This is a genomic window from Frankia sp. ACN1ag (assembly GCF_001414035.1).
Lineage (GTDB): Bacteria > Actinomycetota > Actinomycetes > Frankiales > Frankiaceae > Frankia > Frankia torreyi.
In genome coordinates this window covers 57,672-173,014 of the sequence record NZ_LJPA01000002.1, presented here as the reverse complement: position 1 = coordinate 173,014, position 115,343 = coordinate 57,672, and the positions used below count along the sequence as shown (strand labels likewise).

Here is a 115,343-nt window from a genome sequence, read left to right as displayed (position 1 = left end):
GCCGGCCCCGGGCGCCGGCTCCGTCATCGCGAAGAACGACCGGACCTCGCCGCTCGCGAGGGGGCGCAGGTACCGCTCCTTCTGCTCATCGGTCGCGATGATTTCGAGCATGTGCATGTTGCCCTCGTCGGGCGCGGAGCAGTTCAGCGCCAGCGGCCCGAACAGGGAGTAACCGGCGGCCTCGAACACGGGTGCCCGCGCCGTCATGCCGAGCCCGAGGCCGCCGTACTCCCGGGAGACATGCGGGGCGAACAGCCCGGCGTCGCGGGCCGCCGCCTGCAGTCGCGCGCGCAGCGCCTCCCCGCCGGCCGAGACCACGCCGGCGTACCGTTCCTCCTCCGGGATCACGACGTCGCGGACGAAGGCAGCCGTGCGTTCGACGAGGTCGACGACCTCTGGCGGCTGCGAAAAATCAATGGCCATGACGATCTCCCGCCTCGGTGCGAGCGCCGGCCCCCGGCTGGATGGGTCGGCTGAAAAGGCTAATGCTCAGTAGCCTTGATAGCAGGGGTGGCGACGATCCGCCAGCATTGAGGGAAAATCAAGCCTGCTAGCATGGGTGTTGTGCGGGGAGCAGTCCGCATGCCCGTGGCTACCGGTTCTTAGTCACGGCGGTTCACGTGGGCGGGGATGCATGAGTGGATCGGACCGGGCCGTGGTTACGCGGCCACAGCTCACCCCACGCGGGCGGGCGATCCGCGACGCGGCGCTGAAGCTGTTCGCCGAACGCGGCTACGAGGCCACCACCACGACCGAGATCGGCGCGGCGGTCGGCATCCGAGGTCCGAGCCTGTACAAGCACGTGAGCTCCAAGCAGGACCTGCTCGCCGCGATCATGCTCGACGCGATGGACGTCCTGCACGACGTCCACGCCCTCGCCGTCGCCGGCGTCGACGACGTCGCGGACCGGCTGCGCCGCGCCGTGGAGGCCCACGTGCGCTTCCACACCCGCCACCGGCTGGAGGCGTTCGTCGGCAACCGGGAGATCCGCAGTCTCGACGAGGTCAACCGGGCGGCCGTCGTCGCCCGGCGCAGCAGCTACGAGCGGCTCATCCGGGGGCTCATCGAAGAGGGGGTCGCCGCCTCCCGGTTCCACGTTGCCTCGGTCAAGCTCGCCTCCTACGCCCTGCTCGACCTCGGGATGGNGGTGGCCGCCTGGTACCGCGAGGACGGCGACCTGAGCGAGGACGAGATCGTCTACACCTACGGCCGGTTCGCCCTCACCCTGGTCGGCGTGGCCGGCTGACCGCCACGGCGCGGGCATGCCCATGCCCATGCGCCTGCTCGGCCTGTCACGCATCAGCCGCCCGCCGGTTCGCCCGGTCCGGCGCGGTGGTGGGCTCCGCCCGCGTGCAGGTCCGCGCGCAGCTCGTGCTTGCGGACCTTGCCCGCCGCGGTCCGCGGCAGGTCGGTGACGATCACAAGTCGTTCCGGGGTCTTCTGCTTCGCGGCGCCGGCGGCGGCGAAGTGCGCCCGCACCTCGTCGAGGTCGAGGGCCGACCCCGGGCGCGGCAGGACGAAGACGCAGACCCGCTCACCGGTGCGGTCGTCCGGTTCGGCCACGGCGGCGGCCTCCGCGACGGCCGGATGGGTCATGAGCAGGTCCTCGACCTCCTTCGAGGAGACGTTCTCCCCGTTGCGGACGATGATGTCCTTGATGCGATCGGTGATCGTTAGGTAGCCCTTGGTATCAACCCGGCCGATGTCCCCGGTGCGCAGCCAGCCGTCGGCGGTGAACGCGGTCGCGTTGAGCGCCGGATCGCGGTAGCCGGCGAACTGCTCCGGGCCGCGAGTGACGATCTCGCCCTCCTCGCCGGGGCCGAGGTCGTGGCCGGCGGGGTCGAGGATGCGTACCTCGCTGCCCGGCAGCACCCGCCCGTCCGTGGCGGCCCGCCGGTCGAGCGGGTCGGCCGCGCTGCCCGAGCTGATCGTCGGATGCTCGCTGGAACCGTAGGCGCGGTAGGCGCTGAGGCCGGCACGCTCGGCCCGCTCGACGAGCGCGGGAGACACGCTGGCCCCGCCGACGAGGAAGTCGCGCAGCGGGCCGAGGCCGCGGCCGTCGCGCTGGGCCGCATCCAGCAGAGCGGTCAGGTGAAACGGCACCCCCGCGGACGCGGTCACGCCGTGGGCGTGGACGAGTTCGATCGCCTCCGCCGCGTCGAACCGTTCGAGGAAGACGGTCGGCAGTCCGTCGACGAGGGTCCGCAGCAGCACGCTCAGCCCGGCGATGTGGCCGGGCGGGAACAGGTCGAGGTAGCCGAAGTCGGGCTGGCCGGCGCGCAGGCTGCGCAGCGAGGCGACCTCCGCGGCGACCGAGCGGTGGGTGTGGGTGACGCCCTTGGGCGCGGCGGTCGTCCCCGACGTGTAGACGAGTACGGCGACCTCGTCGAGCGGCCGGGTGCACGGCGCCAGCGGCGGGGCCAGTGCGAGCTCCTGCCATGGCACGGTGCCGGCCGGTGCGGTGCCGGCCGGTGCGGTGCCGGTGCCGGCCGGTGCGGCGGTGCTGTCGGCGACGGTGACGATGTGGCGTAGGGCCGGCAGCCCGTCGGGTGCCCCGCGCAGCTCGGCGATCTCCGCCGCCCGCTGTCCCGGCAGGATGATCGCGCTCGCCCCCGACTGCCGCAGGATGAAGGCGACCTCGCGGATCCCGTAGATGGGCACGATCGGCAGCAGCACCGCCCCGCGTAACAGCACGGCGGCGTGCGCGATCGCGCTCTCCACCCGGCTGGTCAACTGCAGCGCGACGACGTCTGCCGGGCCGATCCCGCGCGCGGCGAGGCCGCCGGCGACCCGCACGGCCCGCTCGTACAGCGAGCCCAGATCCGTGGTGAGAGTGCCGACCGGACTGCGGAAGACCAGCCGGGTGTCCGGATGGTCCGTCGCGCCCAGGTGCAGCAGCTCGGCGAGCGGGAGCGGCGCGATCGTGGGCAGCGGCCGGACCGGTGCGAGCGACCGCGGCGGGTTGGTGGTCGGGAGTGCCTCGATGGTCGTGACCGGCTCGGCCGGGTGGGCAGGTCCCGCGTTCTCCAGGTTCACCGGCGCTCCTCGGGTCGACGAGAGCGTGGCGGCCGCCACATCCAGGAAAATATACCTAGTTCACTAGGAACGAGTGGCCGTCGCGGGAGCCACTCCCACGTCGTGGCGCGGCGAGTGGTCGCCGTCGCCGCGTGCCGTCCCGGCGCACGTGCGCTGGTGGAAGATGCCGTGGAGTCGGGGCTCCGCGCGGCCGCCACTTGCCTGCAGTTCTTTCAGGTATCTAAAGTAACCATGTCAACTTGGTCGCCATCGATGTCGTCGAGTTCCATGCCACCGAGTTCCGGCGACAGCACGTGATCCGAGCGGCAGGCAACCGTCTGCACGGCGCAACCCATGCGGAGGCAGGACGACATGGCAAAGATCTGGGCGAACTCCGGCGATTCGCACTTCCTGGAGCCCGACGACCTGTGGCAGTCGAACCTGCCGCCCCGCTTGGCCGAACTCGTCCCGAGGGCGGTGAAGGACCCGGACGGCAAGTACGAGACCGTGTACGTCGACGGCCAGTCCTTCCGCCGCAAGCTCCCGAACGTGCAGGCCCAGGAGTTCCTCGACGAGAGCAACCGGGCGCCCGGCGCGCGGGACGCGACTCTGCGGCTGGCCGACCTCGACACCGAGGGCGTCTGGGGCGAGCTGGTGTTCCCGTCGCTGGGCCTGTGGAGCTCGTCGTTCCGCACCCCCGAGGTGCTGCGCGAGGCGCTGCGGGTCAGCAACGACTGGGCGATCGACGCGATCATGAAGGTCTCGTCGCGCCTGGTCCCGACCGCGCAGGTCTCCACGCTTCAGGTCGACGACGCGGTGGCCGAGCTGGAGCGCACCGCCGAGCTCGGCTACCGCGCGGTGTTCCTGCCGACGACCCCGCACCCGCTGGCCGACGACTGGAACCGTGACTCCTGGGAGCCGTTCTGGGCGGCGGCGGAGGCGGCGAACATGGTGCTCGCCTTCCATGTCGGTACCGACCCGATCGACATCGGCAGCGAGCAGGTCGGCGTCGTCTACCGCGGACCCGGCGGCGCGGTGCTGAACTACACCGAGACGACGTTCTCCGGCCAGCGGGCCGCGATGAAGCTCGTCGCCTCGGGCGCGCTCGACCGGCATCCGGACCTGAAGATCCTCGTCGCCGAGGGCGGCGCGACCTGGGTGCCCTTCCTCGCCGACCGGATGACCGAGGGCTACCGCCAGCACCACATGGCGGTGCGGCCCAAGCTGAAGCGCAGCCCCAAGGAGATCCTCTACTCGCAGGTGTACGCCTCCTTCCAGCACGACGCCTCCGCGGTCGCCGCGCTGACCGGCATGGGCTACCGCAACGTCATGTGGGGCAGCGACTACCCGCACATGGAGGGCACGTTCGGCCATACCCAGGAGACGCTGCACGGGCTGTTCGACGGCGTGTCGGACGACGTCCGCAAGCGGATCACCATCGACACGTTCCTCGAACTCTTCCCGGGCGTCGGTGAGCCGGCCGTGGCAGCGGCCGCGTGAGCGCGTCGGGTCCGTTCGACACGGCGATCGTCGGGGTCGGCGCCACGCCGTACTACCGGCGCGGGGGCTCCGCGCCGCAGACCATCACCGAGCTCGCCGGCAAGGCGATCCTCGCCGCGTGCGAGGACGCCGGCCTGTCGGTCAGGGACATCGACGGCTTCGCCTACTACTCGGGGGCGGGCGCCGGCTACGGCCAGTCGATGGACACCGCGACGTTCATGGAGACCCTCGGCATCCCCGAGGTGACCTTCTCCGCCGCGCTCACCTCGGGTGGCGGCGGGTCGGCGGGGTCGATCGGCCTGGCCCGCGCGGCGATCCTCGCCGGGGACGCCACCGTCGTCGTCACCGTGATGGCGCTCCAGCAGGTCAAGCAGCGCCTCGGCACGGTCTTCGGTGCGGTGGCGCCGAGCCCGGAGAACTCGTTCCTGCAGCCGTCGGGCCTGGTCGGCCCGGGGCATCTGATGTCGGTGCTGGCCCGGCGGCACATGCACGACTACGGCACCCGCCGGGAGGCGTTCGCCGAGATCGCCCTGTCCAGCCGGGCGAACGCGCTCACCCGACCCAAGGCGATCATGCGCACCCCGCTGACGCTGGACGACTACTTCAACGCCCGGATGATCGCCGATCCGCTCTGCCTGTTCGACTTCTGCCTGGAGACCGAGGGCGCCGTCGCGGTCCTCACGACCAGCGCGGAGCGGGCGCGCGACCTGCGGCGCACGCCGGTCGGCGTGGTCGCCGCGGCGCACGGCGGGGTGCGCGAGTGGGGCCGGGCGTTCGCCTGGTACGGGATGCCCGACGAGTACTTCGCCTCCTCCGGGCACGCCCCGATCGCCCGGCGGCTGTATGACAAGGCCGGGATCACCCCCGACGACATCGACGTGGCGCTGATCTACGACCACTTCACCCCGATGGTCCTCATGCAGCTCGAGGACTACGGCTTCTGCAAGAAGGGGGAGGGCGGCCCGTTCGTCGAGTCCGGCGCGATCCGGTACAAGGGCGGCTCGATCCCGGTCAACACCCACGGCGGCCAGCTCTCGGAGGCCTACATCATCGGCATGACGCACATCGTGGAGGGCGTCGAGCAGATCCGCGGCACCGCCGTCAACCAGGTGCCGGACGCGAAGCTCGCGCTCGTCACCGGCGGGCCGGCCACCCTGCCGGTCAGCGGCCTGATCCTGGGACAGATGGCATGAGCACTCTGACGACGACCCTGCCGCCCGCCGGCATTCAGATCACCACCGACTCGGCGACCGAGCCGTTCTGGCAGGCGGCGAAGGAGAACCGGCTGGTCGCGCCCAGGTGCGCCGACTGCGGGACCTTCCGGCTGCCGNCGTCGCCGTTCTGTCCGAACTGCCAGTCGCAGAACGTCGACTGGGTGACGCTGTCCGGGCGGGCGACGGTGTTCAGCTTCAGCATCGTCAACGGTGTGCCGGGCCAGCCGGAGCTGACCCTGGCCGCGGTCGTCGTGGACCTGCCCGACGCGCCGGGGGCTCGGCTGGTGAGCAACGTCGTCGACACCGACCCGGACACGGTCCGGATCGGGACGCCGCTCACCGTCGACTTCGTCGAGATCGCCGACGGCTGGAAACTGCCGGTGTTCCGGGTCGACCCCGCCGCCGAGAGCGCGCCTCTCTCAGGTACCTGAAAGTATTATGTCGCGTACGTCACGCGTGGGGAGGGGGGCGCATGGAGCGGGTGGCCGCGGTGAGCACCGCGTCGGCGGTCGCCCATGTGCTGCGCGAGGAGATTCTCAGCCGCCAGGACGGTGATCTCTACCTGGGGCAGGAGGACGAGCTGCTGGCCCGGTTCGGGGTCAGCCGGCCGTCGCTGCGCCAGGCCGTGCGGCTGCTGCAGGCCGAGGGGATCCTGACCGTCCGCCGCGGCCATCACGGCGGGCTGTACGGGCAGCGGCCCGACGCGGCCGGCGTCGCCCACGTGGCCTCGGTGTTCCTGCGGACCCGGCGGGCCTCCCTCGCCGACATCAGCGCCACCTACACCCTCATCACCACGGAGTGTGCTCGGCTGGCCGCCCTCAACCCGGACGGGGTCGAGCGCCGCCGGCTGTTGACCTTCGTCGAGCAGTCCGCCGGCGGCAACCAGCGCGACCACGCCCGGGCCCGGGTGCAGTGGGGGATCCTGCTCGCCGAGCTCGCGCGCAGTCCCACCCTGCAGTTGTTCGAGGACGTGCTCGGCTCGTTGTCGCGCTACCCGACCTCTCGGCCCCTCCTGCTGGACCCGGACAGCATCGCGCTGGCCTGCGAGCAGTGGCGGCAGGTCGCCGAGGCGGTCCGTGACGGTGACGCCGACGTCGCGGTGGCGCTGTCCCGCGAGCACGGCGACGCGCGGGTCCGCTACATCCGCGACCTCCCCGAGGACCTCCTCGGCTGGTGAGCCCCGCACCCGGGTCCGGCGTGCCCGCCGGGTCCGGGACGGTTCCCGGCGCGGTCGGGGGTGCCCCGCGCCGGGTCGGCCTGTCGGTCAGGCGGTGGCGACGGCGCTCATGAGACGCACCGCCGACTCGGCGTAGCGGGCACGGCGCCGGTCGCTGACCATGAAGGCCGGGCTGGACAGGAACGCGAGGTCGGGCAGGGCCTTACGGGCCGCCAGCCGCTGGGCGGCCTCTGCCGGGTCGCCGCACAGAGCGATCGCGTCGAGCATCTCGTCGCTGACCGCCGCGGCCATCCCCGGGATGTCCCCGGAGCGGAACGCGGTGCGGATCGCGGCCACCTCGTCGCCCCAGCCGTGCAGCTCGACGAGGGTGTCGTAGGTCTTCACCGTGAGGTAGAAGGCGATCTGGAGCCGGGCGTCGCGCCGTCCCCGCTCCGGGTCCTGCTCGTCGACGGCGGTGATGAGCCAGCCCCAGCGGCGCAGCGACTCCGGGTCCCGGCCGGCCGCGGTGGCGCCCGCGTGCAGGTTCGGGCGGATCGTCTCCGTCCACCACCGGTCGGTGAAGATGCCGTGACCGAGGATGCCGTCGGCGGTCCGCCCGGCGGCGGTCACCATCCGCCGGTTGAACGAGCCGAGCAGGATCGGCACGTCGAGCCGGCCGAGGACGGGGGCGCGGATGTCGGCGTGGATCGGGTAGAACTCGCCCTCGTGCACCACGGGTCGACCGTTCTCCGCGGTCAGGTAGGCGCGGATCGCCCCGACGAGGTCCTCCATCCGGCGCACCGGCTCGCTGGCCGCGGACGCGAACCACTCGGTGTTCATCCGGTAGGTGCCGGACCCGAGGCCGAGGAAGATCCGCCCGGGGGCGCGCGTGGACAGGTGCCGCAGCGCCGAGGCATGCACGAAGGGTGAGCGGGCGAACGCGTAGGCGATGCCCGGCCCGATCAGGGCCCGGCGGGTGGCGGCGACCATCTCGCCCGTTGTCAGGTAGGAGTTCGTGTCGGCGAACTCGCCGGCGCAGAAGGCGGCGGCCCCGGCCTGTTCGGCCAGTTCCGCGACCTGCGGGCCCGGCCAGGGAAGTCCCCACTGCACGTGTCGCCACCTCCGCGTCGGGAGCCCGGCGCCCCGGCGGCGCCGTGGGCGCCGATCGGCCGGTGAGAACCGTCGCTCCAGTTCTTGTCTTCCTCGCGAACTTAGTAAACCATGTAACCTTGCAGCGATGTTGACGCGGCGGCGGTGGCCGTCGCCGCGGACGGGGTCCGTGCGACCGCGGGGCCCCGACGACCTGAGCCCGGGCGATGAGCAGGGCTCGACCGACGAACAGGGCCCGCCGACGGACGCGGTCCGCAGACGAGGAGGAGGCGTGGTGGCAGCCGTCGAGACCGTCGACCGGCCCCGGCAGGGCGAGTTCCTCGGCCCGCTGCGGGAGTTCCTGGCCGCGCACGCGAGCCCGCCGCCCCGTGGCGGCAGTGCGCGGCTCACCTGGGCCCGCGCCTTCCATGCCGACCTGACCGACGCGGGGCTCGCGGCGCCGGGGTGGCCGAAGGAGGTCGGCGGCATGGATCTGTCGCTGCCCGACCAGCTCGCCTACCACCGGGAGATGACGAGGGCCCGGGCTCCCCGGCACCCGTGCGGTCTGTCGTTCATCGTGGCCCCCACCCTGATCCGCCACGGCACGCCCACGCAGAAGGACCGCTTCCTGCGTCCCCTGCTGCGCGCGGACGAGTTCTGGTGCCAGGGCTTCTCGGAGCCCGGCGCCGGCAGCGAGCTGACGGCGCTGTCGACGAGGGCCGTGCGCGACGGTGACCACTACGTCGTCACCGGCCAGAAGGTGTGGACCAGCCAGGCGCATCTCGCCGACTGGATGTTCGCGCTGGTGCGCACCGGTGAGCCGGGGCCGAAGGGGATCAGCTACCTGTTGCTGTCGATGACCTCGCCGGGGCTGACGGTGCGGCCGCTGCGCGACATCAGCGGCGGAACGCACTTCGCCGAGGTGTTCCTCGACGAGGTGCGCGTGCCGGTCGAGAACCTCGTCGGCCGGGAGAACGACGGCTGGTCGATCGCGCGCACGAGCCTGGGCCACGAGCGGGCCACCGCGTTCCTGTCGGACGAGTTCCGCTACCGCCGGGTGGTCAGCGAGCTGATCGCGCTCGCCGCCGGGTCGCCGGCCGGGGACGACCCGGTGGTGCGCCAGGACCTCGCGCGGATGGAGGCGGGGGTGCGGATCCTCGCCTCGAACAGCCGCCGGGCCCTGGAGACCGTGCTCGCCGGGCGCGATCCCGGGCCCGCCTCCTCGGTCAACCGGCTGATGCGCGCGGAGTTCGACCAGCGCCTGCACGAGGTGGCACTGCGGGTGATCGGCCCGGACGCGGTGCTCGGCAACCGCGAGCCGACCGCGCCCGAGGGCGGCCGGTGGACCTACGGCTACCTGATGAGCCGGTCGTCGACGATCGGCGCCGGCACCGCCGAGATCCAGCGCAACACGATCGCCGAGCGGGTGCTGGGGCTGCCCGCCCCGCCGCCGGCGCCGGGAGCCGGGCGCGGGTGAGGGGCCATGGCGGCGGCGCAGGGCGCCGCGCCGGGGGCGTGGGGCGACGACGAGGCGCGGAACGACGACGAGGCGCGGGACGATGAGGAGTGAGGTGAACGTGGACACGGCCGAGGCGGAGGGCGAGCTGCGCGACGCACTGGCGCGGCTGCTGCGCGAGCGTTGCGACATCGAGCAGGTCCGGAGGGTCGCGGCCGCGCCGGGCGGCTGGGATCGACAGCTCTGGTCGGAGCTTTCGGCCATGGGCGTGGTGGGGCTCGCGGCCCCGCCGGAGCACGGCGGTGAGGGGGCGGGGCTGGCGCTGCTGGCCGTCGCCCAGGAGGAGCTGGGCCGCCGGCTGGCACCGGTGCCGCTGCTGTCCAGCGCGACCGCTCAGGCCGCGCTGCTCGCCGTCGTGGCGGAGAGCGCGCCGGGGGCGGCCGCCGCAGCCGCGCTGCTGCCGGCGATCGCGTCGGGCCGGACGCCGGCGACCGTCGCGGTCGGGCGCACCGTCGACGGTTGGACGCCGCTGGCGACCGTGCGCGCCGAGGAGGAGGCCGGCGGCGGCTGGCGGCTGACGGGGACGGCTCCCGTCGTCGCGGACGCCACCGCCGCGCGGGCACTGCTCGTCGCCGCCACGACCGGGACCGGCCCCGCGTTGTTCGCCGTCGACGTCCCCGCGTCGACCGGCGGTGAGGCTGCCGCCGGCGGCGAGGGCGGCGCCGCGGGGGCCGAGGTCCAGGTCGAGCCGCTCGACGTCCTCGATGCGACCCGCCCGCTGGCCCGGGTCACGCTGGACACGCCCGCGACCCTGCTCGCCGGGCCGGCCGAGTTCGCCGAGGTGCTGGCCGCCACCCGGGGGGTGGCGCTGACGCTGCTCGCGGCCGAGGCCGTCGGTGTCTCGGCGCAGTGCACCGACCTGGCCGTCGACTATGCGGGCATCCGGCACCAGTTCGGTCGCCCGATCGGCACCTACCAGGCGATCTCGCATCGCTGCGCCGACATGTTCGTCGGCACCGAGGCTGCCCGTGCCCTCGTCGCGGCCGCCGCGCAGGCTCTCGACGAGACCGGCGGGACGGCGGACACCGGTGAGCTCGACGTGGCGGTGGCCCTGGCCGCCGCCGAGGCACTCGATGCCGCGGTCGGCGCCGCCCAGGGCAGCCTGCAGGTGCACGGCGGGATCGGCTTCACCTGGGAGCACCCCGTGCACCACTACCTGCGCCGGGCGAAGTCCAGCGAGGCGTTGATCGCGGCCCCGGACCGGCTGCGCGAACAGGCGGCGTCCCGGCTGGTCGCGGCCGCTCGGCGCTGAGTCGGTGTCGGCGCCGGGGTCGGACGACCGGCCGACAGTAATTCCTTAAACCTAATAAACTCATCTAGCGGTAGCTTGGGTGAACCGGCCCTCTCGGCGGCTCTCCGGATCCGTCCGGAGCCCGCACCGGTCCGTCCGGCGGCAAGGAGCGATGATGCGAGACCCTGTGATCGAGATCGTCGGACAACCCGGCCTCCCGCGTGCCCCTCTCGGGTCGGACGTCGTCGCCCGAGGTCACGACCGATGACCGAGTCAGCCGACCTGCCGGGCCGCCTGCGGGCGCTGTGGTCGGCGCCCGACTCCGCCCCCGCCCTTGAGGTCGACGGTGCCTGGGTGTCCTGGGGGACCGTGCGCGCGCTTGCCGACGAGATCACCCGCAGCCTCGACGGGCTCGGCCTCGGTCGCGGCGCGCGCATCGGCGTCCTGCTCGGAAACTGGACCGAGTCCATCGCGGCGATCCTCGCGATCCTCGGCACCGAGCGCTGCCTGACGGTCTTCAACCCGCTGCAGCCGGCCGAGCGCCTGGCCGGCGACCTGGAGCGGGCCACCCCGCCGGCGATCATCGTGCCGGTGCGGGCCTGGGCGTCCTCGGGGCTCGCGGAGCCGGTCGAGCGGCTCGGCATCAGCCTTCTCCACACCTCGCCCGAGGGGATCGCGTCGGTGCGGGCCGGCCGCGCCGACGCCGCGGTCACCGCGGTCGACGCGCCGGGCGTCGCCGTCGAACTCACCACCTCGGGCACCACCGGCCCGCCCAAGCGCATCCCGTTGACCTACCGTCAGCTCGAGGCGTCGGTCGGGTCCGCCCGGGGCCACATGAAGCCCGGTGGCGGCGAAAGGTCCTACTTCGAGGGCGGCGTGGCCATCGTCTCCGTGCCGCTGGTGCACATCGGCGGGTTGTGGGGGGCGCTGCAGGCCCTCGGCGACGCGCGGCGCATCGTGCTGCTGGAGCGCTGGACCCTGGAGCGGTGGCTCGAGGTCATCCGGGAGCACCGGCCCCGCCTCGGCGCGCTGCCGCCGGCGGCGCTGCGCACCCTGATGAGTGCGGACGTGCCCGTCGAGGACCTCGCCAGCCTGCGCGCGCTGACCTGCGGGACCGCCCCGGTGTCGCCCGACCTGGTCGATGCGGTGCTGGAGCGCTACGGCATCCACGTGCTCGGCGTGTACGGCGCGACCGAGTTCTCCGGCGCGGTGGCGGGCTGGTCGCTGCCGGACCACCGGCAGTGGTGGGCGAAGAAGCGGGGCAGCGTCGGGCGCGCCTTCCCGGGGGTGGGGCTGCGCGTCGTGGCGGAGGACGGCGAGGTGCTGCCGACGGGTGCCAGCGGACTGCTGGAGATCAGGACCGACCAGGCCGGTGCCCGGGCGGACGCGGACGGCTGGACCCGGACCAGCGACCTTGCCCACCTCGACGACGACGGTTTCCTCTACATCGAGGGCCGCGCCGACGATGTGATCATCCGTGGCGGATTCAAGATCCGGCCGCTCACCGTCCGGGAGGTGCTGGAGGAGCACCCCGCGGTGGCCGAGGCGGCGGTGTTCGGCCTGCCCGACGAGCGCCTCGGCCAGGTGCCCGTCGCCGTCGTGGAGCTGGCGCCCGGCGCGGAGCCGATCNGCGAGCAGGAGCTGCGTGACTGGTGTCGGCCCCGGATGCTGCCCTACGAGGTGCCGGCGCGGGCGCTGACCGTGCCGGAGCTGCCCCGCGGGGTGTCCCAGAAGGTCAGCATGCCTGACCTGCTGGCGTTGTTCGCCGAGCAAGGAGACGACCGTGGAACGCGAGATCTTCGAGTATGAGCACCGGCAGTTCCGGGAGGTCGTCCGGGAGTTCGTCGCCCGCGAGATCACCCCGTATCACGCCGGGTGGGAGGCCGACGGGATCGTCGACCGGGCAGTGTTCGCCAAGGCGGCCAAGCACGGCGTCATCGGGTTCAACGTCGCCGAGGAGTTCGGCGGCGGCGGGGTTCGGGACTTCCGGTTCAACGCCGTCGTCGCCGAGGAGCTCGCGGCCGCGTTCGTCACCGGTCCGGGTTTCCTGCTTCACAACGACGTCGTCGGCTCCTACCTGAGCCGGCTGCCCGACGACGAGCAGAAGGCACGCTGGCTGCCCGGATTCGCCTCCGGCGAGGCGATCTGGGCGATCGCGATGACCGAGCCGGGTGCCGGCAGCGACCTGCAGGGCATCCGGACCTCGGCGGTGCGCGACGGTGACGACTGGCTCGTCTCCGGGGCCAAGACGTTCATCACGAACGGGATCCACTCCGACTACGTCATCGTCGTGGCGCGGACCGACCCGGCGGCGGGCAGCCGGGGCATCTCCCTGCTCGTCGTGGAGCGGGACATGCCCGGCTTCTCCCGCGGCCGCAACCTCGACAAGATCGGCCTGCACGCGCAGGACACCGCCGAGCTCTTCTTCGACGCCGTCCGGGTGCCCGCCCGCAACGTGCTGGGCAACCTGGGCGGCGGATTCATCCACCTGATGGAGAACCTGCCCGAGGAGCGGCTGTCGATCGCGATCTCCGCGGTCGCCGGGGCGCGGGCGGTGTTCGACTCCACGCTGGAGTACACGAAGACCCGCACCGCCTTCGGCCAGCCGATCGGCGGTTTCCAGCACAACCGCTTCCTGCTGGCCGAGCTCGCCACCGAGATCGACATCGCCCAGGTGTACATCGACCGCTGCCTGAAGGCGTCGTTCGAGGAGAAGCTGACCACCGTCGACGCCTCCAAGGCGAAATGGTGGGCCACGGAGCTGCAGCAGAAGGTCGTCGACCGCTGCCTGCAGCTGCACGGCGGGTACGGCTACATGACGGAATACCCCGTCGGCAAGGCGTTCACGGACGCGCGCATCCAGACCATCTACGGCGGCACGACGGAGATCATGAAGGAGATCATCGGTCGTTCGCTGGGCGTGTGACGGGCCGGCCGGCGGAACACGGGCGGACCGCCGCGGGCAGCTTCTCGTCGTTGGGTCGGTGCAGTCGAGTCGGAGCAGTCGAGTCGGAGCAGTCGAGTTGGAGCAGGAGTCATGAGCGTGGACTGGGGTTCGGGGACCGAGCTGGGGGAGTTCCGGGCGCAGGTGCGGGCGTTCATCGCCGGCCACGCGCCCGGGCGGCAGGCCAAGGCGGGGGTGCGCAGCCCGGAGAACGCCGAGGAGCTCGCCGAGCTGCGGCGCTGGACTGCCGCGCTGTTCGAGGCGGGCTACCTCGGCGGCGACTGGCCGGTGGAGTTCGGTGGCGAGGCCGAGCACGACCCGCGCCGCGACGTCGTCGTCTCCGAGGAGATTGCCCGGGCGCGCGCGCCCATGCACTCCGGCGCCAACGGGCTCGCCGCCAGCGCGCTGATCCGCTTCGGCACCGACGAGCAGAGGGCGAAGCTGCTGCCCGCCATCCGCAGCAACGAAGACCTGTGGTGCCAGCTGTTCAGCGAGCCGGACGCGGGCAGCGACCTGGCGGGCATGCGCACCCGCGCGGTACTCGACGGCGACGGCTACGTCGTGACCGGGCAGAAGGTGTGGACCACCAACGGCCACTGGGCCAACCGCGGGTACCTGCTGGCCCGCACCGACCCGGACGTGCCCAAGCACAAGGGCATCACCGCGTTCGCGATCGACATGGACACCCCGGGCATCGACGTCCGGCCGCTGCGCGAGCTCACCGGCACCTCCGACTTCAACGAGGTGTTCTTCGACTCCGTGCGCATCCCGGCCTCCGCCGTGATCGGCACGCCCGGCCAGGGCTGGATCGTCGCGAACGCGTCGCTGGCCGAGGAGCGCAACGGCGTCAGCGCCGCGGTCGTCGACCTCCAGCTCGCCTGGGAGGACCTGTACGCGCTCGCCCAGAAGATCGAGATCGAGGGCCGGCCGGCACTGGAGCAGGCCGACATCCGCCAGCGCTTCGGCGCGTTCCGGGCCGAGATCCGCGCCTGCGCGCTGCTCGGGCAGTCCTCGTTCGCCCGTTGGCGGGCCGGCCGGGAGCGGGTGATCGACGCCCCGGCGGGGAAGCTGTGGTTCAGCGAGCTCAACCTGCGGCTGCACGAGTTCGCCGTGGACCTGCTCGGCGCGCGCGGCATCCTCACCGAGGGCGACGTCGACGCCGTCGACGGCGGCCGCTGGCAGGACGCCTACCTCTACGCCCGCGCGTACACGATCGCCGGCGGCAGCTCGGAGATCATGCGCAACCTCATCGCCGAACGCGCCCTCGGCCTGCCGCGCTAGGACCGCCGCCCCCGCCACCCCGCCAGCCCGCCAGCCCGACGACCCGCCAGCCCGCCAGCCCGCCAGCCCGCCACCCCGCCAGCCCGACGACCCGCGAGCCCGACCGCACCGGTCGGGGAAGGATCCGGCGACATGCTTCTCAGCGACGAACAGGAAAGCCTGGCCGACGCCGCCCGCGACTGGCTCGCGGAACGCACCGATCTGGCCGCGGCCCGGGCCGACGGCGCGGCGCTCGCGGCGCTCTACTCGGCGCACGACTTACGCGCCGCCGCCGAACTCGGACTCACCTCGCTGCTGCGGCCCGCGGAGGGGGGGACCTTCGCCGACCTCGCGGTCGTCGTGGAGGAACTCGGCCGTGCCGGCTCGCCGCTGCCGCTCGGCCAGGCCGCCCTGGTCGCCCGGCTGCTCGACCAGATCGGTATCGGGGCGGCCGTGTCCGACGCGGTGGCCGAGGGCGCGGCGCTCGCGGTCCCGGCCGCGGCCGAGCCGGACGACGCCGCGATCAGCGGCGCGCCCGGACCCGACGGCACGCTCACCCTCGCCGGCCGGGCGGCTGTCGTCGTCGGCGGACTCGGCGCGGCGTGGCTCCTGGCCAGCGCCGCCATCGACGACGACCGCGCCCTTGCGCTCGTTCCCGCCGCGAGCGCCACCCGTACCGCCCGTACCACCCTCGACCTGAGTCGGGACATCGCCGCCGTCGACCTGCATGGCGTCACCGTCCCGGCGGGTGACTGGGCCCGGGTCGGCGCGGGCGTCGCCGAGACCCTGGACCAGGCCCTGGCGATCATCCACACCCTGGACGCGGTCGGCGCCGCCGGCCGCCTGCTGGACATGACCGTCGGGTACGTCAAGGAACGCGAGCAGTTCGGCCGGCCGGTCGGATCGTTCCAGGCGGTCAAGCACCACGCGGCGACCATGGCCGTCGACATCGAGGCGGCGCGGCTCTGCGGCCACGACGCCGCCCGCGCGCTCGACAGCGGGGATCTGGTCGCCGCCGGCACCGCCGTCGCGGTCGCCGGCTCCGTGGCCGGCGAGGGGACCAGCCGCGCGGCCAGCACGGCGCTGCAGCTCCACGGCGGCATGGGCTTCACCTGGGAGCACGACCTGCACCTGTTCCTGCGCCGGATCAAGGTCGACGAGCTGGTCCGCGGCACGCCCCGCCAGCACCGCGAGCGCCTGATCGCCACCGCCGGCTGACGGCCCGGGAGCGTCCCGCTAGCTGCCCTGGGCCTCGATCGAGACCTGCTCCCACTGCGCCCAGGTGTCCAGCCGCTGCTGGTAGACCGCCTTGACGATCTGGGTGGGCGGGGTACCGAACAGCACCCGCAGCGGCGGGTTCTCGGCGTTGACGATCTTCAGTAGGGCCGCGCCGGTCGCTGCCGGGTCACCGATCGCGGACCCGGCGTTGGCGCGCCGCTCGGCCATCGCCTTGCGCAGGTTGTCGTAGACCGGCGACGGGGCCGAGTGCACCGCCGAGGACCCCGCCCAGTCGGTGCTGTAGCCGCCCGGCTCGACGAGGGTGACCTTGATCCCGAAGGCGGCGACCTCCTGGGCGAGGGACTCGCTGAGCCCCTCCAGCGCCCACTTCGACGCGTGGTAGGCGCCGAGGGACGGGAAGGCGGCGATCCCGCCGATCGTGGAGATCTGGATGATGTGCCCGCTGCCCTGCGACCGCAACTGCGGCAGCACCGCCTGGGTGACCCACAGGGCGCCGAAGAAGTTCGTCTCGAGCTGGTCGCGGATGTCGCTCTCGGTGAGTTCCTCGACCGCGCCGAAGTGGCCGTAGCCTGCGTTGTTCACGACGACGTCGAGCCGCCCGAAGTGGGCGATCGCCGCCTTGACCGCGGCGTCCACGGCGGCCCGGTCGGTGACGTCCAGCGCGAGCGGCAGTACGGCGTCACCGTGGGTCTGAGCCAGGTCGGCCACCGCGTCGATCTTACGGGCGGTGGCGACCACCTGGTCGCCGGCCCGCACCGCGGACTCCACGAACACGCGGCCGAAGCCTCTGGACGCTCCGGTGACAAACCAGATCCTGCTCATGGTGTTCCCTTCCCGGGTGCTGAGTTTGTCGCGGCCAGCCCGGTCTGATGTCCCGGCGGTGGCCGCTGTTCGCAACACCGTACGCCGGAAACGTCACTCGATGACAGGTTGGTCACGGCGTACCATCGGCGGATGATGATGGAGTCGCCTCCCGGCCTGCGGGAACGCACCCGCCGTGCCGTGCGCTCCGAGCTCATGACCGTGGCGATGAGCCTGTTCGCCGAGCAGGGTTACGACGCGACCACGATCGACCAGATCGCCTCCGCCGCCGGACTGTCCAAGCGCAGCTTCTTCCGCTACTTCGCGTCGAAGGAAGAGGTGATCCTGGTCAACTTCGAGACGTTCGGCCGGGCGCTCGCCGACGCCGTCGGGCGACGCCCCCCGCAGGAGGGCGCATGGCTGGCGCTGCGCCGTGCCTTCGACCTCATCGAGGAGCGCAACCGCCTCGATCCGGGGCGCACGTTCGTCCTGCTGCGGATGCTGCACGAGACCCCGGCGCTCAAGGCCGCGCACCTGGAGAAGCAGTCCCGATGGCGGGAGCTGCTGGTCCCCGAGGTCATCGATCGCCTCGCCCGCGTGGCCGCCCCGGCCCGGTCCGAACCCTCGCTCGGGTCTGACCCGTCGGTCGGGTCTGATCCGTCGGTCGGGTCCGATCCGTCGGTCGGGTCCGATCTGCCGGTCGAGTCGGATTCGTCGGCGGGGTTCGATTCGTCGGCGAGGGCGGAGCCTCTGACTGGTTCACCCGGTGCCGATGAGCGGGCCGGTGGAGTCGGTGGGATCGAGCGGCGTGCCGCCGCGGTCGTCGCGGCCGCCCTGGCCTGCCTCGACGCCGCCCAGAGCGCGTGGTGTGACGCCGGCGGCCGGGCGTCGCTCGCGGCGCTGCTCGACGAGGCGATGGGCGCGGTCGCGCCCTTGCGCGCATGACCTTGCGCGCATGAGCCGGGCGGGTGATCGCCACGTTCCGGCGGTCAGTCCGGCAGGACCTTCCCGCAGAGCTGCTTCTGTGTCACCTCGAAGGCGGTTGCCGCGGCGTTCGCCCGGACGAAGGCGTAGCAGGTCTGCTGCCGGCCGAAGTCGTCCCTGATGCTGATCGGCGCGATCAGCCCGCGGGCGTTGTAGTTCGAGACGTTGTGCAGGTTGCGGATGAAGGAGGCGCGGGTCGGGCAGGCGCCGGCGTCGGCCAGGCCATGCAGGAACAGGTCGGTCTCGATGTAGGAGCGCAGCGCGAACTCCTGGTCGGGCGAGCTGAGCTGGGGCGCGTACCGGTGCACGGCGTTGCGGTACTCCTCCAGCGGTGGGCCGCCGGCCTCGAACGGCAGGAAGTACAGCGGGATCGACACCCCGGCCATCACCGGGCCGAGCTGCCGCAACAGGCCGGTGTCATACCCGGTGAACGACAGGGTGGACTTCGGGGCCGCGCCGGCTGACCGCATGGCCCCCAGGATCTCGGCGAGGGAGCGGGCGTCGAGCAGGCTGAGCACGACGTCGGTCCCCTCGGCGGCGAGCCGGCGGCCGGTGGTGGCGGGGTCGTCGACACCCTCGGTGTAGGCGAGCCCGGTCGCCTCGACGCCGGCGGCCCGCATGCTCCGGATGACCTTGTCGCCGAAGCTCGCCACGGCGCCGGACAGCGGCTGGATGAGCATGACGGCCTTCGTGCCGCCGCTCTGCCTGACGTAGGTGCCGAACGTGTCGATCGCGGACTCCGCCGAAGAGACGAAGGAGAACATGTTCCGGTACTGCGCCCAGACCGATTCCGCGTCGAGGCCGGTGACGGGAACGCCCTGCTCGTTGAGGTACCTCGCGCTACCGGAGGCGGNCACCGACGATATGATCAACCCGAAGACCCCGGTGTTCTCGACGAGGTCGCGCGCCACCCGCCCGTTCGTGTCCGGGTTCGCCTCGTCGTCGCGCCATTCGTAGGTGATGCGGCGGCCGTTCACCCCGCCCTCGGCGTTCGCGAGTCCCAGCCGGGCGTCGACGCCCGCGCGGGCCGCGGCGAAAACTGCCGATCCGACCCCGGTGTCCGGATAGATGAAACCCAGCTTGATCTGGTCTTTCGAAACTCCGGGGGAGTTACAGGGACCGTCGGCGTCCGGTGGGCCCGCCGTCGAGCATCCGACGCCCGCCACCAGCAGGCCCATGATGGCGGCGGCCACGCCTAAGCGGCCCTTGCGGGATGAAGACACAGAGTCCCCTCAAGTCGATGGCCGCCGACTCTGGTGCTCGGCGATCGGGTGCGCGAGGTCGTTCCCCTGTCATGCCTCGCCGCATCGGGGCCGCCCGGCGAGTGGAGCGATCCGCGAGGCCGGAAGATCCGTCATGACATGGATAACTTAGTAAACCTCGATCGACCGTGCGGCAACAGTCGTCCTATGCCGGGCAGTCATGCCCCGACTGTCGGGATGCGAGCTCCAGCCGAGCCTCGCCGGGCAGGGAGTGGCCTCGATGCGCCTTCCTTGGGAGGTGCGCCGCCCCGGGAGCGCGTTGACCGGGCCGGAGGGGTCGTCCCCGGTGTCGCTGGGACTCCGCGGGAGAGGGGGACGTGGACATAGTTATCTGTTATAACTAGGTGGTGGATGAGAGTGCTGAGCGCTTCGGTGTCCTGACGGACGCGGCCTTCGAGCGGTCGCGCAGGCGGATCGGGGTTCCGCAGCCCCTGCCGAACCCGCCGCACAACTACGAGGTGACCTGGGACGCCTCCCGGCACTTCGCCTACGGCTACGGGGACGACAACCCGCTGTACTGCGATCCGGACTACGGCAAGGGCACCCGGTGGGGGACGCTCATCGCGCCGCCGACCTTCCTGTACACGGTGGGTGAGGACGCGGCGCCCAGGCCCGACCCGGAGACGAAGGCGTTGCTCAAGGGCGATCCGTTCGCGGGCCTGGGTTCCTACCAGGCGGTGATGGAGTTCGAGTGGTGGCGGCCGTTCGCCCTCGGTGACCGGGCGCGTTGCCTGCGTACCCAGGTCGGGGTGGTGGCGAAGCCCAGCTCCTTCGGGGGGCGCACCGCGCACGTCACCCACGACTTCATCTTCGCCAACCAGCACGGCGAGCCCACCTGCCTGCAGCGCGGCACCTGGATCAACGCGGAGCGGCACACGTCGCGGGAGCGCAAGAAGGAGCACGATCTGCCGGAGCCGTACTCGGCGGAGCAGTTGGCGGAGATCGACGCCCTGTACGCGGCGGAGTCGCGGCGGGGTGGGCAGCCGCGGTATTTCGAGGACGTGGTGGTGGGGGAGGAGCTGCCGACGAAGGTGAAGGGTCCGTTGACGACGACGGATGTGGTGGTGTGGCACCTGGGCTGGGGAATGCAGCTCACTCCGCCGGGTGCGTTCCGGTTGGCCCACCGGGTGCGGGCGAAGGCCCCGGGGCTGTATCCGGCGAACGCCCTGAACATTCCGGACACGGTCCAGCGGTTGCACTGGGAACCGGCGCGGGCGCAGGAACTGGGGTTGCCGACGTCGTACGACTACGGCGCCATGCGGGAGACGTGGCTGTGTCATCTGCTGACGGACTGGATCGGCGACGAGGGCTGGCTGTGGAAGCTTTCGGTGCAGCACCGCCGGTTCAACTTCGTGGGGGACACGACCTGGTTGAAGGGGCGGGTGACGGACAAGCGGCAGGTGTCCGGGCCAGACGGGTCCGAGGCCCGCGGCGAGGGGGGGATCCGCAACGAGGGGGGGATCCGCAACGAGGTCGAGATCGAGGTGTGGGCGGAGAACCAGCGGGGGGTGACGACGTCGCCGGCGAAGGCGGTGGTGCTGCTGCCGAGCCGGACGGGTGGCCAGGTCGTCCTGCCCACCCCGCCGGCCGACTCGGCCGAGGGCATCGTCCGCCACGAGATGGACCGCATCGCGGCGGAGGCGGCCGCCGAATCCTGACGTTCCCCGCACCGTGAGACGTCCCCGGCGGGCGAAGGCTGGTCCTTCGCCCGCCGGGGACGTTCGCCGTTTCGGGGCCGGTTGCCCCTGCCTCGCTCCGGTCCTGGGCCCCCGGGCGGGCGTGGCACAACGGATCACCGCTTGACCAGGTCGACCACCTAGTTTACAAAGATAGCGGTGTGCCGCACGTCTCACCGGTCGTCGACCGGATGCGTCGAGCCCCGACGTGCCGAAGGGCTGACCCGTCCCGCTCGGATCGTCGCGCCCCCCTGACCGAACCGGTAGGCCACCCGCACCCGGCGGTCCGTCCCGCGGCGTCGGGGTCGGCGCGTCAGGCCGCCCGGACCCACCTGCACTCGATCACTTCGCGGCTGTGCCGACGGAGGGTGAGGGGAGACATCGCCCGCGATGACTCAACACATAGTCTTCCTGCTACTCGGGCTGGGGAGCGGAGCCGTCTTCGGGGCGCTCGCGCTCGGCCTGGTGGTCACGTATCGCAGTTCGGGTGTGGTCAACTTCGCCACCGGCGCCATCGCCCTGTACACCGCGTACACGTATGCGTTCCTGCGCAGGGGTGAACTGCTGCTGCCGATCCCCGGCTTACCGAAGACCGTCTCCGTCGGCTCCGACTGGGGCCTGTGGCCCGCCCTGGGCGTCTCGCTGGTCATCGCCGCGTTGCTCGGGGTCCTGCTCTACGTGCTGGTGTTCCGGTGGCTGCGCACCGCGCCGCCGGTCGCCAAGGCGGTCGCCTCGATCGGTCTGCTCATCGTCTTCCAGGCGCTGCTCGCCCAGCGGGTCGGCACGACGCCCGTGTCGGTGAAGCGGATCCTGCCCAGCGACAGCTACACGATCGGCGACCTGCGCATCCAGGGCGACAAGCTGTGGTTCGCCCTGACGATCGTCGTCCTCGCGCTCGCCCTCGCCGGCGTGTTCCGCTTCACCCGCTTCGGCCTGGCCACCCGGGCCGCCGCCGAGACGGAGAAGGGCGCGCTGGTCACCGGCCTGTCGCCGGACCGCATCGCGCTGGCGAACTGGGCCATCGGTGCGGTGGTCGCCGGCCTGTCCGGCATCCTGATCTCACCGATCGTGCCGCTCATCCCGGTCTCCTACACCCTGTTCATCGTGCCGGCGCTCGCCGCCGCCCTGGTCGCCGGCTTCAACTCCCTGGGCCTCGCCGTCGGCGCCGGCCTGCTCATCGGGATGGTGCAGTCCGAGCTGCAGTACCTGCAGTCCCAGCACTCCTGGCTGCCGCAGCAGGGCCTGGGCCAGCTCGTCCCGCTCGTCGTCATCCTGGCGTACCTGGTCCTGCGCGGCCGGCCGCTGCCGACGCGCGGCATGCTCATTCGCGCCAACCTCGGCCAGGCGCCCCGGCCGCGCCACCGGCTGCTGAACGTCGTCATCCCGGCCGTCGTCGCGGTCGTGCTGCTGGTCGTCACCTCGGGCTCGATGCGGGCCGCGGTCGTCACCTCGATGCTGCTCGGCATCGTCACGCTGTCGTTGGTGGTCGTCACCGGGTACGCCGGCCAGGTCTCGCTCGCGCAGCTCACCCTCGCCGGGGTCGGCGGCTTCCTCGTCAGCCGGATGACGACCGACTGGAACATTCCGTTCCCCGTCGCCCCGTTGCTCGCCGCGCTCGGTGCGATGATCATCGGGGTCGTCGTCGGCCTGCCCGCGCTGCGCATCCGCGGCCTTCCGGTCGCCGTGGTGACACTCGCCCTCGGGATGGCGGTCGAGTCGATCTGGTTCCGCAACCCGGACGTCAACGGCGGGACCGGCGGCGCGAAGGTCGCCGACCCGAAGCTGTGGGGGCTCAACCTGCGCATCGGCGCGGGCGAGAACTACCCCCGCATCCAGTTCGGCCTGCTCTGCCTGGTGGTCCTCATCCTCGTCGCGCTGGCCGTCGCGGAGCTGCGGCGCAGCCGCCTCGGCGCGGCCATGCTCGCCGTGCGCGCCAACGAGCGCTCGGCGGCGGCCGCCGGCATCGACGTCGCCCGGATCAAGATCGCCGCCTTCGCGATCGGGTCGTTCATCGCCGGCCTCGGCGGCGCGCTGATGGCCTACCAGCAGACCCTCGTGGACGCGGAGTCCTTCTCCGTCGTCGGTGGTCTGGCCCTGTTCGCCACCGCCTACCTCGCCGGGATCACCTCGGTCTCCGGCGGTCTGCTCGCCGGCGTCCTCGGCGCGGGCGGGCTGTTGTTCGTCGCGCTGGACAAGGCGGTCGATCTCGGTAGCTGGTACCAGGTCATCACGGGTCTGGCCCTGGTCCTGTCCGTGCTGCTCAACCCGGAGGGCGCCGTCGGCCCCGTCCACGCCTGGTGGTCAGGTCAGCGGGCGAAGCGGCTGCGCGCCGAGCCGCCGGTCCTGCCCACCGCCGACGCCATCCCGCCGACCATCCCCGCCGAGCCGGCCGCGGTCTCCGAGCCGGCCGCGGTCTCCGAGCCGGCCCCGGTCTCCGGGTCGGTGCCGGCTTCCGGGTCGGTGCCGGTCGCGGCCGATGCCGTCGCGGCGGCGGCGACCGCCGACGCCGAGCGGATCCTGCTCACCCTGCGCGGAGTCGGGGTGCAGTACGGCGGCGTGCGGGCCGTGCAGGACGTCAGCCTCGACTTCGGCCACGGCCAGGTCATCGGTCTGATCGGCCCCAACGGCGCGGGTAAGACCACCCTGATCGACGCGATCAGCGGCTTCATCACCGCCACCGGCGAGGTCGAGTTCGAGGGCTACCGGCTCGACGGGCTCAAGCCGCACCACCGGATCCGCCGGGGCCTGGGCCGCACCTTCCAGGGCATCGAGCTGTACGAGGACCTCTCGGTCGCCGAGAACGTCTCCGTCGGCGAGGCCGCGGCCCGCGGCGGCGGTGGCCGGCTACCCGCCGATCACGCCGACCATCTCGACCGGCTCTACCGCGCGTTGCAGCTCCACGAGGTCCGCGACCGCCCCGTCCGCGAGCTGTCGCAGGGTCACCGCCAGCTCGTCTCGATCGCCCGGGCGCTCGCCGGCCGGCCGCGGGTGCTCCTGCTCGACGAACCGGCCGGTGGCCTGGACAGCACCGAGAGTCTCTGGCTCGGCGAGCGGCTGCGGGAGGTGGCCCGCACCGGGGTGACGATCGTGCTCGTCGACCACGACATGAACCTCGTGCTCGGCGTCTGCGACCGGATCGTCGTGCTCGCCCTCGGCGCGGTGATCGCCAGCGGCTCGCCTGAGGAGATCAAGAACCATCCGGCGGTCACCGAGGCCTACCTCGGCAGCACCCCCGTCGCGTCGCAGCCCTCGGTGCCGGCCGGAGCGGTCGCCGGTTCCGCGGTCGCCGACCCCGCGGCGGCAACCCCCGCGGCAGCCGGAGCCCCCGTGACCGCCGATTCCGCCGACGCCGACGCCGACGCCGGAGTGAACGCCGACGCCGAGGCCCAGGCCGGCACCGGCACCGGCACCACTGCTTCCACCACTGCTTCCACCACGGCGACTCCGCCCGGACCGTCCGCATCGCTGGAGAAGGAGAGCGTCGGTTGAGCGTCCTGCTGCAGACCCGCGGGCTGAACGCGGGATACGACCGGGTACCGGTGGTGCGCGGCTTCGATCTGACGCTGCGTGAGGGCGAGGTCGTCGCCCTGCTCGGGCCGAACGGCGCCGGCAAGACCACGGTCCTGCTGACGCTCGCCGGGCTGCTGCCCACGCTCGGCGGCGAGGTCGCCGTGCACGGGCAGGGCGTGAACCGGGCCAGCCCGCGGGCGCTGTCCAGGCTCGGCGTGGTGCTCGTGCCCGACGACCGGTCCCTGTTCACCACGTTGACTTCCCGGGAGAACCTCCAGCTCGGGCGGGTCAAGGGCGGGCTGAGCGTCGACGAGGTGCTGGACTACTTCCCGGCGCTGCGCAAGCGGCTCGATGTCCGGGCTGGGATGCTCTCCGGCGGGGAGCAGCAGATGCTCGCCATCGGGCGGGCGCTCGTGCAGCGCCCGCGCATCCTGCTGATCGACGAGCTCAGCATGGGTCTCGCCCCGGTGATCGTGCAGGAGCTCCTGCCGGTCGTGCGGGCGGTGGCCACGGACACGTCGGCGGCGGTGGTGCTCGTCGAGCAGCACGTGCACCTCGTCATGGGCATCGCCGACCACGCGATCGTGCTCGCCCACGGCGAGGAGGTGCTGTCCGGGCCGGCGGCCGAGCTGCGGGCGAAGCCCGAGCTGCTGGAACGGGCCTACCTCAGCGAGCGGCACGCCCCGCGGGAGACAGCCGCCTGAGCGTGGCGAATCGCCTTCGTCGCGTCCCCGGCCCCGGCCCGGCTTTCACCGTCCTGGCCGTTCGGCAACACATCTCGGCGTCTGCTGGCCCGTTCCGGCGCCTGCGGCCGTACCCACCGGAGAGCCGTCTCCGGGTGAAGGCCGCGTCCACGAACTCGGTTTGCTTGACGAACCGCGTGATCACTAACATAGTGCACTAAGTCATCTTAGGAATTCTTGTGGGGTCTGCGGTCGTCGCGCCGGCGAGGGGCACCCGGCGATCGGCCGGGCCGCCCGACCGGCGGGGATACCCCGCCATCTGCGGGACGGCCGGACGGTGAGAGGGAGGAACAGTGGGCGCGAGGAACGGGTACTGGCACGGCGGACGCCGCGGCGTGCGGGCGGGATCGGCGTTCTTGGTCCTCGGCCTGGCCTTACTTCCGGCGGCCTGCGGCAGTGGGAGCGGCGGCGGCGACGCGGGCAGCTCGTCCGGTCCCACCGCGTCGACCGCGACGCTCCCGCCGGGCACGAAGGCGGCGGGTGCGCCGGTGAAGATCGGTTTCATCACCGCGGAGGGCGGCAGCGCGGTGTCCCTGCCCGAGGTCCGCGAGGGCGCCCAGGCGGCCACCGCCTACGCCAACGACTACCTCGGCGGCATCGGCGGGCGGCCCATCCAGCTCGTCGTCTGCAAGTCGCAGGAGGACGCGGCCTCCGCCCGGACCTGCGCCAACGAGATGGTCGAACAGAAGGTCACCGCGGTCGGCACCGGAACCACCGGCTTCGGCGACACCCTCGTGCCGATCATCGCCGGGGCGAAGATCCCGTATGTCACGGGCACCGCGACCGCCGGCTCCGAGTTCGCCACCGATGGCGTGTTCTCCTGGACCGGAGCCTTCCCCGCCACGCTGGGCACGATGGCGAGCTACGCGAAGGAGAAGGGCTACAAGCGGGTGGCGCTGTTCGTCACGGACGTGCCGGCCGCGATCACCGGGGCGAACGCCCTGGGCAAGCCGGTGTTCCAGAAGTCCGGCGTGGACCTGGACGTCATCTCCATCCCGCGGGGCACGGCCGACGCCACCTCCCAGGTGACCTCGGCGATCGGCAAGAAGCCGGACGCGCTCGCCCTCGTCGGCGACGCCACCCACTGCACCTCGGTGTTCAAGGCCTTCCAGGCCGTGGGTGCGACCCAGCCGAAGTTCGTGATCCAGCCGTGTGTGTCGAAGACCGTCGACGACGCGGCGCCGGGCCAGCTCGACGGCTCGATCCTGTTCACCCCGTCGGACACCGACTCCGACGACACGGAGGCGAAGCTGTACCGCACGGTGATGGCCAGGTACACGCCGAAGACGCAGACCGACGGCTATGCGGTCACCGGCTACCAGACGGTCCTCGGCCTCGCACGGGCGCTCAAGGGCATCAGCGGCGACGTCNCCCCGGCCTCGGTGACCTCCACCCTGAAGACGGCCAGGAACATCGCGATGCCCGCCGGTCACGGGCTGACGTTCTCCTGCGACGGCAGTGCCATCCCGAGCCTGAAGGCACTGTGCTCGGCCAGCTCCGTCGAGGCGACCCTCAAGGGCACCAGGGCGACTGACGTCCGGACGGTCGACGCGGCGAGCCTGTTCGCCGCCGGCTAGGCAGATCCGTCATACCCGACGGTGCCATCCGGGCACCGACGACCGGGGCTCGGATCGGACGATGACGTCCGATCCGAGCCCTTTTTCAGGTTCCGGAGTGGTCGCGATCCGGCATGGAGGGAGTGCCGGAGCGGGCCGACGGATCGCGGCAGGGCCCGGAGGGAGCAGTGCCGGGCGGTGGCTGCGGTGGCCCGTCGGTGGTGGCGCCTGACAGCGCCGGTGCTGCTTGCGGCACTGTGGTGCCAGTGTTGCGGGTGTCGGTGTTGCGGGTATCGGTGTTACGGGTGTCGGTGGTGCGGTGCTGGGGCGGCGTCGGCGGTGGGAGTGAGCCGCCATGCCGACCCGATCGGCGTCCGTTCAGTCCAGTAGGCCGATCTGCCGGGCGGTGTGCACCGCCGCGGTCCGGTTCCGGACGCCCATCTTGCGCATGATGCTGCGCATGTAGGTCTTGACCGTCTCGGCCCGGATGGTGAGCTGCTCGGCCGCCTCGACGTTGGAGCACCCCGTGGCCACCAGAGTGAGCACCTCCATCTCACGCAGGGTGAGGCGGAAGGGCGGTGGCTTCGCCGGGCTCTGCACCACCGGCTCGCTGCGTAGCAGTGAGTAGATGCGCAGGATCTGGCGTCGCAGGTGGGGCGTCGTGAGCTGCGCGCTGAGCTCCAGCAGCTCGATCTGGGCCAGGCGAACCCGTTCCCGCTGGGTCCGCACGTCGGTCGGTTGGTTGTCGGCGGAGAACGGACCCGACGCTCGGTCGAAGCCGGNGGCGGTCATCGTCCGGTGCAGGCGCACCTGCACAGCGGACGAGTCCGAAACCACTGGGCCCATCGTGCTCCTCTCCCTGTCCACTCCGGTTTACCCGACCACTCCGGATGAGGATCACCGGCTCATCGCCGGCAGTCCGGCAGATTCATCCGAGGGTCGGGCAGGGGATCAGCCGTACACCACCTTTGTGGGTGGCCATGCATGGCCCGACCCCGGGTGAAGTGGCGCGCCGCCACACCAACTCCCTCCGGGCTCGGCATGCCTTCGCCGGCCCCACTGTCGGCTACATCGAAAAGGTTATCCCGCCGCCCGCCCATGCCGTCAATGCCGCCCGCTCCGATGTGCGAGAACTGACTCTCGTGGCGTCGGTGAGCCCCAATGAGGATCCTGATCCCCTCCCCCGAACGGGGGTCCGCCCGCTGCGGCTGATCGAGCCGCCGGTCGCACGTCCCATCGGTTTGCGGGGGGTACGGAAGGAGATTCATGGGGCCACCTGGACGGGCGGGTTGCCGGCGCGATGGCCGGCGACGAAAACTGCTCTGCCAGGTTATCCGATGAGCCCCCGTGTTTATTAGGCGGCCCGGGGGCGGTCGAGGTGGGCGGATGCACGGGAATCCGCCTGCTGCCACCCCTGGAATGGGTGGCACTGGCCGCAGTCCTGATCTTCGGGGAGATCCCCGAACTCCGCCATCCGGACCGCGGCGGTTACGGCGACATCTACTACGCGGCCGCGGTCCGCTCGGGTGCGTAGTTCGTAGCACATCCAGGTGTTCGATGCTCCCCACCCGGCCAACTTCAGCGTCCCCGACCGCCGATCAAGGCGGCCGGCAGGCGGATGCCCGGCCGGAGCCCGGCCGGCCGACAGCGCGACGAGCACGGCTGTCCGCCCGCCCGCCTCCTGCCCGGGCGGTCCGTGCTCGCCGCCGGTGGAGCGGGGCCCGGTGGCCCCCCGGCCTCGCGTTCGACCCGGCGGGCGGCTTGCCGAGCCCGCGGTCGACGTCGCCGGCCCGCCCTTCGCGGACGATTGCAGGATCGTTGCAGATGCCCTTTCGCCGGGCCTTCACCCCCGCCTTGCCCCGCGTGCGCAGATCATTGTTGCGGCCCGGCATCGCCGGATCCTCTCGGTTGTCGGCCAGCAGCGGGATCGACACCCGTCCACCGAGGTGGAGAATTTCCGTGTCGGCCGAAGTCGACGCCCATGCGGGCCGTCGAGATTCGCCCGCACGGTTCAGGAAAAGGAGATGGTTCCTGAATTCGACCTGGGCCGTCAGCTCGGATATATTGCCGTCCTGAAACCGCGCAGAACGACGTACCGAAATCGGCGGAAAAAGGAGCACGGATTAGCTTTGCGTGACCGTCGACCGGTCGCCGACGACATCATCCGGGGCCGATTTCATGGCCCGCCTCGGGTGGCGGGTTGGCACGGCCCGTGCATGTTTTCGTACTTGCCTCGTGGTTGGCTCACGTGTTTTTCTCGGATGATTCGCGAGGCCGATCGTCTCGAGTTTGTCCACCGCTGGAACCGCCGCTGTTCAGGAACCGGCAGATCGGCTGTTGAATGCGGGTCGCGGTGATGCGGTCAGGTTGCCCCCGGCCCCGGCCGGAAAAACGTCTCTCGCCGCCACGGCAGGCGGCTGCGCAGGTTCTCCGGGACGTCGGGACACGGGTTCAGAGCTGCGCGGGACGACCTGGCCCGTGCGTTGCCGCCGCAGGTCGACGACTTTCGCGGGTTCAGCGGCCCCCGGTCCGACGCCGGCTGGCGGGGCCGTGCCCGCAGGTGGATCGGCGAGGCGCACCAGGACCGGGCGGCTGGCCGGGAGCAGAGTTCAACGACGCCGACCCAACGCCGGCGGACCGGGAACACGACGGGCTCCGTTGCGCATCTTCGCTGGTCAGGGACATGGCAGGGGGCCGCCGGGCCGGCGGCGGCGCGGCTGTCAACCGTGGTGGAGGGCTCGGCGCGGTCCCGCGGTGGTCCTGGGAACGCTCGCCGTGTCGGCACGCGTCGTCCGACGCCGTGTCTCGGACGTCAGTGCCGTCCAGAGAGGTCAGGTCGACCTTTCCGGCTGTCCTGGCGCCGCGCGCTTGTGGGAATCAACGGGGCCAGCCGGCGGCTCGTGTTCCGTCCTCCCCGTCCGGCAGTGGGATGTCCGTCGGTTCGCCGCCGGGTCGCGATGGTGTGCGCGGCGGCCTGATCAACCCGGCGGTGGCGCCCGCATTCTCCCCCCCGTCGTGGCGGGTCCCGCCGCTGCCCCCGGAGTTTGTCGCCGTGCTGGTCAGCGACCTTTCGACCATCATCTTCCGGGGGGTGGTCCGGCGGGTGTGGAGGTTCGATCCGGGGTCTGTCTGAGTGTCTGTCGCGTTCCGGGTGGGGCGACGTCGAGAATTCGGCGTCGAGTGGGGCGGAGGTCGGTTCGACGGGTGGAATCGGCGCATGCGGCGATAGTGGGGCCCGCAATCCGGGGTGTTCCCGGGTCGGCGGTGCGACGCGTGGTGTCACTGGGTTGTCCCCTCCTTGTGATTGTGTGGTCACGTCGGTCGGGACACGGACGATGGTGGGCCCAGGGACGCGGACCGCATGATCGTCGGTCTTGTGTGCATCGCGGGAAGTGGGTGCCCGGCGTGACGCCGCGGCGCCGACGCGCGCTTTGTCCGGGGCATCGAATGGCCGGGTGATGGCCTCGATGACGCTGCCGATCCCGGTGGGCACGCACCATGAGCTCCGGCCTGAGGGGAGTTCGGCGCGCGGCCGGTTGTGGTGCGCGGGGGCGGTCCCGGGCTCGGGTCGGGGTGGCTCGGGAATGGTCCGGGTGGGCGGGGTGGACGGCGGAGTCGGCACGATCGACCGCGTTGCTCGGGTCGGCCGCTCGGGTCGGCCGCTCGGGTCCCTGTGCGTCCGTGGCGCGGAGACGGCCTGGTGGGCTATCCTCGTGCACTAAGTTAGAGATGTCGGAGGGTGTGCTGCCCAACCCGGCTACGTCCTCGCCGTGCCGGCCGGGCCGGGTCGGGGGTCCTACGGCCACCCCGATGACGAGGAGGCAACGAGATGCCAGCCGAGGTACCCGCGCTGACGAGCGTCCTCGCCACGCTGGGTGATGATCACGTTCTCACCCTCACGCTCAACCGGCCCGACCGGCTCAACTCGTTCAACCAGGAGGTGCTGGACGACTTCCGGGCGATCTGGAACTTCGCCGCCGTCACCGACGACGTACATGTCGTCGTCCTGCGGGCGCAGGGCGAGCGCGCCTTCAGCACCGGCGTCGACGTGGTCGAGGGCTACGACCTCGCGAAGGAGCCCCTCAAGCAGGTGGACCCGGCCGCCTACCTCTCCCCGAAGTTCAACCAGTGCTGGAAGCCGCTCGTGTGCGCGGTGCACGGCATGGCCGCGGGTGGGGCGCTGTACTGGCTGAACGAGGCCGACATCATCATCGCCGGTGAGGACGCGACCTTCTTCGACCCGCACGTCACCTTCGGCATGACCGCGGCGTTGGAGCCGATCGGGCTGGCCCGCCGCATCCCGATCGGCGAGGTGCTGCGCATGGCGCTGCTCGGTAACGACGAACGGATGTCGGCCAGGCGTGCCCACGAGATCGGTTTCGTCAGCGAGGTCGTCCCCCGTGACCGGCTGTGGTCGCGGGCGCAGGACATCGCGGAGCGCATCGCCCGCCACCCGACCGTGGCGGTCCAGCAGACCGTGCGGGCGATCTGGGAGTCCCTGGACTCCACGCGGACGCAGGCCCTGCGCACCGGCCTGCTCTACGTGCAGGTCGCGACCCCACCGGGCACGTCACGCACCCAGCCGGCGACCCGCGGCGGGNATGAGGTGCGGTAATGGTCACGTCGCCAGGCGCGCCCGCCGCCCGGTCCGATCCGGCAGGTATCGTTTTGCGACCGGGCGCGCATCACGGGTTACCGGGGCCGCAATCACCTCAAAGCTAACTAGGTTTACTCTGTAGTAGCATGGACGCGGAGCCGTGATCCCGCGGCCCTGACCGGGATCGCGGCGGTGGTTCGCAGCGTCCGACATTCCATGCAACGCGAGGAGTCGATCCCATGGCCGCGCCGGTCTTCTCTCTGCCGGAGGGTCGGTCCGGGGCGGACGTGCGGTCCCCGAAGACAGCCGAGCTGCTCACCCGCAGGCTCCGGCGGATGATCGTCACCGGGGAACTGCGCGACGGCGACTATCTGCCCCGCGAGGCCGAACTCATGGCCCACTTCGGGGTCTCCCGCCCGACGCTGCGCGAGGCCGTGCGGGTGCTGGAGGCCGAGTCCCTCGTCGAGGTCCGCCGCGGCTCCCGCACCGGCGCCCGCATCCGGGTACCTGGCCCCGAGATGGTCGCCCGCCCGGCCGGGCTACTGCTCGCCGTCGCGGGCACCACCCTCGGTGAGGTGCTCATCGCGCGCCTCGGGATCGAACCGCTGGCCGCGTGGCTGGTCGCCGACCGGGGTTCCGACGACGCGATCGAGGCGCTCGTCGCGGCGCTCGACGACCTGACCGCCAAGCTGGCCCAGGACGTGAGCGGTGCCGCTGTCGGGGCGGGCTTCGCCCGGTTCCACGAGGTCGTCGTCGAGCAGTCCGGCAACCGCGCGCTCGTGGTCACGGCCGGCATGATCCAGGAGATTCTCGCGCGGCACATGGCGACCGCGACGAGGACGCACTACGAGTCCGAGCCGGACGAGGTGCAGTTGCAGTACCGCCGGGCGGTCCGGGCCTACGAGAAGCTGATCAGCCTGGTCCGGGCCGGCGAGGCGGACGAGGCGGAGCGGTTCTGGCGGCGCCACCTGATCTCCGCCAACGAGTCGCTGCTGCGCGGGTTCGACGCGGCCGGCGTCATCGACATCCTCGAGTAGCCCCGCGCGCAGCGGGGCCCATCCCCGGTCCCGCCGGCGCGAGCGCCCTGGCCGGGCGGGCCGATCGGATGCGGAGCCCAAAGTGTGCCCAGCGGTGCGCCGGGGGAGGATTACCCGGGCGGGCCGGAGCATCGGTTTCCCGGCCCGCCCAACGCGCGGCCGCGGGCCGGGCGTCGATGCGCGGGGAGGGCGGCGCAAAGGTGGGACTGCGGGCAGGTCGCGCGGTCCGTGCGCTGCGGGGCCGCGGGCCGGGACGGAGCCGGTCGACGGGCCCGTCTTACCAGGCCGCGGGGCCGTCACCGGCAGGCGTGGGCGGCGCCGGAGCCGGACGCACCGCCCCGGCCGGCCGGGCGGCGGTACGTCCCACGGCCGAAGTCGCCGATCTGTCGCTGACCCTGGCCGGCGCCGAGATCGGGGTGTGGAGCTGGGAGCCGGCCAGCGGTCAGCTCGTCTGCGACGAACAGGCGGCCGCGCTGTGCGGTCTGGCCCCAGACGAGTTCGACGGGACCATCGACGCCGCCCTCGCCATGGTCCACCCGGAGGACCTGGCGGGCGTGCGCACGACCCTGTCGGACGCCGCCCGCACCGCCGGCGCCGTCCTGGAGGAGTATCGGATCCTGCGTCCGGACGGCTCGATCCGCTGGGTCCAGGCCCGTGGGGCCATGGTGCGGGACGAGACGGACGGCGCGGCGCGGATGGTCGGGCTGGTCGGCGACGTCAGCTCGGTGCAGGCGGATCGCGACGGCGCGGGCCCCGGGTCCACCACACTCTGGCGCGCCGCCCGCCTGCTCGACCTCACCCACGCGATCGGGCAGGCCCTGACCGTCGACGAGCTCGGCGACGTGGTCGTGCAGACCGCCGCCGCCGACCTCGGGATCGTGTTCGCGGCGGTCATGCTGCACGGCGACGACGGCGAGCCGTACCGCAGCATCGTGCACCCGGCGACCTCGCCGGTCCTCGCGATGTGGCAGGCCCTTCCGATCCGCGGGCCGGCCGCCGCCGCCGACGTCGTGCGCGACCGGCGGCCCCGCTACCACCCCAGCCGGGCCGAGTACCTCGCCGACTACCCGGACCGGGACCAGACGGTGCGGGTCCTCGGGCTGAACGCCTGTGCCCACCTGCCGCTGGTCGTCTCCGGTCGGCTCATCGGCGTCCTCGTGCTCGTCTGGGACGTGCCCCGCGACTTCGACCCGGGCGATCAGGCGTTCCTGCAGACCCTCGCCGGGATCTGCGCCCACGCCTTCGAGCGGGCCCGGCTGTACGAGCGCCAGACGACGCTGGTCACCGTCCTGCAACGGGCGATCCTGCCGCAGCGGCTGCCCGATCCGGCCGGAGTGCNACTCAGCGCCCGGTACCTGCCGGCGAGCCGGGACGTCGGCATCGGCGGCGACTGGTACGACGCCATCGTGTTGCCGGACGGCGCGCTCATGGTCGTCGTCGGGGACGTCGGCGGCCACGGCCTCGGCGCGATCGCGATCATGGCGGAGCTTCACCAGGCCACCCGGGCGTACGCGCTGCAGGGCCGGAGCCCGGCGGAGATCACCACCCAGCTCGCCGCGAACCTCGCCGGCGAGGGCGACGAGACGCTGGCCACCGCCGTCGTCGCCCATCTCACCCCGGGCGAGCGGCGGTTGACCTGGTCCAGCGCGGGACACCCGCCGCCGCTGCTGATCGCCGGGTCGTCCACGCGCTACCTCGAACAGGTACACGGCCCGATTCTCGGCGCGGCGCCAGGCCACCGGTACGGACAGAGCGAGCTGCCGCTGCCGCCCGGCTGCCGGCTGCTGCTCTACAGCGACGGGCTGGTGGAACGGCGGGGGGCGTCCCTGTCGCTGGGCCTCGACGCGTTCGCCGCCGCCGCGAGCGCCGGGACCGCACCCGGCCCCGACCCGGCCGGTGGGCCCGGGCCCGGCGGTGGGCTGGAGAACCTGTGCGACGGGATCCTCGCCGAGATCACCGCTCCCTCCGGGCGCGACGACGACGTCTGCCTGCTCGCCATCGGCCTGGACTGACACCCGCTCGCCCAGCCTGTCGGCGCTGGCCCGTCACAGGGAGTGGCCCGCCTGGGTCGGGCGCGTCAGGGCCAGGCGCGTCAGGGAGCGGGCGCGTCAGGGAGCGGGCGCGTCAGGAGTGGGCGACGACCCGGCCGGTCATCGACTCGGGCAGGATGCGCACCCAGTGCGGGTGCTCGATGCGGTCCGCCCACGGGGCGAGCCCGGTCTTCTCCAGCCTGGCCAGGGTCTGCTGATCGGTGACCGCCACCGCCCTGCCGTTGATCAGAACGCTCCAGCCCGCGCGGGCCACCGGGTCATGGCCGTCGACCTCGAATCCGACGGCGTCCTCCTCGAGCGCCGCGGCCAGCTTGGAACCGGTGGCCGTGCGGAACGCGATGGCGTCCCCGTCCAGCACGTAGTTCACCGGCAGGACGAGGATCTCCCCGTCCGCGCGGAAGGCGACCCGGCCCACCTGCTCGCCGGCGAGCAGCCACAGGCAGGTGGCCGCGGGCAGGACACCACCCCCGGCATGGTCGAGGGTGACGGTGGTCTTGTCACTGGCGCTGGCGGTGAAACCTGGCGCGCCCACACTCGTCGATGTCATCGTGTGTTCCCCTCGTCCGCTGGTGGGCGTCCGGACCGACGGGGCGCCCGGACCGCTTCGGCGATGCCCGGTTCGACGGTAGATCGGTGCGCATCGGGAGATCAGGGCCGATCGTCGTCCGCCCGCCGGGCCCTCCGGCACGGCCGTGCCCGTCCGGTTGGTGCGGTGCCGGTGCCGGTGCCGTGCGCGGTGCCGGTCCTGTGCACGGTGTCCGTCCTGTGCGCGGTGTCCGTCCAGCGCCCGGTGTCGGTCCAGCGCCCGGTGGTCAGCGCCGTGCCCGGCGCCGACATCCCAGTCCTACCCGGGCAGGCGGGGGATGCGCACGGTCGACCGGGGCGGATCCGTGGTCGCGCGGTGCGGTCAGCAGGTCCGCAGCAGCCGATCCAGCACGCGGGTGCCGAACTCCAGGGCCGCGACGGGGACCCGTTCGTCGACCCCGTGGAACAGGGCGCTGAAGTCCAGCTCCGGCGGCAGGCGCAGCGGCGTGAATCCGAGGTGGCGGATCCCCAGCCGCTGAAACGACTTCGCGTCCGTCCCCGCGGCCAGCAGGTAGGGCAGGACGCGCGCGCCCGGGTCCTCCGCTTCGATCGCCGCTTCGATCGCCGCCACCAGGGCGCCGTCGAAGCTCGTCCCGACCGGCGGCAGGGTGTCCCATTCGGCCAGCACCCGCGGGCCGAGCACCTCGACCAGCTCGCGGCCGAACGCCTCCTCCCGCCCGGGCAGAAACCGGCCGTCCACGGTGGCGCGGGCCGTGGCGGGCACGACGTTCGACCGGTACCCGGCGTCGAACAGGGTCACGTTCGCCGTGTCCCGCAGCGCCGCTCCGACCAGGCGCGCCAGCGGGCCGAGGCGGTCGACGGCGGCCTGCGGATCGGCCTCGTCGAACGGGGCCCCGGTGATGTCCGCGATGCCGGTGAGCAGCGCCCGGATCGGATCGGTGAGCACCAGCGGGAAGCGGTGGGCGTCGAGGCGGGCGACGGCCGCTGCCAGAGCCGCGATCGCGTTGTCGTCGTGCAGCATCGAGCCGTGCCCGCCGCGGCCGCGGGCCGCCAGCCGCAGCCACATGCTGCCCTTCTCCGCCGTCTGGACCAGGTAGGCGCGCACGTCCTCGCCGGTGGTGGTGGAGCCGGTGGTGGTGGAGCCGAGGGTGACGGAGAAGCCGCCGACCTCGCCGATCGCCTCGGTGGCGCCCTCGAACAGATCGGGACGGTTGTCCACCAGCCAGCGAGCCCCGTACCAGCCGCCGGCCTCCTCGTCGGCGACGAACGCGAAGATCAGATCCCGCGGCGGAATGACCCCCTCCCGGCGCAGGCGGCGTGCCACCGCCAGCATGATCGCCACCGCGCCCTTCATGTCGACGGCGCCGCGCCCCCACACGTAGCCGTCGCGCACCTCGCCGGAGAACGGGTGGACCGTCCAGTCGGCCGCGTCCGCCGGGACGACGTCGAGGTGACCGTGCAGGAGCAGGGCGCCCCGCGACGGGTCGGCGCCGGTCAGCCGCGCGACGACGTTGCCGCGCCCGGGTGCGCCGGACTCCACGTAGGTGACGTCGTAGCCGACGTCGGCCAGCCGGCCGGCCACGTACTCGGCCGCGGGCCGCTCGGTGCCCCGGGCATGCGGGTCGCCGTGGTTGCTGGTGTCGAAGGCGATGAGGTCGCTGGCCATCGCCACCGCCTCGCCGGCGGCGACCCGCTGACCGGCCGATGTGTCGGCACCGCTCATACCGCCGGCTCGTCCGCGCCGGCGCCCGGGCGCGCGGCGAGCGGCCCGTCGGCCTGGGCGGGCACAGGCACGGGCACGCCGCCCGGGACCCGGGCGGCGCGGAAGGTCACGGTGCGCCGCTGCCGGAAGCCGAGGGTCTCGTAGAGACGGATCGCGTTCGTGTTCGTCGCGGCGGCGTGCAGGAAGGGGATCTCACCGCGGGCGCGGATCCCGGCGGCGACCGCCCGCACGAGCCGGGACGCCAGCCCCGTCCCCTGATGATCCGGATCGGTGCAGACGGCACTGATCTCGGTCCAGCCCGGTGGGTGCAGCCGCTCCCCGGCCATGGCGACCAGCGCCCCGCCGCGGCGGATGCCGAGGTAGGTGCCCAGCGCGATGGTGCGGGGCAGGAACGGGCCCGGGCGCGTGCGGGCCACCAGGTCGAGCATCTCCGCGACGTCCGCCGGACCGAGGCGTACCGCGTCGTCGTCGTCGACCGCATCGATCCCGGCGTCGATCATCTGGACCCCCGGGCCGAAGCCGACCTCCTCCCACCCAGGCGGCACGGCCGCGTCGACGCCGGTGAACGGCACCAGGGCGCCCGGACCGAGCAACGCCGCCAGGTCCCGCCAGGTGTTCTCGTCCGGCTCGTCCGGCAGGGCGATGAACGGGCAGACGTCCGCCGGATAGCGCAGCACCTCCCCACGCCGCTCGGCGAGGTGCGCGTGCGGGCCGAGCAGGGCCGAGCGGGCGGGGTTGTCCAGGACATGCCGGGTCGTCACCCGGCGACCTCGATCACGATCTTGCCGCGGGCGTGACCGGTCTCCACCGCCCGCAGGGCCGCGTCCGCCCGGTCCAGCGGGTAGACGTCGCTGACCTGGGGGTCCAGCACCCCGGCCGCGACGAGGCCGGCGACGGCGTCGAGCACGTCCGCGTTGCGGGCCCGCTGCACGGCCACCCCGCCGAGGCGGGTGACCGTCGCCGTGTCCGCGGCCGTGACCAGGCGCGGCGGGGCGTCGGCGGCGGAGGCCGGCGGGGTGAGCACCCCGGCGATCTCCTCGAGCGCCGCACCGCCGACGAGGTCGTAGACCGCGTCGACGCCCTGCGGCGCGACCGCGCGGACCCGGTCGACGACGCCCGGGCCCGGCTCGACCCAGGCGACCCCGAGGGACTCGACGAGGTCCTTCTTCCCGGCGCTCGCCGTGCCGACGACGGTGAGCCCGGCGTGCCGGGCGATCTGCGCGGCGGCCACGCCCACCCCACCGCCGACGCCGGTGATCAGCAGGGTCGCGCCCGGCGGCAGCGCGAACTGGTGCACGCCGTCATAGGCGGTCGCCGCCGCGACCGGCAGGGCGGCCGCGTCGCGGAAGCTCACCGCGGCCGGCTTGTGCGTGGCCAGCGCGGCCGCGAGCAGGGTGTACTCGGCGTAGGCGCCGCCGACCGTGATCCCGAGGACCTCGTCGCCCACCGCGAATCCCGCCACCTGCGGGCCGACGCCGGTGACCACGCCGGCCGCCTCCAGCCCCAGCACGACGGGGAACACCGGGTCGGGCAGGCCGGGTATCGAGTAGCCGTCGCGCAGCTTCCAGTCCGCGGGGTTGACGCCCACCGCGCGCACCGCGATCGCGAGCTGACCCGGGCCGGGCTCGGGCGCCGGCAGATCGGTGAACGTCTCCACCTCGGGGCCGCCGTTCGCGGTATAGACGTATGCCTTCGGCACCGCAGTCCATCCCTTCGTCACTGGTCGACGTCAACGGACCGCCGCACAGTCCTGGCCAACGGTCCTGGCCAACGGTCCTGTCCAACGATCCCGCTTCAACGGTTCGCTTCAACAACGGCCGGCGCCGTGGCCTTCCGCATCGTCAGCCGGGGCGCCGGACCCGTCACCGCGCCGCCCGGTTCGGCCCCGATCGCCCCGGGACGCCTCAGCCGTGGCGGCGGGCCCACTCCGCGGCCAGCAGCTCGTAGGAACGCACCCGGTCGGCGTGCCGGTGGGTGATCGTGGTGACGGCCAGCTCGTCCGCGCCGGTCGCCGCCGCGAGCTGTTCGAGCCGGTCGGCGACGGTCGACGGGGAGCCGACGAGCTGGGTGGCGACCCGGTCGGCGACCAGCTCCCGATCGTCGTCGCTCCACGTGTGCGCGGCGGCCTGCTCGGGAGTGGGGAACGGGATCGCGCCCGCGCCGCTGCGGATGCTGCGGACCCACAGCCCGTAGCCGGCGGCCAGCCGGGCCGCGCTGGCGTCGTCCTCACCGACGACGACGTCGGCGGACACCGAGACGTACGGGGCGGCGAGATCCGTCGACGGCTCGAACGCCGCCCGGTACGCCTCGACCGCGTCGAGCACCGTGCTGGGGCTGTGATGGTAGGACGCCGCGAAGCGCAGCCCCCGCGAACCCGCCACGGACGCGCTCGACCCTCCGGACGCCCCGAGGATCCACACCTCCAGCGCCGCGCCGGCCCCGGGCCAGGCGCTGGCCGTCTGGCCGTCCGCGGTGTGGTAGGTGTCGCGCAGCAGGGCGAGGACGTCGTCGACCTGGTCGGCGTACTCCGGGGTGTAGGCGCCCGGCTGCTGCAGCAGCGACAGGGTCACCCCCAGCCGGGGGGAGCCGAGCAGCCGGCTGAAGTCGAACCGGCGGGGGATCAGCAGGCCGTTGGCGGCCCGCTGCTCGGTGCTGTGGTCGACCCCGCCGAGGCTGGCCTGGTAGGCGGCCGCCGCGGCCGTGACGAGGGCCGGGGCCGGGGTGGGTGTTGCTGCGCCGTCCCCGGGTCCGCCGTCTCCGGTTCCGCCGTCCGCGCCGGCCGGGGACGAGCCGTTGCGGGGCGCGCCGTTCGTCGGTGCCGGCCGGCCCGGTGAGCGGCCGATGCCGAGGTCCAGGCGGCCGGGGTGCAGCGCGTCGATCAGCCCGAACTCCTCGACGACGGACAGCGGGGTGCGATGCCCGCTCTGCACGCCGGCCGAGCCGAGCCGGATCGTCGACGTCGCCCCGGCCACCAGCGCGATCGCCACCGCGGGGGACACGCCGAGCAGGCCGGGGTTGAGGTGATGCTCGGCGAACCAGTACCGCCGATAACCGAACTCCTCCGCCTGCCGGGCCAGGTCGACGGTGTTGCGTAGCGCGTCGTTCGGGGTGTCACCGGCGCTGACCGGAACGAGATCGAGGACGGCCAACGGGATGTCTGCCATGTCTGGCCTTTCGGTCGAGGCGGGTGGGGCTGGTGCCGGCGCCGGGCCGCTCCCGCGGTGGGCCCCCGCCCGAGCCGTGGGCATCGTCCCGACAGCCGTCCGGGTGGGTTCCGCGCGGTGGTGTGGGATGCCGGCCGGAGACCGGTGCGGCCCTGGCGATCCGGGCGGTCCAGTCGGCGGCCGCCGATCCGGCGGGTCCCGCGCTGTCGGGCCCTGGCCGATCGTGTCGCGGGGCTCCCCGGCCGGCGGCCTGGACCCGCGGGACGGTCCGGAGCGGTCGGATGAGGCGGTGCGGCGCGGCGGAGCGGACCGTGACCGAGGCTGCGGCCGCGATGCGGCGCAGGCGGACCGCGGGATCGGACCGGTCAGGGAGCGGGACAGCGACTGCTGGACGAACGGCGCAGATCGATCACGAGCCGCCGGGTGAGCCGCCACCGGGCGGACCGGCTGCGCGGCAGGCCCCACCGTGCGCTCGCGGGACGCCGATCGGGTGCCGGCGGCATCGCACCACTCCCTCGACTCGGGCCTGCGTTCGACCCGGGCCACGAAGCCGGTTCGTGCGCGGGCCGCTGGGGAACGTGGCCAAGCCGCCACGGGCACGCCGACGACCGGCCGGCCGTGACCGCGAACCATGCAGTCCGGCGAGGCGTCCCCCGGGCCCGGCGCAGCGGCCTGACCAGGGTCAAGCTAATCGCGAAAGTCGACTATGTCCATAGGCCCGCTGGAGTCCGGCGGACCACGGGGTGCGTGGGCCCACTGGGTTCAGTCACCGAGCCGAGCCGAGCCGGGTGGCGACGGCGGTGCCCGTGGTCGCCTCGAGACGAGTGGTTCCGAACCCCGGCCGGACGTCGCGGATGTGATGTTCCTGCCCGGTGGACCGTGCCGCCCGCGGGGATGGAAAGATCCGGTTGTGCGGGCGACGCGCGCCGGGGCGTGGACGCCGCAGCCACGTGTCGGGGAGCAGAGAGGCGGGGCGGACGTGCAGGCAGACGCGGGGACGAGCGGACGCGCGCGATCGGTCGACCTGCGGGAGGACATCCCGCACTCGGCCCGGATGTACGACTACTACCTCGGCGGCAAGGACAACTACGCGGCGGACCGGGAGGCGGCCGAGCAGGCGCTGGCGGTCTTTCCCCACCTGCGCACCTACGCCAGCCAGAACCGGGCCTTCCTGCACCGGGCCGTGCGGTACCTGGCGGCCGACGCCGGGGTGCGGCAGTTCGTCGACGTGGGCACGGGCATTCCGACCTCGCCGAACCTGCACGAGATCGCCCAGCGGGTCGCCCCGGACGCGCGGATCGTCTACGTCGACAACGACCCGATCGTGCTCGTCCACGCGCGGGCCCTGCTGACCGGAACGCCGCAGGGCCGGACCGCCTACGTCGACGCGGACCTGCGCCGCCCCGACGAGATGATCGCCGTGCCGGAGTTCGCCGCCACCCTCGACCCGGCGCGGCCGATCGCGCTGTCGCTCATCGCGATCCTGCACTTCTTCCCCGACGCCGACCGGCCCGCGGACATCGTCGCCCGGCTGTGCGAGCGGCTGCCCGCCGGCAGTTTCCTCGTCGTCAGCCACGGCACGGCCGAGCTCGTGCCGCAGGCCGCGGCGCGGGTCGTCGAGGTCTACAACAGCCGCGGCATCCCGTTCCAGACCCGCGACCGCGCCGAGCTCACCGCCCTGCTGCCCGCCGGGTGGGAGCTGGTCGAGCCCGGCGTCGAGGTGCTGCACCGCTGGCGCCCCGAGCCCGGCAGCGACCCCGATCTCATCTCCGACGCCGACATCAGCGCCTACGCCCTGATCGCCCGCAAGCGGTAGCGCGCTCCCAGAGTCGTCCCCGCCCGCGCGGGGGTCTTCCCGAGCTGCGCCGGGCGCGGCCACCCCGGGCCTGAGTCGTCCCTGCTGCCGCAGGGGTCCTTCTTGGTGGCTTGAAGAGTCAGGGCTCGGTGTCCTGTGCGGCGATCACCGCGCCCGCCTGCGCCGCCTCGCTCGGCTGGTCGGGCAGGCGCCGGCCGTCGCCGGCGAGCAGGTCGCGGATCTCGGTGAGCAGGCGCGTCTCGTCGCTGATCGCCGGCTCCGCCTCGGGCACGGGATGGCCGCGCCTGCGCAGTTCGTTCGCCTTCGCCAGTGGCAGGACGACCACGAAGTAGACGACCGAGGCAACGAGCAGGAAGGCCACCACGGCGTTGAGGAACAGGCCGTAGCGGAACACGCTGTGGTTGATCGTGAACGACAGCCGGGCGAAGTCCGGCTTGCCGCCCACCGCGGCGATCAGCGGCGTGAGCAGGTCGTCGACCATCGCCTTGACCACCGCGGTGAACGCGGTACCGATGATCACGGCGACGGCCAGGTCGACGATGTTCCCGCGCATGAGGAACTGCTTGAAGCCCCCGAGACCCGGCCGGATCAGCCGCACNGACGGCTCGACCATTTCCCGACTCCGACCGATGATCTTCTTGAAGCCGAACACGCCATCTCCTCGCCAGCTCCGCACGGACCCGTCGGGCGGGCCGCCCGCGGTGGGCGGGCGGCGGCCCGGGAGGGCGCCCGACCCGCGTCCGTTATCACCCGGCGAAGGCGGATCCAATCCCGCTGGTCGGCCGGCGGTGCCACCGCCGGGGAACCCCGAGGAGCCGGCGGGTCAGCGTTCCTTGGCGGCGCGGAAGCCCCGGTCCAGGTCGGCGAGGATGTCCTCGACGCCCTCGATGCCCACCGACAGCCGGACGAGTTCCTCACTCACCCCGCTGTCGACCTGCTCGTCGGGGGTGAGCTGGGCGTGCGTCGTGGACGCCGGGTGGATCGCCAGCGAGCGGACGTCGCCGACGTTGGCGAGATGGCTGTGCAGTTCCAGGCCCTCGATAAAGGCCCGCCCGGCCGCCGCGCCGCCGCGGATCCCGAACGCCAGCACCGCCCCGGCCCCGCGGGGCAGGTAGCGCTGGGCCGCCGGGTACCAGCGGCTGTCCGCCAGGCCCGGGTACGCCACCCAGGTGACCTCGGGACGCTCGGCGAGCCAGGCGGCCACCCGGGCCGCGTTGGCGCTGTGGCGCTCCATCCGCAGCGACAGCGTCTCCAGCCCCTGCAGCAGCAGGAACGCGTTCACGGGGGACAGCGCCGGGCCCAGGTCGCGCAGCAGCCGGGCGCGGGCCCGCACGATGAAGGCGGTCTCGGCGAACGCCTCGTGGAAGACCAGGCCGTGGTAGGCGGGGTCGGGGGTGGTGAAGCGGGGGTGGCGCCCGGCCGTCCAGTCGAACCGCCCGCCGTCGACGATGATCCCGCCGATCGTCGTCCCGTGCCCGCCGATGAACTTGGTCGCCGAGTGCAGCACGATGTCGGCGCCGTGTTCGAGGGGACGGTTCAGGTACGGCGAGGCGAGCGTGTTGTCGACGATCAGCGGCACCCCGGCGGCGTGCCCGACCTCGGCGACGCCGGCGATGTCCAGGACGTTCCCCCGNGGGTTGCCGATCGTCTCGCCGTACAGCGCGACGGTGTTCGGGCGGATCGCGGCCCNCCAGGCATCGAGGTCGTCCGGGTCGTCGACGAACGTCGTGGTGATGCCGAGCTCGGCCAGCGTGTGCTTGAACAGCGCGTACGTCCCCCCGTACAGCGACGTCGACGACACCAGGTGGCTGCCAGCGCCGGCCAGGTTGAGCACCGCCAGGGTCTGCGCCGCCTGGCCGCTCGCGGTCGCCAGCGCCGCGACCCCGCCCTCCAGGTCCGCGATCCGCTGCTCCAGGGCGTCCTGGGTGGGATTGACGACCCGGGTGTAGGTGAAGCCGACCTCGGCGAGGGAGAACAGGTCGGCCGCGTGCCGGGTGTCGTCGAACACGAACGACGTGGTCTGGTAGATCGGCACCGCGCGGGCGCCGGTCGCCGCGTCGGGTGCCGCCCCGGCGTGGATCTGCCGGGTCTCGAAGCTCCAGCCGGTCGGGGAGGTAGTCACGCGGAGATTCCTCTCGTGTGGATCAGTGGGTGCCGGGACCGGTGGGCTGCGTGGCGGTGGGCTGCTCGACGGGGGACTGAGCGGCGGGGGACTGAGCGGCGGTCGGGTGCTCGACGTCCGCGTAGTGGCGGCGGGCCACCTCCGGATGGCTGCGCAGCCAGCTCTTCAGCGTGTTCACGCCGTGCTGCGCGAAGATCGGGTTGTGCGGGTCGGGTGGGGGAGCGTCGCCGATCTCGCGCAGGAGCTCCTCGGGCAGGGGGACGGGTTCGAGGGTGGCGGACAGCCGCGGGCCGAAGAAGAACGCCACGGACAGCCGTTCGTGGCCCGGCGGTGGGCTGACGACCCGGTGCACGGTGGCACGGTAGTAGCCACGGGTCGCCAGCTCGAACATCTCGCCGATGTTGACGACGAAGGTCCCGGGCCGCGGGACCGCGTCGATCCAGCCGCCGGAGCCGTCGGCGACCTGCAGCCCCGCGGCCGNCTCGACCGCGTCCCCCGGTCGGTCGGCGTCCCCTGGCCGGTCGGCAACGCCGTCCCGGTGCTCGTCACCCGTACTGCCGTCTGCGCTCCCACCGCCGCCGCTGCTGTCGCTGCCGCCGTTGCTCCCGCCGTCGCCTCCTTCGCGCAGCGCCCGGACGTCGTCCTGGAGGACGAAGGTGAGGAAGCCGCCGTCCTTGTGGGAGCCGACGCCCTGGTCGTAGCCGGCGGGGTGGGCCGGGGGAGCGGTCAGGTAGCGGATCAGCTTCAGGTGCGAGCGGGGTTCGTCGGCGAAGGTCCGGTCGAGATGGTCGGCCGGCAGCCCCAGCGACTCGGCGAAGGCCCGGACCAGCAGCCGGGACAGCCCGCCGAGCTCGTTCATGTAGGCCAGCACGCTCGCGCGCAGCTCGGGGATCTGGGCCGGCCACTGGTTGGGGCCGTCGAGCCGCAGGTACGCCGGGTCGTCGGGGCCGAGGACCTGGGCCGGGCGTTCGTCGGAGATGTCTATCTGCTCGCGAATGTCGGGATTGCCGCGGGTGATCTCGTGGCCGAGTCGGGTGTAGCCGCGAAAATGCGGCGAATGAACGTTCTCGATCTCCAGCTTCGCCGCCTCGTCGAGGTGGAAGAAACGGCGGCTGACGTCGAGCACGGCGGCGGTCCGCGCGGCGGGGATCCCGTGCCCGGTCAGGTAGAAGAAGCCGGGTCCGTGGCAGGCCACGCGCAGGTCGGCGAGAAACCGCGCGCGATCGGCGGTGCCGGCCAGGAACGGGCCGATGTCGAGAGTGGGCAAGGTACGGGCGCTGGTCACGGTGGGTTCGCCTCCGGCGCGTCGGTGTCGGGGTGAAAAGCGGCGCGGGCGTCTGGGACGGCGCTGGCATCTGGGGACGGCGCTGGCATCTGGGGACGGCGCGGGCGTCGGGGGACGGCGCGGGCAGTCGAAGGATGGCGCGGGCGGTCTCGGGACGGCGCGGGCAGTCAGGGACAGAGCCGGCTGGCCACCAGCATGAGATCGACCGGGCGACGCCGGGTGAGCCGAATGCGCGAAGCCACCCTGCCACTGTGCCAGGCGGCGGCGCGGTCCGTGCGGCGTCCGCGCCGACCACGTCCCAGGCGTTCCGGGGCGTTCTGCGCGCCTCTGGACCGATTGCCGCGCCTCTGGTTACAGTCAGGCCGTGGGAACTGGGCAGCCGCCACGGCTGGCGATTCTGGACGCGTTCTGGAGTTCCCGTCGCGCGCACCACTTCGACCAGATCTGTTGTTGATCAACGCCTGACGGCGAGCCTGCCCGGGTCGGCCGGCTGCCGTCCACCGGCTCGGTGCCCCGACGCCGTCCACCTCGCTGTGCGCGTGCCCGCCGCGTCGACGGACTTACCGCTGACGGACGAGGTGCCGCAGGCGAGTTCCCCGCGCATTCTCGGCGCGGCCGTTTCCGGCCCGCCGCCTGCATCCTTCCGGTCGCCGGGCGCTGACTTCCGCGCGTCCGTCGGCATCATTGCTGCCTCGCAAAGGGCGCTTCATGAGAATCAGAACTTTCGCCGCTGCCGTCGCCGTGACCGGCCTGGCGCTGGCGGCCTGCGGGTCGGACGGTGGGGGCGACGCGGACGGCGCATCGGCGTCGAGCGGCGCGTCGGCGTCGACCGGCGGGCGCGCCAATCCCGACGCCACCGTCACCATCGGCGCCGTCCTCGAACCGACGAGCCTCGACATCACCCGGACCAGCGGGGTCGCGCCCGGCCAGATCCTGCTCGGCAACGTGTACGAGGGGCTGGTGAAACGGGACCAGAAGGGGGTGGTGAGCCCGGCGCTCGCGACGTCCTACAAGATTTCCCCGGACGGTCGCACGTACACGTTCACCCTCGCGGACAACGCCGCCTTCCAGGACGGCGCCGCGGTGCGCGCCGCGGACGTGGTGTCGTCGCTGACCAAGGTGATCGCCCCGAACTCGACGAACCCGCACGCCAGCGACCTGGCCTCCATCTCCGCGGTCGCCAGCCCCGACCCGCACACGGTGGTGCTGACGCTGAAGGAGCGCGACAGCGGACTGCTGTTCAACCTGACCGGACCGGCCGGCGTCGTCGTGCGCGAGGGCGCCACCGGCCTCGACGGTCATCCGGACGGCACCGGGCCGTTCCGCTTCGACTCCTGGCGGCGCGGCGACAGCATCACCCTCGTGCGCAACGACGCCTACCGCGGGCCGAAGGCGAAGGTCGCCCGGGTGGTCTTCCGCTACCTCACCGCCCCGAACGCGCAGAACAACGCGGTGCGCACCGGCCAGGTCGACGTCGGCGTGATCTCCGACAACGATCTGGTCGAGGCCTACCGCGGCAACCCGAAGTTCCTCATCGCCGAGGGCACGACCACCGACAAGTTCACCCTGGCGTTCAACCAGGACCGCGGGCCGCTGGCCGACGCCCGGGTCCGGCACGCGATCCGCCAGGGCATCGACAAGGACGGGTTGATCAAGGTGCTCGGCGCCGGGACCCGGATCGGCTCACCCGTGCCGCCGTTGGACCCCTGGTACGAGGACCTCACGAGCATCGACCGGTACGACCCGGCGAGCGCGCGCCGGTTGCTCGCGCAGGCGGGGCACGGCGGCGGGCTGCGCCTCGGCCTCACCATCCCGAACATCTACCCGCAGAGCATCGGCGACTACGTCGCCTCGCAGCTACGCGAGATCGGCGTCACCGTCGACCTGCGCCGCGTCGAGTTCCCCGCGTGGCTCACCGGGGTCTACACCAAGCACGACTACGACCTGAGCATCGTCGACCACGCCGAGGCGCGCGACCTCGCCTTCTACGTCAAGCCCGGCTACTACTTCGGCGACCGCTCCCCGCAGGCCAGCGATCTCGCGAAGGCCGGTGCCACCGCCGCCTCCGACGCCGACCGCGACACGGCCCTGCGCGCCCTCGCCCGCCGCTACTCCGAGGACGCCATCGCCGACTGGCTGCTGCTCGGCAAGGCGCGGCAGGTCGCCCGGGTCGGCGTCACCGGCTACCCGACCGACAACGTCTCCGCGACCTACGACCTGTCGAAGATCGAGGTGGCGAAGTCTTGACGCGCCCGGTCGGTGGCCGTGGTTGCTGGGGTGGCCGTGGTTGCCGGAGTGGCTGGGGCAGCCGGAGTGGCTGGGGCAGCCGGAGTGGCCGGAGCGGGGCGGCGGTCCGATGGCGGTGATCGTCCTGCGGCGGCTGGGCCTGCTGGTGGTTTCCCTGTTCGTCGCCAGCCTGCTGGTGTTCGCGCTGCTGCGGCTGTTGCCCGGCGACGCCGCCGACGTGCTGGCCGGGACGTCCGCCTCGCCCGACCAGGTGCTGCGGATCCGCCACGAGATCGGCGCCGACCGGTCGCTGCCCGCCCAGTACCTGCACTGGATGGGCGGCGTGCTGACGGGGGACTTCGGCGTCTCGGCGCTCAGTGGCGCCTCGGTGTCGGCGGAGCTCTCCGAGAAGCTGAGGGTGACCGCCCCGCTCGTCGGGGGCGCCACCCTGCTGGCGCTCGCGGTCGCCGTGCCGCTGGGCATCCTCGCCGCGGCGCGCCACCGGCGGGCGTCCGGGGTCGCCCTGTCGGCGCTGAGCCAGCTCGGCCTCGCGGTTCCGGCCTTCTGGATCGGGCTGATGCTGGTCACGGTGTTCGCGGTCGACTGGCGGCTGCTGCCCGCCGGCGGGTTCCCCGCGGACGGCTGGGCCGATCCGGTCGCGGCCGTGCGCGCCCTCGTGCTGCCGGCGGTCACCCTGGCGGTGGTGGAAGCCGCGGTGCTGCTGCGTTTCGTCCGCTCAGCGACCCTGGAGGTGCTGCACGCCGACTTCATCCGGACCGCCCGGGCGAAGGGCCTGACCCGCGGGCAGGCCCTGCGTCGCCACGGGATCCGCAACGCGGCCCTGCCGGTGGTGTCGATGCTCGGCCTGGAGTTCGCGACGTTGCTGCTCGGCGCCGTGGTGGTCGAGAACGTGTTCGCGCTGCCCGGGCTCGGCGAGATGCTCGTCGCCGACATCGGCAACCGTGACCTGGTCAAGGTCCAGGGCACGGTGCTGCTGGTGACCGCGGCCGTGCTCGTCGTCGGCTTCGGCGTCGACCTCGCGCACCGGCTGCTCGATCCGCGGCTGCGCGGCGCCCGGTGACCGGCTCGGTGGGGGCGCTGGTTCGCGGCGTGTGGGGCAGCCGGTCCGGCCGCCTCGGCGCGGTCCTGTCCGGGCTCGTCGTCGTCGCGGCCGTCGTGTCGCTGGTCTGGACGCCCTACGACCCGTCCCGGGTGGACCCGGCGGCGTCCTGGGCGCCGGTCGGGACCGCGCACTGGTTCGGCGCCGACCGGCTCGGCCGGGACCTGTTCAGCCAGGTCCTCGTCGGCGCGCGCACCACCCTGGTCGTCGCCGTGGCGGCCACGGCGATCGCCGCAGCCGTCGGGGTGGGGCTCGCGCTGCTGGCGACCCTGCCGCCGCGCCTGGTCGCCGAGGGGGTCGCGCACCTCGTCGACGTGCTGCTGGCGTTCCCGGTGCTGCTGCTCGCCATGGTGCTCGCGGCCGTGTACGGCGGCTCGCGCTGGACCGCGATCGTCGCCATCGGCGTCGGGGCGGGCATCGGGCTGGGCCGGGTCACCCGTGGCGAGGTCCGCCGGGTGCTGGGTGCCGACTACGTGCTCGCCGCGCGGGCCGCCGGCGCCGGCACCGGTCGGATCGTGCGCCGGCACGTGCTGCCGAACATCGCACCGACGGTGTGGGTCCAGCTCTCGCTCATCCTCGGCCTGTCCGTGCTGACCGAGGCGGCGCTGTCCTACCTGGGTTTCGGTACCCCGCCGCCCACCCCGTCCTGGGGACGGATGCTCTCCGAGCTCCAGCCGTACCTCACCCTGCGCCCGCTGACGCTGCTGTGGCCCGGCCTCGCGGTCGTGCTGACGGTCCTCGGCTTCAACCTGCTCGGGGACGGCCTGCGCGAGGCCGGCGACCCGCGGCTGCGCGAGCGCCCGGCCGGGGGCTCCGACGGCGCCCCGCGCACAGCGGCCGCCGCCACGACCCCGGCGTCCACGAGCCCGGCGTCCACGAGCCCGACGCCGCCAGCCCCGGCGCCCATGGCCGCGGTGGCGCCCACGGCCGGTTCCGCCCCGCGAACGCGACTGCGGTGGGTCCGTGGGGAGGGCCGGGCATGACGACCGACGCGGCGGTGCTGGAGGTGACCGACCTGCGGGTGCGTCTCGGCGGCGTCGACGTGGTGGACGGCGTCAGCTTCGCCCTGGCCGCGGGCGAACGGCTGGGGCTCATCGGCGAGTCCGGGTCGGGCAAGTCGCTGACCGCGCTCGCCGTGCTCGGCCTGCTGCCGGCGGGGGCGCGCGTCACCGGCAGCGTCCGCCTGCAGGGCCGCGAGCTGCTCGGCGGCTCGGACCGGGAACTGTCCCGGCTGCGCGGCCGCGACCTCGCGATGATCTTCCAGGAGCCGTCGACCGCGTTGAACCCGCTGATGCGGGTCGGCCGCCAGATCTCCGAACCGCTGCGGCTGCACCGCGGGTACTCCCGCCAGGCGGCGGCGCGGGCCGCGGTGGAACTCGCCACGGCGGTCGGGCTGCCGGACCCGCAGCGGCTCGTCCGGTCCTATCCGCACGAGCTCTCCGGCGGTCAGCGCCAGCGGGTCTGCATCGCCGCGGCGCTGGCGTGCCGGCCGGCGCTGCTCCTCGCGGACGAGCCGACGACGGCGCTCGATGTCACCGTCCAGGCCGAGATCCTTGCCCTGCTCGGCCGGCTCGTCGCCGAGGCCGGCACCGCCCTGCTGTTCATCACGCACGACCTCGCGGTGGTCGCAGCCGTCACCCGCCGACTCGCCGTGCTGCGCCGTGGCCGGGTCGTGGAGACCGGCGCGACCGACGACGTGCTGCGGGCCCCCGCGGACCCGCACACCCGCGCGCTGCTGGCGGCGGCGCGGCTGACCCAGTGGAATCTCCCCGCCGCCGGATCCGCGGCGGCGAGGACGAGCCCGTGACCGCGGTGAGGGAGCAAGCCGACGGCGGCGCGACCGGCGCCGAGCCGTTGTTCGAGGCCACGGGGCTCGTGCGGAGCTACCGCCTGGCGCGGACCTCGCCGTTCGGCCCGCCCGGCGTCCGCCACGCCGTGCGCGACGTGACCCTGCGTCTCGCCGACGGGGCGGCGCTCGGCATCGTCGGCGAGTCCGGGTCGGGCAAGTCGACCCTCGTCCGCCTGCTCCTGGGACTGGACCGCCCCGACGCCGGCACCGTCCGCTACCGGGGCCGGCCGGTCGTCGCCGGGCGTCCCCGCACGCTGCGCTGGTTCCGCCGCGAGGTCCAGGTCGTGTTCCAGGATCCGGCCGCCTCGCTCGACCCGCGGATGACCGTCGGCGCGGCCGTCGCGGAACCGCTGGCCTGCCTCGGCGTTCCCGGCGACCACGACGAGCGGGTCGACGAGGTGCTGCGGGCCGTCGACCTCGATCCCGACGTCCGCGGGCGCTACCCGCACGAGTTCTCCGGCGGTCAGCGCCAGCGCATCGCCATCGCCCGGGCGCTGGCGCCCCGGCCGCGGGTGCTCGTCGGCGACGAGCCGGTCAGCGCCCTGGACGTCTCCGTCCGTGCCCAGATCCTCGACCTGCTCGGCCAGCTCGCCGAACGGCACCGCCTCGGCCTCGTGCTCGTCTCCCACGATCTCGGCGTGGTCGCCCGGCTCTGCGACCAGATCGCCGTCATGCGCGGCGGCACGCTGGTCGAGCAGGGTGCGACCGCCGACGTGCTGTCCCGGCCGGCCCATCCGTACGCGAGGGCGTTGCTCGCGGCCGTGCCACGACTGCCGCCGCCCTGACCGGCGCATGCTGGTGGACCCGACCGTCGACGAGACGGGAGCCGAACCCGCCGAGGTTCGCCGCAGTCCGATGAGGTACGACCAGGGAGGACGCGATGCCCGCACCCGGCGGCCCCGGCCCGTTCAGGCTGGGCTTCCTCACCCATGTGCATGGCCGCGGACGGCCGGCCGGCGCCGTCTACCGCGACCTGGTGGAACTGTTCGTCGCCGGGGAGGAGCTGGGGTTCGACGGCGGCTGGCTCGCCCAGCACCACTTCTCCCCCGACTACGGCCGGCTGCCGTCGCCGCTGCTGCTGCTTGCCGCGGCCGCCCAGGCGACCCGGCGCATCGACCTGGGCACCGCCGTCGTGGTCCTGCCGCTGGAGGACCCCATCCGCCTCGCCGAGGACGCCGCCGTCCTCGACGCGCTCAGCGGCGGTCGCCTGCAGCTCGGGCTCGGCACCGGTGGGCCGAGTGCGCCCGCCTTCGGCGCCTTCGACCGGGACGTCGCCCGCCGCCGGGAGCTGTTCGACGAGGCGCGCGGCCGGCTGCGGGAGCTGCTCGCCGGCGAGTCGATCGCGGGGACCGACGGGCTGCGGCTGCACCCGCCGGCGCCGACCCTCACCAGCCGCTTCTGGGACTCGACGACGAGCGTCGACGGGGCGCGGGCGGCGGCGCGGGCCGGCGACGGGCTGCTGCTCGGCATCGGCCCGGCGGGCTCCGCGCAGCGACCTCTTGCCGACGTCTACCTCGCCGCCCACCACGCCGCCCACCACGCCGCCGGCCGGGCGCCCGCGGGCGCGCGCCTCGCCGTCTCGCACGGGGTGTTCCCGGGGCCGGACCGGCTGGCCGCCCGGGTGGACCTGGCTCCCGACATCGCCCGGTTCCGCCCCTGGCTGGGGAACTTCGGGTTCCCCGCCGACCTCGACGACGGCGCCGCGCTCGACGCGATGAACGTCCACCACGGCCCGGTCGGCGTGGTGATCCACAGCCTCGCGACCAACCCGGTCGGCCCCGCCGCCGTGTCGTACTTCATCGCCGCGGTGCAGGGCGAGGCCGGCGCGGCGGCCGACCTCGACGCGACCCTGCGCCGCATGGAGCTCATCGCCACCGAGATCGCCCCGGCGCTGGGCTGGCGGCCCGCCGCCGGACCCGTGCCCGACCCGCCGACTGCCGCCGACCCGCCGACTGCCGCCGACCCGCCGACTCCCGCCGGCCTGGGGACTCCCGCCGGCCTGGGGACTCCCGCCGGCCTGGGGACTCCCGCCGAACTTGAGGCTCGCGCCGCACTGGAGAGGAACCGATGACCACCACCCCCGACGGGCGTCCGCGGCGGATGCTGACGCTCGGCGCCGTGCTGCAGGGCGCCGGCGGTCACATCGCCGGCTGGCGCCATCCGCTGTCCCCGCCCGACGGCGAACTCGACCTCGCCCATCACATCCGGGTCGCCCAGACGCTGGAACGCGGCACCTTCGACGCGCTGTTCATCGCCGACGTCGTCGCGATCTCGGGGACGGACCTGGACGCGCTGCACCGCACCGCCCGGTCGGTCCGGTTCGAGCCCCTGACCCTGCTGGCCGCGCTGTCGACGGTGACCGAGCGGATCGGCTTGGTCGGCACGGCCAGCACGACCTACAACGAGCCGTTCCACGTCGCCCGCAAGTTCGCCTCGCTCGACCATCTCAGCGCCGGGCGCGCCGGCTGGAACGCGGTGACCTCGGTGCTGCCGCAGGAGGCCGCGAACTTCGGCCGTGACGCCCACCTCGAACACGGGCTGCGCTACCGGCGTGCCGAGGAGTTCGTCGAGGTCGTCCGCGAGCTGTGGGACAGCTTCGACGACGGCGCCGTGCGGCGTGACATCGCCGCGGGTCGCTACTACGACCCCACCGGCCTGCGCACCCCGCACCACCGCGGCGAACACTTCGCCGTGCGCGGGCCGCTGAGCATCTCCCGGCCCCCGCAGGGCCACCCGGTCATCTTCCAGGCCGGTTCGTCGGAGGCGGGCAAGGACTTCGCCGCCCGCTACGGCGAGGTGGTGTTCACCGGGCAGGGCACCCTGGCCGGTGCCCAGCGGTTCTACGCCGACGTGAAGGCGCGGGCCGCGGCGCACGGGCGCAACCCGGACCATCTGCTGGTCTGGCCGATCCTCGCGCCGATCGTCGGCGACACCGAGGCCGCCGCCCGCGCGCGGCGCGACGAGCTGCTGGAGCTCATCCACGACGACGTCGCCCGTCGCCTCGTCCAGGACACCGTCGGCGACGTCGACCTCTCGGGCTATCCGCTGGACGGACCGTTGCCCGAGGTCGGTGAGACGAACCGCAGCCGCAGCCGCTCCGAACAGATGCTCGACCTCGCCCGCCGCGAGAACCTGACGATCCGCGGGCTCGCCCGGCGATCCTCCGGCGGCGGCATGATCACCGGCACGCCGGAGACGATCGCCGACCACGTCGAGGAATGGTTCACCGGGCGTGGGGCGGACGGCTTCAACGTCGGCTTCCCCTACCTGCCCGGCGCCGCCGAGGACTTCGTCGACCAGGTCGTGCCGGAACTGCGCCGCCGCGGACTGTTCCGCGAGTCCTACACCGAGACCACGTTGCGCGGGCATCTCGGCCTGCCGCGCCCGGTCGCCATCGCGCGGCGGGACGACCTCACCCACCCGAGCGAGCCTCTCGCGGACGAACCGAGCAGGGCAGGATCCCGATGACGTCCACGCAGCCTCGCCGCGGCGGTCAGGTCCATCTCAACGCCTTCCTCAAGCCGCCGGGGGAGTTCCTCGCCGCCTGGCGGCACCCCCACGCCGTCGCCGACGCCGGGGTGAACATCCGGCACGTGATCGAGCTGGCCCGCACCGCCGAGCGGGGGACGTTTGATGCGATCTTCCTCGCTGACCTGGTCGGCGTGCCCCTGACCAGCCAGGAGGTGCTCTCCCGCGTCTCGGTCGTCAACGACTCCTTCGAGCCGACGACCCTGCTCGCCGCGCTCGCCACCGCGACCACCCGCATCGGGCTCGTCGCGACGGCGTCGACGACCTACAACGAGCCTTACCACCTGGCCCGGATCTTCGCCTCGCTGGACCACCTGTCCGGTGGGCGGGCCGGCTGGAATCTCGTCACCTCCCTCAACGACGCGGAGGCGCGCAACTTCGGGCTGGACAGCCACGTCGAGCACGAGCTGCGCTACGCGCGGGCCGCCGAGTTCCACGACGTGGTGACCGGGCTGTGGGACAGCTTCGACGACGACGCCTTCCGCCACGACCAGGCCAGCGGGGTCTACTTCGACGCCGACAAGGTCCACTGGCTCAACCACGCCGGGACGCACTTCCGGGTCAGCGGGCCGCTGAACATCGCGCGGCCGCCGCAGGGCCGCCCGGTCGTCGTCCAGGCCGGCGCGTCCGAGACGGGCCGTGACCTCGCGGCCCGGGTCGGCGAGGTGATCTTCACCGCGCATCCGACCCTGCCGGCGGCGCAGGCGTACTACGCCGACATCAAGGCGCGGGCTGCGACCGCCGGACGCGACCCCGACCACGTGATCGTGCTGCCCGCGCTGTCCACGATCGTGGGGCGGACCCAGGCCGAGGCGGAAGACAAGATCGCCGCGTTGCGCTCGTTGCTCGACCCGCGGGTGGCGCTCGCCGACCTCACCTACCGGCTCGGCGGGTTCGACCTCACCCGTTTTCCCCTGGACGGACCGCTGCCCGAGCTGCCGCCGTCCAACCAGAGTCTCAGCGGCCAGCGGCAGATTCTCGACCAGGCTCGGGCGGACAACCTGACCATCCGCCAGCTCGCGGACCAGATCGCCCGGGACGACCGAACCCTCGTCGGCACGCCGACGACCGTGGCCGACCACATCCAGGAGTGGTTCGAGCAGCGCGCCGCCGACGGCTTCAACGTGATCTTCCCGTATCTGCCGGACGCATTGAACGACTTCGTGGACCTGGTCATCCCCGAGCTGCGCCGCCGCGGCCTGTTCCGCACCGCCTACACCGGCCGCACGCTGCGCGAACACCTCGGCCTCCCGCGCCCACCCAGCCGCTACGCCTCCCGCTCCGGGGCGTCGACCTGACGCGGCCACCGCTGTGGACGCAGCCACGGCCGGCGACGCAGCCACGGCCGGCGACGCGACGTCGATGCCGCCGGCACGGACCGTTCCATACGTCGGGCGGTGCAGGCCGGCGCCCCTGGGCCTGATCGCTCACGTGCTGCTCGACTCGGCGGCTGGAGGACGGGGCTTCTCGATCGTCAGGGGAGCCGTCTGCTCATGAACAGGGCCCGTTCGCCAGCCGATTCGGTGCCTTCATAGAGCAGGACGTCGAGGCCGCAGAAAGTGAAACCCAGGCGAAGATAGGCGCGGATCGCGGGGGCGTTGATGTTGGTGACTTCGAGCCAGACGTGGCCTGCTCCACACTCCCGTGCGAAGTCGAATGCGTGACTCATCAGGGTGCGGCCGACCCCTCGCCGGCGATAGTTGGGGGATACCTCGATGTCGCAGATGGTGAGGCGCGAATTCCAGGGATCGAAGGATGCCTTGACGAACCCGCACAGTTCTTCGCCGGCGCAGGCGACGATCGTCCGGGTCAGCGAGGGATCTTCGTCCTGCCGCTCTTCGTCATCGTCCTCCACCGGAAAAATCTTGTGGAGCGGGGGGGTCACCGGTTTCTCGCAGATAGAGAATCCTTCGCCGGTCGCCGTCACCTCGAACACGGAGTTCGAGGTGAAGGATCCGTCGATGGTCGCGATGACCTCATCGTCATCGGGGCATGCCGGGCGGTAGAGGAGGGGCTCGGCCCCGCCGAGTACCTCCCCGCCGTCCACATTCGCGAAGACGCCGCCCGTGCCCGGCGCCGCGCCCGCGCTCACGGCTTGTAGGCGACCGCGCCGTAGATGCTCACCTGCGCGTCGGTCAGCTCCGAGGCCGCGATGGCCTTCGCGCGCGCGGCCGGCGTGGTCCCGACCGGGGTGGTCCCGGCCTCATCGTCGGGGTTCCGAGCCGTCTCGGCCGGGTTCGCGAACTCGGGCCGCCAGCGGTGGACGACCTGCAGTCCGGGCTCGACGAGATCCAGGCCGTCGAAGAACCGCTCGACCTCGGCGCGGGTGCGCAGGTGCATGGGGACGCCGCTGGCCAGGTAGGCCCGCTCGACCTCGCGCATCGCCGGGTCGAAGTCGGCGGTCAGGTGGGTCAGCGAGACGTAGCTGCCCGACGGGAGCAGGTCGACGAGGTGACGCATGATCCCGTACGGGTCGTCGCCGTCCGGGATGAAATGGAAGATCGCGATGAGTGACAGCGCGACCGGCCTGGTCAGGTCGAGGGTCTCGTGCAGCTCGGGGGCGGTGAGGATGCGGCGGGTGTCCCGCAGGTCCGCGTCGATGTAGGCGGTGCGTCCCTGCGGGGTGCTGGCCAGCAGGGCGCGGGCGTGGGCGAGCACGATCGGGTCGTTGTCGGTGTAGACGATCCGCGCGTCCGGGGCGACGCCCTGGGCGACCTCGTGCAGGTTCGGCGAGGTCGGGATGCCCGTGCCGATGTCGAGGAACTGGCGTACCCCGAGCTCGGCGGCCAGGTAGCGGGTCGTCCGGGTCATGAACAGGCGGTTCTGCCGGACCACGATCCGGGAGTTCGGAAATACGTCGAGGACCTGTTCCGCGGTCTTCCGGTCGGCGGGGAAGTTGTCCTTGCCGCCGAGGAAGTAGTCGTACATGCGGGCCGGATGCGGCACGTCGACCTTCAGGTCGAAGCCGGCGCCCTCCGGCGCGTTGTGCCCTTCGTCTTGGCGGATTGTCACGGAACCACCATAGTGGGTGACTGCGCGCCTGCGGTGCGGGATCGGGCGTATCCGGCACGTAGCTCGCCCCGTATGGGTGCCCCGGCGGCGACGTCATCGATCGACGAGCCGGGTGCGGCGNCCGCGCCGTCAGGCCCGGATCGCGTCCGCCGACACCGGTGACGGCGCGAGCAGTCCTCGGTGTCGCAGCAGGGGCAGGACGCCCTCGGCGAACCAGTACGCCTCCTCCAGATGCGGGTGGCCGGAGAGGATGACGTGCTCGATGCCGAGATCGTGGTACTCGGCGATGCGGTCCGCGACCTCGGCGTGGCTGCCGACGAGCGCGGTGCCGGCGCCACCGCGGACGAGGCCGAAACCCGCCCAGAGGTTCGGGGAGATCTCCAGCGCGTCGAGGCTGCCGCGGTGCAGGGCCGCCATCCGTTGCTGCCCGACCGACTCGGTTCTGGCGAAACGTCGCTGCGCCGCGGTGATCGCCGCCGGATCGAGCTGGGCGAGCAGCTCGTCGGCGACCGCCCAGGCGGCGCCGGCGGTGTCCCGGGTGATGACGTGCAGCCGGATGCCGAACTGCAGCTCGCGATCCTGATCCTTGGCCAGTGCCCGCATCCGGTCGAGCCGTTCGGCGACGGCGGCCGGCGGCTCGCCCCACAGCAGGTAGACGTCGGCCTGCCGGGCGGCGACGAGTTCGGCCGCGGGGGAGGCGCCGCCGAAGAAGATCGGTGGCGTCGGATCGGGACGCTCGCGGACGGTGGCACCCCGCACCGCGTAGTGCTCGCCGTCGTAGTTGAATGGCCGGCCCGCCCACACCCCCGGACGACCTGCAGGAACTCCTCGGTGCGCCGGTAGCGGGCGTCGTGGTTCAACCAGTCGCCGAAGCGCTGCTGCTCGTCGGCGTCGCCGCCGGTGACCACGTTGAGCAGGAGCCGTCCGCCGGAGATGCGCTGATAGGTCGCCGCCATCTGCGCGGCGAGGGTGGGGCTGAGGAAACCGGGCCGGAACGCCACCAGGAAACGCAGCCGCGTGGTCTCGCGCAGCAGGGCCGCGGTGGTGAGCCAGGCATCCTCACACCAGGTGCCGGTCGGGGTGAGCACGGCCTCGTAGCCGAGATGCTCGGCCGCGGCGGCGATCTGGGCGAGGTAGCCGATGCTCGGCGGCCGCTGGGCGGCGGGCTGCAGGTGGGGGGTTTCCTTGGCGCTCACCGCGGCGGCGTCGAGGTTGCGGCTGTCCCCCGAGGTGGGCAGGAACCAGTGGGCGTGCACGCTCACGCGAGTCTCCCGGATGGCCGGAGGGCGAGGGGCGGGCGAGGGACGGATCGGAGGCCTGAGCCTCGAATCGACGGTGCGTCCGGACCGGTGGACGCGTGGTCCGGGATGCTGCCGGCGAATCAGCCGCCCGAGGGGCCGGCCGCGGCACCGATCAGCGGGACACCGGGCGGTGCGGGGCGCAACACAGCGCACTCGCCACCCGGGCGAAATCCACGTGCAGGCGGCAGACCAGGGTGGGATCTCCGCGCATGGCCCAACGGTAGGCCCCTACCGGGGTCCAGTCCATTGCCGCGCACGGTGAAACGCCGCACCCGGTAAGTCGCCGTACNCGGTGAGTCGCCGCTTCCGTGGGCACGAAAGCGATCCGGACAGCCAGACCGGCTCAGGGGCGGCGGCGCTCAGGGACGCAGCAGCACCTTGATCGCCCGGCGTTCGTCCATCGCCCGATAGCCCTCGGCGACCTCGTCCAACGGCAGTTCCAGATCGAAGATCCGCCCCGGCCGCACCCGCCCGGCGAGCACGTCCGCGAGCAGCTCGGGAAGGTAGGCGCGCACCGGCGCGACCCCGCCCGCCAGCCGCACGTTCTTCATGAACAACGGGCCCAGCGGCAGGTTGCCCAGCGGGGCGCCGACACAGCCCAGCCGTCCACCGGGGTGGGCGACCGCGGCGGCCTGCTCCAGCGACTCCTGTGAACCGACGCACTCCAGAACGGCGTCGGCTCCATCGCCGAGCAGCTCGGCCACCTGCGCGATGCCCTCCGCTCCACGACCGGCGACGATGTCGGTGGCGCCGAACTCGGCCGCCAGCTTCTGCCGGCTCGGCGTCCGCGACATCGCGACGACGCGCTCCGCTCCGAGGCGGCGGGCGGCGAGCACCGCGCACAGGCCCACGGCGCCGTCGCCGACGACCACGACGGTGGAGCCCGGACCCACCCCCGCGCTGACCGCGGCGTGATGACCGGTGCCCATCACATCGGACAGCGCCAGGACGTCGGGCAGCAACGCGTCGGGCAGCTCGGTGCCGACCCGCACCAGGGTCCCGTCGGCCAAGGGTGCCCGGATCCAGTCGCCCTGGCAGGCGTCGGAGCGGGCACCGGACCGGTCGTCGGTTCCCCAGACCGAGCCGTTCTCGCACGAGGTCTGCAGGCCGGCGCGGCAGTACCGGCAGGTGCCGCAGCTGATCAGGAAGGGGGCGACGACCACGTCGCCGGGCCGCACGGTCGTGACCTCGTCGCCGATGTCCTCGACGACGCCGACGAACTCGTGCCCGACCCGCTTGGGGAACGCGGTCGGCACCTTCCCCCGGTAGGGATGCAGGTCGGAGCCGCAGATGCAGCTCGCGGTCACGCGCACCACCGCGTCGGTGGGGCGCTGGACGACCGGGTCGGGAGACTCCCGTAGCGCGATCTTCCCGACGTCCTCCAGCAGGGTCGCTCGCACAGTCCCATGCCTCCCTGACGCATCGTCCCGGCGGTTGCCCACCGCGGTGCGATCCGACCGTGGCCCGGCCGGAACCGTACCTGTCACCAGACGCTATCCGATCCGGGATGATCGGGGCGCCGGGGTGGTCGCCCCGGCCGGTCGCTATCGTCCGTCCCATGCCCGATGTCGGTGCCGAGTCCGCGGCGGGGGCGGGGCCCGTCGAGGAGGCCCTGGCGGCCGCGCAGGCCCTGCTGCGCCGCAATCCCTACGGCTTCCTGACCACTGTGGGCGCCGCGGCTCGCCGCGACGCGTCCGGCCGGGTCACCCACGACCAGGCCGCCCGCGACCAGGCCACTCCCCACGCCCGGCTCGTCCAGCATCTCGCCGTGACCGACGACCTCACCGTGTGGATCGGCACCAGCCCGCGCTCCCGCAAGGTCGCCGACATCGCCGCGAACCCCGAGAGCCGGGTGGCGTACGCGGTCGAGGACCGGGCGGCGTTGGCGTACCTGAGCGTCTCGGCGACCGTCAGCGTGGTCGACGACGAGCGCGAGCGCGCCGCGAAGTGGGAGGACGGTCTGGCCGCCTTCTTCCCCGCCGGCCCGCTCGGGGACGACTTCGTGCTGCTGAGGCTCGACCCCCTGCGGCTGGAGCTGATGGACTTCACCCGCCGCCTGCACCCGGATCCGTTCGGCCTCGTTCCCGTCGTCGTCGAGCGCCGTGCCGGAATCTGGACGCCGACGCCGCCCGACCGCGCCCCCTGACTCCGACCGGGGCGCTGTCGGCAGTGCGGCTACCCGGCTCGGAACGCCTCGACGCAGGTCACGCCCGCCGGGCCGGCCGACGCCTCGTGGCGCGTCCCGGCCGGCAGGTCGAGGCGGTCGCCCGGAGCCATCGGCCACCGCTCGTCGCCGACGAAGAACGTGATCGCCCCGGCCACGCACACGAGGATCTTGTGTTCCGGGTGGGCATGCGCGGCGAACCAGGCGTCGGGGCCGGCGGACCAGCGCTGCGGGTCGAGGCCCTGACCGCGCAGCACCGTCTCCGCCTCCGCGGGCACCACCACACCGTTCGACACGATCACGGGAGCCGGCCGCACCATGCCTGAACGGTAGTACCGCAGGGGCGCGTCCTGCCACGCGGCGACCTCGTCGGACGGGTGCCGGCCGTCCCGTCCGTCACCGGGTCGAATCGGGCCCGTCGCTGGTCCGTTCCAGGGCGGCCAGGTAGTCCGAGGTGGCGAATCGGAACGGCCCGAGAGCAGGAAGATCCCAGGACCGATGGCCGTTGCGGAAATGCTGCCAACCGACCGTCTCGGGGGTCAGCACAATGTCGACGGTCAGCGGCCAGCAACCCGGGTCTCCGCAGCGACAGCCCATCCACGGCTCGACGGCGGTGTCCGTGCCAGTCGGGAACGCCGCGGGTTTGATGTGGAACTCGACTGTGTCCACCGGACAAAGATATCCGGCGCGTCGGATTGACGTGAACCGGACTTCATCGTGAAGGCTGAACACGACGAGGACTGGCTCGGCTGGCGGTCATCGCGGATCCGGCGGCGCGTCAGGTGGCGATGGTCGCCGAGCGTGATGCCGGATGCGGGATCGGGGCGGACCGACAGGATGGATCAGTCCGTGCATCGCGAGGAGGCTGAAGGCGAATGACGATTCTGGTGACGGGTGGGCGCGGGTCGGTCGCCCGTGCGCTGATCGACGAACTGCTGGCCGTGGACGCACCGGTGCGGGTGGTGAGCCGGGATCCGGCCCGGGCGGACGTGCCGGCGGGGGTGCAGGTCGCAGCGGCCGACCTGGCCCGGCCGGAGTCGATCCCGGCGGTGCTCGACGGCGTCACCGCCGTGTTCCTCTACGCGGAACCGGCGGGCATCGACGGTTTTCTCGACGCCGCCGCAGCGGCGAAGGTCGAACGGATCGTGCTGCTGTCCTCGCTGTCGGCCGAGGATCCCGACACCTCGACCCCGATCGCCCGCCGTCACGTGGTCGTGGAGGAGGCGATCGCGGCGTCCGGGCTGGCGTGGACCTTCGTCCGGCCCGGAGCGTTCGCCACGAACGCGCTGGGCTGGGCGCCATCGATCCGGGCCGAGGGCGTGGTGCGCGGTGCCTACCCCGAGTCCCACTCCGCGCCGATCCACGAGCGGGACATGGCCGCGGTGGCCGCCCGCGCGCTGCTCGAACCCGGCCACGAGGGGAAGCGCTACGCCCTCACCGGCCCGGAGTCGTTGACGGCGCGCGAGCAGGTCGAGCTGATCGGTGCGGCGATCGGCCGCCCCCTGCGCTTCGAGGCCCTTTCGCTCGACCAGGCACGGGCTCAGCTACAGGCGCAGCTGGGCCCCTCCGCCTGGCCCGGGATCGCCGACACGCTGCTGCGGTACCAGGCGGACAGCGACGGCAGGCCGGTCGCGGTGTCGGACACCGTCGGTGCGGTGACGGGCCGGCCGGCGCGTACCTTCGCCACCTGGGCCGCGGACCACGCGCCGGCCTTTCGTTCCGGGCAATAACCATGCCGCACAGCCGGATTGCGCGGGCTCAGGCGGGAAACGACCTGTGCTGTGTTCGACCAACTTGTGGACGCGATGTCCGGTGCCTGGTGGACCTATCTGCTGGTCTGGGGGATCTGCCTGCTCGACGCGGTCCTGCCGGTCGTCCCCAGTGAGACGATGGTCATCACCGGCGGGGTGCTCGCGAGTTCCGGCGACCTCAACCTCATACTGATCATGATTGTCGGGGCCGTCGGGGCGTTCGCGGGCGACAACCTTGCCTACGGCCTGGGGCGCCTGTTCGGTGAGCGCGTCGCCCGCCTGGTCGTCCGGGGACCACGCGGGGAACGGACGCTCGACTGGGCCCGGCGAACCCTAGATCGCCGCGGCGTCACCCTGATCATCGCTGCCAGGTTCGTGCCGGGCGGCCGGACCGCCACCACCCTGGTGGCGGGCACCACGCACTTCGACTATCGGCGGTTCGTGCCGGCGGCCGCCGCCGGCGCCGTCGGTTGGAGCGGCTACAACGCGTTGCTCGGTTTCGTGGGCGGGTCCACCTTCACCGACGCGCCGTGGAAGGGCTTCCTGCTCGCGTTCGGGCTGGCGGGGACGGTCACCGTGGCGATTGAGGGCGGCCGGTGGGTGTGGTCGCGGCGGCATCCCCAGCCGACCCAGCATCCCCAGCCGACCCGGCATGCCCAGGAGGACCGGGCGGCGGGCGACGGCGGGCTGGGCGACGGCGGGCTGGGCGACGGCGGGATGGACGAGCGCGGGGCGGACGAGCGCGGGCGGACGACCGCGGCGCGGTAGGTCAGCCGGCAAGCACGGCGGAGATGCGCGCCCCGGTGGGTCCGTCCAGATCCGACACCGGGATCCACCGGTGGTCGGTGACCTCGTCGAGGCGCAGGTCCACCGTGCCCGGACCCGTGGACCGCAGAATCTGGAAAATGAACCGGAAATCGTAGTGAGTGTGTTCCGGCTCGCCCTTCTCCGGATTCTCGGGAATCGCGTGGACGTCAATGTCGACCGGGAGATCCCGCAGGGGCCGGACGGCCGAGGGGAGAACGCCGGTCTCCTCGGCGAGCTCCCGCAGGGCGGTGGCCGCGAGGGTGGCGTCGGCGTCGTCGACGTGCCCGCCGGGGAAAAGCCAGCGATCGAGGCTACGGTGGCGGACCTGCAGGACGCGAAAGGTCGTGTCCACGGCGACCGCCCCGCAGGTCACGTGGCCTGGCAGGGTGGTGCGGGCGGTGACCGGCGCCGCGGTGGTCGCCAGGTCGAGCAGCGGGATCAGCCCCTCGGCCTCCGCCGGGTACGCGACCAGATAGTCCCGAACCACGGAGATCACCCGATCATTCAATCTGTAATCCTCATTCATCATCAGTACTCATCATCGGTACTCGTCGTCGGCGCGTGGGCGGGGCGGCCGGTCGGGCGGCCCGCGAATCCCACGGCCTCATGATGGCACGGGCTGCGCCATTCCCCGGCGCGGCCGCCGGGCACGCCGCGTTGACGGCCGGGCAACGGGTCGGCGATCGGTCCCGGACATCGCACCGGGTGAGGCGCTCGGGGTGAGGCGCTTGAGAACGAGCGCGTGGGGAGAGATGCCGGGCAGAGGCGTGGTCTCCGTCGTCGCGGGTCGAGGCCCTCAGCGGCCGGCGGGGCCGCCGGCCGCTGAGGGCCGGGCCCGGACGTGCATCCGCTCGCCCTGCGGACCGAACAGGCTGAGCAGCTCGAGCGGAGCGGGGTCCGGATTGCCGAACCAGTGCGGCGTGCGGGTGTCGAACTCCGCCGCCTCGCCCGGCCCGAGGACCAGGTCGTGTTCGCCGAGCACCAGCCGCAGCCGCCCGGACAGCACGTACAGCCACTCGTAACCCTCGTGCACCCGTTGGTCGGGCGGGCACGTCGGGGTGCACGGCGGATAGATCATCTTGTAGGCCCGGGGGCCGCCCGGGCGGCGCGTCATCGGCAGGAAGACGACGCCGTCGCGGACCGTCGGCCGCGGGTGGATCCGGGGATCTCCGGTCGCCGGGGCGTCGACCAGCTCGTCGAGGGTCACCTGGTGCGCCCGGGCGAGCGGGAGCAGCAGCTCCAGGGTCGCCCGCCGCCCGCCGGACTCCAGCCGCGACAGCGTGCTCACCGAGATCCCGGTTGCGGCGGACAACTGGGCGAGGGTCGTCTGGCGCGCGCGGCGCAGGGCCCGCAGCCGCGGACCCACCCGGTCGAGGACCTCGCGCGCCGGCGGCTGCGGGTCGGTGGCGGTCATGCGGCCCATTTGCCGTGCCGGCAAGCCCTGTTGTCAAGTCCGATCGTTGCCGGCATATCCGATCTTGACGGGCCGGGCCGGGTCGTCGCCGGGCCGAGTCGTCGCCGGGCCGGGTCATCGCCGGGTCGGGTCATCGCCGGGTCGGGCCGGGGCGTGGGTCCGGCTCCGGGCCGCCGGCGGCGGCGGCGAGGGCGCGGGTGGCGAGCTCGGCGTAGAGCGCGGCGCCGTCGGGCAGGACGGTCTCGTCGAAGCGGGCGCGGGGGCTGTGGTTGAACGGCGCGGTGTGCGGGTCGGCGTCCGGGGGGGTCGCGCCGATGGCGACGAAGCTGCCGGGCACCTGCGCGAGTACGCGGGAGAAGTCTTCCGAGCAGGCCAGCGGGTGCGCGAGGTCGGTGTAGCGGCGTTCGCCGAACGTCTCCGCGATGGCGCGGGCGGCGAGTGCCGTCTCGGCCNGGTGGTTCACGGTCGCCGGTCGTTCGGGGACGAACTCGACGTCCGCGGTGAGGCCGTGGCCGTCGGCGATGCCTCGCAGCAGCCGGCGAGCGGCCTGCTCGACCAGTGTGGCGGTGTCGGGGGAGAAGGTGCGCACGGTCGCCTCGAAATACGCCTCGTCGGGGATCACGGTGCGCCGGGTGCCGGCCCGCAGGACGCCGACGGTCAGCACCACCGGGTCGAACACGTCGAACCGACGGGTCACCATCGTCTGCAGGGCGAGGACCATCTCGGCGGTGGCGAGGACGGGGTCGTGGGCGCGGTGCGGCATCGAGCCGTGCCCGCCCTCGCCGCGCACGGTGACGCGCAGCATCGCCGACGCCGAGGTGATCGCGCCCGTCCGGCCGCCGAACTGGCCGTGGGGCAGCGCCGCGGAGAACACGTGCAGCCCGTAGGCCGCCGAGACCCGTCGCCCGGAGGCGTCGAGCACTCCTTCATCGATCATCTGCTGGGCGCCCTCCCAGCCCTCCTCCCCGGGCTGGAACATGAACACGACGTCGCCGGGCAGCCGGTCACGGCGCGCGCTGAGCAGGTGTGCCGCGCCGACCAGCATGGCGGTGTGCAGGTCGTGGCCACAGGCGTGCATCACGCCCTCGACGGTGGAGGCGTGGTCGAACCCGGCGCTCTCCTGCACCGGCAGCGCGTCCATGTCCCCGCGTAGCAGTACCGACGGCGCGCGCCCCGGAACCGTCTGGTAGCCGGTGCCGCGTAGGACGGCGGTCACCGAGCTCGCGCCGCGGCCGGTGGTGACCTCCAGGGGGAGGCCGTCGAGGGCGGCGAGCACCTTATCCTGCGTCCGCGGCAGATCCAGGCCGATCTCCGGCTCGCGGTGCAGGCGACGTCGCAGGTGCACGAGGTCGTCCGACAGGGAACGCGCGTCGTCGAGCACGGACATGGCTGGTCCTCTCGGTGGGCGGGGAGGGAAAGGACTCGGACGCCGGCGAGGTGCGGCGGTGCCCCTGACTCCAGCCTGTACGCCAGTGTGGTGACCCGCGCCGGACAATGATCCGGCCGGGCACCATCAGCGGACCTACGGTAGCCGGGAGATCAGGCGCCTGCGGAGGCAGACCGACATGCACATCGACAGTAGCGACCACCTCGTGCGCGCCATGCCTGCATATTGCAGGCGTGGCAGCACGAATGCAGTCGTGACCGCGATCACCATTCGTGACGTGCCAGATTCGACTCTCGCGGCGTTGAAGGTCAAGGCCGCCCAGAGCGGGCGGAGCCTGCAGGCCTACCTGCTCGACCTGGTCACCCGTGAGGCACGGACGCCGACCCTGGCGGACATGATGGCCCGCCTCGACCGCGAGACGCAGTCCGACGTCGATACCTCGGACATCCTCGCCGCGATCGACGAGGGCAGAAAGCGCCGTTGAGGGGCGGCGAGATGGCGGTCATCGACTGTTCGGCGTTGGTGCGAACGCTGACAGATCACGGCACGGGCGGCGTTGCCGGGCGCCGCCGGCTCACCGGTGTCGCGTCGCTTCTGGCACCCGGCCTGCTCGACTACGAGATGATTTCAGCACTGTTCGGGATGCGCCGGGGAGGCAAGCTGACCGAGCGGGAGACGGCGAAGGCAGTCGCCGACTATCGGCTTCTGCCGCTGGTGCGGCACGAAACCCTGGTTCTGTGGCGGCGCGTCCGTGAGCTGTATCACAACCTCAGCGCCCACGACGCGCAGTACGTCGCGCTCGCCGAGACACTGGGGCTTCCTCCGATCGCCAGCGACGCCCGAATCGCGCGCGGCGGTGTGGCCACCTGCACGATCGAGGTGTACGCCTGACGTCGTCAGTGGGGCGCAGCCAGCTCGCCGGTTCGCGGCGGAAAGACGAGCCGGTGGCCAGGACGCTGGCATGATGCGGCCTCGATCGGTCCGGTCATCGAGTCATCGCTGTGACGGCGTCTGGCCGTCAGCCTCCACTGCCTGGCGGGCCTGATCGGGCACGGTCTCGTCAGATGCGTGGGCATCAGGTGCGTTCCCGTCGGGTTCGTTCGCGTCGCGTTCGCTGGTAGCCGGTTCGTCGGAGTCGGAGTCGGAGGCGGTCTCGTCGGGTCCGTTCGGGACGCCGGCGGCGCGCAGCACCAGGGTGCCGAACAGGGCGACGGCGAGGTTGAGCGCGAACGCCGTCACCGCGATGTAGCCGGCGTGGCCGAGCCCCGGCACGGTCGCCAGCGACCCGCCGAAGTGGCGGGCGGCCGCGCTGTGCTGCGCGTACGCCTCCGCGGTGCCGTAGCACATGCCCACCAGCCAGCCGGCGAGCAGCGCTCGCCGGTGCAGTCGAGGCCGCCACAGGGCGAGGACGACCGCCGGGAACGTCTGCAGGATCCAGACCCCGCCGAGCAACTGCAGATTGATCGAGTTCTGGGTGTCCAGATCGAGGACGAACAGCAGCGCCCCGGCCTTCACCAGCAGCGACGCGACCTTCGACACGGCGGTCTGCTCGGCCGCCGTCGCGCCCGGCCGCAGGTGCCCGACGTAGATGGTGCGGGTGAACAGGTTCGCCGCCGCAATCGACATGATCGCGGCGGGAACCAGTGCGCCGATCGCGACCGCGGCGAACGCGACGCCGGTGAACCACGCCGGGAACTCCCGCTCGAACAGCAGCGGCACCGCCAGCCGCGGGTTCGTGGTGTGCACCCCGGCGGCGATCGCCACGTAGCCGAGCAGCGCGAGGAAGGCCAGCAGCAGCGAGTACAGCGGCAGGACGGCGGTGTTGCGGCGGATGACCTCCCGGCCGCGGGTCGCCAGCACGCCGGTGATCGCGTGCGGATACAGGAACAGCGCCATCGCCGAGCCGAGCGCGAGGGTGCCGTAGGCGAGGAAGTCCTTCGGCCCGGGGATGAACACGGCCGTCGCCGGGCGACCCGACCCGGCCGCGACGGCGTTCGCCGCGTCGAACTTCCGCTCGGNCGCGTCGAAGATCGCGCTGAAGCCGCCGAGCCGGTGCGGGAGGACGACGACGGCGACCAGTACGACGGCGTAGATGAGCAGGTCCTTGGCGAACGCGATGAGGGCCGGCGCCCGCAGCCCGGCGGTGTAGGTGCAGACGGCGAGGATGCCGAACGCCACGATGATCGGCAGGTCTCGGACGATCGGGTTGCCGCTGTTCGTCCCGACGCCCATCACCTCCAGCACCGCCTGCATGCCGACGAGCTGCAGGGCGATGTAGGGCATGGTCGCGACGATGCCGGTGACGGCGACCGCGAGGGCCAGCGCACGCGAGCCGTACCGGCCGCGGACGAGGTCGGCCGGGGTGACGTAGCCGTGCCGGTGCGACACCGTCCACAGCCGCGGCATCAGGACGAAGACCATCGGCCAGACGATGGTGGTGTAGGCGACGGCGAACCAGCCGGACACGGCGCCCGCCGCGTACATCGCGCCGGGCACGGCGACGAACGTGTACGCGGTGAAGATGTCGCCGCCGATGAGGAACCAGGCGACGAACGAGCCGAATCCGCGCCCGCCGAGCCCCCACTCGTCGAGGCTGGCCAGCGGTCCGGGCTCGGTGCGCCGCCAGCGGACCGCGCCGAACCCGAGGATGGCCACCGCGGCGAACAGGACGGTGAACACCGCGAACTCCACCCCGTGGAAGGGGGTGTGAAGCGGCTGCGCGGCGAGCGGAGCACCGCCGGTCGGCGCCAGCCTGGCGCCGCCCCGCGTCACCGGTCCTCCCGGCCGCCGGCGGCGTCCCGTCGAGCCTGATTGGCCTGATTGGCCTGGGCGCCCGCCGCGGCGGGGGGCCGAGTGGCTCGGCCCAGCAGCCACGTGCAGCCGGCCATCCCGGTGGCGCCGAGCAGGAGCCACAGCAGCGTGTACCAGTAGAAGAACGGGAATCCCCACAGCCGCGGCCCGCGCCGCGCGTAGGTGCCGACCAGCAGCAGGGCGACGACCTGCACCGCGAGCACGGCCGCGGCGACGGTCCGTGCGACGAGCCCGCCGGCCCGGTTTGTCCCGCCCACTCCGATTGCCCCGCCCGGCGCCGGCTCGCGGTCCGCCCGGGCGGGCGGCTGCCCCGAACGACGGGCGGCCTGGGGTCGGCGGGCGGCCCGGGATCGGCGGGGGCGTCCGCCGGGATCGGCTGCGCCACGGGCATGCGTCATCCGGCGTCACTCCTGAAGAGAGATTGCGCAGGGGAGTTAGATGACGACTTTAAGTGAGATTCTTGCGGGGTGGAGGGGAGGCGGCCGTAGGGAGTGTGGCCTTCGTGGGGTACTGCACAGGGCGAACGGGGGAGAGTTCCCGTCCCGATCGGATCCCGATCAGTTCGACGCTGTGCTGGCGACGGCCGCGGTGGTCGCGGCGGCGGCCGCCGCCTGTTGCGCCTCCTGGATGACCTTCCGGACGATCGGCGCGACCGGCGTCTGCTCGGTCGCCGCGGCGATGCGGGCCTTGGCGTGGCGGCGGTCGGCGCGCTGCGGAGCGACCACCTCCAGCAGGCGGGACGGCCCGGACAGAGCGAGCACGGTGCCCGTGCGCGGGTCCAGCGGCCCGTCGCCGACCGCGGCCGCCTGCACCCGCTTCACGACCTCGTCGCGCACCTCGCCGCGCAGCACGGGGTGGTGAGTGATCCGCACCACCAGGACCCGGTCACGCCGGCGCCCGAGCACCCCGGTGTCGACGAGCCCGTCGACGACCCGGGACCAGACTCCGCCGACCGCCCCGTCCAGGCGACGGAACTGGTCGGCCGCCCGCCGCCCGCGGACCGTGCCGAGCGCCGCGTGGACGTCGGCGAGCAGCGGGTGCGCGGGACGGGCACCGATCGGCGCGAGCCGCCGACCGTCCTCCGTGACCAGCCCCGCGAGCCCCAGCTCGGCGACGAGCGCGCCGCACAGCGCCACGCCCAGCGGCTGGCGGGAGGAGTTCACCGGAGTCCCGCGGTCCGGGTCGAGCGCGAGTAGCAGCAGGTCCTCGGCGAGCAGCACGGCCGTCGTCCCCCTCCAGGATCAAGCCTCTCCGGGATCGAACCCCAGATCGAACGAGGTGGGATCGAGGTCCCACTCCGCAGGCGAGGATCATGCCCTCGCTGTCGTGAGCGCAATCATCCGTCGCCCGGCCGACAACCGAACCGTTCCGGCTGCACCCGAGTCGGGCGTTAGAGCCAGCCGGACTCCTCGGCGGCGCGCAGGGCCTCCATCCGGTTGCGGGTGCCGGTCTTCGCGATCACGGACGACAGGTAGTTGCGCACGGTGCCCTCGGAGAGGAACAGCCGCCTGGCGATGTCGGCGACGGTCGCGCCGTCGCGGGCCGCGACGAGGACGTCCCGCTCCCGGCCGGTGAGCGGGCTCGCCCCGCCGGCGAGGGTGGCGGCGGCGAGGGTCGGGTCGACGACCCGCTCCCCGCGGGCGACCCGTCGGATCGCGGCGGCGAGGGCCTCGGCGGGCGCGTCCTTGACGACGAAGCCGAGCGCGCCGGCCTCCATCGCCCGGCGCAGGTAGCCGGTGCGGCCGAAGGTGGTCACGATCAGGACCTGGGTCGCCGGCGCGGTGGCGCGCACCGCCGCCGCGGCGGCCAGGCCGTCGATGCCGGGCATCTCGACGTCCATCAGCACGACGTCCGGGCGCAGCGCGCCGACCTCGGCGACCACCTCGTCGCCGCGGCCGACCTGGCCGACGACCTCGATGTCGTCCTCCAGGGAGAGCAGCGCGGCGAGCGCGCCGCGGACGAGATGCTGGTCGTCGGCCAGCAGCACCCTGATCATCGGCGTGCCGTCGCCGTCGGGTCCGTAGGGCCGCCGATCGCCTGCGTGACCTGGAGGTTCGGGGGAGCCGCGGGGGCCGGTGGCGCGACGACGACCCGCAGCCGGAAGCCGGGCGTGGGGCCGATCGCCCCGGACGCGAGGTCGGTCGCGGTCGCGGGCCCGGTTTCGAGCCGGCCCCTCGCCGCCGCGACCCGCTCGGAGAGCCCCGCGAGGCCCGCGCCCCCGCCAGGACCTGCGCCGACGCCAGGGCCCGCGCCGACGGCAGAAATCGCCGCGTCGCCATGGCCTGCGGCGTCGGCGGGGCCGATGCCGTCGTCGACCACCTCGATGCTGCGGTCGTCGACGGTGACGCGCAGGTGCTGCGCGCCGCTGTGGCGCACCGCGTTGGTCACGCCCTCGCGCACCACCCAACCGAACAGCTCCCGCAGGCCCCCGGGCACCTCGTCGACGGACGCGGGCAGCTCGGCCCGGATGCCCGCCGCAGCGAGCACCTGACGGGCCGCGGCGAGCTCGGTGACCAGGCTCACCTCCCGGTAGCCGGCGACGGTGGCCCGCACGTCGGCCAGGCCCTGCCGGCCGAGCGCGGCGACCTCGGCCATTTCGCCGGCTGCGCGCGCCGGGTCCCGGGCCGCGAGCTTTGAGGCGAGCTCCGCCTTCACCGTGATCGTGGTGAGTGCGTGGCCGAGCAGGTCGTGCAGGTCGCGGGCGATCCGCAGCCGCTCCTGTTCCTTGGCCAGCCGTTCGATCTCCCGATGGGCGCGGGACAGCTCGACCTGGTTCCGCGCGCCGGCCCGGACCCCGAACACGATCAGCGCGGCGAACAGCACCGGTCCGGACAGCGACCACAGCGCGCCGCGCGTCTGCCACCACGCGATGTGCTCGGGCAGCCAGGTGTCCACGGTCGCGATCACGAGGACCAGCGGAAGGGACACGACCGGGCGCAGCAGCAGGACCAGGGCGACGGCCAGGTAGGCCGTCATCACCAGACCACCGCCGCCGACGACCGGCAGATACACGATGATGCAGGCCGTCATGGCGGCCAGCACCGGCACCCGCAGTTCCCGCCGGCCGCGGAAGGCGACCAGCGGGACCACCCACAGGTAGAGCAGGCTGAACGCGGCGAGCACGGCGAAACCGATCACGATGATGCCGGCGCCGTCGTGCAGGGCGAACATGTCCGAGACGGCGTAGCCGAGATAGATCAGGAACACGCCGGCGACCCGGCGCCAGCGCCAGGGGTCCATGCCGATGCGGCCCCGCTGATCCGGCGGCCCCGGCTGTGGCAGCGCCGGCTGCAACAGCCAGCGGCGCAGCGCCCCAGCCGTGGCCGCCCGGCCCGCGGCCGAGCCGGACAACCCGGCCGTCGTCCTCACCCCCCGACCCGCCCGGTCCCGGTCCCCACGGCCCGCACGGTCCGCTCAGGCTGCTTGGCCTGTTCGGTCCGCTCAGGCTGCTCGGTCCGCCGGAGGATGACGAGTTGCTGGGTCGCCCGGGTCATCGCGACGTAGCGGTCGACCGCTCCTTCGATGCCGTCGCCGAACGCCTCCGGGTCGACGAGGATGACCAGGTCGAACTCGAGCCCCTTCGACAGCTCTGGGGTCAGTGACCGGACGCGGGGCGTCGCCGGGATCGCCGCACCGTCGTCGCCGACGCTGATGACGCAGGCGATCCCGTCGGCCTGCGCGGCGAGCCAGGTGTCGAGGATCGAGCCCAGCTCGGCGACGGATCCGTACACGACGGGGACGCCGCTGCTGCGGATGGAGGTCGGCACGTTGGCATCCGGGAGCGCGGCCCGGATGACCGGCTCGGCCTGCGCCATGACCTCCGCCGGCGTCCGGTAGTTGATGCTCAGGGGGGCCAGCGTGATCCGGTCGAGCCCGATCCGCTTGAGCCGCTCCTGCCACGACTCGGTGAACCCGTGCCTGGCCTGGGCCCGGTCCCCGACGATGGTGAAGCTCCGCGACGGGCAGCGCAGCAGCAGCATCTGCCACTGCGCGTCGGTCAGTTCCTGGGCCTCGTCCACGACGACGTGCGCGAACGGGCCGGCGAGCAGGTCCGGGTCGGCGCTGGCCAGTGCGGATTCGTCGACCAGGACGTCGTGGAAGTCCTCTCCCCGCAGCATCGTCACCAGGCCCATGCCGTACTCGTCGTCGGCCTCGCGCAGGTTGTCGACGACCCTGGCCTTCTGTTCACGTTCGGCGGCGACGGCGGCGTCCCGCTGACGCTTGTGCCGCGCCGCCGCCGGGTCGCCGAGCCGCTGCCGCGCCGCGTCCAGCAGCGGCAGGTCGGACACCGTCCAGGCGCGGGCGTCGCCGCGCTGTAGCTGCCGCACCTCGCCGCGGCTGAGCCAGGGAGCGCATCTGTGCAGGTAGGCGGGCACCGACCACAGGTCCGCGACGAGGTCGGCCGCGTCGAGCAGCGGCCACGCCCGGTTGAAGGCCGCCCGCAGCTGCCTGTTCTGCAGCAGCGACCTGCGGAGCTGGTCGGCCGGGACGTCGTTGCCGTGAGCGGCCTCGTGGGAGTCCAGCAGGATCGTGAGAAGCTCCGCCCAGACCTCCTGGCGCGCTTCGTTGTGTGCGGTACCGGGCGTCGGTACGTCGAACGCCTCAGCCCAGTCGTCGGCGCTCAGCTGGAGGTCGGACCAGTGGGTCGTGACCGTCAGCGGCGTGGTGGGCGGCTCCTCGTAGAACCGGACGGCCGTCTCGATCGCCTTCACCAGGCTCGCGGACGACTTCAGCGCGGCCACGTCCGGGTCGGTCTCGATCTCCGCCACGGCTCCCTCGGCGACGAGATCCCGCAGGGTGCAGGTCTGCACGCCCTCCTCGCCGAGGCCGGGCAGGACGTCGGCGACGTAGGCCAGGTAGGGCCGGTGCGGACCGACGAACAGCACGCCGCCCCGGCGGTGACCGAGCCGAGGATCGGAGTAGAGCAGGTAGGCGGAGCGGTGCAGCGCGACGACGGTCTTCCCCGTCCCCGGACCGCCGTCGACGACGAGAGCGCCGTCGGATCCCGCGCGGATGATGGCGTCCTGATCGGCCTGGATGGTGCCGAGCACGTCGCGCATCCGGGGCGAGCGGTGGCCGCCCAGGCTGGCGATGAAGGCGGACTGGTCGTCGAGCGCGGCGCGCCCGTCGAACCCGTCCGACGCGGGGCCCCGGGCCACTCGCGCAGCGATGGCCTGGGTGCTGAACACCTCGTCCCAGTAGTCGCTGATCAGACCGCGGGTCCAGCGATACCTGCGGCGGCTGGCCAGACCCATCGGGTTGGCGTGGGTCGCGCCGAAGAACGGCTCCGCCGCGGGGGAACGCCAGTCGAGCAGCAGCCGACGACCCGCGCTGTCCGTGAGGCCGAGTCGTCCGATATACAGGGGCTCGGGGTCGTCCACACGGACGATGTGGCCGAGGCACAGGTCCAACCCGAACCGCCGCAGGGTGCGCAGCCGAGCGCTCAGCCGGTGGATCTCCAGGTCCCGGTCCATCGCCGCCTGGCCGATGCCGCCGGGTGCCATCCGCTCGGCGTCGAGGCGGCCGGACAGGTCGGCGATCGACTGCTCAAGGCTTTCCGCGATGGCCGCGAAGTGCCGCTCGTCGCCGGCGATCAGCTTCGGGTCGGCCTTGGGACCGAGGTGGTCGGGAAGGTCGAACGCGCTGGTGGCCAGGGGGTTCACGGCATCAGGTCCGATCTGGGGCTCGTGACCCCGCGCGACCTCGTCGTCGACGACAACACCCGCATTCCGCGACTCTCCTCTTCCGCAGCTTCTGGCCGCAGCTTCTGGCCTCGGCCAGCGATTCTGCGGCACGACCCGGGTCTTGCCGCAAGCCCCCCAGTGTGCTATAGATTAAAAATGGAGGAGAGTGAGTACTGCCTCTCCTAGGTGCGCGTCGGTCAGGTGCGGAGCTGGTCTCGCAGATAGGCCCGGCCGGCGGCCGCGCCGAGCACGACGGTCCACACCGCCAGGGTCACCAGGCCGCGCCCGCCGATCCAGCCGCCGGCGAGCACCGCCCGCCCGGCCTGCGCCGACCAGTACATGGGCAGCAGCTTCACGACGTCGGCGAGCCAGCCCGGGAAGTTCTCCACGGGCACCCAGATCCCGCCGGCCAGCGCCAGCAGGCTGAACACCCCACCGGTGATCGCCTGCATGTTCTCGGGGCGCACGAGGTAGCCGAGCCAGATCGCGAACGCCGCGAGCGGCACCAGGCCGAGCAGGATCGACGCGCCCGCGCCGAGGTACGTCCCGGCCGACAGCCGGACGCCGCGCATCGCGTCGCCGGCCACGAACACCGCGACGATCGGCAGCACGGCCAGGGTGAAGCCGGTGGTCGCCTTGGCCAGCACGTACTGCGGCCCGGTCAGGGCGGTCAGCCGTAGCTGCCGGTTCCAGCCGATGGACCGCTCGGTCGCGATCCGCCCGGCGCTGCCGAGGACGGCGTTCATCGCCCCGAACGACGCCATGCTGATCATGATGTAGGGGGCGACGTCGAGGTCGCCGAGGCGGTCGCCCTCGCTCCCGGCACTGAACGCGCCGAACAGGATGATCGGCAGAAGCAGGGTGAAGATCAGCAGTCGGGTGTTGCGCCAGACCCGGGTGATCTCGGATCGGACGTAGCGGACGTAGGTCAGCACCGCGTCCGCGGTGCCGTTGCCGCCGGCCCGGGTGCCGCCGGTCAGGGGGCCGGCGAAGGTGGCGGCCGTGGTGGTGGTGGCGGCCGTGGGGTCTGCCGCCATGGGGCTGCCCGCCGTGGTGGAGGCGGTTGCGGGGTTGCCGGTCACCGGGTGATCTCCTGTCGGGCGCTGGGGTCGGTGGCGTCGTCGGTGGTCAGCGCCACGAAGGCGTCTTCCAGGCCGGCGCCGACGACCTCGATGTCCTCGGCGGCCGGGTGGGCGGCGAGCAGCGCACGCAGGGCCGCGTCGCTGTCGGGGCAGGTGAGCGTGACCGCGTCGCCGCGGCCCTCGACCCGGGCCACCCCCGGCAGCCGGCCGAGCCCGGCGAGCCCGGCCGCGTCCAACCCGCGCAGCGTGGCCCGGATCGTCCGGNCGCCGACGAGCGCCTTGACCTCCGTGGTCGGGCCGTCGGCGATGACCCGGCCGCGGCGCAGCAGGACGATCCGGTCGGCGAAGGCGTCGGCCTCCTCCAGGTAATGGGTGGCGAACAGCACGGTCCGCCCGCCGGCCGCCCAGGCCCGCATCGATGCCCAGAACGCCCGGCGGCTCGCCACGTCCATCGCGGCCGTCGGCTCGTCGAGGACGATCAGGTCGGGGTCGGGGAGCAGGGCCAGGGCGAAGCGGACCCGCTGGCGCTGCCCGCCGGAGAGCCGGTCGGTGCGGGTGTCGGCGAGATCGCCGACCCCGGCGCGGGCCAGCACCTCCCGGGTCGGCAGCGCGCGGGGGTACAGGGCGCGCACGGCCGCCAGCATCTTCCCCACGGTGATCTCCGGCAGCAGCCCGCCGTTCTGCAGCATCGCGCCGACCAGCCCGGCGGTGCACGCCTGGCGGGGGGAGCGGCCGAACAGCCGGACCTCGCCGGAGTCGGGGCGGGTCAGGCCCAGCAGCATGTCGATCGTCGTCGACTTGCCGGCGCCGTTCGGGCCCAGCAGGGCGACCACCTCGCCCGGGGCCACGACCAGATCGACGCCGTCGACGGCCCGCACGCCGCCGTACCGCTTGCGTAGGCCGGCGAGATGCACGCTGTGTGGCGGCGCGCCAGGCGGCGGTGGGTTCCTCGTCATGGATCAAGGATCCCCGCCGCGCGCCGACGGTCCCAGTCATGACCGTCACCGCTCCCGCATGACAACAGTCATGGTGCCGCCGGCCGCCGATCTCGATTCTTGACACTTGCTGTGATCTACCTAACATGTAGAACTACGTGTTCTAGGTAATCCTCCCCGGATCCGCGGCTGCGTCTGGAGTCGACATGAGCACTGCCTCCCTTTCCGGGCCGGGACCGAACGGCCCGGTGCCCGTGTCGAGTCCGCCGCTCGCCGGACTGCGGGTGATCGACCTGTCGACGACGATGCCGGGGGCGCTGGCGACGCAGTTCCTGGCCGACGCCGGCGCCGACGTCGTCGGGGTCGAGCCGCCGGGGGGCAGCCCGCTGCGCCGCTCGCCGGCCTGGCCGGCTGTCGGCGGCGGCCGGCGCAGCGTCGTCGTGGACCTGCACCATCCGGCCGACCGGGACGTGCTCGACGGGCTGCTCGCCGGTGCCGACGTCGTGGTGACCACGCTGCGCCCAAGGACCGCCCGCCGCCTCGGCCTCGGCCCCGACGACCTCGCCCGGCACAGTCCGCGCCTGGTCAGCGTGGCGATCACGGGCTGGGGTTCGGCCGGACCCTGGGCGGACCTGAAGGGCTACGAGGCCCTGGTCATGGCCAAGCTCGGCATGTTCCACGCCAAGCGGCGGCTGGTCTCCCGGCCCGGCCCGGCATACAGCTCGGTCGCCTTCGCCACCTGGGGCGCCGCCCACACCGCCGTGCAGGGGATCGTGGCCGCGCTGGTCGAGCGGGAGTCGAGCGGGCGCGGCCAGCACGTGGAGGCCGACCTGGTCCGCGGCGTCAGCATGATCGACACCTGGAGCTGGTTCGAGCACCTCGTCGCGGTGCGCTTTCCCGACGCCTACCGGACCGTCGATGCCACCACCCCGGCGGGCGACCCGGTCAGCGCGCTGGTCTACCCGCTGCTCGTGGCGCCCACCAGGGACGGTCACTGGTTGCAGTTCGCCCAGGTCGAGCCCCGCCTGTTCGCGGCGATGCTGGCGGAGTTCGGCCTCACGCCGCTGCTCGCCGACCCGAAGTGGGCGGGACTACCCGTCCTGGAGACCCAGGAGTTACGCACCGAGCTCTGGGAGATCATGATCCGCAAGGTCGGGGAGCGCACCCTCGCGGATTGGCAGCAGGTCTTCGCGACCAACCCGGACATCAACGCCGAGGTGTTCACCGTCGGCTCGGGCGTGCTGGACCATCCGCAGATCCGTCATGACGGCCGCGTCGTCGTCCTCGACACCGCCGAGCACGGCCCGGTCCGCCGCCCCACCACCCTCGTGCACGTCGACGGCGCCCCGCTGACGCCGCCGCGCCCCGCCCCCCGGCTGGACGAGCACGGCGCCGACCTGCGCGCCGAGGCCGCCGCCCGCTCCGCCGGCCCGCCTGCCGCTGACCCGCCTGCGGCCGTCCCGGCTGCCGATCCCGCCGTGTCGGCGCCGGTCGGTCCGCCGCTGGCCGGCGTCACCATCCTGGAGTTCGGGCTGATGTTCGCGGCCCCGTTCGGCACGACCATGCTGGCCGACCTCGGCGCCCGCGTGATCAAGGTCGAGACGCTGGCGGGCGACACCATCCGCCGGATCCTGCCCTTCCCGGAGCTCGGCGCGGTGCGGGTCATGCAGGGCAAGGAGAGCATCGCCCTCGATCTCGGCACCGACGAGGGCCGGTGCATCGTGCACGAGCTGGCCCGCCGCAGCGACGTGGTGCTGCAGGCGTTCCGCGCCGGCGCCGCCGCGCGGGCCGGCGTCGACGCGGCCACGCTGCGGGCGGTCAACCCGGACCTGATCTACGTCAACGCGCCGGGATACGGCACCGACGGCCCCTGCGGGGACAGGCCCGCCTACGCGCCGTCGATCGGCGCGGCCACCGGAATCGCGCTGACCGAGGCGCCGAGCGCGGCGAACGCCACCTCGCTCGCGGAGATCAAGTCCGCCTCCGTGCGGATCAGGTCGGCCGCGGCGGTGACCAGCTTGCAGGCCGACGGGCTCGCCGCGCTCGGCGTGGCCTCGGCGATCTCGCTCGGCCTGTTGGCCCGCACCCGTGGCCACCCCCTCGGCCCGATGACCGTCACCATGATCGCGACGGGCATGCACGCGCTGCTGGAGCAGGTCGTCGAGTACGCGGGCCGGCCGGCGCGGCCCGTCGTCGACGAGGGTGGTCACGGCCTGACCGCGCTCTACCGGATGTACCCGGCCGCGCGGGGCTGGGTGTTCCTCGCCTCGCCCACACCGCGGGAGTGGGCGGCGCTCGTCGCCACCCTCGCGGCGGATCCGGCCGTAGAGCTGGCCGCCGACCCCCTTGCCGTCGACCCCCTTGCCGCTGACCCTCGGTTCGCCACGGCCGCCGCCCGCGCCGAGCACGATCACGAGCTGGCCGTCGAACTCGGCCGGATCTTCGCCACCCGCCCCGCCGCCGAGTGGGAACAGCGGCTGACTGCCGCCGACGTGGGCTGCGTCGAGGTCACCGAGATGGACGCGGAGCTGCAGCTGCAGACCGACCCGGCGCTCGCCGCCGAGTACGCCTCGCCGGCCGTGAGCCCCATCTTCGACGACCACCTGCGTATGGGCCCACCGGTGCGCTTTTCCCGGTCGGCCACCCGCAGCCCGGGCGGCTGCCTGGCAGGCGAGCACACCGAGGCCATCCTGCGCGAGCTCGGCTACGGCGACGAGGAGATCAAGGACCTGCGGGCCCGTGCCGTCATCGGCTGACCCTCCGACCGAGGGACGACCAGGCCCCGGAGACAGCAGACCAATCTTGCTGAGGGCGCCACAGCCGCTGGTGGGACGTGGGCGAGTCGTACATCACGTTGTCGCTCATCAATCCTTCTCCGTCTTTCGTCGAGGCCAACGCGTTCAGCCGGCCCGCAGCGGGCCGAGCAGCGCCTGGACGTCCTCCAGCACGCGCAGCGTGTCGTTGAGATGGGTGCAGGTCGACGTCCCGAGGAAGGTCCGGCGTACGAACGGGCGCAGCCCGGCCAGCGGCATCCCGGCGAGCCGGGTGGCGCTCGCGGCGGCGGCCGGGCACTCGACGAACGGCAGCGCGCGGGGCGTGGCCTCGCAGCTCAGGAACGTCGACGTGGCCGTGTCGACCTCGGCGGTCACGGTGTACTCGTGGATGACGGTCGCCACGCCCTCGGGCAGGACGTAGGAGTCCCGGAACAGGGCGTCCACGTGGGCGCGGGCGGCGGAGCCGTCGAGACGGACGTCGACCCGGCGCGCCCGGCGCATGCCGCGCGGGGGCAGCGGCGGCGTGTCGTGCCAGGCCAGCGGGTCACCGGGGCGTTCGAGCGACGGGGCGACCGGACCGGTCACTACGGGTGAGCGGCCGAACGCCTCGACCTCGTTCATGATCGTCCCGCCCGTGGCGAAACCCGCGCACAGGTCCGTGACGTACCGGTAGTCGCCCTGGCGCATCGGCGGGATCGCCGGGGTGCCGGTCTCCCGCGCGTCCTGCGCGGCCGCGCTGTAGGCGTGGCCGGAGACGAGCGCCGCGCCGGGCAGGTCGTCCAGCAGCAGGTAGAGCAGGTCCTCCTCGGCGGCCACGGCCGGGTCGGCCTCGTCGAGCCGGGCGCGGAAGCCCGCGGCGACCGAGTATCCGATCAGCCCGGCCAGCGCCGGGCGCGCCGGGTCGCTGGTGATCTGCCGTAGCTCCCGCCCGGCGGTGAAGTCCACCACGGCGTGCACCATCGCCTCACCCAGCACCTCGGCGCCCGCGGCAGTGCCGCCCGCGCCGTCGCTGCCCGGTCGGGCGTCGGCGGTGCGCAGGTCGCGGCCCCGCGCGACGAGGTGCAGCGGGCCGCCGAACCCCTCGGGGCGCAGCATGTCGATCGTGGTGGTGCGGCGGACCGAGCCGGCCACGCGGGCGGGCGTGCCGCTGGTCGGTTCGTGGATGCCGTGTCGCGGATGCAGGATCCGCAGGGGAACTGTCGTCATCGGCGGCTGCACCTCCCTCTCGATGTGCGTTCCCGAGTCCCGACGAGACCCGCCCGCCGGATGATCCGCCGGGCCCGCCGCGTCCCGGCTGGTGGCCGTGCCCGGGGCTATCCAAATGAAAACGTCTTTTTCGGAGAGTTGTTCCCGTCGGCCCGGCTGTCAACCGGGTGCCGAACCCGGGACGGAGTCCGTCGCACGGGAGCCGTGGGTGGTGGCGGGCTCAGCTCACGCCGGTGGCGGGCCGACCGGTGGACGCGCCGAGGGCGCGGAAGACGAAGTCGGCGACCCGGTCCGCCGTCTCGGTGGGGCGCTCGACCGGCGGGCACAGGAGCTGGCGGTCCAGGGCCCGGCCGAGCACCGCCTGGATCTGCTCGGCGTCGGCCCGCGCATCCGCCCAGGGAAAGGAGCCGTCCTCGACGCCCCGGCGCAGGATCGCCGCGAGGGCCGCCTCCTGGTCGGTCTGGAACCGTTCCCGCTCCGCGGCGAAACCGCGGGCCCGGCGGGTCTCCTCGGAGCTCAGGATCAGCGCGCGGCGCCGGCGGGGTTCCGCGGACATCAGGTGCAGCACGCCGTCGATCCAGCGGCGCAACGCCTCGCGGGCGGTCGTGGCCGTGGCGATCGACGCGGTCAGCTCGGCGGTGACGCGCTCGCAGTCGCGGCGGAACAGCGCCAGCAGCAGGCTGTCCTTGGACGCGAAGTGGCGGTAGAAGGCGCGGGTCGACAGGCCCGCCGCGTGCAGGATGTCGGTGATCGACACGGAGACCCCGCCGCTCGCGAGCAGGCACCGGTACGCGGCGTCCATGATCAGTTCTCGCTCGTCGTCCTGGTCGTCCGGGACCGCCACCGCGCCACCTCCTCGCCGTCGCCCTCGTCGCGTCCAGTCGCGGGTCATGCCCCTCCCGGCCCCACCGCCTCCCGGAAGACCTGGACGATCACCCTACCGACCGTCGGGCCGCCCGCCCGGGTCCGACCCCACCTCCCGGCCGGGGGCCGTCGCGCGGGTCGGGCGCCCGTTTGCCAGGGTGGACGAATGGACCTGCGCATCTTCATCGAGCCCCAACAGGGCGCCTCCTACGAGCAGCAGCTCGCCGTGGCGAGGGCGGCCGAGGACGCCGGCTTCGACGGATTCTTCCGTTCCGACCACTACCTGCGGATGGGGCCGGGCGATCCGTCGCCGGGGCCCTCGGACTCCTGGGTGACGCTGGCGGCCCTGGCCCGCGAGACCTCGCGGATCCGGCTGGGCACGCTCGTCACCTCGGCGACCTTCCGGTTGCCCGGGCCGCTGGCCATCGCCGTCGCGCAGGTGGACGCGATGAGCGGCGGTCGCGTGGAGCTGGGCCTCGGCGCCGGCTGGTTCGAGGCGGAACACACCGACTACGGCATCCCGTTCCCCCCGGTCGAGGAGCGGTTCGACCGGCTGACCGAGCAGCTCGCGATCATCACCGGGCTGTGGGGAACCCCGCCCGGCGAGACGTTCTCCCACGACGGCCGGTACTACCAGCTCGCCGACAGCCCGGCGTTGCCGAAGCCGGTACAGCGGCCCCGGCCGCCGATCATCATCGGGGGAGCCGGGCCGCGGCGCACCCCGCAGCTCGCCGCCACCTACGCGGCCGAGTTCAACGCCGCCTTCGCCCCCGCCGAGGTGGTCGGGCAGCGGTTCGCCCGGGTCCGGGAGGTGGCCGCGGCGGCCGGCCGCGATCCGGCGGACCTCGTCTACTCCACCGCGAACGTCGTCGTCTGCGCGAAGTCGGACGCGGAACTCGCCCGGCGGGCCGAGCGCATCGGCCGCGAGGTCGACGAGCTGCGCACCAACGGCTTCGCCGGCACCCCCGAGGAGATCCTGGCCAGGCTCGCGACCTTCGGCCCCGACGGCGCCGGGGCGAGCCGGATCTACCTGCAGGTCCTCGACCTGGCGGACCTCGACCACCTCGACCTGATCGCCGCCGAGGTGCTCCCGCACGTCTGAGCGGGCGGGTGGCGGCTGCCGGGCCCCTCACCTGGACCGGCGAGCCTCAGCCTCTCCTGGCGAGCTGGCGGCTCTCGACGGCCGTCTCGGCCGCCGCCGGCTCGGCGAGCAACCCCCCCAGGGCCGCCGCGACCCGCTCCGAGATGATCGAGGCCAGGCCGTGCCGGGACCAGACGGCGAGCGGCAGGGACGCGGGCTTCGGCAGGTCGTCGCGGGCGATGAGCCCCTCGGGCGTCTGCCCCAGGGTGGCCATCAGGGCGACTCCGAGACCGGCCCCCACGGCCGCCTGGACGCCGGCGAGCTGGATCGCCTCAGCGCCGATCACCGCGGGGATCGCATGCGACGACAGGGCCTCCAACGCGCAGGTGCGCAGCGCGCAGGGATGGTCGAAGGCGACCACGGGCATCGGCTGCGTCGCCGCCGGCCGTCGCCACAGGGGCGAGGAGTACCAGGTCAGCTCCAGGTCGCCGACCGTGGTCGCGCGGGGATCGGTGGCCGGGCCGAGCAGCAGCGCCAGATCGATCCGCCCCGCCTCGAGCCCCTCGCGAAGGTTGGTGCCGCGGTCGATGCGGAAGCGGATGCGGTAGCGGGGCAACGACTGCTCCAGCGCCGCGGCGAGGAAGGGCAGCAGTTGCGCCGCGGCATGCTCCGTCGAGCCGATCACGACGGTCTCCTCGGTCTCCATGCCGAAGCCGTGCAGCGTCTCGTCGTGGATGGCGAGGATCCGGCGGGCCTGGCGGAGCAGGTGCTCGCCGTCGGGGGTCAGTCGGGAGCCGCGTCCCTGGCGTTCGACGAGCACGCGCCCGGTGGCGGACTCGAGCCGGCGCACGTGCTGGCTCACCGCCGCCTGGCTGAGGTGCAGCGACGTCGCGGCCCGCTGGAATCCGCCACACTCCGCGACAGCGACGAAGCTGCGCAGCGGGGCGATGTCCAGTATCCGTCGCATGTCGGTCAGGGTACTGGACATTCATAACCGAACGCGATTGATCGCCATAACGAAGCGTCGTTGGACATCCGGCCGCCGGACCAGCATGCTCATCCCCATGACCCAGTCGACGGCCGTGATGCTCACGTGTTGTCGTTGGCTGGATCTTGCCCGTGGCCAGGCAGCACTCTGTCGCTGACCTGATCGGTCGCTGCGCCGCCGCAGCCAAAGCCGTCGCCCGTTCCGGCGACGCTATGTAGCTATCTCCTTCTTTTTTCGCGTACTTCGGCGCGCCCCGTAGTCCAGCGCGTCCCGTGGTCCAGCGCGTCATTGTGCCGTGTCCGGAACCGGATTCGGTCCGCCGGACGACGCCGTCGTCGTGCGCGCTTCGCCCCCAGACCGGGAAGGTTCCACCATGCCTGTTCGCACGCTCAAACTGGGCGCCGTCCTCATCGGCGTCGGCGGTCCGGGGCAGCACAACACGTGGCTGAACCCCGAGATCCCGGGCGACGCCAGCGTGGATGTCCGCTGGTACATCGCCCGCGCCCAGGAGGCGGAGGCGGCAAGGTTCGATCACGTCTTCATCGTCGACAGCCAGTTCATCACCGCGGACTCGCCGAACCACTACCTCAGCCGGCTCGAGCCGTTGACGCTACTGTCCGCGATCGCCGTTCACACCCACCACATCGGCCTGGTCGGAACGATCACGACGTCCTACAACGAGCCCTTCAACGTCGCCCGCCGCCTCGCCTCGCTCGATCACATCAGCGGCGGCCGGGCCGGCTGGAACGTCGTCACCAGTGGCGACTCCGGAACGGCGGGCAACTACAGCCGCGACGAACACTTCGACTATCCGACCCGATACGGACGAGCGATCGAACACGTGCGAGTCGCGCAGGGGCTGTGGGATTCCTACGAGGCAGACGCCTTCCCCCGCGACAAAGAGCGGGGAGTGTTCTTCGATCGTAGCCGTCAGCATGCGCTCAATCACGCCGGCGAATACTTCTCCGTGGTCGGACCACTGAACCTGGAGCGCACTCCCCAGGGTCAGCCGGTCATCTTCCAGGCGGGCGACTCGGAGGAGGGCCGTGATCTCGGCGCGACTATCGCCGACGCAATCTTCACGCACTCGCAGACGCTCGAGCAGGCGCAGGCATTCCGGACCGAGCTGCGGGCTCGGGCGGCCGCCAAGGGCCGCGACCCGGAGAACCTGCTCATCGTTCCGGGGATTTCCCCGATCATCGCCGACACCGATGAGCAGGCCCGCGCCAAGGAGGACGCGATCCTCGGCGAGGGAAGCTTCGACCGGGCCCTGGCCGAGCTCGGCCGGCCCTTCGGCTGGCACGACTTCTCGCAGTACGACCTGGACGCGCCGTTCCCCGAGGTCGGAGATGTCGCCGAGCGCAGCTTCCGCACCCACGCGGAGGCGATCACGAAGCTGGCGCGGGACAATAGCCTGACGCTTCGCCAGGTGGTCGAGCACCAGTTGCGGGCGCGCCGCTCGCCGTTCGTCGGCTCGCCCCTGACCGTCGCGAACGAGATCGAGCGGTGGTTCACCGCCGGCGGCTTCGACGGCGTCAACATCACCGTGAACGCGCCGAGCGAGTTCGCGCGCTTCACCGACCAGGTCCTGCCGATCCTGCGTGAGCGGGGCGTCGTGCGCAGCGAATACGAGTCGACCACCCTGCGCGGCAATCTCGGCCTGCCGATTCCGGAGAACAGATACACGGCGGCCCGCCGCCAGGCGCAGTCCGCCGGCGACGCGCAGTCCGCCGGCGACGCGCAGTCCGCCGGCGAGGTGGAGGTCGCCGGCGAGGTGGAGGCCGACAGTGCGCCTCCGGCGCTCGTCTCCTGAGCCGCCGCACATTCCCGTCGAAATCCGAACACAGCACGAACCCGAACAGAGAAAGAAGACGATGACCTCCGAGCGACACCTGCCATCCGCCCGCCGTACGAGACGCGGCGCCGTCCTCGGGGCCCTGCTGGCCCTCGCGGCCCTCGTTCTCAGCGCCTGCGGTTCCGGTTCCGGTGCCGGTGCCGCCGCCGCCGNCGGCGGCGGCGGCGGAGGCGGCAAGACTGCCACCCTGAAGTGGGCCTCCTCCTTCTTCCCGGCGCACTGGGATCCGGTGGTCGGGGGCAGCGGTGCCCAGTTCCGCATCCTCGCTCTGCCGTATGCCGCGCTGACGAGGACGGACGCGAAGGGCGACGCGGTCCCGGATCTGGCGCAGAGCTGGACCTACAACAGCGCCGGCGACGAGATCACGTTCCACCTGCGCCCGAAGCTGACCTTCAGCGACGGCACTCCGGTGAATGCCGCGGCGGTCAAGAACGCCATCGACCGGGCCAAGTCGCAGAAGAACTCGGCGCTGTTCGGCGACCTCACCTCGATCAAGTCGGTCACCACCAGCGGCGACCTGGACGTGGTCGTCCACCTCACCCAGGTCGATCACCAGATCCCGCTGCTGCTCGGTGAGCGCGTGCTGCAGATCGCGAGTCCCAAAGCCGCGGCGGATCCGGCGAAGCTCGACCAGAATCCGGTCGGCGCCGGACCGTTCGTCGTCACGCAGTTGATTCCGGGCACGAAGGTCCTGCTGAAGAAGAACCCGAACTACTGGGACGCCAAGAACATCCACATCGACAACGTGGAGCTGGTTTCGGCGCCCGACGTGTCGACGGTCGTCTCCGGCCTGCAGACGGGCGTCTACAACTTCGCCGACCTCGCCCCGAGCCAGGCGAAGGCCGCCAAGGCGGCCGGCCTCGACGTCTTCGTGCAGCCGGGCTTCAACGCCTCGAACATCAGCCTGAACATCAACAAGGAGCCGTTCAACAACCCCAAGGTCGTCGACGCGGTTCGCTACGCCACCAACCGGCAGGAGTTCGTCGACAAGCTCACCTTCGGGTACGGCAAGCCGACCAACCAGCCCTTCCCGCCCGGGTACATCGCCTACGACGAGAAGTCGGCGAACCTGTACCCCTACGACCCGGCGAAGGCGAAGCAGCTGCTCGAGCAGGCCGGCTTCAAGCCGGGCCAGATCAAGCTGGACCTGGTCATCTCGAAGGAGGACCCGGCGGCGGAGATCGTGCAGTCGCAGCTCGCGGCGGTCGGGATCACCATCACCATCAAGATCAACAAGAACTGGGCGACGCCCTTCTTCGCCAAGGATCTGACGCTCTCGCTGTACGGCACGACCGGGCGTGACTCGGCCGCTCAGACGCTCACGGCGCACTTCGGGCCGGACGGCCCGTTGAACCTCAGCTCGCCCTACGAGCCGGACGGCTTCGAGGCCGCGATCGCCAAGGTCCGCCAGACGCCGCTGGACGCGCCGGACTACCCGCAGATCCTGCAGGCGGCCACCCGCGTGGGCCTGCAGAGCAAGGCGCTCGTCTTCACCTACTCCAGCCCGAACCTGTTCGTCAAGAACAAGGCGATCTCCGCGCTGCCCGCCAACCCGGCCCACATCGACTGGACCGGCGTGACCATCGGCAACTGATCTCGCCGATCCACGCATCTCGCCGATCATCCACGCACGCCCATCAGGCCTGAAGAGAGGAGGCAACCCATGGCGGTGAGCACGGCTGACCACGCGGCCGTTGCCGACCCGGGCGTCGCGCTCGCCGCCGCCAGGGCGCGGCGGGCCGCCGGCCGCGTCCTGGTCACCCTCGCCCGCTCGGTCGCGATCTTCGTCCCGGTCTTCCTGGTGGCGACCTTCCTGACCTTCGCCCTGCGGGCGCTCAGCGGCCTGAGCCCCGCCAGCATCCAGCTCGGGGAGAGCGCCACCCCGGACGCGGTCGCCCGCATCGAGCACCAGTGGGGCCTGGACCGCCCGTTCCTCGCCCAGTACTGGAGCTGGTTCACCGACATCCTGCACGGCCAGCTCGGCGCGAGCTGGTCCAACGGCACGAACATCGCCGAGCTGATCAGCAACGGCCTGGCCATCAGCCTGTCGGTGGTGACGCTGGCACTGATCATCGGCGTGGTCTTCGGCTTCGGGCTCGGCACCCTGGCGGCGGTGCGCCGCACGACCTGGATCGACCGGGCGATCACGGGCTTCCTGACGGTCTTCTCGGTGATGCCGCCCTTCGTGGTCGGCATCGTCCTGGTGACCGTCTTCGCCGTCGGGCTCGGCTGGCTGCCGGCCGCGGGCTACGTGCCGGCGAGCGTGGGGACGTGGCCGTGGTTCACCCACATCCTGCTGCCGGCGCTGGCGCTCAGCCTCGACCCGATGGCCGACGTCGCCCGCCAGTTGCGCTCCGGTCTCATCGCGTCCTATCAGGAGAACTACGTGACCGGCGCGATCGTGCGCGGGCTCAGCCCGCGGCGGATCTTCTTCCGGCACGTGCTGCGCAACGGGGTGGGGCCGGCCCTGAGCGTGCTGGGCTGGCGGTTCCCCACGCTCATCGGCGGCTCCGTGGTCACCGAGTGGATCTTCGGGCTGCAGGGCTTCGGCCGGTTCGCCAACGACTCCGCACAGGCCGGGGACGTACCGGCGGTCCAGGGCGTGCTCGTCGTCTCGATCGTGCTGGTCGTCACCTTCAACCTGATCGTCAACATCGTCCTGGGCCGGGTCACCCCGGCCTCGCAGCGGGGGGTGTGACATGGTCCGTCGCGTCCTGGCGCTGCCGACCGGCCGGCTCGCCGTCGGCATTCTGTCCCTGATCGTCCTGCTGGCGATCCTCGGCCCGACCCTGGCTCCCCACAACCCGCTGGGGACGAGTGCACTGACCCTGACCGGCCCCTCCTGGGAGCACTGGCTCGGGACGGACTACCTCGGCCGGGACGTCTTCAGCCGGCTGCTCGCCGGGTCACGCACCAGCGTGCTCGGCTCAGTCGAGGTCGCGCTGATCGCGCTGACCGTCGGCGTCGTCCCGGGCATCCTGTCGGTGTACTTCGGCCGGGTGTTCGAGTGGCTCACGCTGCGGATCGCCGACACGCTCATCGCGCTGCCGTTCCTCATCTACGCCGTGGCCGTCACCGCGCTGCTCGGCAACGGGATTCCGCAGGCGATGTTCACCGTCGGCGTGCTCGTCTCCCCGCTGTTCTACCGGGTCGCGCGGGCGGCGACGCTGGCGGTCGCCCGCTCGCAGTACGTCGAGGCGGCGCTGATCTCCGGCGCGTCGATCGGCTGGATCGCGCGCCGGCACGTGTGGGGGAAGGTGCTGCCGCCCGTCGCGGTGGCGCTGGCCCAGACGATCGGCGTCGGCTTCGTCGTCGTCTCCAGCCTGAGTTTCCTCGGCATCGGGGTGCAGCCGCCGGCGCCGACCTGGGGTGGCCTGCTCGCCTCCGACCTCGGCTACCTGTCCTACCAGCCGTGGGCCCCGGCTGTCCCCGCCCTGCTGATCATGGCGACGGTGTGGGGCAGCAACCTGCTGGCCGACGCGATCCGTGACGTGTCCGGGGAGGCGGGCCGCGCGCTGCTGCACAGCCGCCGGGCGCGCGCCCGCCGCCTCGACCCAGCCGAACCGATTCCCGCCGGAGGCGTCGCCCCATGACGAGAACCCGTTCCAATGCCACGGTCACCGCCACGGTGCCCGCGGCGCGTCCGGCGGACCCTCCCGCCGCGCACTCGCCCGCAGTGGACGTGCCTGCCGTGGACCCACCGGCCGTGGGCTCGGGGGATCCGCCGGCCGCCCAGGCCGCCGTGCTGGCGGTCCGCGACGTGCGGATCCGCGACGACGTCAACGACCGCGAGATCGTGCACGGCGTCTCGTTCGAACTCAGGCCCGGCCGGGCCGTCGGCATCGTGGGGGAGTCGGGCAGCGGCAAGACGCTGACCTGCCGCGCGATCCTCGGCATCCTGCCGGCGCACTTCGCCGTGGCCGGTGGGTCGATCGAGATCGCCGGGCGCGACATCGCCCGGCTGACGACCCCGCAGTGGACGGACCTGCGCGGATCGACGATCAGCGCGGTGTTCCAGGACCCCGCCTCCTACCTCAACCCGTCCCTCAAGGTGGGAGTGCAGATCGCGGAGGTCATCCAGGTCAAGTCCGGGCTGCGGCGGCGCGACGCGCGTCGCCGCGCGCTCGAGCTGCTGACCGCGGTGCACCTGCGCGACCCCGAGCTCGTCTACGACCAGTACACCTACGAGCTGTCCGGCGGGATGCTCCAGCGCGTCCTCATCGCCACCGCGATCGCCGCCGACCCGCAGGTGCTCATCGCCGACGAGGCGACCACCGCCCTGGACGTGACCGTGCAGGCCGAGATCCTCGACCTGCTCGCCGACCTGCGGGAGCGCCGCGGCCTCGCGCTCGTCGTCGTGTCCCACGACCTCGCCGTCGTCGCGCAGGTCTGCGACGAGGTGCTGGTGATGCGCGCGGGCGAGGTCGTCGAGCACGGGGCGACCGCGGACGTGCTCTACCACCCGCGCCACGAGTACACCCGCCTGCTGATCGCCGAACACGAGCAGTACGGCCTGGACCGCTACCTGGCCGACACCGACACCGACACCGGCGCCGGCGGCGGCGGCGAGCAGCGGAAGGAGCTGGACGGTGTCCGCTGACGGCCGGCCGGTCCTGGAAGTCGCCGATCTCGAGGTCCATTACGGACTGCGGCGGCGCCGGCGTCGGGTGCTGCAGGGTGTCTCGCTGTCGGTGGCCTGCGGCGAGACCGTGGGCGTGATCGGCGAGACCGGCTCGGGCAAGTCGACCTTCGCCCGTGCGGTGCTCGGCCTGGTGCGGGCCTCCGGCGGCCGGATCCTCATCGACGGCGAGGACGTGTCCCGGTACTCCCCCCGGCAGTGGCGCGCGCTGCGTCGCCGCGGCGTCGTCCAGTACGTGTTCCAGGATCCGCTGCGCAGCCTCGATCCCGACCTGCCCATCGAGGAGTCCCTCATCGAGCCGTTGCTCGTCCAGGGCGTGGGCCGCAAGGAGGCGATCGAGCGCGGGCGCGCCTACCTCGCGCGCGTCCGCCTGGACAGCGAGCTGTTCGGCCGCCTGCCCGGGGAGCTCTCCGGCGGCCAGCGCCAGCGCGTCGCGGTGGCCCGCGCCCTGGTCACCGAGCCCGCGCTGATCATCCTGGACGAGCCGGTGAGCGCCCTGGACTCCGCCAACCGGGTCGGAATCCTGGAGATCCTCAAGGAACTACGCGACGCCGGCGTCGCACTGATCTTCATCTCGCACGACCTCGGCTCCGTCGCCGGCGTCGCCGACCGCGTCGCGGTGCTCTACCAGGGCGAGTTCGTCGAGGTGGGGGACGCCCGCGCGGTCATCAGCGCCCCCCGACACCCCTACGCCCGGCTGCTCGTCGGTTCGGCGCCGACGCTGCGCTCCGCCGCCGCCAGCCGGGCCGAGCGCGACGCGCTGCGCGCCCTGCTGCACGCCTGACCCCGGTCCGGCCTGACCCCTGACCAGGCCGGACGTCATCCGTCAGAAGGGAACCCGACATGGCCCGCACGCTCCATCTCGCCCTGAGCGCCTACGGCGTCGGCGGCCCCGGCCAGCACGGCCTGTGGAAGGACCCGCGCGTCCCGAACAACGCCAGCGTCGACATCAACTACTACATCCGCCAGGCGCAGACCGCCGAGCAGGCGCTGTTCGACGCGTACTTCATCGTCGACAGCCAGTTCATCAACGCCGGCTACCCGGCGCACTACCTCAGCCGGCTCGAACCGCTGACGCTGCTGTCGGCGGTCGCGACCCACACCCGCCACATCGGCCTGATCGGCACGGCGAGTTCGACGTACAACTCGCCGTTCAACCTCGCCCGCCGGTTCGCCTCGCTGGATCACATCAGCGGCGGGCGCGCCGGCTGGAACGTCGTGACCAGCTTCGACACCGGCACCTCGCGTAACTACGGGCTCGACGAGCACCTCGACTACGGCACCCGCTACGGCCGGGCGCTCGAGGCGGTCGAGGTCGTGCGCGGGTTGTGGGACTCCTACGAGCCCGATGCCTTCCCCGCTGACGTCGAACGCAACCTCTTCCTCGACCCGACGAAGCTGCACGCCCTCGATCACGTCGGCGAGCACTTCAAGGTCGCCGGGCCGCTCAACCTCGACCGGTCGCCGCAGGGCCAGCCGGTCATCTTCCAGGCGGGCGTCTCCGAGGAGGGCCGCACCCTGGCCGCCCACGTCGCGGAGGGCATCTACGCCCCCGGGGGGTCGCTCGCGGAATCGCAGGACTACTACGCCGACATCAAGCGGCGGGCCGCGGCGCTCGGGCGCGATCCCGACCACGTCGTCATCCTCGTCGGCGCCAGCCCCGTCGTCGCCGCCACCGACGCCGACGCGCACCGGCTGTCCCGCGACATCTTCGAGGCCGACAACGACTTCGACCGCAAGCTCGGCTTCCTCGGCCGCAGCTTCGGGGCCTACGACTTCAGCGGGCACGACCTCGACGCGCCGTTCCCCGACCTCGCGCACCTGGCCGAGAAGGGCGGGCGCACCCGCGGTCTGGAGATCGTCCGGCACGCCCGGGAGGAGGGGCTCACCCTGCGGCAGGTCGTCGAGACGGTCACCGAGTACGCGCCGTCGCCGTTCACCGGCGCGCCGGACACCGTCGTCGACGCGATCGAGCAGTGGTTCACCACCGGCGCGGCCGACGGGCTGAACCTCCGCTTCCGCACCCACGACGACCTCGAGCGCTTCGTCGCCGACGTCGTCCCGTCGCTGCAGAAGCGCGGCCTGTTCCGCACCGAGTACACCGGCGACACGCTGCGGGACAACCTCGGCCTGCCGATCCCGGTCAACCGCTACGCGCGCGAGCGCGAGACCGCGGCCGCACAGGCCTGAGGAGGACCACCATGACGGAGTATTCGGCGGACCAGGCTCCCGCGGGCCTGGCCGACTCGGACCTGGCCTACTCGGCCACGGGTGGGCGCGACGTCCACACCGTGCACTTCCCCACCGCCACGCCGCCGACCGAGGTCGACGTGCTGATCGTCGGCGCCGGCCCGGTGGGCCTGTCGGCGGCCGTGGAGCTCACCGCCCGGGGGGTGCGGGTCGCCGTCGTCGACCGCGCCCGCACCGCGACGCTGGTCCGGGCCGGCGCGATGGGCCACAGCCCGCGCACGGTGGAGCACTTCCGCCGCTGGGGGCTGCTGCAACGGATCCGCGACGAGTGGACCTTCCCGCCGGAGTGGAACCAGGGCATCCGGCTGGTCACCTCGCTCGTCGGTCACGAGCTCCTCGCCCCCCGCCGCCCGTCCTTCGCGGGTTCGGCCGGCGGTGGCCACTCGGCCGCGGAGGCGCTGCGCCGTCCGCAGAGCGCGCTGCAGCGGGTCTTCCTCGACCACCTCGACCGGCGCGGCGTCGGGGTGGCCGGCGGCTGGCGGCTGGTGGCGCTGCGGGAGAGCGTCGACCGGATCGAGGCCGACGTGCTCCCCGAGGATGGTGAGTCCGGCGCGCGGCGCACCATCCGGGCGCGCTACCTGCTCGGCGCGGACGGTGGCAGCAGCACCGTCCGCCGGCTCGCCGGCATCGAACGCGACGGCGCCCACGCCACCGAGAAGCGGCTGCGGCTCATCGTGCGCACGCAGGACATCTCCGACCGGGTCGGCCCGGCGCCCAGCGGTACCAACATCGTGTTCAACCAGCGGGCCGCCGGCTTCCTCGCCGCGGTGAGCACCCGCGAGTGGCGCGTGTACGCCGGGCCGTACCCGCTCGACCACACCCCCACCGAGGCGGAACTGCTCGACTCCGCCCGGGCCGCCTTCGGGTTCGATCTCGACCTGGAACTGGTCTCGTCGACGACCTTCTACGACGCCACCCGGATCGCGCGGACGTTCCGCCGCGGGCGGGTGCTGCTGGCCGGCGACGCCGCGCACGTGCGCACCCCCGGCGGCAACCTCGGCGAGGGCTTCGGCGATGTGGTCAACCTCGGCTGGAAGCTCGCCGCCGTGCTCGCCGGTCAGGCCCCCGAGGAGCTGCTGGACTCCTACGACCAGGAGCGCCGCCGGCACAACTGGCGGATCGCCGAGCACGCGCTGGAGCGTTCGCGGCACTCGCACGCACTGCTGGCGGAACTGCGCCGGCTCGGCATCCCCGACGACGCCGACGACAGCCCGCAGGCCGAGGCGCGCCGCGCCGAGATCCGCGCCCGGATCAGCCAGGGCGCTCTCGGCGCGCCCGGCGTGACCTTCGACGAGCGCTACGACGCGTCGTCGGCGATCTGGTACGAGGACGGCCAGCTCGACGCCGAACCACCGTGGCGTGCGGACGTCTACCAGGACGACCCGCGGCCGGGACACCGCGCACCGGACGGCTTCGTCGACCCCTACGGCGGCACCCTCTACGACCGCATCGGCAACGGCTTCGCGCTGCTCGTGCTGTCCGCGGACCGGGAGGTGGAACGGGCCCTCGTCGCCGAGGCGCTCGTCCGATCGCTGCCGTTCACGGTCGTCCACCTCACCGACCCGGCGGTGCGCGCGCTGTACGGCGCCGACAACGTGCTGGTCCGCCCCGACCAGCACGTGGCCTGGCGCGGCGCCGAGCTTCCCACCGCCGGCGCCGGCGCCGTCCTCGACCTCGTCCTCGGTGCCGGCCAGGTGATCGGTGCCGGCCAGGTGATCGGCGTCGAGCAGGTCGTCGGCGTCGAACAGGTCGCCGTCCCTGCCGGCGCGACCGCATCCGCTCGATCCTGAAAGGCGTCGGTATGACCGCTGAGTCCACCACCGCTGAGTCCGCCACTGCCGTGTCCGCCACCGGCGGATCCGCTTCGCCGCGCTTCCGGCTCGGCTTCCTCACCCACGTCCAGGGTCCGGGCGACCTGGCATCCACCTACGACCACGCGCAGGAGCTGTTCGTCGCCGCCGACGAACTCGGCTTCGACGTCGGCTGGGTGGCCCAGCACCACGTGTCCCTGGGCGGCGGTGGGCTGCCCTCACCCTGGACGTTCCTGGCCTACGCCGCCGCGCGCACCCGGCGCATCCGGCTCGCCACCGCGATCACGATCCTGCCGCTGGAGGACCCGGTCCGGTTGGCCGAGGACGTGTCGGTCGTCGACACGCTCAGCGGCGGCCGGGTCGAGATCGGCGTCGGCAGCGGTGGCAGCGAGCTGGAGTACGCCGCCTTCGGTCGGGACGTGGGTCGTCGGCGCGAGCTGACCAGCGAGGGGCTGGCGGTGCTGCGCAAGGCGCTTGCGAACGAGGAGGTCGGCGCGCCCGGCTTCACCATCCAGCCACCCGCTCGGGACTTCACCGACCGGATCTGGCAGGGCGTCTTCAGCGGTCCGGGTGCCGAGTACGCCGCGGCCTCGGGTTCGAACCTGCTGTTCAACCGCGCCGCCTACGGCTACGACGAGCCCACCGACACCGTGCAGCGGCCCTGGGCCGACGCTTACCTCGCCGCGTGGAACCGGCCGCGCCCGCCGCGCCTCGGCCTGTCGCGGTTCATCTTTCCCGCGGCCGACCGGCGGACCGCACTGGCCCAGATCGGGCCGCACGTGCTCGCGGCCGCACGACGGTTCTCCGAGCACGACGCCTTCCCGAACGGACATGACGCCTTCCCGAACGGACACAGCGCCTTCCCGAAGGGAATCGACACCGACGAGGCGCTGCGCCGGTTCCACTCCTTCTACGGCCATCCGGAGGAGATCGTCGCGCAGCTGCGGCAGGAGCGGGTCCTGCCGGTCGCCACGGATCTGATCGCCCAGTTCAACCCGGCGGTCCTCGACCACGATGTGGCGATCCGGGCGCTCGAACTCATCGCCACCGAGGTCGCACCCGCCCTGGGCTGGAAACCCGCCTCCCCTGCCGCGCCCGCACTGGCCGGAGCCTGACCCCGATCACTGGGGCCGACGCCGCTGCTTGGACGTCCACCGCTCACCTCGCCGTGATCGTCGCCCGAGTGTCGCCGGCCGCCGGGGCGAGCAGGGCGAGCTCCTGCGCGGCGGCGGCGAAGCGTGCCCCGCCCAGCCCGGCCGGTCCACGGGCCGGATCGAACCCGTCGACATCCTCGACGTCGCCGGCGCGGTCGACGTCGCCGCTCGGGACGGCCGAGGTCGCGGCGAGGGCCCGCAGCCGGCGGGACGCCTCGGCGCTGCCGGCCCGGCCGGCCATCGCCGCGTGCAGGGCGGCGCGCAGCCGGTCGGGGGTCAGCCGCTTCGCCGGCAGGCTGACCCCGGCGCCGGCCTGGACCACCCGGCGGGCGACCTCCGGCTGGTCGCGGCCGAACGGCACCGCGACGATCGGCACCCCCGCCGCCACCGCCTTGTGGACGATGCCCATCCCGCCGTGGCAGACGACCGCCGCCGCCCGCTCGAGCACCGGACCGTGCGGGACGAACCGCTCGGCGCGCACGTTGGCCGCCGCCGGCAGGTCGACCCGGCCGTGGGCGTCGGCGAGGGTGACGAGCACCCGCACCGGTTCGTCGCGCAGCGCCTCGACGGCCACCTCGGCGAGCCGCTCGTCGCCCTGGTAGTCGGTGGACATCGTGACGAGCACCCAGGGGTCGCCGGGCTCGGCCAGCCAGTCGGGCACCGCGGCCGGCGGGTCCCAGACCTGGGCGCCGACGAAGCAGACGTTCGCCGGCGCGTCCACCCGCGGGTACTCCAGCGGGTCGCCGGCGAGGACCAGCAGCCGGTCGGCGCTGAGGAAGTGGTCCAGCGGGTTCGTCAGCGCGGGCAGGCCCGCCCCGGCGCGCAGCGCGTTGAGCGGCGGCAGCATCGCCTTGCCGTACTGGCGGATCACCAGCGGCCACAGCGCCCGGTCCCGCACCCAGCCGAGGGGCCCGCGGGCCGGGGCGAGGCCCAGCCCGTACGGCGGGATGCCGCGTCCGGGCAGCGCGATGAGGGACGGCAGCGTGATCGCCCACGGCCGGCCGGACGCCTGCGCGGCCACCGCGGCGCCGTAGGCGTTGGTGTCGACGAGGACGACATCGGGGTCGACGGCGTCGATCGCCGCGGTCAGGTCGGCCCGTTCGAGCGGTCCTCGGGCCATCAGCCCGGCCAGCGCCAGCCGGAGCTGGTCGGCGCCGCTGCCGGCGGCGTCGTCGCGCACGACGATCTCGTCGATGCGCGGATCGAGAGGTTCGGCGTCGAGACCGGCGCGCCGGGCGGTGTCGACGAGCGCGGCACCGACGCGCAGCCGGACGTCGTGGCCGCGTTCCTGGAGCGCGAGCAGGCCGGGGACGAGGGGAAACAGGTGCCCGGCGGCGGTTGAGCAGTGGACGAGGTAACGCGTCATGGCGGTCTCCTGGCGTGGCGGGGTCTGGCGTTGCAGGGGTCTGGCGTTGCAGGGGTCTGGCGGGGTGGGGGTCTGGCGGGGTGGGGGAGCGGAGGAGGGCGTGCGACATCCACCGCCGACTCCCGACCTGTGCCGGGCTGCGGCGGCTGTCGGGCCTGCGGCGGGCATCGGGCCTGCGGCGGGCGTCGGGATCGCTGGCGGGCGTCGGCGCGGACGTCGTCGCCGCGCGGCCTGACGGACGAGCCCCCGGTTATCCAGAGGCTTCCGGGCCCGATCTATCCCTCTGGATGAGCGGGACGGTGGGCGGGCGAGTGGGCGGGAAGGCGGGCATGGTGGCGGCAGGCCGAGACGAGGTCGGCGACGGCCGCGCGCGCGGCGGCCACCGACAGGTCCTGGTCGCGGCGTAGGACGAGCCAGAGTTCGACGCCGCAGACGGCGGCGAGGCGGCCGGCGAGGTCGTCCCGGGCGGCGGGGGGCAGGGGATCGAGGTCGGCGGCGAAGACCGCCTCGACCCACTCCCGGTGGGCCCGTCGGCCGGCGTCGGCGCTCTCCTTCAGCGCCGGGGAGGCGTCCTGCTGGTGCAGGGCGCGTTCGGTGATCCGCCCCCACTGCTCGTAGTGCCGGGCCAGCCGGTCGGTCACCCCGGCGAGGTCGTCGCCGGCCGGGCGGATGTCGCCCGGGTCGCCGCGGGTGGCGGCGATCTGCGGCACGATCCAGCCGTTGACGGCTCGCACGAGGCCGTCCTTGGTCCCGACGCGGCGGATGACGGTCTGCAGGCCGACGCCGGCCCGCTCGGCGACCGCCGGCAGGGTGATGTGCTCGAACGAACGATCGACGAAGAGCTCGGTGGCCGCGCGCAGGATCCGCTCGGTGTTCGCGTCGGTGGTCTCGGCCCGCCGGCGCTGCCGGTACGTCCGGCTCGGCTCCGTATTCACGGTATGAACCATACCGCGAAATTGCCGCCCAAGGGTGTCGTATGCACGTCAGAGGTGGTGGAACGGAGGTGGTGGTGCGTGGAAGGTTCCCGTTTGTGCTCCCGGCCACTATGAGCCGCATCACATCTACCGCTGACGTGAGATGGAGGCACTAGCCTTCCAGCCGTGACGACTTCCGACACCACCGCCGGCACCTCGCCGCCCGGGGCCGATGACGTCCCCACCGTGTCCGGTTCGGACAACTACAAGTGGATCGCCCTGTCGAACACGACCATCGGCATCCTGATGGCGACGATCAACAGCTCGATCCTGATCATCGCGCTCCCGGACATCTTCCGGGGCATCAAGGTCGACCCGCTCGCCCCGGGGAACACCTCGTACTTCCTGTGGACCCTGATGGGATTCATGCTGGTCACGTCGGTGCTCGTGGTGAGCCTCGGCCGGGTCGGCGACATGTTCGGCCGGGTGCGGATGTACAACCTCGGCTTCGCGGTCTTCACCGCGTTCTCGATCCTGCTGGCCGTCACCTGGATGCACGGCACGACCGCCGCGTTGTGGATCATCATCATGCGGGTCGGGCAGGGCGTCGGCGGCGCGTTCCTGTTCGCCAACTCCAGCGCGATCATCGCCGACGCGTTCCCGGAGAACGAGCGTGGACTGGCCCTGGGCATCAACGGTGTGGCGGCCATCGCCGGGTCGTTCCTCGGCCTGCTGGTGGGCGGCCTGCTCGCCCCGGTCGAGTGGCACCTGGTGTTCCTGGTGTCGGTGCCGTTCGGGATCTTCGGGACGGTCTGGGCCTACCTGAAGCTGCGCGACAACGGCGTGCGCACCCAGGCCCGGATCGACTGGGCCGGCAACATCACCTTCGCCATCGGGCTCATCGCGATCCTGACCGGCATCGTCTACGGGCTGCAGCCCTACGGCGGCCACACGATGGGCTGGACCAAGCCGTTCGTGCTGGTCTGCCTGTTCGGCGGGCTCGCCGTGCTGATCGGATTCGTCCTCATCGAGCTGCGCTCGTCGGACCCGATGTTCAAGCTGGAGCTGTTCAAGAACCGCGCCTTCACCATGGGTAGCCTCGCCGCACTGCTCGGCGCGCTCGCCCGTGGTGGTCTGCAGTTCATGATCATCATCTGGTTGCAGGGGATCTGGCTGCCGCTGCACGGCTACAGCTTCGAGCGGACGCCGCTGTGGGCCGGCATCTACATGATCCCGCTCACCGTCGGCTTCCTGCTCTCCGGACCGGTGGCCGGCCGGCTCGCCGACCGCTACGGCGCGCGCCCGTTCGCCACCCTCGGACTGGTCGCCACGGCCGTCGCGTTCCTGCTGTTCAACGTGATCCCGATCGACTTCAACTACGTGGCGTTCGCGGCCATCCTGCTGCTGATGGGCCTGTCCATGGGCCTGTTCGCCGCGCCGAACACCAGCGCCGTGATGAACACCCTGCCGCCGAACCAGCGCGGTGCCGGCGCCGGGATGCTCAACACGTTCCAGAACTCGGCCAGCGTGCTGTCCATCGGCGTGTTCTTCACCGTCATCGCGCTGGGCCTCGCCTCCAGCCTGCCGGACGCCATGTTCTCCGGCCTCACCGCGCAGGGCGTCAACCCGGCCAAGGCCCACGAGCTGGCGAACCTGCCGCCGATCGGCAGCCTGTTCTCCGCGTTCCTCGGCATCAACCCGACCGAGCAGCTCCTCGGTCCGGACACGCTGCACGCCCTCGCCCCGAGCAAGGCCCAGTTCCTCACCGGGCATACGTTCTTCCCGAACCTCATCGCCAGTCCGTTCGGTGACGGCCTGCACCTGGCCTTCTACTTCGCCGCCATCGCCTGCGCGCTCGGCGCGGTGCTGTCCTGGCTGCGCGGCAAGGACGCCCCGCACGTGCGCCACTCGCTGCGCGAGGATGTCGGTGAGGGCCTGGCCGGCGCCGGCGACATCGCGGCGATGGAGGATGGCGCGGGCAGCGCCCTGCCCACGGCGGACAGTGACACACTGGCCGCCGAACGGTAAGGGCCGCCGAACGGTAAGGGCCGCCGAACGGTAAGGGCCGCCGAACGATGAGGGCGGCCCCTGACCCGGCACGTCCCAGCCCAGAGAGGTCCTGACAGCCGATGGGCGATACCGCCGACGACGAGGAGGCGCCACCCGCCCGCGGCGCAGGCGTGAGAAACAATCGTGGGGTGCGTGACAAGGACGAGGTGAAGAAGACGGCGCGCGAGCTGTGCGGCATCGGCCAGGCCGCGCAGGAGCTCGGAGTCTCGGTGCGGGCGCTGCGGTACTACCAGGAGGTGGGCCTGCTCACCCCGTCCGGGCGGACCTCCGGCGGCAACCGACTCTACGCCGACTCCGACCTCGCCCGGGTCCGCCGGATCCGGGAGCTGCAGACCCTGCTCGGCTTCAACCTGGATGAGATCGGGACCATCCTCGCCTACGAGGACCGGCTCGCCCAGGTCCGGGTGGAGTTCCACGCCGCCTCCGACGACGGCGACCGGCTGCGGCTGCTGTCCGAGGGCGAGACCGCGTATGTCAAGCTCCGCGCGGAGATCGACGAGAAGATCAGCCGGCTGGCGGCCTTCCGCGACGAGATCGACGAGCGGCTCGAACGGATGAACCGGTTCCGCGACGGCGCCGTCGCCCGCTCCTCCTGACTCGGCCGTCACCGGCCACCCGGCGGGGATCAGCCACCCGGCGGAGGTTCAGCCACCCGGCGGGCCGCGGCGCTGCCGGCCCGCCGGGCGGGGCAGTTCGGCGGCGAGCAGGGCCACGTCGTCGTTCAGGGTCGAGCGGCTCCACGCCCGCACCCGGTCCACCAGGTCGGCGACGGACTCCTCCAGCGTGCCGCGGGACAGCGCCGCCTGCGCCGCGGGCAGCAGCGGGAAGAAGCGGCCAGTCGTCGGGTCGCGGGCCTCGGTGATGCCGTCGGTGTAGAGCAGCAGACGATCCCCGGGCCGCAGCGTGACCTCGACAGTGTTCTCGGTGGCGCCCCCGATGGCGCCCGTGGCATCGGCGAGCAGGCCCAACGGCGGCAGCCGGGTGGGGACGCAGAGCAGGCTCGCCCGCCCGGCGCGCACCAACACCGGATCGGGATGGCCCGCGTTGGCCAGCCACAGCCGCCGGCCGTCGATCTGCCCGACCACCGCGGTGACGAAGTCGTCGAGCTCGCAGACCTCGGCGACCTCGGCGTTCAGACCCGCCAGCACCGCGGGCAGGTTGTCCGCGGCCCGGCCGACGAACCGGAAGCAGCCGAGCACCCGGCTGGCGATGCGCACCGCGTCGAGGCCCTTGCCGCGCACGTCGCCGACGAGCAGGCGGGTGCCCCACGCGGTGTCGACGACCTCGTACAGATCCCCGCCGATCCGCGCCTCGGCCGCGGCGCTCTCGTAGCGCACCGCGAAGTGCAGGCCCCCGGACGAGCGCGGCACCGCGGCGAGGATCGACTGCTGGGCCACCTCCGCCACCCGGGTGACGTTCTGCAGTTTCGTCTCCCNCCGGGTGTTGTACCGGCTGACCAGCACTGCCAGCACACCGCCCACGGCAACCCCGCCCAGGCGTACCGCCTGGGCGGTCGGGCCGCCATCGCTCTGGCCGAACAGATGATCGTAAATGCCGAGCATGACGCCCACGCCGATCGCCAGCACCCCGTACAGCGCGGTCAACCGAGGGCCACCGAACGTGGCGGCGAGCATCGGGCTCAGCACCGCCAGTTCCAGGACGGTCCACTCCCGGTTGCTCAGTTCCAACGCGGCGACCCCGGCCAACATGAGCAGTGGCAGCAGTGCGGTGAACCAACGCCCCGGCCGAGATGACAGTGCCGTCAACGTGGGGCACCGCCGAGCCCGAGGACGGGCCGCATCCAACCTGGGCCGAGCAGGTGAGGGGGCCACGTGTCGCGGTCGAGCCTCATGCTGCCTCAACTACCCCCTCGCTGTGGGGCTGAAGCAGAATCCCAGCTCAGCCGGGGTGAACGCGGCGAGCGGGGGCGGTCAGGGCTGGCCGGGGCGCAACGCGACGAACAGTCCCTCGGCGTCCGCGGTGACGTCGCCCTCGGGATCGCGGATCGTCCCGACGAGGTAACGCTTGCGGCCTTCCTCCCGGTCGAAGTGGGCTTCCACCCGCAACTCCGGGCCGACAGGGGTGATCTTGCGGTAGTTGACGTGCAGGTAGGCGGTCCGGGAGGGGCTGCGACCGCCGGTGTTCGCCAGCCGGCCGAGCACCTCGTCGAACAGCAGCGGGAGGCTGCCACCGTGCGCCGCGCCGTTGCCGCCCAGGTAGAAGCGACCGAACACGACCCGGCCCGCTATCCGGCCGTCGCCCTCGACGTCGACGTGGAAGGCCGGCGCCAGTGCCTGCGCCCGGCCCGGAATGCCGCGCATCTGGCCGGTGAGCTGCTCGGACTCGCCCACGGTGAACGGGGTGAGCAGCCGGGTGATCTCCGCCAGGTTCTCCCGGGCCGTGCGGGCGACGTCCTCCGGTGGCCGGGCGCCGGTGATCGTCTCCTGCGCCGCGCGCAGCGCCTCGATCAGCCCGACGAACTCGGGGTGCTCCGCGGGCGACACGTCATGGCCCCAGGCATGTCCCGCCCTTGCCACCGCTTCCTCCAATCCTCGGGCCGCCCGCGAGGGCTCGCTGTCGTTGTCGTTGTCGGTGTCCGTCCCGCCGGCCCGGTCGCGAGGGCGATCAGGGCTGGCCGGGGCGCAACGCGATGAACAGTCCCTCGGCGTCGACGGTGAGGTCGCCCTCGGGGTCGTGGATCGTCCCGACCACGAAGCGCTTGCGACCCTCCACCCGGTCGACGTGGGCCTCGACGAGCAGCTCGGGGCCGACCGGCGTGATCTTGCGATAGTTGACGTGCAGGTAGGCGGTGCGGGAGGTGCCCCGCCCGCCGTCGTTCGCCAGCCGGCCCAGCACGTCGTCGAAGAACAGCGGGATGCTGCCGCCGTGCGCGGCGCCGTTGCCGCCCAGGTAGTAACGCCCGAGCACCAGGCGGCCCCGGACATGCTCGGTGCTGCTCTCGTCGACGTGGAGCACCGGCGCGAGCGCCTGGGCGTGGCCGGGCTCGGTAATCAGGTAGCCGGCGAGCTGCTCGGCCTCGCTCACGGTGAACGGAGCGAGCAACCGGATCACCTCCTCCAGCCCCTCCCGGGCCTTGCGGGCGACGTCCTCGGGCGGGCTGGCGCCGGTGATCGTGTCCTGGGCCGCGCGCAGCGCCTCGATGAGGTCGACGAACTCGCGGTGCTCCGCGGCCGACTTCTCGGCGCCGCCGGCATCTCTCCCGTCTGCCACCGTGTCCCTCCCGTCGTCGGGCCGCGCGCCCCGCGGCACGACCTTCCGTTCCACTTTTGCCTGCCTGGACGCCCGATGCCCGCACTCGGGGCGAGATGTCCGGCACAGCACGGCTGCGGGAGCCTGCCCGGGCCCTTCGGACGTGTTCCGTTCGAGCCGTCCACGTTCCGTGGCGACGTCGCACTAGAGTCCGCAGGTGTCGCGTAGCACAGGGCCGAGTGAGCTGCCCGGATGTGGACGTGTCGGCGTGGCGCCCCGTGTCGGCGGGCCCCGCGCGAACCAGATCGTTCTGTCGTGGGGGNGGGAGAATGACGTCTGAATCCGTCGGCGTCGGTCCGGCGGTCGGCGAAGCCGATGGGGGATTCGGTCGGCGCCGCGTCCCGCGGGCGGCTGTGGGGTACAACCCGGCGCTCGACGGGCTGCGGGCGCTCGCGGTCCTCGCGGTGCTCTGCTTCCACATGAACGCCCTGTCCGGCGGCTACCTCGGCGTCGACGTGTTCCTCGTGCTCAGCGGTTTCCTCATCACCGGCCTGCTGCTGGCCGAGCGGGACCGCACCGGCGCCGTCTCGCTGGGCCGGTTCTACGTGCGGCGGGCCTTCCGGCTGCTGCCGGCGTTCGGGGTCTTCGTCGCGGTCGGGGCAGTGCTCGTCGTCGCGGTGAAGACCCGTGCGGACCAGTGGGACTTCCTCGACAACGCGCTCACCTCGCTGCTCTACGTCAACAACTACTACCGGGTGTTCCGGCCGGACTCCGGCGGCGCGTGGTTCGGCCACACCTGGTCGCTGTCGCTGGAGGAGCAGTTCTACCTGATCTGGCCCGCGGTGCTGGTCCTGCTGTGCCGGCGCCCGGCGGCGCGGCGGCGGCTGCCGGCGATCCTCGGGGCCGCGGCCGTCGCCGTGTTCGCCTGGCGGGAGATCCTCATCGCCGTCGGGGTGGGCGACCCCCGGATCTACTTCGGCCTGGACACCCGGGCCGATGCGCTGCTGGTGGGAGCCGGTCTCGCCGCCTGGGGCTGGGCCGGCGCGAAGCTACCCACGTCGGCGGGTGCACGGGGCACCCGGCTGCGGCGGTTCGCCGGCGCGGTACGGATGGCCGGTCTCGCCGCCCGCCTGCGTGCCTCGTCCGGGACGCTGCTGGCGGTGGGCGGGCCGGTGGCGCTGGCTGCCCTGGTGGTGCTCGCCGTCACCGCTCCCGAGCCCGGAGACGGGATCACCGCGATGGACCTGGGTGGCTTCACTGGTGTCGCGCTGCTCGCCGGGCTGGTCATCTGCTCCATCGACCGGCGCCGCGACGCGCCGCTCGCGGTCGTGCTCGGCAGCGCGCCGATGGCCTGGTTCGGCCGGATTTCTTACGCGTTCTACCTGTGGCACTTCCCGGTCGCCGGCACCGTCCGGGACAGGCTCGGCGACCGGGTGGGCAGCCTGCCGCAGGTCCTGATCGCGATCGTGTTGAGCACGGCGCTCGCCGCCGGCTCCTACTACCTGGTCGAACGCCCGGCGCAGCGGCGGCGGCCGAGTTGGGCGGCGAGCCCTGCGGTCCCCGCCCAGCGCAGTCCCGGCCAGGCTGTCCCCGCCCCGGGGCAGGCAACCTAGACGGATCTAGACGAACTTAGAACGAACCTGGATGTTCGTGCGGCCGGCGGTTCCCGGCGCGGGTCGCCGTCATGGACGTGCCGCGCCGGGGTCGCCGATCTGCGGGGTGCGCCGATCTGCGGGGTGCGCCGATTTACTTGGGTGCCATCCGGATCGCGCCGTCGAGGCGGATCGTCTCGCCGTTGAGCATCGGGTTGACGATGATCTGGGTGGCGAGCAGTCCGTACTCGTCGGGAGAGCCCAGCCGGGAGGGGTGCGGCACCTGCTGGCCGAGGGAGATGCGGGCCGGCTCCGGCAGGGAGGCGAGCAGCGGGGTGTCGAACAGGCCGGGGGCGATGGTGACCACGCGGATCTTCAGGTTGGCCAGGTCGCGGGCGATCGGCAGGGTCATGCCGACGATGCCGCCCTTGGAGGCGGAGTAGGCCGCCTGGCCGATCTGACCGTCGAACGCCGCCACCGACGCGGTGTTGATGATGACGCCGCGCTCGCCCTCGATCTCCTCAACCTGGCTGATCCGCTCCGCCGCGAGCCGGATGACGTTGAACGAGCCGATCAGGTTCACCCGCACGACCCGCTCGAAGAGGTCGAGCGGGAACGGCCCCTGCTTGCCCAGCGTCTTGGCGGCGTTGCCGATGCCCGCGCAGTTGACGGCGATCCGCAGCGGGCCGAGCTCGGCGGCCGCGTCCAACGCGGCGGTGACGTCCGCGGGCGAGGTGACGTCGCCGGGGCTGAAGCGCACGGCGCTGCCGAACTTCTCCGCGACCGCGGCGCCGTTGGAGCTCGGGAGGTCGAGCAGGACGACGCTCGCGCCGGCGTCGACGAGCCGGGTGGCGGTGGCGAGGCCGAGGCCGGACGCCCCGCCGGTCACCACTGCGACTGAATCCGCGATCTGCACGTGAGTTCCTCTCGGAAGGACGGTGGCCCGGGGCCGGCCAGGCCAGCTGGTGCGGCGGCCCGATCGTCGGCAGGTGGGACTCGCGACGAAGGGACCGACTAAAAGTATAAACAGTAAACTGTATTGCTTCGGCCGCGGTCGCCCCGGAGGGCGGCCGGCCGGGTGGGTGGGCGGGCCGGAATCCGCGTTCTGGTAGTTAACTTAGTGCTCTAATGGCGGGGTGTGCACCGTGGTCATCGATCCGTCGCGGCGCGCCGCGACGGATCGCCCCACGGCCGCGGCGGCACCCGCCGACACGCCGTCCCGGACGGGCCGCGCGGGCTGGCGAACGGACCGTCGACCACCTGACGTACGGTCCCACATCGCCTCGTTTGATGCCGCTGTCGGGCGAACAGCCCCGGGATCCGCCACCATCCCGCCAGCGAAAGGCTTGTGATCGAGACATGGCACACCGCACCCTCGACGACACCACGACCGGCACCTTCCCCCTGGCCGGCCACACCGTGCGCCGCCTCGGCTTCGGCGCGATGCGGATCTCCGGCGCCCGCAACGCCGAGGGGGTCCGCGACCGCGCGGAGGCCGTCGCGCTCACCCGCCGGGTGTACGAGCGCGGCGTCAACCTCATCGACACCGCCAACATCTACGGCTACGGCGAGTCCGAGGAGATCATCGCCGAGGCACTGCACCCCTATCCCGACGACCTGCTCATCACCACGAAGGCGGGCTTCCGGCCGGGAAAGGTCGCCCCGGGGGCGACGAGCCTGCCGCCGCTGGGCCGCCCCGAGCACATCCGGGCCGAGTGCGACAAGAGCCTGCGCCGGCTGCGGGTCGAGGCCATCGATCTTTACCAGGTACACGTCCCCGACCCGCAGGTGCCCTACGAGGACACCGTCGGGGCCTTCCTCGACCTCCAGCGGGAGGGGAAGGTCCGCCACATCGGCGTGTCGAACGTGACGCCCGAGCAGCTCGCGCTCGCCCGCTCGCTCGGCGAGGTGGTCAGCGTCCAGAACCGCTACAACGCCGGGGACCGCACGGCGGAGGCGGTGCTGGCCGTCTGCGAGCGCGACGGACTCGCGTTCCTGCCGTGGGCGCCGGTGCTGGTCGGCGCGCGCCTCGGCACGGTGCTCGACACCATCGCCGCCGCGCACGACGCGATCGCCGCGCAGGTCGCGCTCGCCTGGCTGCTGCGTCGTTCCCCGGTGCTGCTGCCGATCCCCGGCACGTCGAAGATTCGCCATCTCGACGCCAACGTCGACGCCGCCTGGGTGGAGCTCACCGACGACGAGGTCGCCGCAATCGGCGCCGCGACCGCCGCCGACTCCTCCACCAGCGCAGACTCCTCCACCACCGCCGGTGCCGGCGCCCCGGCGGGGCGCGGGGCCGGTCCACGGCAATGATCGGCGGCGCCGCCGCACGCGGCGGCGCCGCCGACTGATCCGCCCGCGGGTAGAACGCCGTCGCCGGCGCCCGGCCGGGGCCGGTAGTGCGGTTCCTACTGGTGGGCGTGCGGGTTGGGCGCGAGCTGACCGCGGGCGAGCTGGCCCAGGAAATCGGTGTTGTCGTAGAAGTGCTGGGTATCGGTGAGGCGCAGGTCGTCGGTCACATGGGCCACCGTCACGCCGTACATCTCAATGCGCTCGCCGGTGGGCTCGACTCCCTTGTAGGGGCCGCTGAAGGTACCCCAGTGTCGCCACTTGAAGGTGATCACGGGCGGCGGTGAGTAAACTTCCAGGACCTCCCAGAAGAAGCCACCGGGGAATGCCTCGTGAAACACGTGGTGCGACGATTCGAAGGACTCTTCGTTGGCCGAGTAGTACGGGNTCTCCCCGATCAGGACGTTGTAGCTGCCCCGCTCGGCCAGCTCGGCGCTGCCCACCTTGGGCCCGCCGTTGACGCTGACCTTGACCTTGTCGGCGACCATGCTGACCCACTCGGANGGGTTCTTCTTGTGGGACAGCTCCATCTCGAAGACCTGGACGACCCGCTCCACGATGTCGGCGAGCGAACCGGGCTCGTGGTGCACGGTGCGTTCCGCCGGCATGGTCTGGTGAGACAGGTGGTAGTCCGGGGGCTCCCCGTCGCGCCAGGTCACGCCCTGCGAGGCGGCGATCACCGCATCTCGACCCTGCACGTGCAGCGGCTGAGCCGCCGCGGCGTTGTCGGTCACGCCGTCGTCCTCCGATTGTCGGAACCGCGGAATTATGGGATCTGTGGCCGCGCGGACATCTCGCGGCCACTCTGCGGAGAAGATTGAGGCCGGTAATCGCCCCGGCCTGGGCGTCGATGACTGATCGACATGAACATCCTACATTTATGGATGAGTGGCCAGTAATAGGGGCGAAAGTCCGGTCGGGGGCAGCTACCCGCGGTAATCCAGGTGCGGGCTAGCATCCCGTGCTTCGCCGGGCGGTTCACCGAGATCCGCTCTTGATGTCTGGCATATTCCCTGCTCAGGCGGCTATGTCGCCATCCGCGGACAGTGCGCCGGGCAGCGTCCGGCCGCGCCGATGCAGAACCAGACGGGCACCGCGCGTGTCGAAGGTCGCCCACGGTGGCACCTTCGTCCTACCCGCGAATCAGGTAATGCGGCGTGGTTGCGGGTGCCGCGGCGGGCCGGCTGGCCCCCCGCCGGGAGGCGGTCCGGCCCCTGTCGGGAGGCGGTCCGGCCCGCCCCGGCCGGGCGGTCCGCCCCCGTCCACATCCTCGCCGACGGTCGATGACGCCGCGCCTCACGGCCACGTGGCACTCGTCATCGAATACCTAGTAAACTATGTCAACCTTCTAGGGGCTGAGGATCGTCGGGCGAGGCGGTCGCGATCGGCCTGGCGGTGCGGCGCATGGTTCCCGAGTCGGAGGCACCTCCCGGAATCGTCCGGATGCTGTCCGTATCGATCGCCGCGGTGGGCCGGGGGTGTGCGCGTCGCGCCGCGGCCCGGCATCATCAAAGAATACTTTGTTAACTACGTCGGCAGGTCATCTGCCGGCGCCTGGCGGCATGATGAGACGGGCGCGGCGGTCGTCGACAGGCCCCGCCATCAGGAGGAGAGCGGATGAAGATCGACGCAAACCTGTCGGACGACCTCGCGGCGACGCCGGCGGGCGCGGCGCGCATCGAGAAGGAGGGCTACGCCGGCATCTGGGTGGGGGAGACCCGCCACGACCCGTTCCTGCAGACGCTGCAGGCGACCAACGCGACCTCGACCGCGAGCGTCGGCACGTCGATCGCGATCGCCTTCGCGCGGACTCCGATGACGCTGGCCTACCTCGGCTACGACCTGGCCCAGTACAGCGAGGGCCGGTTCATCCTGGGCCTGGGCTCGCAGATCAAGCCGCACATCGAGAAGCGGTTCTCGATGACCTGGTCGCACCCGGCCGCCCGGATGCGCGAGCTGGTCCTGGCCACCCGGGCGATCTGGGACGCCTGGCAGAACGGCACCAAGCTCGCCTTCCGCGGCGACTTCTACACCCACACCCTCATGACGCCGTTCTTCGCGCCGTCGCCGCACCCCTACGGCCCGCCGCCGGTGTACCTCGCCGGCGTCGGCGAGGGCATGACCGAGGTCGCCGGCGAGGTGGCCGACGGCTTCTTCGTCCACCCGTTCAGCACGAAGAAGTACCTGGAGGAGGTCACCGTCCCGGCGCTGCTGCGCGGGCGGGCCAAGGCCGGCAAGGCCGATCTGGATGGTTTCGCGATCGCCGGGCCGTCGTTCGTGACGGTCGGGCGCACCGAGGAGGAGCTGGCGGCGGCGGTCTTCGGGACCAAGAAGCAGATCGCCTTCTACGCCTCCACCCCGGCCTACAAGGCCGTCCTCGACGTGCACGGCTGGGGCGACCTGCAGCCGGAGCTGACCAACCTGTCCAAGCGCGGCGAGTGGGACGGCATGGCCGACCTCATCACCGACGAGATCCTGCACACCTTCTCGGTCGTCGGCACGCCGGCGGAGGTCGGCAAGGGCCTCATCGCGAAGATCAGCGGCATCTACACCCGGACGGCCTTCTACGACACCTGGAAGGCCGACCCGGCGCTGTGGCCGCTGCTGCTCGACGCGACACGATGAGCCAGCCGGCCACGACGGACCGTCCCGCCGAGGCGGCCGTCGCATCCTTCGACCTGCGAGGTCGGGTCTCGCTCGTCACCGGGGGCAACGGTGGGATCGGCCTCGGCATCGCCGAGGCGCTGGCCGCCGCCGGGGCGGACGTCGTCGTTCTCGGTACGAACGAGCGCAAGAACGCCGCCGCGGAGCAGACCCTTGCCGCCCACGGCGGCAAGGTGCTCGCGCTGCGTTGCGATGTCGGCGACGAGGCGCAGGTCATCGACGCGTTCGAGCAGGCGGTGGGCGCGTTCGGGCGGATCGACTCCTGCTTCGCGAACGCCGGTATCGGCGGGGAGCCGATGCGCTTCACGGACCTGACCCTTGACCAGTGGCACCAGGTCCTGCGGATCAATCTGGACGGGGTGTTCCTCACCTTCCGCACCGCGGCGCGGCACATGGTCGCCGCCGGCGCGGGTGGCAGCCTCGTCGCGGTGTCGAGCATCATCGGGACCAACCGGGGCTTCGCGCGGACCCAGGCGTACGGCACGGCGAAGGCGGCGCTGTCCGGCCTGGTCCGAAGCTGCGCGGTGGAGCTGGGCCGCGACGGCATCCGGGTCAACGCGATTCTGCCCGGCTACATCCGCACCGCCCTGGCCGACGACCTGCTCGACGACGAGAAGTTCGCCGCCCGCTCGCTGCCGCGGCTGCTGGGCCGGCGCTGGGGCACCCCCGCGGACCTGGGCGGCATCGCCGTCTACCTGGCCTCGGAGGCGTCCCGCTACCAGACCGGCGAGCAGATCGTTGTCGACGGCGGCTACATCCTGTCCTGACCACACCGGGCCCCGACCCACCGGGCCCCGACCCCGCTCGCCCCCCGCGGCACATCTCCGCCGGGGGGGGGCGGGTGGCCCGGGGACGCGGCCGCCGGTATCGGCCACCTCACGGCAGGGCGGTCGTGCCCGCTCGCCGCGCCCCCGGAGTCGGTCGACCGTGGACCCGCGCGGGCCGGCCACGGCAGGTCGACGGGCCCGCGCGAACCCCCGGCGGTTGTCGCCAAGTTAGTGTACTTAGTTTACTCTTATCGGGACTGGGGTCGGGAGACCCGAGGGCTGGTCGTTGTCGGACCGCCGAGGAGCTGTGCTGCACAGAGAAGGAGTCTGCCGTGGGCCACCGCTGCTTCGAGGTCGACGTCGCCGGTCGGGTCGCCCAGCTCGTGCTCAACCGGCCGGCCGCGCTCAACACCCTGTTGCCGGAGTTCTGGCGGGAGTTCCCCGACGCCGTCGCGCGGCTCAGCGACGCCGGTGACGTGCGGGCGCTGATCATCTCCTCGACCGGCCGGCACTTCTGCGCCGGGATGGACCTGTCCTCCTTCGAGCACACCGACCTGCTGCCCGGCGGCGACCCGGCGCGCGCCAACGCCGGCCGCAAGCGGCTGATCGCCCGGATGCAGGACGCCTTCACCGCGCTGGAGCGGGCCCGGATGCCGGTGCTCGCGGCCGTGCAGGGCGGCTGCCTCGGCGGCGGCCTCGACCTGATCACCGCCTGCGACCTGCGGTACGCCACCGCCGACGCCTTCTTCGTCGTCCAGGAGACCAACATCGGCATCACCGCCGACCTGGGCACCCTGCAGCGCCTGCCGACCCTCATCCCGGCCGGGGTGGCCCGGGAACTGGCCTACACCGGACGGCGCCTGCCGGCCGCGCGGGCCCGCGAGCTCGGCCTCGTCAACGAGGTGTTCGCCGACCACGACGCGCTGCTCGCGGGAGTCCGCACCGTCGCCGCCGAGATCGCCGAACGCAGCCCGCTGGCGGTGTGGGGCAGCAAGGAGAGCCTGCTCTACGCCCGCGACCACGGCGTCGCTGCCGGGCTCGACCAGATCGCGACCTGGCAGACCGGGGCCTTCCAGGCCGAGGAGGTCGCCGAGGCGCTGCGCGGGCGCGCGGGCGGGCGCGCCCCCGACTACCCGGACCTGCCGGCGGTTCCCCCGCTGTGACCGGCGCGTCGTCGCCCGACATCCGAACCCTTCCGAACGAGGAGCCGTCATGGTCGACGCCGATCCCGGTACCGATGATCTCCTGGTCGAGCGGGTGGACGGGGCCGCCGTCCTCACCCTGCACCGGCCGAAGGCGCGCAACGCCCTGACCGCCCGGCTGATCCGCGCCCTGCGGGCGGCGCTCGCCGCGGCGGACGCCGACGACGCGGTCGACGTCATCGTCCTCACCGGCGCCGATCCGGCGTTCTGCGCCGGCCTCGACCTCGGCGAGGTCGCTGGCAGCGGCGAGAACCTGCGCATGGCCCTGACCCGCCCGGGCGACGGCGGCCTGCCGCCCGGTCTGCCCTGGGAGCCGACCGGCAAGCCGCTGATCGGCGCGATCAACGGCCCGGCGATCACCGGCGGCTTCGAGCTGGCGCTGCACTGCGACATCCTCATCGCCTCGGAGAAGGCGGCGTTCGCCGACACCCATACCCGGGTCGGCGTCCTGCCGAGCTGGGGAATGAGTGTCCTTCTTGCGCGGGCGGTCGGCGAGCGTCGGGCGCTGCGGATGAGCCTGTCCGGAGAATTCCTCGACCCGGTGGCCGCCCGGGACGCGGGTCTGGTCAGTGAGGTCGTCCCGCACGACGACCTGCTGCCCGCCGCCCACCGCCTCGGCCAGCGCATCCGTGCGTCGGACCCGGCGACCCGGGTGGCGTTCCTCGCCTCCGCGCGGGCCATCGCGGCGCTGGGCACCGCCGACGCGCTGGCCGCCGAGTCGCGCGCCGCCGCCGCGTGGCTGGACCGCGGCTTCGACGCCGGCGGCGTCGCCGGTCGCCGCGCCGGCATCGTCGCCGGGAACCGGGGCCAGCTCGCCGCCACCCCCGCCGCGGACGGCACCTCCGCCACCCCCGCCGCGTCCGCCACCCCCGCCGCGTTCGGCTCGGGAGACGCGGGGTGACCGACGCCGACCCGCGGTTCCGCCCACCCGAGGCCACCGTCGCCCAGCCCTGGGACCGGGTCGCCGCCGAGCTGGCCCGCCACGGGCTGCACCTGGACACCGACGTCGCCCCCCGGCAGTTCGCCGGCGGCCTGGCGAACCTCAACTACCTGGTGTCCGTGGACGGCAGCCCAACCGTGCTGCGCTGCCCGCCGCCCGGGCCGTCGGCGGAGGGCGCCAACGACATGGCGCGCGAGTGGCGGGTGCTGCGCCAGCTCGGCGCGGGCTACCCGCTCGCCCCGCGCGGGGTGCACTTCTGCACCGACACCGGCGTCCTCGGCGCCCAGTTCCAGTTGCTGGAGTACCGCGACGGCGTCACCGTCGGCGCCACCGTGCCGCCCGCGCTCGCCGCGGCCGAGCCGCCCATGCCGCCCATGCCGTCCATGCCGTCCATGCCGTCCGAGCCGTCCATGCCGCCCGCGTCGTCCCGACCGCCCGCGTCGCCTGTGCGGCCCGCGTCGCCTGTGCGNCCCGATGGGCTCGGCCCGCCCGGCGCCGGCTCGGTCCCCGGGCGGCTGACCGCGACCCTGCTGGCGGCGATGGCCGCCCTGCATGCCCTGGACCCGGCGTCGGTCGGGCTTGGGGAGCTCGGTCGGCCCGGGGGGTTCCTCGGCCGGCAGGTGGAGGGCTGGGCGCGGCGGGCGGCCGCGGTGTACCCCGAGGGCCTGCCGGCCGCCGCCACGGCGGTGATCGGCTGGCTGCGCGACGCCGTCGCCGACGTGCCGGCGGGCGAGGTGCGGCTGATCCACTGCGACCTCAAGTTCGACAACATGCTCGTCGACCCGGTGACCCTCGCCCCGGTCGCCGTCCTCGACTGGGACATGGCGACCCGCGGCGACCCCCTGTTCGACCTGGCGGTGCTGCTGTCCTACTGGATCGAGCCGGATGACCCACCGGCCCTGCACGAGCTGCGCCAGGTGCCCTCGCTCGAACCCGGCTTCCCGCGGCGCGAGCAGGTCGCCGCGGCCTACTTCGCCGCGGTGGGCCGACCGCCGGCCGACCTCGGCTTCCACCTGGCGCTGGCCCGGCTGCGGCTGGCGATCGCCTGGATGCAGCTCCACCGGCGCTTCGCCGACGATCCGGTGGCCGGCCCGCGCTACGCCGGGTTCGCGCGGATCGCCGACGCCGTGCTCGGCTGGACTGCGGACCTCACCGCCACCCGCACCTGAGCCGCCTTGCACCTGACCTGCCTTGCACCTGAGCCGCCTTGCACCTGACCTGCCTTGCACCTGAGCCGCCCGGGGCCTGCCCCNCCGCGCCTGGCCCCGGCCGTCCTGGCGCACCAGGAACATTCCGACGAGACCGCAGGGAAGAATCATGATCGATTTCAGTCTGCCGCAGGAACTGGTGGATCTCCGCGAGCGGGTGCGGTCGTTCGTCGACAACGAGATCGTGCCGTTCGAGCGCGATCCGCGGCTGACCGCGCACGGCCCCACCGACGAGCTGCGCCAGGACCTCGTGGGGCTGGCGCGCAAGGCCGGCCTGCTGACCATCCAGGCACCGAGGAGGTTCGGCGGCCGGGAGCTCACCCACGTCGAGCAGGCGGTGGTCTACGAGGCGGCCGGCTGGTCGACGCTCGGGCCGGTGGCGATGAACTGCGCCGCCCCGGACGAGGCGAACATGGGGCTGCTGGCGAAGATCGCCGACCCGGAACAGNAGGAGGAGTTCCTGCGGCCGGTCATCGAGGGCGGGGCGCGCTCGGTGTTCGCGATGACCGAGCCCGGCGGCGCCGGCTCCGACCCGAACCAGTTGCGCACCGAGGCCGTCCGCGACGGCGACGACTACGTGCTCAACGGGCGCAAGTGGCTGATCACCGGGGCGAACGGCGCGCAGACCTGGATCATCATGGCCCGGCTGGCCCCCGGCGCCGACGGGCTGGGCGGCCCGACGCTGTTCCTCACCCGGGGGGACACACCCGGCATCGAGGTGGAGCGGGTCATGAACACCATGGACCGCAACTACGTCGAGGGACATGGCGTGGTGAACTTCCGTGACCTGCGGCTGCCCGCCTCGGCGGTGCTCGGCACGCCCGGCGACGCCTTCCGCTACGCCCAGCTCCGGCTCACCCCGGCCCGGTTGACGCACTGCATGCGCTGGCTGGGCGCGGCGGACCGGGCGCACAGCATCGCCGTCGAGCACGCCCGCACCCGCACGGCGTTCGGCCGGCCGATCGGGGAGCACCAGGGCGTCGGCTTCCAGCTCGCGGACAACGAGATCGCGCTGGACAACTGCCGGCTGGCGATCTGGCGCGCCTGCTGGCTGCTCGACCAGGGGGAGCAGGGCCGGCATGAGGCGTCGAAGGTCAAGTGCTACGTGTCCGAGGAGCTGTTCCGCGTCGCCGACCGCTGCGTGCAGGTCCTCGGCGGCATCGGCGTGACCGACGAGACCGTCGTCGAGATGATCTTCCGGGACATTCGGGCGTTCCGCCTGTACGACGGCCCGACCGAGGTGCACAAGCACGCCATCGCCCGGCGTCTCCTGCGGGCTCGGACACCTGCTCCGGCCGTCCCGGCGCCGGCCGCCTCCGGCGTCCCCACCGCCGGCTGAGCAGGCATCATGCGGGCGGGGACGGCATGATCCGAGCGGAGGACCCGTTTCACCCGAAGTCATGATCCATCCCGAAGCCGTGATCAACCCGCAAGCCGCGATCCACCTCGTCGGTGCGATCCACCCGAAGGAGCGATGATGCCCGACACCTCGACCCCCACTCCCGCGGCTGCGTACGGCCCGTTGCACGGCGTGCGGGTCATCGAGCTGGCCGGCATCGGCCCGGCGCCGTTCGCGGCCACGCTGCTCACCGAGCTCGGCGCGGACGTCATCCGGGTGGACAAGCCGGCCACCGTGGGCACGCAGCCCGACTGGCTGACCCGCGGTCGGCCGTCCATCGCGCTCGACCTGAAGAACCCCGACGACCACGCCGGGCTGCTGGAACTGCTCGACGCCGCGCACGTGTTCATCGAGGGCTACCGGCCGGGGGTCACCGAGCGGCTCGGCCTCGGCCCCGAGGCGCTGCTCGCCCGCAACCCCGCGCTGGTCTACGGCCGGATGACCGGCTGGGGCCAGGAGGGTCCCTGGTCGCGCTCCGCCGGCCACGACATCAACTACGTCGCGATCACCGGGGCGCTGGGCGCCATCGGCCGGGCGGGCGGGCCGCCGCAGGTGCCGCTGAACCTGGTCGGCGACTTCGGCGGCGGCGCGCTGTACCTCGTCGTCGGCATCCTCGCCGCGCTGCACGAGGCCCGCGACTCCGGCCGGGGGCAGGTCGTCGACTGTGCCATCGTCGACGGGGTGGCGTCGCTGTCGGCGATGATGTGGTCGATGATCTCCCGCAAGGAGTGGGGCGAGCCGCGGGGCACGAACATGCTGGACACTGGCCGGCCCTGGTACGANGTCTACGAGACCGCCGACGGCGGCTGGTTCTCCGTCGGCGCCATCGAGGCGCAGTTCTACGCCAAGCTCGTGGAGCTGCTGGGCCTGCCGGAGTGGGCGGACTTCCAGGACGACGCCAGCCGCTGGCCGCAGATGCGCGCGGCGTTCGC

Annotated in this window: 91 protein-coding genes and 24 pseudogenes (2 of these 115 cut by a window edge); 64 read left to right on the top strand and 51 right to left on the bottom strand. The window is 72.9% G+C overall.

Translation table 11 applies throughout. From position 1 onward, the window contains the following. Positions 1–423, bottom strand: partial view of an acyl-CoA dehydrogenase family protein gene (locus UK82_RS02215; RefSeq protein ID WP_044888439.1) — the 5' end (the start) only. It extends 792 nt beyond the left edge of the window; 423 of the gene's 1,215 nt are visible here — the first part of the coding sequence; it begins with the start codon at positions 421–423; its stop codon lies off the left edge, out of view. 211 nt (positions 424–634) lie between these two features. Here UK82_RS02215 and UK82_RS02210 point away from each other — a divergent pair. After that, positions 635–1,145: pseudogene (locus UK82_RS02210) on the top strand (TetR/AcrR family transcriptional regulator); the annotation flags it as partial. Between the two features lies 1 nt (position 1,146). Next, positions 1,147–1,246: pseudogene (locus UK82_RS35065) on the top strand (TetR/AcrR family transcriptional regulator); the annotation flags it as partial. 53 nt (positions 1,247–1,299) lie between these two features. On the opposite strand, the gene UK82_RS02205 reads toward UK82_RS35065, so the two are convergent. Continuing rightward, the gene (locus tag UK82_RS02205; RefSeq protein ID WP_236705385.1) at positions 1,300–3,036 is read right to left on the bottom strand and encodes a class I adenylate-forming enzyme family protein; all 1,737 of its coding nucleotides are present in this window, start codon (positions 3,034–3,036) and stop codon (positions 1,300–1,302) included. Between the two features lie 351 nt (positions 3,037–3,387). Here UK82_RS02205 and UK82_RS02200 point away from each other — a divergent pair, with 351 nt between their 5' ends. The 5 genes and pseudogenes from UK82_RS02200 (at position 3,388) to UK82_RS02185 (ending at position 6,906) form a co-directional block, all read left to right on the top strand. After that, positions 3,388–4,515, top strand: coding sequence for an amidohydrolase family protein (locus tag UK82_RS02200; RefSeq protein WP_044888441.1), 1,128 nt, complete (start codon positions 3,388–3,390; stop codon positions 4,513–4,515). Further along, complete coding sequence (locus UK82_RS02195) at positions 4,512–5,708, top strand: thiolase C-terminal domain-containing protein (RefSeq protein ID WP_044888442.1); 1,197 nt, start codon at positions 4,512–4,514, stop codon at positions 5,706–5,708. The genes UK82_RS02200 and UK82_RS02195 overlap by 4 nt, the downstream gene beginning before the upstream one ends. Beyond that, positions 5,705–5,845, top strand: a pseudogene (locus UK82_RS35060) (zinc ribbon domain-containing protein); the annotation flags it as partial. The gene UK82_RS02195 and the pseudogene UK82_RS35060, both read left to right, overlap by 4 nt. A gap of 1 nt (position 5,846) precedes the next feature. Continuing rightward, positions 5,847–6,160, top strand: a 314-nt coding sequence (locus UK82_RS35055; RefSeq protein ID WP_255354233.1) for a Zn-ribbon domain-containing OB-fold protein, incomplete at its 5' end; no start/stop codon positions are given. Between the two features lie 41 nt (positions 6,161–6,201). Beyond that, positions 6,202–6,906, top strand: coding sequence for a FadR/GntR family transcriptional regulator (locus tag UK82_RS02185; RefSeq protein WP_044888444.1), 705 nt, complete (start codon positions 6,202–6,204; stop codon positions 6,904–6,906). A gap of 87 nt (positions 6,907–6,993) precedes the next feature. Here UK82_RS02185 and UK82_RS02180 read toward each other — a convergent pair whose 3' ends face one another. Then, positions 6,994–7,995, bottom strand: coding sequence for an LLM class flavin-dependent oxidoreductase (locus UK82_RS02180; RefSeq protein ID WP_044888445.1), 1,002 nt, complete (start codon positions 7,993–7,995; stop codon positions 6,994–6,996). Positions 7,996–8,269: 274 nt separating this feature from the next. Between UK82_RS02180 and UK82_RS02175 the strand changes: the two genes are divergently transcribed. From UK82_RS02175 to UK82_RS02150, 7 genes and pseudogenes are all read left to right on the top strand, one after another. Continuing rightward, positions 8,270–9,451 carry an acyl-CoA dehydrogenase family protein gene (locus tag UK82_RS02175; protein ID WP_044888449.1) on the top strand — a complete coding sequence of 394 codons (1,182 nt, stop codon included), beginning with the start codon at positions 8,270–8,272 and terminating at the stop codon, positions 9,449–9,451. Positions 9,452–9,533: 82 nt separating this feature from the next. Beyond that, positions 9,534–10,742, top strand: coding sequence for an acyl-CoA dehydrogenase family protein (locus UK82_RS02170; protein ID WP_236705384.1), 1,209 nt, complete (start codon positions 9,534–9,536; stop codon positions 10,740–10,742). Between the two features lie 243 nt (positions 10,743–10,985). Next, positions 10,986–12,350, top strand: a pseudogene (locus UK82_RS02165) (class I adenylate-forming enzyme family protein); the annotation flags it as partial. A 1-nt stretch (position 12,351) separates the two neighbouring features. Next, positions 12,352–12,530, top strand: a pseudogene (locus UK82_RS35050) (long-chain fatty acid--CoA ligase); the annotation flags it as partial. Further along, entirely contained in the window at positions 12,505–13,647 is a 1,143-nt protein-coding gene (locus UK82_RS02160) for an acyl-CoA dehydrogenase family protein (protein WP_044888447.1), read from the top strand. The pseudogene UK82_RS35050 and the gene UK82_RS02160, both read left to right, overlap by 26 nt. Before the next feature lie 111 nt (positions 13,648–13,758). Beyond that, positions 13,759–14,946 (top strand): acyl-CoA dehydrogenase family protein, encoded by a 1,188-nt coding sequence (locus tag UK82_RS02155; protein WP_083507015.1) that lies wholly within the window; start codon positions 13,759–13,761, stop codon positions 14,944–14,946. A 132-nt stretch (positions 14,947–15,078) separates the two neighbouring features. After that, complete coding sequence (locus UK82_RS02150; protein ID WP_044888814.1) at positions 15,079–16,143, top strand: acyl-CoA dehydrogenase family protein; 1,065 nt, start codon at positions 15,079–15,081, stop codon at positions 16,141–16,143. 18 nt (positions 16,144–16,161) lie between these two features. Here the strand turns inward: UK82_RS02150 and UK82_RS02145 are convergent, their stop codons facing one another. Next, positions 16,162–16,986, bottom strand: coding sequence for an SDR family oxidoreductase (locus UK82_RS02145; RefSeq protein WP_055406152.1), 825 nt, complete (start codon positions 16,984–16,986; stop codon positions 16,162–16,164). 132 nt (positions 16,987–17,118) lie between these two features. On the opposite strand from UK82_RS02145, the gene UK82_RS02140 reads away from it, so the two are divergent. Further along, a complete protein-coding gene (locus tag UK82_RS02140; protein ID WP_152989785.1) occupies positions 17,119–17,910 on the top strand; it encodes a TetR/AcrR family transcriptional regulator in 792 nt (263 codons plus the stop codon). 44 nt (positions 17,911–17,954) lie between these two features. On the opposite strand, the pseudogene UK82_RS02135 reads toward UK82_RS02140, so the two are convergent. Continuing rightward, positions 17,955–18,802: pseudogene (locus UK82_RS02135) on the bottom strand (ABC transporter substrate-binding protein); the annotation flags it as partial. A 1-nt stretch (position 18,803) separates the two neighbouring features. Next, positions 18,804–19,172: ABC transporter substrate-binding protein (locus UK82_RS35045; protein WP_236705383.1), on the bottom strand; the 369-nt coding region annotated here is incomplete at its 3' end. A 383-nt stretch (positions 19,173–19,555) separates the two neighbouring features. On the opposite strand from UK82_RS35045, the gene UK82_RS02130 reads away from it, so the two are divergent. The 5 genes and pseudogenes from UK82_RS02130 to UK82_RS35040 all read left to right on the top strand — a co-directional run. Continuing rightward, positions 19,556–20,869, top strand: a complete 1,314-nt coding sequence (locus UK82_RS02130) for a MaoC family dehydratase N-terminal domain-containing protein (RefSeq protein WP_083507014.1) — start codon at positions 19,556–19,558, stop codon at positions 20,867–20,869. 408 nt (positions 20,870–21,277) lie between these two features. Next, a complete protein-coding gene (locus UK82_RS02125; RefSeq protein WP_055406150.1) occupies positions 21,278–24,376 on the top strand; it encodes a branched-chain amino acid ABC transporter permease/ATP-binding protein in 3,099 nt (1,032 codons plus the stop codon). After that, positions 24,373–25,101, top strand: coding sequence for an ABC transporter ATP-binding protein (locus UK82_RS02120; RefSeq protein WP_044887465.1), 729 nt, complete (start codon positions 24,373–24,375; stop codon positions 25,099–25,101). Before UK82_RS02125 ends, UK82_RS02120 begins: the two co-directional genes overlap by 4 nt. Before the next feature lie 332 nt (positions 25,102–25,433). Next, positions 25,434–26,510, top strand: a pseudogene (locus UK82_RS02115) (ABC transporter substrate-binding protein); the annotation flags it as partial. 1 nt (position 26,511) lies between these two features. Continuing rightward, a pseudogene (locus UK82_RS35040) lies at positions 26,512–26,717 on the top strand (ABC transporter substrate-binding protein); the annotation flags it as partial. 357 nt (positions 26,718–27,074) lie between these two features. Here the strand turns inward: UK82_RS35040 and UK82_RS35035 are convergent. Further along, positions 27,075–27,296 carry a LuxR C-terminal-related transcriptional regulator gene (locus UK82_RS35035; RefSeq protein ID WP_255354240.1) on the bottom strand — a complete coding sequence of 74 codons (222 nt, stop codon included), beginning with the start codon at positions 27,294–27,296 and terminating at the stop codon, positions 27,075–27,077. A gap of 778 nt (positions 27,297–28,074) precedes the next feature. Here UK82_RS35035 and UK82_RS33505 point away from each other — a divergent pair. The 5 genes and pseudogenes from UK82_RS33505 (at position 28,075) to UK82_RS35025 (ending at position 34,342) form a co-directional block, all read left to right on the top strand. After that, complete coding sequence (locus UK82_RS33505; RefSeq protein WP_157866981.1) at positions 28,075–28,230, top strand: hypothetical protein; 156 nt, start codon at positions 28,075–28,077, stop codon at positions 28,228–28,230. Positions 28,231–30,525: 2,295 nt separating this feature from the next. Continuing rightward, positions 30,526–31,296 (top strand): annotated as a pseudogene (locus UK82_RS02095) (enoyl-CoA hydratase/isomerase family protein); the annotation flags it as partial. Between the two features lie 236 nt (positions 31,297–31,532). Then, a complete protein-coding gene (locus UK82_RS02090) occupies positions 31,533–32,330 on the top strand; it encodes a FadR/GntR family transcriptional regulator (RefSeq protein WP_055406145.1) in 798 nt (265 codons plus the stop codon). Between the two features lie 68 nt (positions 32,331–32,398). Further along, positions 32,399–33,668: pseudogene (locus tag UK82_RS35030) on the top strand (PAS domain-containing protein); the annotation flags it as partial. Between the two features lie 68 nt (positions 33,669–33,736). Further along, entirely contained in the window at positions 33,737–34,342 is a 606-nt protein-coding gene (locus UK82_RS35025; protein WP_255354239.1) for a PP2C family protein-serine/threonine phosphatase, read from the top strand. 112 nt (positions 34,343–34,454) lie between these two features. Here the strand turns inward: UK82_RS35025 and UK82_RS02080 are convergent, their stop codons facing one another. The 5 genes from UK82_RS02080 to UK82_RS02055 form a co-directional block, all read right to left on the bottom strand. Further along, on the bottom strand, positions 34,455–34,928 hold the full coding sequence (locus UK82_RS02080; protein ID WP_044887460.1) for a pyridoxamine 5'-phosphate oxidase family protein: 474 nt from the start codon (positions 34,926–34,928) through the stop codon (positions 34,455–34,457). Positions 34,929–35,288: 360 nt separating this feature from the next. Beyond that, entirely contained in the window at positions 35,289–36,650 is a 1,362-nt protein-coding gene (locus UK82_RS02070; protein ID WP_055406143.1) for a M20/M25/M40 family metallo-hydrolase, read from the bottom strand. Then, positions 36,647–37,411, bottom strand: a complete 765-nt coding sequence (locus UK82_RS02065; RefSeq protein WP_055406142.1) for a GNAT family N-acetyltransferase — start codon at positions 37,409–37,411, stop codon at positions 36,647–36,649. Before UK82_RS02065 ends, UK82_RS02070 begins: the two co-directional genes overlap by 4 nt. Then, positions 37,408–38,349: an NADP-dependent oxidoreductase gene (locus UK82_RS02060; RefSeq protein WP_055406141.1), complete on the bottom strand. Its 942-nt coding sequence runs from the start codon at positions 38,347–38,349 to the stop codon at positions 37,408–37,410. Before UK82_RS02060 ends, UK82_RS02065 begins: the two co-directional genes overlap by 4 nt. 205 nt (positions 38,350–38,554) lie before the next feature. Beyond that, entirely contained in the window at positions 38,555–39,814 is a 1,260-nt protein-coding gene (locus tag UK82_RS02055) for an LLM class flavin-dependent oxidoreductase (protein ID WP_044887455.1), read from the bottom strand. Positions 39,815–40,793: 979 nt separating this feature from the next. On the opposite strand from UK82_RS02055, the gene UK82_RS02045 reads away from it, so the two are divergent. Beyond that, positions 40,794–41,630 carry an SAM-dependent methyltransferase gene (locus UK82_RS02045; protein WP_055406204.1) on the top strand — a complete coding sequence of 279 codons (837 nt, stop codon included), beginning with the start codon at positions 40,794–40,796 and terminating at the stop codon, positions 41,628–41,630. Between the two features lie 118 nt (positions 41,631–41,748). Here UK82_RS02045 and mscL read toward each other — a convergent pair whose 3' ends face one another. The 6 genes and pseudogenes from mscL to UK82_RS30875 form a co-directional block, all read right to left on the bottom strand. Continuing rightward, the gene (mscL, locus tag UK82_RS02040; RefSeq protein WP_396230435.1) at positions 41,749–42,228 is read right to left on the bottom strand and encodes a large conductance mechanosensitive channel protein MscL; all 480 of its coding nucleotides are present in this window, start codon (positions 42,226–42,228) and stop codon (positions 41,749–41,751) included. 225 nt (positions 42,229–42,453) lie between these two features. Further along, positions 42,454–43,263: pseudogene (locus UK82_RS35020) on the bottom strand (PLP-dependent transferase); the annotation flags it as partial. Position 43,264: 1 nt separating this feature from the next. Continuing rightward, positions 43,265–43,319, bottom strand: a pseudogene (locus UK82_RS35015) (hypothetical protein); the annotation flags it as partial. A 1-nt stretch (position 43,320) separates the two neighbouring features. Then, positions 43,321–43,752: PLP-dependent transferase (locus UK82_RS35010; RefSeq protein WP_236705382.1), on the bottom strand; the 432-nt coding region annotated here is incomplete at its 3' end. Positions 43,753–43,774: 22 nt separating this feature from the next. Continuing rightward, positions 43,775–44,221, bottom strand: coding sequence for a 2OG-Fe(II) oxygenase family protein (locus UK82_RS35005; protein ID WP_255354238.1), 447 nt, complete (start codon positions 44,219–44,221; stop codon positions 43,775–43,777). A 12-nt stretch (positions 44,222–44,233) separates the two neighbouring features. Then, the coding region (locus UK82_RS30875) for an isopenicillin N synthase family oxygenase (protein ID WP_304438031.1) at positions 44,234–45,037 on the bottom strand (804 nt) is incomplete at its 3' end. A gap of 708 nt (positions 45,038–45,745) precedes the next feature. Here UK82_RS30875 and UK82_RS02025 point away from each other — a divergent pair. From UK82_RS02025 to UK82_RS01990, 8 genes are all read left to right on the top strand, one after another. Next, on the top strand, positions 45,746–47,284 hold the full coding sequence (locus UK82_RS02025) for an ABC transporter substrate-binding protein (RefSeq protein ID WP_044887450.1): 1,539 nt from the start codon (positions 45,746–45,748) through the stop codon (positions 47,282–47,284). Between the two features lie 109 nt (positions 47,285–47,393). Next, positions 47,394–48,344, top strand: coding sequence for an ABC transporter permease (locus tag UK82_RS02020; protein WP_055406203.1), 951 nt, complete (start codon positions 47,394–47,396; stop codon positions 48,342–48,344). Beyond that, positions 48,341–49,366: an ABC transporter permease gene (locus tag UK82_RS02015; RefSeq protein WP_063897424.1), complete on the top strand. Its 1,026-nt coding sequence runs from the start codon at positions 48,341–48,343 to the stop codon at positions 49,364–49,366. Before UK82_RS02020 ends, UK82_RS02015 begins: the two co-directional genes overlap by 4 nt. Further along, positions 49,363–50,190: an ABC transporter ATP-binding protein gene (locus UK82_RS02010; protein ID WP_044887449.1), complete on the top strand. Its 828-nt coding sequence runs from the start codon at positions 49,363–49,365 to the stop codon at positions 50,188–50,190. The genes UK82_RS02015 and UK82_RS02010 overlap by 4 nt, the downstream gene beginning before the upstream one ends. After that, positions 50,187–51,017, top strand: a complete 831-nt coding sequence (locus UK82_RS02005) for an ABC transporter ATP-binding protein (protein WP_236705380.1) — start codon at positions 50,187–50,189, stop codon at positions 51,015–51,017. The genes UK82_RS02010 and UK82_RS02005 overlap by 4 nt, the downstream gene beginning before the upstream one ends. A 95-nt stretch (positions 51,018–51,112) precedes the next feature. Beyond that, entirely contained in the window at positions 51,113–52,303 is a 1,191-nt protein-coding gene (locus UK82_RS02000) for an LLM class flavin-dependent oxidoreductase (RefSeq protein WP_236705379.1), read from the top strand. Then, a complete protein-coding gene (locus UK82_RS01995) occupies positions 52,300–53,700 on the top strand; it encodes an LLM class flavin-dependent oxidoreductase (protein ID WP_044887448.1) in 1,401 nt (466 codons plus the stop codon). The genes UK82_RS02000 and UK82_RS01995 overlap by 4 nt, the downstream gene beginning before the upstream one ends. After that, positions 53,697–55,058, top strand: a complete 1,362-nt coding sequence (locus tag UK82_RS01990) for an LLM class flavin-dependent oxidoreductase (protein WP_055406137.1) — start codon at positions 53,697–53,699, stop codon at positions 55,056–55,058. The genes UK82_RS01995 and UK82_RS01990 overlap by 4 nt, the downstream gene beginning before the upstream one ends. Before the next feature lie 176 nt (positions 55,059–55,234). On the opposite strand, the gene UK82_RS01985 is transcribed toward UK82_RS01990, so the two are convergent. The 4 genes and pseudogenes from UK82_RS01985 to UK82_RS01970 form a co-directional block, all read right to left on the bottom strand. Continuing rightward, complete coding sequence (locus tag UK82_RS01985) at positions 55,235–55,852, bottom strand: GNAT family N-acetyltransferase (RefSeq protein WP_236705378.1); 618 nt, start codon at positions 55,850–55,852, stop codon at positions 55,235–55,237. Next, positions 55,849–56,772 (bottom strand): SAM-dependent methyltransferase, encoded by a 924-nt coding sequence (locus tag UK82_RS01980; protein ID WP_055406136.1) that lies wholly within the window; start codon positions 56,770–56,772, stop codon positions 55,849–55,851. The genes UK82_RS01985 and UK82_RS01980 overlap by 4 nt, the downstream gene beginning before the upstream one ends. A gap of 129 nt (positions 56,773–56,901) precedes the next feature. After that, positions 56,902–58,034, bottom strand: a pseudogene (locus UK82_RS01975) (LLM class flavin-dependent oxidoreductase). A 398-nt stretch (positions 58,035–58,432) separates the two neighbouring features. Next, complete coding sequence (locus UK82_RS01970) at positions 58,433–59,473, bottom strand: zinc-dependent alcohol dehydrogenase family protein (protein WP_055406135.1); 1,041 nt, start codon at positions 59,471–59,473, stop codon at positions 58,433–58,435. Positions 59,474–59,631: 158 nt separating this feature from the next. Here UK82_RS01970 and UK82_RS01965 point away from each other — a divergent pair, with 158 nt between their 5' ends. Beyond that, the gene (locus tag UK82_RS01965) at positions 59,632–60,219 is read left to right on the top strand and encodes a pyridoxamine 5'-phosphate oxidase family protein (protein ID WP_044884797.1); all 588 of its coding nucleotides are present in this window, start codon (positions 59,632–59,634) and stop codon (positions 60,217–60,219) included. 29 nt (positions 60,220–60,248) lie between these two features. Here UK82_RS01965 and UK82_RS01960 read toward each other — a convergent pair whose 3' ends face one another. Continuing rightward, the gene (locus UK82_RS01960) at positions 60,249–60,515 is read right to left on the bottom strand and encodes a cupin domain-containing protein (RefSeq protein WP_236705377.1); all 267 of its coding nucleotides are present in this window, start codon (positions 60,513–60,515) and stop codon (positions 60,249–60,251) included. Between the two features lie 118 nt (positions 60,516–60,633). Beyond that, positions 60,634–60,906: a hypothetical protein gene (locus UK82_RS01955; RefSeq protein ID WP_055406133.1), complete on the bottom strand. Its 273-nt coding sequence runs from the start codon at positions 60,904–60,906 to the stop codon at positions 60,634–60,636. A gap of 206 nt (positions 60,907–61,112) precedes the next feature. Here UK82_RS01955 and UK82_RS01950 point away from each other — a divergent pair, with 206 nt between their 5' ends. Both UK82_RS01950 and UK82_RS01945 read left to right on the top strand, forming a co-directional pair. Beyond that, positions 61,113–61,967 carry an NAD(P)H-binding protein gene (locus tag UK82_RS01950; RefSeq protein ID WP_044884799.1) on the top strand — a complete coding sequence of 285 codons (855 nt, stop codon included), beginning with the start codon at positions 61,113–61,115 and terminating at the stop codon, positions 61,965–61,967. Positions 61,968–62,018: 51 nt separating this feature from the next. After that, complete coding sequence (locus UK82_RS01945) at positions 62,019–62,756, top strand: DedA family protein (RefSeq protein ID WP_236705376.1); 738 nt, start codon at positions 62,019–62,021, stop codon at positions 62,754–62,756. A gap of 1 nt (position 62,757) precedes the next feature. Here the strand turns inward: UK82_RS01945 and UK82_RS01940 are convergent, their stop codons facing one another. The 4 genes and pseudogenes from UK82_RS01940 to UK82_RS01930 form a co-directional block, all read right to left on the bottom strand. Next, on the bottom strand, positions 62,758–63,303 hold the full coding sequence (locus UK82_RS01940; RefSeq protein ID WP_236705375.1) for an NUDIX hydrolase: 546 nt from the start codon (positions 63,301–63,303) through the stop codon (positions 62,758–62,760). Between the two features lie 288 nt (positions 63,304–63,591). Beyond that, the gene (locus tag UK82_RS01935; RefSeq protein WP_044884886.1) at positions 63,592–64,209 is read right to left on the bottom strand and encodes a helix-turn-helix domain-containing protein; all 618 of its coding nucleotides are present in this window, start codon (positions 64,207–64,209) and stop codon (positions 63,592–63,594) included. Between the two features lie 130 nt (positions 64,210–64,339). Next, positions 64,340–64,661: pseudogene (locus UK82_RS35000) on the bottom strand (amidohydrolase); the annotation flags it as partial. Between the two features lies 1 nt (position 64,662). After that, positions 64,663–65,596: M20 family metallopeptidase (locus tag UK82_RS01930; protein ID WP_236705374.1), on the bottom strand; the 934-nt coding region annotated here is incomplete at its 3' end. A 253-nt stretch (positions 65,597–65,849) separates the two neighbouring features. On the opposite strand from UK82_RS01930, the gene UK82_RS01925 reads away from it, so the two are divergent. Together UK82_RS01925 and UK82_RS01920 are read left to right on the top strand one after the other, a co-directional pair. Continuing rightward, positions 65,850–66,080, top strand: coding sequence for a FitA-like ribbon-helix-helix domain-containing protein (locus UK82_RS01925; RefSeq protein WP_044884887.1), 231 nt, complete (start codon positions 65,850–65,852; stop codon positions 66,078–66,080). Positions 66,081–66,091: 11 nt separating this feature from the next. Beyond that, positions 66,092–66,487, top strand: coding sequence for a type II toxin-antitoxin system VapC family toxin (locus UK82_RS01920; RefSeq protein WP_055406131.1), 396 nt, complete (start codon positions 66,092–66,094; stop codon positions 66,485–66,487). 102 nt (positions 66,488–66,589) lie between these two features. Here the strand turns inward: UK82_RS01920 and UK82_RS34995 are convergent. The 10 genes and pseudogenes from UK82_RS34995 to UK82_RS01880 all read right to left on the bottom strand — a co-directional run. Beyond that, a pseudogene (locus tag UK82_RS34995) lies at positions 66,590–67,614 on the bottom strand (sodium:solute symporter); the annotation flags it as partial. A gap of 1 nt (position 67,615) precedes the next feature. Beyond that, positions 67,616–68,347, bottom strand: a pseudogene (locus UK82_RS34990) (sodium:solute symporter); the annotation flags it as partial. 17 nt (positions 68,348–68,364) lie between these two features. Then, a complete protein-coding gene (locus tag UK82_RS01910) occupies positions 68,365–68,805 on the bottom strand; it encodes a DUF3311 domain-containing protein (protein ID WP_082121809.1) in 441 nt (146 codons plus the stop codon). Between the two features lie 159 nt (positions 68,806–68,964). Then, on the bottom strand, positions 68,965–69,627 hold the full coding sequence (locus UK82_RS01905) for a GPP34 family phosphoprotein (RefSeq protein WP_044884803.1): 663 nt from the start codon (positions 69,625–69,627) through the stop codon (positions 68,965–68,967). A 170-nt stretch (positions 69,628–69,797) separates the two neighbouring features. Then, the gene (locus UK82_RS01900; RefSeq protein ID WP_044884804.1) at positions 69,798–70,403 is read right to left on the bottom strand and encodes a response regulator; all 606 of its coding nucleotides are present in this window, start codon (positions 70,401–70,403) and stop codon (positions 69,798–69,800) included. Then, complete coding sequence (locus UK82_RS01895) at positions 70,400–71,776, bottom strand: sensor histidine kinase (protein WP_236705373.1); 1,377 nt, start codon at positions 71,774–71,776, stop codon at positions 70,400–70,402. Before UK82_RS01895 ends, UK82_RS01900 begins: the two co-directional genes overlap by 4 nt. Next, the gene (gene helR / locus UK82_RS01890; protein ID WP_055406128.1) at positions 71,773–74,070 is read right to left on the bottom strand and encodes an RNA polymerase recycling motor ATPase HelR; all 2,298 of its coding nucleotides are present in this window, start codon (positions 74,068–74,070) and stop codon (positions 71,773–71,775) included. The genes UK82_RS01895 and helR overlap by 4 nt, the downstream gene beginning before the upstream one ends. A gap of 218 nt (positions 74,071–74,288) precedes the next feature. Next, on the bottom strand, positions 74,289–75,173 hold the full coding sequence (locus UK82_RS01885; RefSeq protein WP_083507011.1) for an ABC transporter permease: 885 nt from the start codon (positions 75,171–75,173) through the stop codon (positions 74,289–74,291). After that, positions 75,170–75,437: pseudogene (locus UK82_RS42220) on the bottom strand (ABC transporter ATP-binding protein); the annotation flags it as partial. The pseudogene UK82_RS42220 and the gene UK82_RS01885, both read right to left, overlap by 4 nt. A gap of 1 nt (position 75,438) precedes the next feature. Further along, on the bottom strand, positions 75,439–76,129 hold a 691-nt coding region (locus UK82_RS01880), incomplete at its 3' end, for an ABC transporter ATP-binding protein (RefSeq protein ID WP_236705372.1). A gap of 185 nt (positions 76,130–76,314) precedes the next feature. Here UK82_RS01880 and UK82_RS01875 point away from each other — a divergent pair. Then, a complete protein-coding gene (locus UK82_RS01875; protein ID WP_055406126.1) occupies positions 76,315–78,864 on the top strand; it encodes a CaiB/BaiF CoA-transferase family protein in 2,550 nt (849 codons plus the stop codon). Between the two features lie 144 nt (positions 78,865–79,008). Here the strand turns inward: UK82_RS01875 and UK82_RS01870 are convergent, their stop codons facing one another. Together UK82_RS01870 and UK82_RS01865 are read right to left on the bottom strand one after the other, a co-directional pair. Then, the gene (locus UK82_RS01870; RefSeq protein ID WP_044884891.1) at positions 79,009–80,088 is read right to left on the bottom strand and encodes a DUF2889 domain-containing protein; all 1,080 of its coding nucleotides are present in this window, start codon (positions 80,086–80,088) and stop codon (positions 79,009–79,011) included. A 220-nt stretch (positions 80,089–80,308) separates the two neighbouring features. Then, positions 80,309–80,932 (bottom strand): TetR/AcrR family transcriptional regulator, encoded by a 624-nt coding sequence (locus UK82_RS01865; RefSeq protein WP_082121811.1) that lies wholly within the window; start codon positions 80,930–80,932, stop codon positions 80,309–80,311. Positions 80,933–81,118: 186 nt separating this feature from the next. Between UK82_RS01865 and UK82_RS01860 the strand changes: the two genes are divergently transcribed. After that, the gene (locus UK82_RS01860) at positions 81,119–82,054 is read left to right on the top strand and encodes an LLM class F420-dependent oxidoreductase (protein ID WP_044884808.1); all 936 of its coding nucleotides are present in this window, start codon (positions 81,119–81,121) and stop codon (positions 82,052–82,054) included. 46 nt (positions 82,055–82,100) lie between these two features. On the opposite strand, the gene UK82_RS01855 is transcribed toward UK82_RS01860, so the two are convergent. Further along, positions 82,101–83,000 (bottom strand): LysR family transcriptional regulator, encoded by a 900-nt coding sequence (locus UK82_RS01855; protein ID WP_044884893.1) that lies wholly within the window; start codon positions 82,998–83,000, stop codon positions 82,101–82,103. Positions 83,001–83,394: 394 nt separating this feature from the next. Between UK82_RS01855 and UK82_RS01850 the strand changes: the two genes are divergently transcribed. The 9 genes from UK82_RS01850 to UK82_RS01810 all read left to right on the top strand — a co-directional run bounded on the left by UK82_RS01850 (position 83,395) and on the right by UK82_RS01810 (position 94,691). Beyond that, positions 83,395–84,834 (top strand): NtaA/DmoA family FMN-dependent monooxygenase, encoded by a 1,440-nt coding sequence (locus UK82_RS01850; RefSeq protein WP_055406125.1) that lies wholly within the window; start codon positions 83,395–83,397, stop codon positions 84,832–84,834. Positions 84,835–85,029: 195 nt separating this feature from the next. Then, positions 85,030–86,470 (top strand): ABC transporter substrate-binding protein (locus UK82_RS01845; protein ID WP_396230434.1); only part of this gene is annotated, 1,441 nt, incomplete at its 5' end. Positions 86,471–86,539: 69 nt separating this feature from the next. Beyond that, the gene (locus tag UK82_RS01840; protein WP_044884810.1) at positions 86,540–87,574 is read left to right on the top strand and encodes an ABC transporter permease; all 1,035 of its coding nucleotides are present in this window, start codon (positions 86,540–86,542) and stop codon (positions 87,572–87,574) included. Position 87,575: 1 nt separating this feature from the next. Continuing rightward, entirely contained in the window at positions 87,576–88,469 is an 894-nt protein-coding gene (locus UK82_RS01835; protein ID WP_044884811.1) for an ABC transporter permease, read from the top strand. Next, positions 88,466–89,476 carry an ABC transporter ATP-binding protein gene (locus UK82_RS01830; protein ID WP_095212130.1) on the top strand — a complete coding sequence of 337 codons (1,011 nt, stop codon included), beginning with the start codon at positions 88,466–88,468 and terminating at the stop codon, positions 89,474–89,476. The genes UK82_RS01835 and UK82_RS01830 overlap by 4 nt, the downstream gene beginning before the upstream one ends. After that, a complete protein-coding gene (locus UK82_RS01825) occupies positions 89,466–90,299 on the top strand; it encodes an ABC transporter ATP-binding protein (protein ID WP_044884812.1) in 834 nt (277 codons plus the stop codon). The genes UK82_RS01830 and UK82_RS01825 overlap by 11 nt, the downstream gene beginning before the upstream one ends. Before the next feature lie 59 nt (positions 90,300–90,358). Next, positions 90,359–91,705, top strand: coding sequence for an NtaA/DmoA family FMN-dependent monooxygenase (locus UK82_RS01820; protein ID WP_055406123.1), 1,347 nt, complete (start codon positions 90,359–90,361; stop codon positions 91,703–91,705). Between the two features lie 11 nt (positions 91,706–91,716). Beyond that, complete coding sequence (locus UK82_RS01815; RefSeq protein ID WP_082121813.1) at positions 91,717–93,555, top strand: FAD-dependent oxidoreductase; 1,839 nt, start codon at positions 91,717–91,719, stop codon at positions 93,553–93,555. An 11-nt stretch (positions 93,556–93,566) separates the two neighbouring features. Then, on the top strand, positions 93,567–94,691 hold the full coding sequence (locus UK82_RS01810; protein ID WP_083507010.1) for an LLM class flavin-dependent oxidoreductase: 1,125 nt from the start codon (positions 93,567–93,569) through the stop codon (positions 94,689–94,691). A gap of 43 nt (positions 94,692–94,734) precedes the next feature. Here the strand turns inward: UK82_RS01810 and UK82_RS01805 are convergent, their stop codons facing one another. Both UK82_RS01805 and UK82_RS01800 read right to left on the bottom strand, forming a co-directional pair. Beyond that, positions 94,735–96,096 (bottom strand): glycosyltransferase, encoded by a 1,362-nt coding sequence (locus UK82_RS01805; protein ID WP_044884815.1) that lies wholly within the window; start codon positions 96,094–96,096, stop codon positions 94,735–94,737. Between the two features lie 275 nt (positions 96,097–96,371). Beyond that, complete coding sequence (locus UK82_RS01800; RefSeq protein ID WP_055406122.1) at positions 96,372–97,043, bottom strand: TetR/AcrR family transcriptional regulator; 672 nt, start codon at positions 97,041–97,043, stop codon at positions 96,372–96,374. Between the two features lie 153 nt (positions 97,044–97,196). Between UK82_RS01800 and UK82_RS01795 the strand changes: the two genes are divergently transcribed. Further along, on the top strand, positions 97,197–99,038 hold the full coding sequence (locus UK82_RS01795) for an MFS transporter (RefSeq protein ID WP_044884817.1): 1,842 nt from the start codon (positions 97,197–97,199) through the stop codon (positions 99,036–99,038). Between the two features lie 170 nt (positions 99,039–99,208). After that, on the top strand, positions 99,209–99,676 hold the full coding sequence (locus UK82_RS01790; RefSeq protein WP_236705371.1) for a MerR family transcriptional regulator: 468 nt from the start codon (positions 99,209–99,211) through the stop codon (positions 99,674–99,676). Positions 99,677–99,724: 48 nt separating this feature from the next. Here UK82_RS01790 and UK82_RS01785 read toward each other — a convergent pair whose 3' ends face one another. From UK82_RS01785 to UK82_RS01775, 4 genes and pseudogenes are all read right to left on the bottom strand, one after another. Next, positions 99,725–100,417 carry a PP2C family protein-serine/threonine phosphatase gene (locus UK82_RS01785; RefSeq protein ID WP_396230438.1) on the bottom strand — a complete coding sequence of 231 codons (693 nt, stop codon included), beginning with the start codon at positions 100,415–100,417 and terminating at the stop codon, positions 99,725–99,727. 99 nt (positions 100,418–100,516) lie between these two features. Continuing rightward, positions 100,517–100,846: pseudogene (locus tag UK82_RS34985) on the bottom strand (serine/threonine-protein phosphatase); the annotation flags it as partial. 165 nt (positions 100,847–101,011) lie between these two features. Continuing rightward, positions 101,012–101,617: a PaaI family thioesterase gene (locus UK82_RS01780; protein WP_236705370.1), complete on the bottom strand. Its 606-nt coding sequence runs from the start codon at positions 101,615–101,617 to the stop codon at positions 101,012–101,014. 88 nt (positions 101,618–101,705) lie between these two features. Beyond that, the gene (locus tag UK82_RS01775; RefSeq protein WP_044884897.1) at positions 101,706–102,311 is read right to left on the bottom strand and encodes a PaaI family thioesterase; all 606 of its coding nucleotides are present in this window, start codon (positions 102,309–102,311) and stop codon (positions 101,706–101,708) included. Between the two features lie 308 nt (positions 102,312–102,619). Here UK82_RS01775 and UK82_RS01770 point away from each other — a divergent pair, with 308 nt between their 5' ends. Then, on the top strand, positions 102,620–103,903 hold the full coding sequence (locus UK82_RS01770) for an acyltransferase (RefSeq protein ID WP_055406120.1): 1,284 nt from the start codon (positions 102,620–102,622) through the stop codon (positions 103,901–103,903). Between the two features lie 133 nt (positions 103,904–104,036). On the opposite strand, the gene UK82_RS01765 is transcribed toward UK82_RS01770, so the two are convergent. Next, on the bottom strand, positions 104,037–104,798 hold the full coding sequence (locus UK82_RS01765) for a 3-hydroxyacyl-CoA dehydrogenase (RefSeq protein ID WP_044884822.1): 762 nt from the start codon (positions 104,796–104,798) through the stop codon (positions 104,037–104,039). A 443-nt stretch (positions 104,799–105,241) separates the two neighbouring features. Between UK82_RS01765 and UK82_RS01760 the strand changes: the two genes are divergently transcribed. Next, the gene (locus UK82_RS01760) at positions 105,242–106,195 is read left to right on the top strand and encodes an aldo/keto reductase (RefSeq protein WP_044884823.1); all 954 of its coding nucleotides are present in this window, start codon (positions 105,242–105,244) and stop codon (positions 106,193–106,195) included. A gap of 95 nt (positions 106,196–106,290) precedes the next feature. On the opposite strand, the pseudogene UK82_RS34980 reads toward UK82_RS01760, so the two are convergent. The 3 pseudogenes from UK82_RS34980 to UK82_RS34970 all read right to left on the bottom strand — a co-directional run. After that, positions 106,291–106,618: pseudogene (locus tag UK82_RS34980) on the bottom strand (SnoaL-like polyketide cyclase); the annotation flags it as partial. Position 106,619: 1 nt separating this feature from the next. After that, positions 106,620–106,734, bottom strand: a pseudogene (locus UK82_RS34975) (SnoaL-like polyketide cyclase); the annotation flags it as partial. A 1-nt stretch (position 106,735) separates the two neighbouring features. Next, positions 106,736–106,965, bottom strand: a pseudogene (locus UK82_RS34970) (SnoaL-like polyketide cyclase); the annotation flags it as partial. Positions 106,966–107,848: 883 nt separating this feature from the next. On the opposite strand from UK82_RS34970, the gene UK82_RS01750 reads away from it, so the two are divergent. The 10 genes and pseudogenes from UK82_RS01750 to UK82_RS34945 all read left to right on the top strand — a co-directional run. Further along, positions 107,849–108,856: a TIGR03617 family F420-dependent LLM class oxidoreductase gene (locus UK82_RS01750; RefSeq protein WP_044884825.1), complete on the top strand. Its 1,008-nt coding sequence runs from the start codon at positions 107,849–107,851 to the stop codon at positions 108,854–108,856. Beyond that, the gene (locus tag UK82_RS01745; RefSeq protein WP_044884826.1) at positions 108,853–109,662 is read left to right on the top strand and encodes an SDR family NAD(P)-dependent oxidoreductase; all 810 of its coding nucleotides are present in this window, start codon (positions 108,853–108,855) and stop codon (positions 109,660–109,662) included. Before UK82_RS01750 ends, UK82_RS01745 begins: the two co-directional genes overlap by 4 nt. Positions 109,663–109,994: 332 nt before the next feature. Then, positions 109,995–110,825: an enoyl-CoA hydratase-related protein gene (locus UK82_RS01740; protein ID WP_044884827.1), complete on the top strand. Its 831-nt coding sequence runs from the start codon at positions 109,995–109,997 to the stop codon at positions 110,823–110,825. Positions 110,826–110,874: 49 nt separating this feature from the next. Beyond that, the gene (locus UK82_RS01735) at positions 110,875–111,765 is read left to right on the top strand and encodes an enoyl-CoA hydratase (protein ID WP_063897423.1); all 891 of its coding nucleotides are present in this window, start codon (positions 110,875–110,877) and stop codon (positions 111,763–111,765) included. Positions 111,766–111,836: 71 nt separating this feature from the next. Then, a pseudogene (locus UK82_RS42215) lies at positions 111,837–112,151 on the top strand (phosphotransferase); the annotation flags it as partial. A gap of 123 nt (positions 112,152–112,274) precedes the next feature. Further along, positions 112,275–112,973: phosphotransferase (locus UK82_RS34960; RefSeq protein WP_236705369.1), on the top strand; the 699-nt coding region annotated here is incomplete at its 5' end. A gap of 148 nt (positions 112,974–113,121) precedes the next feature. Then, a pseudogene (locus tag UK82_RS34955) lies at positions 113,122–113,460 on the top strand (acyl-CoA dehydrogenase family protein); the annotation flags it as partial. Position 113,461: 1 nt separating this feature from the next. Beyond that, positions 113,462–114,351, top strand: an 890-nt coding sequence (locus UK82_RS01725; RefSeq protein WP_255354229.1) for an acyl-CoA dehydrogenase family protein, incomplete at its 5' end; no start/stop codon positions are given. 138 nt (positions 114,352–114,489) lie between these two features. Then, positions 114,490–115,193, top strand: a pseudogene (locus UK82_RS34950) (CaiB/BaiF CoA transferase family protein); the annotation flags it as partial. A gap of 1 nt (position 115,194) precedes the next feature. Beyond that, positions 115,195–115,343, top strand: part of the annotated coding region (locus UK82_RS34945; RefSeq protein ID WP_236705368.1) for a CoA transferase (this coding region is incomplete at its 5' end). The annotated region continues 274 nt past the right edge of the window; 149 of its 423 annotated nt are in view.

Coding starts and splice junctions, on each gene's coding strand:
- UK82_RS02200 (WP_044888441.1), top strand. CDS start 3,388: ATGGCAAAGATCTGGGCGAACTCCGGCGATTCGCACTTCCTGGAGCCC.
- UK82_RS02185 (WP_044888444.1), top strand. CDS start 6,202: ATGGAGCGGGTGGCCGCGGTGAGCACCGCGTCGGCGGTCGCCCATGTG.
- UK82_RS02170 (WP_236705384.1), top strand. CDS start 9,534: ATGAGGAGTGAGGTGAACGTGGACACGGCCGAGGCGGAGGGCGAGCTG.
- UK82_RS02155 (WP_083507015.1), top strand. CDS start 13,759: ATGAGCGTGGACTGGGGTTCGGGGACCGAGCTGGGGGAGTTCCGGGCG.
- UK82_RS02150 (WP_044888814.1), top strand. CDS start 15,079: ATGCTTCTCAGCGACGAACAGGAAAGCCTGGCCGACGCCGCCCGCGAC.
- UK82_RS02145 (WP_055406152.1), bottom strand. CDS start 16,986: ATGAGCAGGATCTGGTTTGTCACCGGAGCGTCCAGAGGCTTCGGCCGC.
- UK82_RS02140 (WP_152989785.1), top strand. CDS start 17,119: ATGATGATGGAGTCGCCTCCCGGCCTGCGGGAACGCACCCGCCGTGCC.
- UK82_RS02125 (WP_055406150.1), top strand. CDS start 21,278: ATGACTCAACACATAGTCTTCCTGCTACTCGGGCTGGGGAGCGGAGCC.
- UK82_RS02090 (WP_055406145.1), top strand. CDS start 31,533: ATGGCCGCGCCGGTCTTCTCTCTGCCGGAGGGTCGGTCCGGGGCGGAC.
- UK82_RS02080 (WP_044887460.1), bottom strand. CDS start 34,928: ATGACATCGACGAGTGTGGGCGCGCCAGGTTTCACCGCCAGCGCCAGT.
- UK82_RS02070 (WP_055406143.1), bottom strand. CDS start 36,650: ATGAGCGGTGCCGACACATCGGCCGGTCAGCGGGTCGCCGCCGGCGAG.
- UK82_RS02055 (WP_044887455.1), bottom strand. CDS start 39,814: ATGGCAGACATCCCGTTGGCCGTCCTCGATCTCGTTCCGGTCAGCGCC.
- UK82_RS02025 (WP_044887450.1), top strand. CDS start 45,746: ATGAGAATCAGAACTTTCGCCGCTGCCGTCGCCGTGACCGGCCTGGCG.
- UK82_RS02020 (WP_055406203.1), top strand. CDS start 47,394: ATGGCGGTGATCGTCCTGCGGCGGCTGGGCCTGCTGGTGGTTTCCCTG.
- UK82_RS02010 (WP_044887449.1), top strand. CDS start 49,363: ATGACGACCGACGCGGCGGTGCTGGAGGTGACCGACCTGCGGGTGCGT.
- UK82_RS02000 (WP_236705379.1), top strand. CDS start 51,113: ATGCCCGCACCCGGCGGCCCCGGCCCGTTCAGGCTGGGCTTCCTCACC.
- UK82_RS01995 (WP_044887448.1), top strand. CDS start 52,300: ATGACCACCACCCCCGACGGGCGTCCGCGGCGGATGCTGACGCTCGGC.
- UK82_RS01990 (WP_055406137.1), top strand. CDS start 53,697: ATGACGTCCACGCAGCCTCGCCGCGGCGGTCAGGTCCATCTCAACGCC.
- UK82_RS01965 (WP_044884797.1), top strand. CDS start 59,632: ATGCCCGATGTCGGTGCCGAGTCCGCGGCGGGGGCGGGGCCCGTCGAG.
- UK82_RS01950 (WP_044884799.1), top strand. CDS start 61,113: ATGACGATTCTGGTGACGGGTGGGCGCGGGTCGGTCGCCCGTGCGCTG.
- UK82_RS01935 (WP_044884886.1), bottom strand. CDS start 64,209: ATGACCGCCACCGACCCGCAGCCGCCGGCGCGCGAGGTCCTCGACCGG.
- UK82_RS01920 (WP_055406131.1), top strand. CDS start 66,092: ATGGCGGTCATCGACTGTTCGGCGTTGGTGCGAACGCTGACAGATCAC.
- UK82_RS01910 (WP_082121809.1), bottom strand. CDS start 68,805: ATGACGCATGCCCGTGGCGCAGCCGATCCCGGCGGACGCCCCCGCCGA.
- UK82_RS01900 (WP_044884804.1), bottom strand. CDS start 70,403: ATGATCAGGGTGCTGCTGGCCGACGACCAGCATCTCGTCCGCGGCGCG.
- UK82_RS01875 (WP_055406126.1), top strand. CDS start 76,315: ATGAGCACTGCCTCCCTTTCCGGGCCGGGACCGAACGGCCCGGTGCCC.
- UK82_RS01870 (WP_044884891.1), bottom strand. CDS start 80,088: ATGACGACAGTTCCCCTGCGGATCCTGCATCCGCGACACGGCATCCAC.
- UK82_RS01860 (WP_044884808.1), top strand. CDS start 81,119: ATGGACCTGCGCATCTTCATCGAGCCCCAACAGGGCGCCTCCTACGAG.
- UK82_RS01855 (WP_044884893.1), bottom strand. CDS start 83,000: ATGCGACGGATACTGGACATCGCCCCGCTGCGCAGCTTCGTCGCTGTC.
- UK82_RS01850 (WP_055406125.1), top strand. CDS start 83,395: ATGCCTGTTCGCACGCTCAAACTGGGCGCCGTCCTCATCGGCGTCGGC.
- UK82_RS01840 (WP_044884810.1), top strand. CDS start 86,540: ATGGCGGTGAGCACGGCTGACCACGCGGCCGTTGCCGACCCGGGCGTC.
- UK82_RS01835 (WP_044884811.1), top strand. CDS start 87,576: ATGGTCCGTCGCGTCCTGGCGCTGCCGACCGGCCGGCTCGCCGTCGGC.
- UK82_RS01830 (WP_095212130.1), top strand. CDS start 88,466: ATGACGAGAACCCGTTCCAATGCCACGGTCACCGCCACGGTGCCCGCG.
- UK82_RS01820 (WP_055406123.1), top strand. CDS start 90,359: ATGGCCCGCACGCTCCATCTCGCCCTGAGCGCCTACGGCGTCGGCGGC.
- UK82_RS01815 (WP_082121813.1), top strand. CDS start 91,717: ATGACGGAGTATTCGGCGGACCAGGCTCCCGCGGGCCTGGCCGACTCG.
- UK82_RS01810 (WP_083507010.1), top strand. CDS start 93,567: ATGACCGCTGAGTCCACCACCGCTGAGTCCGCCACTGCCGTGTCCGCC.
- UK82_RS01805 (WP_044884815.1), bottom strand. CDS start 96,096: ATGACGCGTTACCTCGTCCACTGCTCAACCGCCGCCGGGCACCTGTTT.
- UK82_RS01800 (WP_055406122.1), bottom strand. CDS start 97,043: ATGGTTCATACCGTGAATACGGAGCCGAGCCGGACGTACCGGCAGCGC.
- UK82_RS01770 (WP_055406120.1), top strand. CDS start 102,620: ATGACGTCTGAATCCGTCGGCGTCGGTCCGGCGGTCGGCGAAGCCGAT.
- UK82_RS01760 (WP_044884823.1), top strand. CDS start 105,242: ATGGCACACCGCACCCTCGACGACACCACGACCGGCACCTTCCCCCTG.
- UK82_RS01750 (WP_044884825.1), top strand. CDS start 107,849: ATGAAGATCGACGCAAACCTGTCGGACGACCTCGCGGCGACGCCGGCG.
- UK82_RS01745 (WP_044884826.1), top strand. CDS start 108,853: ATGAGCCAGCCGGCCACGACGGACCGTCCCGCCGAGGCGGCCGTCGCA.
- UK82_RS01735 (WP_063897423.1), top strand. CDS start 110,875: ATGGTCGACGCCGATCCCGGTACCGATGATCTCCTGGTCGAGCGGGTG.